The sequence below is a fragment of the Hymenobacter sp. 5516J-16 genome (assembly GCF_022919335.1).
Classification (GTDB): Bacteria; Bacteroidota; Bacteroidia; order Cytophagales; family Hymenobacteraceae; genus Hymenobacter; species Hymenobacter sublimis.
In genome coordinates this window covers 4285819-4401161 of sequence record NZ_CP095058.1, presented here as the reverse complement: position 1 = coordinate 4401161, position 115343 = coordinate 4285819, and the positions used below count along the sequence as shown (strand labels likewise).

The window sequence follows — 115343 nt, the reverse complement described above, 5'->3', positions numbered from 1 at the left end:
GCGCAGGGCCTGAGCGTGCACGTAGCTACCCATTTGTTTGGTACGAAAGAAAGGCGGCTCCTCTAGCGTGTAGGCAACCAGCTCAATGGGATACGGCAACCGGGGCTGTTGCCCAAGCAGGCGAGCCAGTTCCAACAGGGCAGCTACCCCGGTGCCGTTATCATCGGCGCCTGGCTGCTCCCCGCAGACATCGTAGTGAGCCCCTACCACCACGCGCGGGCCCTGAGCAGGCCCGAAGTACCCCACAATGTTGCGGTAGCGGCGGCCTTGCACCTCGTATTGCTGTTCACTGGTGCGGGCACCGGCCGCGGCCAGTTCCCGCCGGATGTAGTCGGCGGCTTGGTTAAGGCTGGCTTCGTGAAGGTAGTTGCGCGGCGCGGGCGTGGTAGTCAGGGCCACTAGGTGCCGGCGCAAATGAGCAGTATCGGCAGGGGTTTGCCCGTGCGCGCGCAAGGCGCCCGCCGCCAGGAACACTAAGATAAGTAGAAGCCGCTGCCGCATAGTAAATCAGCTAAGGTGTGGGTGCTAGATGCGCAGGCCCTACTTTTGGTTGCCCAAACGACCGTTCACCGCTACGTTGTTTCCTTTCATTTACCCCGCTCATGCCCACCCCTACCCCATTTCGCAGCATCGTTCCGACTGATTTAAAACCCAGCGACTGGCATCCGTTCATGGTGGGAGCGGTGGCGCCCCGCCCCGTAGCCTTCGTCAGCACCCAGGATGCCGCCGGCAACGTTAACCTCAGTCCCTTTAGCTTTTTCAATTGCTTTGGCTCAAACCCGCCCATTCTGGTTTTCTCGCCGGCCAACCGGGTGCGCGACAACTCCCAGAAGCACACGTTGGAAAACGTGCGAGAGGTAGCCGAGTGCGTCATTCACATCTGCGACTACGCCATGGTGGAGCAAATGTCCTTGGCCAGCACCGAATACGAGAAAGGGGTTAATGAATTCGTGAAGGCCGGTTTTACCGAGGTAGCCAGCCAGCAAGTGCGCCCACCGCGGGTGCTGGAGGCCCCTGCCGCCTTCGAGTGCGTGGTGGAGCAAGTGGTGGAGTTGGGCACCAACAACGGCGCGGGCAACCTGGTCATCTGCCGGGTGGTGCTGGCCCACTTTCGGGAGGACATTATTCTACCTTCCGGCATTGGCATCGACCCCGAGAAGCTGGACGCCATTGCCCGCCTGGGCGGCGACTGGTACTGCCGGGCCTCGGGCAGCAGCCTCTTTGAGGTGCCCAAACCCAACCGCAACCTGGGCATCGGCATTGACCAGTTGCCAGAGCATATCCGCACCTCCGAGGTGCTGACGGGCAATAACCTGGGCCGGCTGGCCAACATCGAGCAACACGCCCCACCTACTCCCGAGCAGGTGCGAGCCTACCAGCAGGAGCCACTGGTAGCATACACCCTGAACAAGTTTCGTGGTGAACCGGCCCGACAGCGCCGGGAGCTGATGCTGCTAGGTAAGCAGTTACTAGAGGAAGGCCGACTGCTGGAAGCCTGGCAGGTATTACTGCTGGCCGCGCCGCCCGCAGGCGAGTAGTTGCCTCTTGCACTTTGCCACTCATTCTAGGTGCTGACTTCTCTTTTGCTTAGCCGCGCACAACCAGCCCGCACAGCACCACCAGTAGGTTACGTTATATGTTACGAAATGCATTTCGCCCGTACCACGTCTATTTTTTAAGTTTCACCTGGCTTTTCGTTCAACTTATTTTATTTAGCCGCTACGGGGTAAAAATTGTTTTTGATAGCCACCGCTATATTCAGCACGCCACAGAAATGGCCGTGCAGCATCACTTGGTTTGGGACCGGAACATCTTATACATTGGGTATACGGCATTACTGGCTTTATTTTTAAAACTTCAGCTACCCTTCGAAGCCGTTGTTGTATTTCAAAGCCTGCTTTCTGGCGTAGCCGCTTGTTGCCTGTACGCCCTAGCCCAGCGCCTTACCGGCCGCTGGCAGGCGGCGTTTACAGCTACTCTGGCCTACGTTGCCTGGCCCGATTTGCAGGCCTGGAACTTCTATATTCACACCGATGCCCTGTTCTGCAGCATCCTCACGATTTATACGTACGTTCTGCTCAAGGCCCAAAAGGTCAGGCAATTACTACTGGCGGCACCTTTGCTTGGGTGGCTGCTTTTCTTGCGGCCTAATGGTATCGTCATTGGGGTAGCTACCTTTTTCTACCTGCTTTTCCTGCTCAAGCACTACAGCCAATCTATCTTCCGCCGGGTTGCGGTGGGTGCATCCGTGGTATTTATTTTACTTGCCGGATTTAGTTTTAATAGAATACTACACAATATCTTCTCGCTCATATCTATCTACCAGGGCGGCTCTTTATTTGGCGGCCACCCGTTCGGGGCTGTTACCTCTAGCGCCCCGTTGTATATTCCGGCCGCTACCGCACCACTGTGGCAGCAATTACTATTATTTATTGGCCACAATCCTTTTTACTTTACTAAATTATTTGTCTTAAAATTCATCGTATTCTTTGCACAGATTAAACCGTATTATTCCGCAATTCATAATATTTCTATCATTTTATTTATTTACCCAGCTTATTTACTTGCCTGGCTAGGGATAAAAAAAACTATTCTCTCCCAACCGCAGCGGCTGTTTTTCCTGATAGTAATCGGCTTACAAGCTACTATTGCCGCGGCTACCCTACCCGATTGGGACAACCGATTTATTGTGCCACTACTGCCCGGTATATTTCTGTTAGCGGCCATCGGCATTCCGGTTGGGCGGCAGCTGGGCGTACCCTCGTCCGTGCGTCCTGCACAGGTTAGCCAGGGCAAACCGTAGCGTAGCAGGGATACCTGATGGCACGCTTGCGCCTACTCCACGAGCCCATTTTCCCAGCTGGCTGTCTATTTGCTAAGTAACGGGGTGGCCATAAAAAAGGCCTGTACTAATGTACAGGCCGTATTGCACTACAAAATCCGTGGAATCTGAATAATCCGTCTAAATCCGTGACTTAGTTACGCACGGCAATCATCAGGGCTAGCTCTTTGTAGCGCATGTTGAACTTGCGGGCAATGCTGGCGTTAGTGAGCGAACCTTTATAGACATACACCCCGGAGCGGAAGTGCTCGTTGGTAAACAACACCTCATTGATGCCCCGTGCTGGCTGATTTCCTGCAGAATAGGCGTAAAAATGTTGCTTAGGGCGTTGGTAGCGGTGCGCGGCACCCGGGAGGCAATGTTGGGTACGCAGTAATGAATCACGTCGTACTTGCGGAAGACGGGCTTGCTATGGCTCGTCATCTCGCTGGTTTCAAAGCAACCGCCCTGGTCAATGCTCACGTCGATAATCACGGAGCCCGGCGCCATCTGCGACACCACGTCTTCGGACACCATGAAGGGTAGGCGGCCTTCTTCGGCGTTCAGGGCCCCAATCACTACGTCGGCGCGGCGGATTTGCTGGTTGAGGGCGTAGGTGTCGAGGGTGCTCGTGTAGAGCTGCGGGGTGCACAGGTTCATTTTGAGCCGGCGCAGCTTGTAGAGGTGGTTGTCGAACACTTTCACCTCGGCCCCCAGCCCGGTAGCAGCGCGGGCGGCGTACTCGGCCACTGTACCCGCTCCCAAAATCACGACCTGGGACGGTGGCACGCCCGTAATACCGCCCAGAATCACGCCTTTACCCTCGTTGGAGCGGGCCAGGTACTCGGCCGCAATGAGCATAACGGTGGAACCCGCAATTTCCGACATGGCCCGCACCACCGGCCGGGCCCCGGAAGGGTCCTTAATCAGCTCAAAGCTGATGGCATTAATCTTTTTCTTGGTTAGGGCCGTGATGTATTCGCCCGTCAGGGTGCCAAACTGCAGGGCCGAAATCAGGGTTTGCCCGGCCCGCATGTACTCAATCTCGTCGTAGGTAGGCGGGGCTACTTTCAGGATGATATCGGCCTCGAACACCTCCTTTTGCGAGTAGGCAATGGTAGCGCCCGCCTCGGAGTAGTCGTGGTCGGAGTGTTTGCTGGGCTCCCCGGCCCCACTTTCCAGCAGAATTTCGTGGCCTGCCTCCACCAAGTGCTTCACGGCTTCGGGCGTTAGGCAGATGCGGTTTTCCTGCAGCGAGGTTTCCCGCGGCAGCCCGATAAACAGCTTCCGTTTCCGCGTTTCCACGGCCAGCATGGATTCCTGCGTGAAATAGGCGCGGCTGGTAGCCAACGACTCGAATCCGGGGGGTACTGCTTCGGGCATCTTGTTAAATTAAAAATTAAAAATCATGAATTAAAAAGTGGCGTACGAGCTGGCCTTATTAGTAATGGAGGAGGGCAAGTCGCATTTCATTTTTAATTCTCAATTTTTAATTCCCTCGAAGAGGGGCCGGTGACGGTAAGCGTGATAACCAGTCGCTCGGGCGGCAACAGCGCCTCGACGCGGCTCGGCCACTCGATTAGGCAAAGATAACCAGAATCGAAGTACTCTAGGGCCCCAATGCCTTCGGCTTCCCGCACATCGTTCATTCGGTAGAAATCGAAGTGGTAGATGGGCTGATTTTCGGCGTCCCGGTACTCGTTGACGAGGGAGAAGGTAGGACTGCTGATGTCGTCGGGCACGCCCAGGCTCTGGCACAGGGCTTTGATGAAGGTCGTTTTGCCTGCGCCCATCTCGCCCTCGAAGCAAATGATGGAGTGCCCGTGCATAGCGGCGCGCACCTGCGCGGCGGCCTGGGGTAGCGCGTCAAGCGAAGAAATGAGAATGGTTTCACTGATCATCGGAGGAGGCAGAACAAGTGAGGCGTTTGACTTAAGCCCACAAATTTGGTTAATCTGCCGCAATGCCGGTCCCTACCCCATCTTCCGCGGAAAGTACTGCTGCAGAATCGAACCGGACCTTATTATAGGTACTGGAACCGATCTTCGGTTCGGATGATTAAGCAGAAGCTCGTATCAGAACGCCCCACTGAGTATTACCGCCGCTGGGTCCAGGAGCTACATTCCAACGACTCCGCAACCGGCCAGCTTTGGCCAGTTGCTGCGCGCCGCCCACTGGTGGATACGCCCTAACTACAGGGGTTTCTTGGGAGTTTTCAGGGCTGCTGGGCTTCAGACAGTCAGGGTCTTCTATATTTGGCCGACCCAAACCATGACCTCACCATGCAAGTTTCCCGAATGGCCGGTAGCCTGATCGGCTCCGAAATCATCAAAATCGGCAACGAAGTAAACGATATGATTCGCAAGGGGGAGCAGATCTGCAACCTCACCATCGGCGACTTCGACCCGAGCATTTTCCCGATTCCGGCCGAGCTGCAAAACGAAATTACCCGCGCCTACCAGAGCGGGCACACCAACTACCCCCCGGCCAACGGCATGGCGGCCCTGCGCGAAGCGGCCGCTACGTTCACCGAAACCCGCCTGGGCCTGGCGTACTCGCCCAATGATTTTCTGGTGGCCGGCGGCTCCCGCCCCCTCATTTACGCTACCTACCTGGCCCTAGTAGACCCCGGCGACAAGGTGGTATTCCCGGTGCCCAGCTGGAACAACAACCACTACTGCCATCTTTCTGCGGCCCAGGCCGTGATGGTAGAAACCCGCCCCGAAAACAACTTCATGCCCACGGCCGAGGAGCTGGCGCCCCACCTAGCGGGTGCTACCCTGCTGGCGTTGTGCTCCCCGCTCAACCCCACGGGCACCGTTTTCAGCAAGCAAGATCTGGAGGCTATCTGCGACGTGGTACTGGCCGAAAATCAGCGCCGCCAGCCCGGAGAAAAGCCGCTTTATTTGCTCTACGACCAGATTTACTGGCTGCTCACCTTTGGCGCGACCGAGCACTACGACCCCGTGAACCTGCGCCCCGCCCTGCGCGAATACACCGTGTATATTGACGGCATCTCAAAGTGCCTGGCTGCTACCGGCGTGCGGGTGGGCTACGCCTTCGGTCCGGCTGTGGTCATTGACAAGATGAAGTCTATTCTGGGCCACGTGGGAGCCTGGGCGCCCAAGGCCGAGCAGGTTGCTACCGCGAACTATCTGCCCGAGACTACCGCCGTGGATGAGTTCCTGGAGCAGTTCAAGGAGAAAGTACAACATAGCCTCGACGCTCTGCACCAGGGCCTACAAGCCATGAAAGCCCAGGGGCTGCCCGTGGACTCCATGGTTCCGATGGGCGCTATCTACCTGACTGCCAAGCTAGACGTACTGGGCAAAACCGCCCCTGATGGTCAGATTCTTAGTACTACCAAAGAGTTGACTTCCTACCTCATCAGCGAGGCGCGGCTGGCCTTGGTGCCCTTCAGCGCCTTCGGGACGGATGGCGCGGCGCCCTGGTTCCGTATGTCGGTGGGAGGCGCTTCCCTGGAATCTATTGAAGCGGCTCTGCCCCGGCTGCGGACGGCGCTGGAGGCTCTACGCTAGTGCCGCTGGCGCCGGCTAGTCCCTAATAGCTTTCCGATGAGCACAGAACAACAACGGGCCCCACCAGGCTGCTGGTGGGGCCCGTTGTTGTTCCGTGGGCTGGCCTACTAGCCCGGTTATTTTCGCGGAGTATGCGACGTTCTTGCTATCTTCCGGCATTCGATTCCTAACCTACTGGTTGAGAATTAAATACCCTGCTCCTTTTCGGCCGCTGTTTCTTATCCATGCGCTGGCCGGACCATCTGCCCCCTATTGCACTTTCCGCTTTATTCAACCACCGGATTGTGTGCCCATGCGCTTTTGTTTACCCCGCCTCACTGGAGGGTCCGTTGCTGTTCTGGGAGCCGTAGTGCTGCTCCTGCCGTTCTCTACTCGCGCCCAGGTGCACCCGGCTGCCGTAGTGGGCACCGTGCGCACTAGCACTGGTGCCGCCGTGGAGTACGCTACCATTACCCTGCATCGGGCCGCCGATTCGGCCGTTGTTAAAACTGAGTTCAGCGACGCGGCCGGCCAGTTTCACTTGGCACCGTCCGTGGGAGGGCGCTACCTAGTGTCAGCGGCGCAGCTGGGATATGGCCGCGCGTGGCTGGGGCCGCTAGAAGTAACGGCCGCTCCCCTCCCGGCCCCCCTGGCCTTTGTCCTGACGGCCGGGGCCGCCACCCAGCTCAAGGGAGTAACCGTCACGGGCCAGCGCCCTACCTTTGAGCGCCTCGCCGACCGCACCATTGTGAACGTGGAAGGCAGCACGCTCAGCGCCGGCAATACAATACTGGATGTGCTGGGCCGCGCCCCGGGTGTGTCCCTGGATGCCAACGACAACCTGGCGCTCCGGGGCAAGCAGGGCCTGCTGGTGCTCATCGACGGCAAGCGCCAACCCATGACCGGGGCCGAGTTAGCCAACCTGCTCCGTTCCTTGCCCGCCGAGCAGGTGAGTACGGTGGAGCTAATTACTAATCCGCCGGCCAAGTACGATGCCCAGGGCGGAGCGGGCATCATTGCCATCAACCTGAAGAAGGACCAGCGCCTGGGCACGAATGGCAGCCTGAACACCGCTTACGGCCGGGGCCGCTACGGCAAATTCACCTCGGGCCTAAGCCTAAACCACCGGCAGAAAAAGCTCAACCTCTACGGCTCCTACGCCTACGCCAACCGGCAGAGCTTTCAGGAGCTTGACTTCAGCCGAACGTACCGGCAGGACGCCGGCACCACGGGCCTCAAAACGGTGCAGCGCAACACGCCCCGCGGACACCTACAGTCGCACACCTGGCGGGCCGGCGCCGATTACTCGCTCAGTAAGCAAACGACCCTGGGCGCTGTGGTTAGCGGCCTAAGCAGCCAAACGCCCTCTAAAGGCCTGAACGAAGCCGCCTATTTTGATGCCCAGAACCAGCTACTAGGCCGCTCCATTTCCATTAACCGCCGCAACCTGCTGACCCCGAACGTGGCCGGTAACCTCACGCTGCGCCACCTGTTCCCGAAGGACTCCTTGGGCACGCCCGAGCTGACGGCCGATGCCGACGTGGCCCACTACGGCATTACCCGTACCCTGGACCTAGCCACTACCTACCAGGCGCCGCTCACGACTACCCCCGGCACGCTGCTGGGCGACCAAAGCGGCACGCTTACCCTCTGGGGCGCAAAAACCGATTACATCCGGCCCCTGCGGCACCGCTTGCGCCTGGAAGCTGGCGTGAAAATAACCCAGGTTTCGTCGGATAACGACGTGCTGTTCGTGCGCACTCGCGACGGGGTCAGCCAGGTTGATCGGGGCCTTACCAACCGGTTCCGGTATTCAGAAAACATCAATGCCGCCTACGTTAGCCTGACCCGCACCCGCCCGGAGCTGACGGTTACGGCCGGCCTGCGTGGGGAACAAACCAATGCCACCGGCCGCCAGGACGTGGGCCAAACCTCATTTTCCCGCCATTATTTCCAGCTGTTTCCTAACCTGGCGTTGCGCCGGACTTTGTCGGATAAGCACGAGTTGGCCTTTGCCCTCAGCCGCCGCCTCGACCGCCCCACGTACAACCAGCTGAACCCGTTCCGCTCCTACGTGGATGCTACCTCCTACCGCACCGGCAACCCGGCCCTGTGGCCCGCTACCAGCGTGCAAGCCGAGCTGACCCACACGTTCCGCCACAAAATCAGCACGGCCCTGAGCTACACCCGCACCAACCGCCCCGTGGTGAACGTGTACCTGCTGGACGCGGATCAGCTGGTAGCCTCCACCGACGTGAACCTGCGCACCCAGGAGTACTACGGCCTAACCCTGACGGCCCCGCTGGAGCCGGCCAAGTGGTGGAAGCTGTACGCCAACGCGGAACTGTTTTTCATTCAGTTTCAGGGCCTAGTTGACGGGGCAACGCCTCCTGCTGGCCAGCCGGGCGCCATCATCAGCCTTAACAACAGCCTAACACTGGGCCACGGCTGGAGCGCCGACCTCAACAGCAGCTACAACTCCCGGGAGCAGTTTGCCTTCCAGACCATCCGCTCGTTTGGGCAGGTAGGCGCCGGCGTACAGAAACAGCTAGGCAAAACCCTGATCCGACTCAACGCCACGGATATTTTCTACACTACCCCGTTGCGCGTTACTTCGCGCTACCGGGTGCTGGAGGAAAGCTACCGCTCCGCCCAAGACTCACGGGTGGTTACCGCTTCGCTGACCTACCGTTTCGGCAACGACAAGGTGGCCGCCGCTCGCCGCCGCGCTACCGGCGCAGAAGACGAGAAGCGCCGCGCCGCCACCGGTCAGTAATTCTATATAGTCTTGCGCTGACTGCCCATTAAGCCTGGCTTTCTACAAAGAAGGCCAGGCTTTGCATTACAGGACATATGACCAAGAGGTGGAATCAACGAACAGCCAAGTAGGAAACCCTGCTAATAAAATGGCAAGTAGAGAAAATGAACCTCCTGCTTCGCCTACGGCTCTGTAGGACGTTTTTGTAAAGTCGATTCTACCTGTCTCTGCTCTATACACTCCTGGATACAGGCAACTGCACAAATTTTGTGGTCTTTACGCAACCTATATGATGTATCATACATCTATATGATACATCATACAACAGCTCATGCTTTCCAGCGTCATCTTTTACTCCCTGGACAAAGCCATTCGGCAGTACCGCCGCATGGCCCAGGCCAACATCGACCGGGCCGGCGTCAGTATTAGCATCGACCAGTGGCTGGTGCTGCGGGTGATTCAGGAAACCGATGACCTCACCCAAACCGACATTGCCGAACGGGTTTTCAAAGATCAGGCCTCCGTGGCCCGCATGATCCGGCTGCTGCTGGAGCGGGGTCTGCTGCTGGCCGAACCCCTACCCCACGACGGCCGCCGTACCCAGCTGCGGGTGTCGGTGGAGGGACTCCGCACCTTAGACGCGGTGGAGCCCGTGGTGCTCAGCAACCGCGCAATAGCCCTGGAAGGGCTCAGCGAAAATGACCTGAACACCCTGCGCTACTTACTAGAGCGCATTGCCACAAACTGCGGCGCCCCACCCCCGCTATCTAGGCACTAGCAGCGCAGCGGAATCAACCAAAAATTTAGCATTTGAAATATTTTATTTTTCAAATACGAAATCATTCGTATGTTTACTACGAAACTATTCGTAGTCGCTGAGCACGGGACGGCCGCCTTGTTGTTCAGCTCGCCTTTTGGGGCTGGTCGCTTGATTTTTCTTTCCCATCTCACCTTGTTTTCTCATGAAGACTATGCATCCCGGGCAGCCGCGCGGATTCGCCTTGCTGTTCCTTTTATCAGCGCTACCCCTCACGCGGGCAGTAGGTCAGGGCGTCAGTGGGCAAGTCCGGACTGGTGCCGGGGGGGCCGTGGAATATGCTACCGTGGTGTTGCACCGGGCCGCCGATTCGGCGGTAGTAAAAACCGAGTTTAGCGACGAAAAGGGCGCTTTCCGCTTTGAGTTGACCGCCGCGGGGCGCTACCTAGTGTCGGCTTCACAGGTAGGGTTCGGGCGGGCTTGGACCGGGCCGCTGGAAGTTACCGCCGGCTCGCCACCCCCTTCTCTGACGCTAACGCTACAACCCAACAAGGCAACGGCTCTCAAGGAAGTAACCATCACGGGGCAGCGCCCAACCTTTGAGCGGGAAGCCGACCGCACCATTGTAAACGTGGAGGGCAGTACACTAGCGGCCGGCAATACCTCCCTGGATGTGCTGCGCCGCTCCCCGGGCGTGACGGTGGACGGCAACGATAACCTCGCGCTCCGGGGCAAACAGGGCTTGCTCGTGCTCATTGATGGCAAGCGCCAACCCATGACGGGCACGGAGCTGGCCGACTACCTGCGGGCCCTACCCGCCGAGCAATTGAAAAGCATCGAGCTGATTACCAACCCACCGGCCAAGTACGACGCCCAGGGCGGGGCGGGCGTTATTGCTATCAACCTGAAGAAAGACCAGCGCCTGGGTACCAACGGCACCGTAAACCTGAGCTACGGCCGCAGCCAGTACAATAAATACGTGTCGGGGCTGAGCGTAAACCACCGCCGCCAGCACCTGAACCTGTTTGGCTCCTATAACTACTCCGACCGCGCCGGCATTGGCAAGCTGAGCATACACCGCGACTTTTACCGGGTTGACACCACCGGCCGGCTGCCGCGCCAGCTCATTCAAACCACCGACCAGGAAAATCGGGCGCCCAACCAGTCCCGCTCCCACACCTGGAAGGCCGGGCTCGACTACACCCTCTCGAAGCGCACGACGCTGGGCGGGGTAGTTAGTGGCCTGCAAAACCGCAACGAGCAAAACGGTCGCAACCACACGGCCGTCAACAACTTGGAGCGGACTCTGCAGCAGCAATATGCTTCTACCAATGACCGTCAGGGCCGCTACGCCAACGTGGCCGGCAACCTGAACTTCCGCCACACCTTCCCTGATTCCCTGGGCACCCACGAGCTAACCGCCGACGCCGATTTTGCCCGCTACCGCACTACCCGCGACCAGCGGCTAGAAACGCGCTTCAACGGCGCCGAGCAAGTGGGCGAAACCATCATCGGCGACCAGCAGGGCTTACTCACGATTCAGTCGGCGAAGGTGGACTACGTGCAGCCCCTGAGCAAGCAGCTGCGGTTAGAAGCTGGGGCCAAGGCCAGCCTGGTTTCCGCCGATAACGACGTGCAGTTCTTTACTAACGGGGAGCTGGACCGAAACCGCTCCAACCGCTTCCGCTACGATGAGAACATCAACGCGGGCTATTTTAACCTGAACTACAGCCTGCCCAAGCTGAGCTTGCAGGGCGGCCTGCGCGCCGAGCAAACCAACGCCGTGGGCAAGCAGGACGTCGTGCAGGTGGGCCGCACGCCTAACTTCGACCGCCATTACTTCCAGTTGTTCCCAAGCGCAGCCCTGAAGCGGACTTTCTCCGACAAGCACGAAACCAGCCTCTCCCTGAGCCGGCGCATCGATAGGCCGTCGTATAACCAGCTGAACCCCTTCCGCATCATCATCGACAAGACCACCTCCGGGGCCGGCAACCCCGACCTGCGCCCCCAGACCAGCTACAATTTTGAGCTGAACCATACCTACCGCCAGAAGTACAGCCTGGGGCTGAGCTACAGCCTAACCAGCAACCCGCTGATTGGGGTAGTACAGCCGGAATCGGATAGCACGGTGGTGTCGACTACCCAGAACCTAACGCGCCAGCACTACTACGCCCTCACTTTCACGGCCCCGGTGGAGGTAGCCAAGTGGTGGAATATGTATAACAACGCCGTGTTCTATTATAGCCGCTTCGAGGGCAACTTGGCCGGCACGAACCTCGACCGAGGCCGCAGTTCATTCACCCTTAGCTCCAACCACACGTTCACCTTTGGAAAGGGCTGGAGTGCCGAGCTGAACGGTTCCTACCAGTCACGGGAGGTGTACGGCTTCATCCTGGCCCGGCCCAACGGGGAAGTGGCCGCGGGCATCCAGAAAAGCCTCTGGAACCGCAAGGGCAACCTCAAACTCAGCGTGGCCGACATCTTCTTTACCCAGCCGCAGCGGGCCGTTTCCTCCTATGACAACTACGTGGAGCGCTTTTACCAACGCCAGGATTCGCGACTAGCTACACTGGCTTTCACCTACCGTTTCGGCAACGATAAGCTGGCGCCCACCAAGCGCCGGGGCGGCGGAGCCGAAGACGAGAAGCGGCGGGCCGGGGGGCAGTAGGGCATGAACTAGTTGTCCTCCTAACCCAGCAGCACACCTTACTTTTTCTACAGCGCCCACAAGGTAAGCTCCAGTATAAGAGCCTGCCTTGTGGGCGCTGACTGTTTAAAGCGAGTCGAAGGGAAATTAACAACTGCTTCGCAACGCTTTTCACTCCCAATGCTTGCCTCTGCTAGAACTAATAACAGCCAGATTGGGAAGAATCCATTCGACTTCCGACCACAGTAGAGGAAGCCCTATTAAGACTAAGGCTTCCTACCTGACTGCTTGTTAAATATAAATAAACATATAAATATTTTAACTATCCTTACCGTAATATACACGCAAACTACTGCTGTAAAGCACTATATACCCCAAAATCGTCCTATAGCTTCCACAGGGGAAAATAGCATTAACTATTTTTTAATTTGTGCTTATCCATTATTAATTTTAATATTATCGATATGATTAATACTGTGCCAATTAACTGGGCGAACCTCAACTGCGTGATTTTTGATGTCGATGGCACGCTCTATACGCAGGGCAAGCTGCGCAAGCGCATGTTGAAGTCTTTGCTGCAATACTATGGCGTCCGGCCCTGGAAGCTGCCGGAGCTGCTAATGCTGCGCCGGTTTCGGGCCGAGCGGGAAAAGCAAACGGCCTACGCCGGCCCCGACCTAGAGGCCGATCAGTACGCCTGGGCGGCACGGGCCGGGGGCTACCCAGTCCAGCAGGTGCGGGCCGTGGTGGAGCGGTGGATGTTTCAGTACCCCAACCAATTTCTGCTGCCCTGCCGCTACCCCGGCGTGGCCGAGTTTTTTGCCGCGCTCCGGGCCCGTGGCATTACCATCGGCGTCTACTCCGATTATCCGGCCCAGGCGAAGCTGGCGGCCCTGGAGCTGGAGGCCGACATCGTTATCAGCTCTACTGACCCGGCCATCAACCGCCTCAAGCCCCACCCCCAAGGGCTGCTCCACATCTGCCAGCAGCTAGGCCTACCCCCGGAGCAGTGCCTGTTCATTGGTGACCGGCCCGAGCTGGACGGCGCCTGTGCCGAAGCGGCCGGCATGCCCTACCTCATAGTCGAGAAACAGCCTTTCCCAACCTTCACTTTTTACGAAATTCTAACGAATCAGCTTTCTACTACCTCACAGCCAACTCCCTATGAATCAGACGTCCATTCATCTTGATATGCAGAATCCGGAGGAGCCGCTGGTGCTGCTCCCAGCCAAGCTCAAGGACTACGTAGCCATTGCGCGCCCCGATAACTGGGTCAAGAATGTGTTTATGGTGCCCGGAATGCTGTTCGCCATCATCGTGTATAACCGCACGAACATTGACGTACCCCTGGTACTCAACATGTTGCTGGGGATTGTGAGCACCTGCCTGGTGGCCTCGGCCAACTACGTCATCAACGAATACCTGGACGCCGAATTCGACAAGTTTCACCCCCTGAAAAAGAAACGCACTTCCGTGGTGCGGGTCGTGAATCCGGTGCTGGTGTACTCCGAGTGGTTTGGCTTGGCGGCCGTGGGGCTGACCATTGCCTACACCATTAGCGTGCAGTTTTTGTGCGTATCGGCTTTTCTGCTGTTTATGGGCGTGATGTACAATGTACGGCCCTTCCGCACCAAGGAGCGCCCTTACATTGACGTGCTGTCGGAATCCGTGAACAACCCCATTCGGTTTGCCCTGGGCTGGTTTACGGTAGCGCCCGCCCTGGGCTTTGCCAATCTGGATGCCGTGCAGCTGTTCAACAGCTTCCCGCCCACCAGCATCATCATTGCTTACTGGATGGGCGGCGCTTTCCTGATGGCGACCAAGCGCTTCGCCGAATACCGCCTCATCGGCGACCCGGCGCTGGCCGGCCTGTACCGCCGCTCGTTTAAGTTCTATACCGAGCACAGCCTGCTGATTTCCATGTTCTTCTACGCCCTGACCTCGGCGTTTTTCCTGGGCATTTTCCTGATCAAGAACCGGGTAGAGCTGCTCATCAGCTTTCCGTTTTTCGCGCTGCTGTTCTCCTGGTACCTGCGCATTGGTTTGCTGAAAGACTCGCCGGTGCAGGGCTCCGAAAAGCTCTACACCCGCAAGTGGTTCATGCTCTACGTGGTGCTGTTCTGCCTGCTGCTCACGGGCCTCATGTTTGTGGATGTGCCCGGCTTGCACGGCCTGCTCGAAGACCACTTTAAGCTGAACGGCTAAGTGCCGCTTGTCCTTTTCTCGGAACTCTACTTTTCGCTATGCTGGCCCCCTTTAAGTCGACTACCGCCGCGCTGCCCGCGTGGCGCGCCGAGCCGGCCGCTACGCTGCGTCCGCGCGCTGGCACCCGGCCTGATGTTACCTGGTTGCTCTACGGCCTGCTACTGTTGGGGTAGGCATCCGCCTGTTTCACTTCCTGAACAACCGCTCCTTCTTCATCGACGAGCTGTACCTGAACGTGAACACCATTAATATGGGGTTCTGGGAGCTGGCCACCCAGCCGTTTCAGTATGAGCAGAAGGCTCCTATTGGCTACCTCTGGGTTAGCCGGCTGAGCGTGCTGCTGTTTGGCAAGCGGGAAATGGCCTTGCGTCTGTTTCCGTTGCTCTGCGGGGTGGGCACGCTCGGGGTGTTTACGCTTATCGCGCGGCACTACCTCAAAACCTGGGGAGCAGTAGTAGCCGTGGGCATTCTGGCCCTGTCGCCAGCCTGCATTTACCACTCTGTGGAGGCCAAGCAGTACAGCACGGAGCTGTTCATGGCCACGTTGTGCCTCTGGCTTTACATCCGGTTTCACAAAAGCGCTTCGCTGCCCGCCCTGCTGACGTGGGGGTATTGGGGCCATCATCCTGTGGTTTTCGTTTTCGGCCATTTTTGTGCTGGCCAGTATTGCCATTGCCGTCAGTGGGCGCTGGGTGCTGACTACCCGCTGGCGCCAGTTTGCCCTCTACCTGATACCATTCTCGCTCTGGTTGGTGAGCTTTGGGGTGCAGTACGTGCTCATTATCAGCAAATACCCGCAGTCGAGCTGGCTGATTGATTTCTTCGCCAAGGTCTACGACGGCTTCATGCCCCTGCCTCCTACCTCCGTCAAAGATGTGGTGTGGTACGCCCAACGTCCCTACAACTTGCTGGTGCATCCGCTGGGCGTGCTCCTGACCCTGGATGGCGACTTGGCACCCTGGCAGGAAAGCAAATGGCGCTACTTGTTTAAAATGGGCTGGCTGCCGGCGGGCCTGCTGCTGGGCGGCATGGTGGTGCTGTTCAAGCGCAACCGCACCTTGTTTTTCTGCTTGTTCCTACCCCTGGTATTTGCCATGCTGGCTTCCGGGGTAAAGATGTATCCCTTCTACGCCCGGTTCGTGCTGTTTCTGGCCCCGGCCTTGGTGCTTTTCATTGGGCTTGGAGTAGATAGCTTGCAGGAGCTGCTGGCCCGGCGCCGAGCCCTGTTTTATATGGTGGTGGCCCTGCTGTTTCTGCCGCTCTGCATCAACACGGGCCGGCAGCTGGCCAACCCCGATATGTTCATGAACTACGAGGACAACCGCGGCCCCCTGCTCTACATCAATGCCCACTACCAGCCCGGCGACGTGGTGTACGTATTCTGGAACATGAGCCACGCCTACGAGTACTACAAAGAGGCCTATCAACTCCCCTTTACTGCCGTGCAGGGCCATAATCTGAAAAATGATGTTGGGAGCTCGGCTGAATTCATGCAGAAAATGCGGGCCGATATTCCAGACCTCAAGGGCAAAAAGCGGCTCTGGTTTGTGTTCGATTACCTGAACCGCAACGCCATTGGCGAGTACGTGGGCCAGCCTGCCTGGTACCACACCCAGTATTTCTACGCTACCACCGAAATGCAGAACCTGTTCAACCAGTTCGGCCTCAAAGTGGATGAGCTGCACAGCAAACCCTACAACAAGTACCCGCACACCGTAGTACTCTACGAGCTGAACCAACAGCAGTAATTCGCAGTTGGCCACTGGGCTATGTTACTACCCATGAAACGCCTCCAAACCACTTGCCACGAGCTGTATGTACCAACCTACAGTCACATGAAATAACCTATTTAGCAAGTGCTGATGAGGCAGAAGTAGCTTTTCTGTATCATCATAAGCAGAATGACTACTGGCACTACGTGTAAACAACAAGAGCCACCCAAAAGGGTGGCTCTTGTTGTTTTATGAAAGCACTATTGGTGGCAGCAGACGGAAATCGTCCGTGTCTTTTTTCAAGCGTTCTAAACACTTCCGGAGAGCAGGGACTAGCCTCTTTATAGACTTACACCTTATGCGAAGTACTGATTCTTCCCAATTAGCATTCTTTATCAAGTACACCTGAAAGAATCCGATCGTGCTAAAGCTCTTACCATACCAACCGACATCAATTGCATAATTGAGGGTATCATCACCGTAGCTTACCTGAAACATATCCTCCCGCAGAATATCCACCTGCTTCTTCAGTGGCTTATAGTATTCCAGGTGGATATTAGAAGGAAAATACGGCCGACCCGGCCCAAAATCAATAAAATCATCAACAAATTTTTTCATAGAAAAAGCGGCAGAACATAGGCTCTGCCGCTACTTTACTAGGTATCCTTATTTACTTCTGCTACCCTTTCGGGCTGAGCACCACGTAGGGGATGATGCATTCCTCTAGCGAGATGCCGCCGTGCTGGAATGTGTCCTTGTAGTAGTTCACGTAGTAATTGTAGTTGTTGGGGTAGGCGAAGAAGTAGTCGCCGACGGTGAAGACGTAGGCGGTGCTCACATTTTCGCGGGGCAGGAAGATGTGCTCCGGCTTGCGTACGGTGTACACGTCGCGGGAGTCATCGAAGCCCAGGTTTTTGCCGTGCTTGTAGCGCAGGTTGGTGTTCGTGTTCCGGTCGCCCACAATTTTGTAGGGTCGCTTCACCCGGATGGTACCGTGGTCGGTGGTGATGATGAGCTTGCCCTTGCGCTCGGAAATCTGCTGGAGCATCTCGTAGAGCGGCGAGTGCAGGAACCACGAGCGGGTAATGCTCCGGTAGGCCGATTCGTCGGCGGCCAGCTCCCGGATCATAGCCATGTCGGTGCGGGCGTGGCTGAGCATGTCCACGAAGTTGTAGACGATGACGTTGAGCTTGTAGTTGTTGTGCAGGTTGGCCATTTTGCCCAGCAAGTCTTTGCCAGCCTGCAGGTTGGTCACCTTGTTATAACTGTACTTGGCTTTCTGCCCGGCCTTCTGGAACATGATTTCCATGAACTCGGCCTCGTGCATGTTCTTGCCCTCGTCGTCGTCGTCCCACACCCACAGGTTGGGGTATTTCTTCTGGATGTCGCCGGGCATCATGCCCGAGAAAATGGCGTTGCGGGCGTAGGCCGTAGTAGTGGGCAGAATGCTATAGTAGGTTTCCTCGGAGTCCACCGTGAACAAGTCAGCAATGATGGGCTCGAGTACTTTCCACTGATCGTAGCGCAGGTTGTCGATGAGCACGAAATACACGGGCGTGTCGCCGGTATCCTTGAGCATCGGAAACACCCGCTCCTTGAACAACTGGTGCGACATGAGCGGGGCGTCCTTGTCGTCGCCGTTCACCCAGTCCTCGTAGTTCTCCGTGATAAAGCGGCCGAAGTAGGTGTTGGCTTCGTCCTTCTGCATGTTAAAGACGTCGGCCATGCTCTTACCCTCCGTCTCGTTGATTTCCAACTCCCAGTACACCAGCTTCTTGTACACCTCAGCCCACTCCGAGGGGCTGAGCCGGTCGGAGAGCTGCATGCCCAACTGGCGGAAGTCGCGCTGGTAACCGGAGTTAGTAGCTTCACTGATAAGGCGCTTGTTGTCCAGCACCTTTTTCACCGACAGCAGAATCTGGTTGGGGTTGACGGGCTTAATGAGGTAGTCGGCAATTTTGGCCCCGATGGCCGACTCCATAATGTGTTCTTCCTCGCTCTTGGTAATCATAACCACGGGCACGGTAGGGCGCACGGCTTTGATTTCGGTGAGGGTTTCCAGGCCCGTCAGGCCGGGCATGTTTTCATCCAGGAACACGATGTCATAGGTCTTCTCCTGAATTTCCTCGAGGGCGTCGGCCCCGGAGTTCACGCTGGTTACGTCGTAGCCTTTCTCCTTAAGAAAGAGAATGTGAGGTTTCAGGAGGTCGATTTCGTCATCGGCCCAGAGGATGCTGTATTGTTGCATAAGAGGGGTCTTGGGGTCTTGGGGTCTTGGGGGCTTAGTTTTGCCTACCCAAGTCATTTGGATGCTGCAATGCAGCAAAGCAACTAGCTTTACCGTGAATCCTGGCAATAAGATTCCGTCCTAGCTGACATAGATCTGGTTAGTAAAGGTCCATTTACTCGGTTTATATAGTTTATGTTCGATTTTCGCAAACTGCGGATTTGGCAGGAAGGTCAAGATCTAACCTTGCGTATTTATCAACTGACCCGCAGTTTTCCGAAAGAAGAACTTTTCGGTCTTACCAGCCAGTTGCGCCGATCGTCTGCGTCAGTTCCCCATAATATTGCAGAAGGCTGCGGTAGGCAGTCAGCACCAGATTTACTGCGTTTCCTAACCATTGCTATGGGCTCGGCCAGCGAGTTGGAGTCTCAGCTTCTGCTAGCGCAGGGCCTTGAATATATCTCAACGGAAACCGCTAGCCAGATATTGCCCGACGTAGAAAGGCTGCGTCGCATGCTTACAGCGTATTACCAAAAAGTAAAAGCTAACCTACCGGATAAGCATGACTGACGAGCGCAGGGATAAGGTCAGAAATTCCAAGACCCCAAGATCCTAAGCCCCCAAGACCCTATCAATGAACAAAAAGAAAATCTTCAACGACCCGGTGTATGGCTTTGTCACCATCCCTACGGAGTTGCTGTTTGACTTGATTGAGCACACCTATTTTCAGCGCCTGCGCCGGATTCAGCAGCTGGGCCTCACCAGCTTTGTGTACCCGGGGGCTTTGCACACGCGCTTTCACCACGCCCTAGGCGCCATGCACCTGATGACCCTGGCCCTGCGCACGCTCAAGGACAAAGGCGTGCAGATTTCGGCCAAGGAAGGCGAGGCCGCCATGGCCGCTATTCTGCTGCACGACGTGGGCCACGGCCCCCTCTCCCACGCCCTGGAGCGCAGCATCTTCCACGACGTGCACCACGAGGAGCTGAGCCTACACCTGATGCGCAAGCTCAACACCCAGTTCCACGGGGCTTTGGACCTGGCCATTCAGATTTTCGAAGGCACCTACTCGCGGCCATTCTTCCACCAACTGGTGAGCAGCCAGCTGGATATGGACCGCCTGGACTACCTCAACCGCGACTCCTTTTATACCGGCGTGCAGGAAGGCCGCCCCGGCGCCGACCGTCTCATCAAGATGCTGACCGTGGTAGACGAGCGGCTGGTGCTGGAGGAAAAAGCGGTGTACAGCATCGAGAACTTTCTGGTGAGCCGGCGGCTGATGTACTGGCAAGTATACCTGCACAAAACGGTAACGTCTGCCGAGCAGATGGTTATCCGCATTATGCAGCGGGCCCGCGACTTGGTGCAAGCCGGCGTAGAGGTGCCCGCCTCGCCCAACCTGCATTTCTTTCTCTCGCGCAGCGTCACGCAGCGGGAGTTTGAGCAGGACGATGAGATTCTGCGCCGCTTCACCCGCCTCGACGATACCGACGTGTGGGGCGCCGTGAAGCTCTGGGCCGACCACCCCGACAAAGTGCTGAACTACCTGGCCCAAAGCCTGCTCGACCGGCACCTGTTTAAAATCACGCTCCAGACGGAGGCTTTCGACGAGGACTTCCAGTTGGGCATCGTGGACCTGATTGCCGAGCACTTCCAGCTCTCGGCCCAGGATGCAACCCAGCTGATGATTGCCGGCCGCATCAGCAACAACGCCTACGACGCCGACGGCCAGGACCCCATTGATGTGCTGACCAAGCGCGGCCGGGTTGTGAACGTGGCGGAGGCTTCGGATTTGCCCAATATTCGCGCCATCAGTCAGCGGGTAGAGAAACACTACATCTGCTACCCCAAGGAAATTCTGTAGCGGCGGTCTGCTGCGTTGCCGGGCCGCTGGCCGCGCAGTGTCGTCGTTTCATCTTCGCCGCGCATGTTCGCTTTCCTTCGACGCTCCTTTACCGATTTGCCCCTGAGCTTGCTGGCGCTGTTTTTTCTGGCGCTGGGCGGGAGCCTGGGTTTGCTTTACAGTTGGGTTTCGCTGGCCGATTTGCAAGCCCTGCGCCAGGGTATTTACGGCCGCAACGAAATGCCCGAGTTTGTGCTCCAGGCGACGCCCGCCCGGCTTGCTCTATTACGCTGGAGCTTGCTGGGGGTAGCGGCGGCGGCCGCCGCACTGGTGGCGTATTTGCTACGAAGTGGGCGTTTTCAGCGCGAAATTCGGGAGCTGCGCCAGCAACTCCAGGAAGCCAGCCACAGCGTAGCCCAGGCTGTGCAGCAGACCTCCCGAACCGAAAAACTGCTGGCGGCTCTGCTGCTGCTTGGGGTGCTGGGCTTGCGGCTGTACTACTTCCGGGTGTATCCGCTCAGCACCGACGAGGTAGCTACCTACGATTACTTTGTGCGGGGCGGCCTAGTGGCAAGTACCAGCTTCTACCCCATTCCCAACAACCACATTCTATTTAGCCTGAGTTGCTGGGTAGGCAGCTGGTTTACTACGAATGATGTGCTGGTGCTGCGGCTGCCCACGTTGCTCATCAGCCTGGCAGGCACCGCGGCAGCCTACGCCCTCCTGATTCGCGTGACCAACTTCCGGACGGCTACGCTGGCGGTGGGGCTGTTTTGCCTTTCGCCCTTGTGCCTGTACTATGCCATGGCCGGGCGCGGCTACTTTCTGCTGATTGTACTGGCGCTAGGACAGTTTTTTGCCATGCTGGCCGTTCTGCACGCGCCCCGGTACGAGCAGTTGGGCTGGGGGCTGTTCATTATTACGGGAGTGCTGGGCTTGTACACCATTCCTACCTACGCCTACCCACTGGTTTCCTTAGGCTTTTGGATGGGAGTGGTGTTTCTGCGACGGGGCAACCTAGCTGGCTTGCGGCGGCTGGCGGCGGCCACGCTGCTGGTAGCCGCCGGGGCACTCGTGGCCTACGGGCCGGTTATCGGCGTTACGGGTCTGCGGGCCCTGGCAGCCAACCAATACATTGCGCCCCAGTACTTAGCCGAGTTCTGGCAGTCCTACGGTCTTTACCTCTACCAGCCTGCCCGGGAGCTGTTTGGGCACGAGCAGCTGAGCGTGCCCGGCTTCGTGGTGATGCTGGCGGCCGTTCTGCTGGTGCTGCCCGTTCTGCCGCACCGCTGGCGGCGGGTAGCCTTGCCGGCGGCGGTGCTGGTGCTGCTGCCCTTCGTGTTTATGCCTGTTCAGCGAGTGTATAGCCCGGCGCGGGTACTGCTCTACGGCACGTTTTTCTTTTTTCTGGGGGTAGCAGCCTTCGGTGAGTGGGTGCTGCAGCGGCTGCGCGTGTCCCGGCCGCTGGCGCTGGTGGGCCTTGGGGACTACTCAGCCTCTACGGCCTCTACCAGGCAGCCCACTTTCGCTACAGCGTGTGGGGGGCACAAACCCAGGACCAGCAGTTGCGGCAAGCCTACGCCTGGCTCCGGCCCCGGCAGGCGCGCCGCGTGTACTTCGATGCCCCGTTTCACAAGCTTTACTTTCATCACTACGCCCTTACCACGGGCTACCCCTGTGGCTGTTTGAAGCCGCCTCGGCCCAGGGCACCCGCTACGACTACGTAGTATTATTCCGCGGCCAAACCACGCTGCCGGCTTGGCTTACCGCCGCTTACCGCCCCGTGTATTCCGATGCGGGAGCTACTATCTATCAGGCGCTAGTACCGCCTGCCAACCATTCCGTGCCGGCTCCCGTAGCGGCACCTCGCGCCGGGAAATAGATATTTCTCTACTTTTGCCCGATGGAATTCACCGTAGGCCAGATAGCAGAAGTACTGCGCGGAGCAGTTGAAGGAGACGCCGCCCAGCAAATCAACCGCTTGGCAAAAATCGAAGAAGCCCAGGCGGGGGCTCTCTCCTTTCTGGCCAACCCCAAGTACGAGCCCTACCTCTACACCACGGCTGCCTCGGCCGTCATCGTGAGCCGCACGCTGGAGCTGCGCCAGCCCACCACGGCGGCCCTAATTCGGGTCGATGACCCCTACACCAGCTTCACAACCCTGCTGGAGTTTTACCAACAAGCTACTCGCACGGGTAAGCGCGGCGTGGAGGAGCCCGCCTACCTGGCTGCCAGCTCCACCATCGGCGAAAACCACTACCGCGGGGCCTTCTCCTACATCGGGGAAAACTGCGAAATTGGCCGCGACGTGGTGATTTTTCCCCATGTGTTCATTGGCGACCGGTGCAAAATCGGGGACGGCACTATTCTCTATGCCGGGGCAAAAATCTACGCCGAAACCGTTATTGGGGCCCGCTGCACGGTGCACGCCGGGGCCGTTATCGGCTCCGATGGGTTCGGCTTTGCGCCCCAGCCCGACGGCTCCTACCGCACCATTCCGCAAATTGGCAACGTGGTGCTGGAAGACAACGTGAGCGTGGGCGCCAACGCCACCATCGACTGCGCCACCATGGGCTCGACCATCATCCGGGAGGGCGCCAAAATTGACAACCTGGTGCAAATTGCCCACAACGTGGAAATCGGGCGCCACACGGTGGTAGCGGCCCAAACGGGTATTTCGGGCTCCACCAAAATCGGTGACTTCTGCGTGCTGGCTGGGCAGGCGGGCATTGCCGGCCACCTGAGCCTGGCCAACCGCACCACCGTTACGGCCCAGTCGGGGGTAGGCAAATCCATCAAGGAAGAAGGTATTCTCCTGCAGGGCTCCCCCGCCTTCAACCTGCGCGACAGTCTGCGCGCCAACGCCGTGTTCCGTCACCTACCCGATCTGGAGCGCCGGCTCACCCAGCTGGAACGCCGCCGTACCGAACCGGAAAAGCCCTAGCTTTACACCGTGGAAGCTGTTGGCTGATGGCGGTTAGCTGTTAGTTCTTGGGGCTTCCTTTACTTAATGTCTCTGACCGGCCACCGGTTCTGAACGTCAGCTAACAGCTAGGAGCTATTAGCTAACAGCCAAAGAATGAACGACAAGCAACATACCATTAAGGCCCCCGTCACCGTGAGTGGCATTGGCCTTCATACCGGCGTGCAGGCCACCATGACGTTCTGCCCCGCCCCATCAACCACGGCTACAAGTTTCAGCGCATTGATTTGCCCGGCCAGCCCATTGTGGATGCCGACGTGGACAACGTAGTAGACCTTTCCCGCGGCACCACCATTGAGCAGAACGGGGCCCGCGTGAATACCGTGGAGCACACCCTGGCCGCCCTGGTAGGCTTGCAGATCGACAACGTGCTGATTCAGCTGGATGGGCCCGAGCCGCCCATTATGGATGGTTCCAGCTTCGAGTTTATCAAGCCCCTGCAGGAAATTGGCCTGGAAGAGCAGAACGCCCTGCGCAACTACTTCGAGATTCCCGACGAAATCCGCTACGTGGATAATGCCCGGGCCGTAGAGCTGGCCGCCCTGCCCCTGAACTCCTACCGCCTCACGGTGATGGTAGACTACAACTCGCCGGTGCTCGGGTCCCAGCACGCCTCTTTGACCCACATCGACCAGTTTACGACGGAAATTGCCTCCTCGCGCACTTTCTGCTTTCTGCACGAGTTGGAGGCCCTCTACAAGTCCAACCTCATCAAGGGCGGTGACCTGAGCAACGCCATTGTGGTAGTGGACCGCGTGGTGAGCGACGAGGAACTCGACGACTTGGCTACCATGCTGGGCAAGCCCAAGGTGGCCGTGAAAAAGGAAGGCATCCTGAACAACGTGGACCTGCGCTACAAAAACGAGCCCGCCCGCCACAAACTCCTCGACCTGGTAGGCGACCTAGCCCTGGTAGGCCGGCCGCTCAAGGGCCAGATCCTGGCAGCCCGCCCCGGGCACGCGGCCAACGTGGCCTTCGCCAAGCGCATCAAGAAAAAGATGATGGAGGCCCACACCAGCGCCGTGCCCACGTACGACCCCGCGCGCGAGCCGGTGATGGACATCAACAAGATTGCCGCTACCCTGCCTCACCGCTACCCCTTCCTGCTCATCGACAAGATCATTCACCTGGACGCCAACACGGTAACCGGCGTGAAGAACGTGACGATGAACGAGCCCTTCTTCCCCGGTCACTTCCCCGGTAACCCCGTGATGCCCGGCGTGCTGCAAATTGAGGCCATGGCCCAGACCGGCGGCATTCTGGTGCTCAACACGGTGCCCGACCCGGAGAACTACTGGACGTACTTCCTGGGCATCGAAAACTGCCGCTTCCGCCGCATGGTGAAGCCCGGCGATACCATCATTTTCAAGTGCGACCTGACGGCCCCCATTAAGCGCGGCATTGCCAAAATGAGCGGCAAGGCCTACGTGAACGGGAAAGTGGTGATGGAAGCGGAAATGTCGGCCAGCATTGTGAAAAAGAATTAAGGTTGAAGAATTAAACATGGCCCTGACCGTTCAGGAACTGCCATTCTCTTCGCTCTTACCTTCTTAATTCTCAATTTTTAATTGAACAGAATGAACCAGCCGCTCGCCTATATCCACCCCGAAGCCAAAATCGCCCAGAACGTGGTAGTGGAACCCTTCACGACCATTGACCAGGACGTGGAAATCGGGGAAGGCACCTGGATTGGACCCAACGTCACGATTATGGCCGGGGCCCGCATCGGCAAAAATTGTAAGATTTTTCCGGGCGCCGTTATTGCCGCCCAGCCCCAGGACCTGAAGTTTGCCGGCGAGAAAACGACCGTGTACATCGGCGACAATACAGTTATCCGGGAGTGCGTGACGGTGAACCGCGGCACCGTGGACAAGCTCAAGACCGTGGTGGGCGCTAACTGCCTGCTCATGGCCTACGTGCACGTAGCCCACGACTGCGTAATTGGCAACAACTGCATTCTGGCCAACACGGTGCAGGTAGCGGGCCACGTCGAAATCGGTGATTTTGCTATTGTGGGGGGCTCCTCGGCCATTCACCAGTTTGTGCACATCGGCCAGCACGCCATGATTTCGGGGGCTCTCTGATCCGGAAGGACGTGCCCCCTTTCGTGAAGGCCGGCCGCGAGCCGCTTACCTACGTGGGCATTAACAGCATTGGGCTGCGCCGTCGGGGCTTTTCCGATCAGAAAATTGCCGAAATTCAGCAGCTCTACCGCCTCCTTTTTCTTAGTGGCCTCAACAACGCCGCCGCCCTCGACCAGATTGAGCTAGAATTGGCTCCTTCCCCGGAGCGCGACGAGGTAGTTAACTTCATCCGCAACTCGGGCCGGGGCGTCATTAAAGGCTACTCCCGCAACGGTAACGGCGGCATCGAATAAGATTAGAAGTGAGACCTGAAGAGCTTAGAGCTTAGAGGACGTTCTGATACTGCTTGCGTCAGAACGTTCCCTAAGTTCTAAGCTCTTCTTTCTAAGCTCTATACCATGCAGATTACCGCCACCGGGCTGGGCAAGCGCTTTGCCCGGGAATGGATTTTCCGGGACCTGACGCACACTTTCCGCTCCGGTACGGCCACGGCTATTCTGGGGCCCAATGGGGCGGGCAAGAGCACCCTGCTCAATACCCTGTCGGGGCAGATTTTACCTACCTCCGGGACGCTGGCCTACGAGCACGCGGGCCGGGCCATTGCCGTAGAAGAGGTGCCGCCCCAACTGGCCTACGCCGCCCCTACCTGGAGCTGATTGAGGAGCTGACCCTGACGGAGCAGATTCAGTTTCATACCCGCTTCAAGCCCCTACGCCCCGGCCTGACTACCGAGCAGCTCATCACGCTGATGTACTTGGAAAAATCGCGCCATAAGCTGGTGCGGGACTTTTCCTCGGGCATGAAGCAGCGCCTCAAGCTGGCGCTGGCCCTGTATGCGGCTACCCCATTGCTCTTGCTTGATGAACCGACCACCAACCTGGACCGCACCGGCGTAGAGTGGTACCTGGAGCACGTGCGGGCAACGCTAACAGGCCGCACGGTACTGGTTTCCAGCAATGTACCAGAGGAGTACGACTTCTGCCAGGAGCAGTTGCTGATAACTGATTTTGGGGCCAAAGCTGCGCGCTAACGGCTTTTTCTCAATATCTGCGTAGTGGAAGGAACTACGGCAGCCTTCGGATGGTACCTACCTCGGCGGCTGCTTGGGAGAAAACTCGCGGTGGCAAACAGGAAGCGACTTGCCTCTTTTTGACGCTTACCCTGGCCTCTACCGCAACCTTCCCTACTCCTGCTCCCGTATCTTCGCAGCTGAAACGTAGCCGCGCCATTTCACTTGATTTTTCACCCTTACCGCCCCTAGCAAGGCCATGAGACAACACGACGACCTCGACGACGACCTCTTCGATGATGACGAGCTAGATGACTTCGCCACCACTGGCGGCAGCAAAACTCGCGGCAACCCCGAAGATCAGCTTTCGGCCAAGTACGCCGACTACCTGATGTGGCGCGATACGGGCTCCTCCCACGATGAGGCCCTGGACCTGGCCAGCATGACGGAAGACGAGTACGCCACGGCTGAAGCCACCGAAGACCCCGACGGTAGCACCAGCTTCAGCTCCCTGGACGACTTGGATGACGACGACTTCTCCGACGACGAAAACGACGAGTACGGCAGCAGCGGCAGCTCCCGCAACAGCCGCCGCAACTCCGACTACGACGACTATTAATGCGCCGAGGCCAGATGTTGTGATGTGCTCCTGCGCTGACGTCCTACATGACAGGTAGCCATCCGCTTCTTTCCAAGCAAAAGGCCCGCTTTCCTTCTCGGAAAGCGGGCCTTTCAATTTTCAAACTTATTCAGCAGCACATCAACTCATCAACAATCAGTACACCATCCTACTAGCCCTGCTTGCTGCCAAACACCCGACGAAGCAGCTCCGTGCCGCGCGCTACGGGGTTCTCGCGGATGTTGGCTTCTTCCTGAGCAATGAGGGTGAACAGGCCATCAATGGCTTTACCGGTAGCATACTGGTTCAGGTCGGTTTGCACCGGAGTAACCAGCGGAATCCGGTTGTAGCGCGTGGTCAGGTCGGTATAGTAGCGGGTGGCCCCTACCTGGTCGAGGCTTTTCTGCACGATGGGTTTGAAAGCTACCGTGAGCTGCTCGGTGGTCGTGCGCTTGAGGTAATTGGTGGCGGCATTCTTTTCCCCGGTCAAAATACCCCAAACATCCTTGAAGGTCAGACTCTTGATGGCCGTCAGGAAGATGGGCTTGGCACTTTTGGCGGCGTCTTCCGCGCCTCGGTTCAACGTCAGCTCGAACTTATCGACCTGGCTACCGAGGCCGATGGAGCGGAGCGTGTTAGCTACGCGCTGGGCATCGGGCGGAAAAGGAATTCGAATGAGCTTGTTGAGGTAGAAGCCATCCTGCTTGGAAGCTTGATCGGCTCCTTTGCTGATACCCTGGGTCAGGGCCTCCTTCAGGCCCCGGGCAGCCTCATCCTGGCTGATGTTGCCCGTGCTACCCGTCCGGGTAGAGGTAGTAGTGGAAGGGGCCGGAATGGTCGTTTTGAGAATATCACCCAATTTGGGCAGCCGCAGCTGGGCCGAGGCAGTAGTATGCAGGCCCAGCAGGACCACGGGCAGAACAAAAAAACGGCGGAAGTTCATAGCGGTAAAAGAGCAGTACAGAAGCTAAGCGGTGCAAGGCAGAAACCGGACCAGTTTACAGGAAACCGTGAGTTGGTGAATGCATGAAGCCAGGCGATAGTAAGTGATATAAAGCCCCGGCACCTATACAAAAGCCCGTCAACCTTCGCTGTGCTCAGGACGACGGGCTTTTCACTCACTATCCCATTATTCCATTAGGCTTGGTAGGCAGCCAGAGCGTTTGATTTAAAATAGAACGTCATGCAGAGGCTGAACACCTCGCTTAGTTCACCAACGCCCCCATGGCCGGTTTTACTTGCCAAATACCCGCTTGAGTAGGGCGCTACCCTGGGCCGCCGGGTTCTGCCGGATACGGCCCTCTTCAGCCGCAATCAGGGCGAACAGGCCGTCCACGGTTTTCTCGGTGGCGTAGGGTACCAGCTGCGGATTCAGCGGCGTGACGAGCGGAATCTTGTTGTAGCGGGCCACCATTTCGGCGTAGAGCTTAATGGCGCCGGTTTTTTCCAAGGACTGTTGCACGGTAGGCTGGAAGGCCGTGCGCAGGTCGGCGGCTGTCTTTTCGTAGAGCAGCGTGGTGGCCGCGTCGCTTTCCTTGCTGGTGGCTAGGCTGAGGGCGTCCTGCAGGCTAAGGCTTTGCACCGCATTCAGGAAGATGGGCTTGGCCTGCGCGGAGGCCGTTTCGGCGGCGCGGTTCAGGGCTACCTCGAAGTTATCGACCAATGCCCCGGCCCGCACTTTCCGCAGGGTAACGGCTATCAGCTCGGCTTCGGGCGGGAACGGAATGCGGATGTCGGCGTTGCCATTAAAGCCATCGGCTTCGCCGGCCTGGGCTACGGCGCGGGTTACGCCCTGGCTCAGCGCTTCGCGCAGGCCGCCGGTGGCCTCGTCGGCGGTGAGGGGTGCTTTCACTGGGGCCGCGGGGGTAGCAACCGTAGTGGTAGTTTTGGTGGTCGTGGTTTTGGTGGCCGTAGTAGCCTTCTCGACCGGCGCGGTTTTCTTAACCGTGGTGGTTTTTTTGGCAGTTGAAGTCGTCTTTTTCGCCGGGGTTCTGGTTTGGGCTACGGCCAGGTGCCCAGCGGCCAGGGTAAGCGTGAGGCCGAGGGCCAAGGTGCGGAACAGAGTCATAAGACAAAAAGAAGTAAACCCGACGGCCGTTGTGGCGTTGTTAGCCGACGGGTTGCCAATATTGCGCCAAATCCGGCACTCCTCCTAACGCTCCTCCTTATGCCCCTTATTCCCGACGTTGAAATCATGACTATTGGCGACGAGCTGCTGTACGGGCAGGTCATCGACACAAATTCGGCCTTCATGGGCCAGGAATTAGGCAAGCTGGGCCTGCGCGTACGCCAGATTACCAGCGTTTCGGACCGGGCCGATGAGATTGTGGCCGCCCTGGACCAGGCCCGGCAGCGCGCCCAGGTAGTGCTGATGACCGGCGGCCTGGGCCCTACCAAGGACGACCTGACCAAGCACGTGCTGGCCCGCTACTTTAACTCGGAGCTAGTGCTGCACCAGCCTACCCTGGAGCACGTGGAAGGAATTTTTCGGCGCTTCAACCGCCCAATGCTGGAAGTAAACCGCCAACAAGCCCTAGTGCCCGCCAATTGCCACGTGCTGTTCAACGAAGTCGGCACTGCTCCCGGCATGTGGTTCGAGGACCAGGGCACCGTGTTCGTGAGCATGCCCGGCGTGCCCCACGAAATGAAATACCTCATGACCCATGAGGTGCTGCCCCGCCTGCAACAGCACTTCCAGACGCCCGCCATTGAGCACGTAGTAGTCCAGACCGTGGGGCTGGGTGAGTCCTTCCTGGCCCAGCAGATTGAGCAGTGGGAAGCGGCCCTCCCCCGAACGTGAAGCTGGCTTACCTGCCCTACCTGGGCGGGGTGCGCCTGCGCCTGACGGGCCACGACGACGGCCAGCCCAACCTGCGGGCCCGCATGGAGGCTCTGCTGCCGGCCCTGCGGGAGCTGCTGGGCGAGCATATTTTTGCCATCGGTGAAATCAAATTGGAGGAAGCCGTGGGGCAATTGCTGCAGGAACGTAGCCTAACGGTGGGCACCGCCGAAAGCTGCACCGGCGGCCTGCTGGCTCACCGCCTGACCAGCATTCCGGGCAGCTCGCGCTATTTCCAGGGTAGCGTTATTGCCTATTCCAACGACATTAAGATGCGGGAGCTGGGCGTAAAACCCGAAACGCTGGCCGCCCACGGAGCCGTGAGCGAAGCTACCGTGGCCGAAATGGCCGAAGGCCTGCGCCGCCAGCTCGGGGTAGATGTGGCCCTGGCCACCAGCGGCATTGCTGGCCCCGACGGCGGCACCCCCGACAAGCCCGTGGGCACCATCTGCATCGCCTACGCCGATGCCCACCACACCGTCACCCGCCAGATCAGCTTCAACCGCGGCCGCCAGCTCAACGTGGAGTATACCACCACCATGGCCCTGAATCTGCTACGGCAGGAAGTGGTGAAGATGTGAAATTGTGAAACGGTGAGGTTGAGTTCAACCGGCGCAAGCAGGGCCAAATGAACCTCAACCTCACCATTTCACAATTTCACTAGCGCACCACTGAGCCATTTCACCACTTCACTTACCTTTGGGGCTCCAAACCCACCCCACCCTTTTTCCTAACTACCCCCAACCGCATGGCACGAGTGGAAATGACGATGCCCAAGATGGGCGAATCCATCATGGAAGGCACCGTCCTGAAATGGCTTAAACAAGTAGGCGACTCCATTGACCAGGATGAATCGGTGCTGGAAGTAGCCACCGATAAGGTGGACACCGAAGTGCCAGCCCTCCACGCGGGCATCCTCCAGGAAATCTTGGTGCAGGAAGGGCAGGTAGTGGCCGTGGGTGCCCCCATTGCCATCATCGAAACCGATGCCGCCAGCGCCTCGGCCGCCCCAGCTGCCAGCGCCGAAATTCCGGCTCCTTCTGTAAACGGGGCTACCAAGCCTGCCCCGAAGTTCCCTACCTGCCCGAAGCCGGCGACCCGCAGGCCAACCCCGCGCAGGCCGCAGCCGCCCAGCCCCAGGCGGGCCGCTTCTACTCCCCGCTCGTGCTCAGCATTGCCCGCGAGGAAGGCATTTCTATGGCCGACCTGGAGTACCTGCCCGGTACCGGCAGCGAAGGCCGCGTCACGAAGAAAGACATCCTTGACTACGTAGCCGGCGGCAAAAAGCCCCTGGCCCAGCCCGCACCAGCTACCCCGGCCGCCCAGCCCCAAGCCGCAGTACCTGCTCCGGCTCCCCAGGCCGCTCCTGCTGCTGCCCCCGCTCCGCAGGCGACGCCGGCCCCGCAAGCGGCGGCGCCTACCCCCGCTACCAAGGCCGTACCTTCCATCAGCGGGAACCAAGAGCTGCTGGAAATGGACCGCATGCGCAAGATGATTGCCCAGCGCATGGTCGATTCCAAGCGCATTTCGCCCCACGTTACCTCCTTCGTGGAAGCCGACGTTACCGACCTCGTGAACTGGCGCAACAAGCACAAGGACGCCTATAAGAAGCGCGAGGGCGAGAACCTGACCTTCACGCCCATCTTCATTCAGGCCATTGCCCGCGCCATTCAGGACTACCCGATGATTAACGTCTCGATTGAGGGCGACTACATCATCAAGAAGCGCGACATCAACGTGGGCGTGGCCGTGGCCCTGCCCTCGGGCAACCTCATCGTGCCCGTAATTCACAACGCCGACCAGCTGAACCTAAACGGCCTGAGCAAGAAAGTAAACGACCTAGCCAACCGCGCCCGGGCCAACAAGCTCAAGCCCGAAGATTTGGAAGGTGGCACCTACACGGTATCCAACGTGGGCTCTTTTGGCAACGTGATGGGTACGCCCATCATCATGCAGCCCCAGGTAGCCATCATGGCCGTGGGGGCCATCAAGAAGAAGCCCGCCGTTATTGAAACGCCCCAGGGCGACCTGATTGGCGTGCGTCACTTCATGTTCCTCTCCCACTCCTACGACCACCGCGTGGTAGATGGCTCGTTGGGCGGCATGTTCGTGCGCCGGGTAGCCGACTACCTGGAACAGTTCGACCCGAACACGACCATCTAATTTGGTAGAATAATAACCGCTGAGGGTTGGTTGTTAAGGCGCTGGTTCGCCTTGATAATCAGCCCTCAGTCCTTTTTAGCCCCTCCCTGTTTTGTATGAATAAAACGCTGCCGCTCCTAGCCCTGCTTATTGCCCTGGGCCTGATCATCTTCCTTTACCAACGCCTACGCACCACGGAAGCGGCGCTGGAAATGGCGCAAAAGCGCTTTGCCGACTGCGAGCAAGTAAACTTCCAGCTCCAAAGCCAACTGGTACAAGCAACCCGTGGCCCCGTACCTGACAGCTTGAAAATCACGGACTAGCTTAACTCAAAGCCACAAAACCTGTCATTCCGACGCCGGTGGAATCGGGGCTGAACCGTTAAACGGTTTACCCTAGATTCCAACGGCGTCGGAATGACAGGTTTAGCGGCTTTCCTGGTGTTTTTTCTGTGCAGGCTAGGCTACTGGGCCAACGTTTCGGCTCCGGGCCGCATCAACGCTCCAAGGGCCCGGGCCGGCCGCCGCCAAGTACAGGTATACAAAGCAGTAGAGCACGGCCAGCTCGCCTTGGTTTACAATGGGTAGAATGCCTTGGGGAGCATGGGCCATAAAGTAGGCCACGGCCATCAGGCCGGAGAGAATGAAGGCAACGGGCCGGGTAAATAGGCCAATCAGCAGCAACAGCCCCCCCCAAATTCCAGAATGCCGGCCACTAGCATCAGGCCGCTAGCGCCGCCACCGTGGTCGGAAGGGGCCAATTAAACAGTTTCTGGCTGCCGTGGAACAGCATCAACAACCCCGAAACGATGCGCAGGACGCTAAGCAGCCGGGCCGACCAGGGCGAGAGGAAAAAAGTTGCCATACTATATAGGTAAAAGTGTGAATACTACCCCTGCCAACGCAAAAGCGGCCCGCTGGGATACAACGAGCCGCTTTTGCGGGCAGAATAAACGCAGGCGCTACTCCAGCACCCAGGTTACTTTTTCATGTAGCGGGCGGCGGGTGCTGTGGGCGACAGCGCCCGGCTTGGGGTAGCCTAGGTAGAAGAATCCGAGCAGCTGGTCCTGGGGGCCAAGGTCGAAAAAGGGTTTGGCTTCCGGCTGGTACGTTACGCCGCCGCTGCTCCAGAAACCCGCCAACCCGTGCGCCACGGCCGAAAGGTGCAGGTTTTGCACGGCGCAGGCCACGGCGGCTACCTCCTCTACTTCTGGCACTTCCGGGTTGCGCTTCAGCCCGATGGCAATAACATGGGAGCTGAGCAACGGATTATTCGTGAGCTTTTCCAGCTTGCTTTCCTGAAGGTTTGGGCCCGCGGTGGTTCGGTAGAGTTCCACCTGAAAATCGGCTAGCTTCTGGCGGCCAGCCCGGCAAATACCACAAAGTGCCAGGGCTCGGTACGCTTGTGGGTGGGCGCCCACGTAGCATTTTCCAGTAGTTCCCGCACCAACTCGTCGGGCACCACGCGGCCCGGCTCAAATAGCACCGGCTGCATGCTTCGCCGCCCCCGGATCAGTTGGGTTACCCGTGCGGCGCTTAGGGTAGTTTCGTCTTGATTCATAATAGTTACAAAAGAAAATCAGGGGTAGGGTGTTTTGACGAGACCTGCTTCGACGATATGAAAAAAGCCCCAGCCAGTGAGCAGGAGGCTTTTCGCTTTAGACATCAGACCGCCCCGACTAGGGTCGGCCGCCGCTGGGGCCCTGGGCGGGCGTGGCACCGGCGCCATTGCCGCCGTCGCCGCCGTCTTTCAGGTCGTCGTTGCTGATGGAACGGCGGCGCTTGGGCTGGGCCATGCTCATCTTGCCGATGCGGTAGCTCAGGTTTACGCGGAAGCCCGAGCGGCGCAGCACGTTCACGCTGTACTGGTCGAGCACGGGCGTGCTGATGGAGCTGCGGATTTTGTTGGTGGGCGTGAAGAAGTTGTCGGCCCCGAAGCCGATGCTGCCCTTCTTGTCGGCAAAGTCCTTTTTCACCCCCATGCTGTACACCCCGAAGCCGCCCTGGTAGCCCTGGAGCTGTACCTGCCGGCCGCGGTAAAAGCTGAAGGCCTGCACGCCCCAACCCTTGGCGAAGGTGTAGCCACCCATGAGGCGGCCGCTGGCCACCCAACCCTGGTTGCTGGCCGCGTACAGCACGTCGGCAGTATTGTTATCCAAGGTGGCGTAGTACACATCCAGGCCCCCGCCCAGCGTCAGCTTGTTTTGGATGTTCACGTTGGCATTTACGCTGCCACCGTAGGCGTTTTCGGTGCCGATGTTGTCGTAGCTGGTTCGGATGCGCGCCCCATCCTGGGTACGCACGGGCTGAATGGAGCCGTCGGTATTACGGGCAAACACGGTGAAATTCAGCGAGGTTTGCTTGATGAAGGTACTGTAGCCCAACTCGAAATTGTTGGTTTTCTCGGGCTCCAATTCGGGGTTACCCACGGTGTACAGCAGCAAGTTACCCGACTGCTCATTCGGGTTCAGGAACTGCAGGGAAGGCCGCTGAATGCGGCGGTTGTAAGCAGCTTTGAGCACGTTGCCGTTAGCAAGCTTGCGCGAGAGGTTTACGCTGGGCACCAGCACCCCATACGACGGAATGGAAGGTGCATTTTCCGTGCGGAAGTCGGCCGTGATGGTGGTGTACTCGTAGCGGGCCCCGGCCTTCAGGGTGTAGTTTTTGAGGAAGCTCTGCGTGTATGACAGGTAGGCCGCCGCTACGTTCTGGTTGTAGTCGAACACGTTGGACAGGGTAGTGCCCGGCAGTTGCTGTCCGTTGAGGAAGGTAGCGTAGTCGCTGTTCACGCGGCGCATGATGTCCTTAGCCCCAAATTCCAGCAGTTGGGTTTTGCTCAGGGGCGTCTGGTAGTCGGCCTGCAGCGTGATTTCCTCGTTGTAGCTGTCGTTGAGGTTGCGGCGGTAGTCGCCAGCATTCTCCCCACTCAGGGTGGTGTTCGTGAAGTTGTTGGTGCGGGTGTTACGGCTGTACTGGGCCAGCAGGCTTAGCTCGCGCTGGGGCGTCTCGAAGGTGCGGGTGTAATTAAGCGTCGCATCCAGGGTGTTAGAATTGTCGAGCACCTTCACGTTGCTGAGGCGGTTGGTGAGCGAGTCGCCCAGCACCGGCCGGAAAAACGTGGTTTGCGAGGTCAGGTCGTCTTGGTAATTAGAGCCGTTGCGCAAGCCCAACTGCACCGAGGCCGAGAGGAAATTGTACTTGTTGATGTCGTAGTCCCAGCCCAACGAATAACGCCCGAACACGTTTTGCTGGCGCGTATCCGCCGACTGCACGGTGCGCGTCAGTAGCTGGCGATTGGCTATGTCGTTGCCGTTGATGGTGTAGGTGGTCTGCTCGTTGCGGAAGCTGCCGGGCGTGTTGTACTGGCCGCGGCCGCCTCCACCCAGGGAGAAGCCCATCTTGCCTACCCGGTAGGTGGCGTTCAGGCCCAGGTCGGAGCTGCGCAGGCCGGCGCTGGTGCGCAAGTCCAGGGTAAAGCCCTGCAGGTTGTTCTGCTTGGTGACGATGTTGATGATACCGCCCGAGCCTTCGGCGTCGTACTTGGCCGAGGGCGAGGTAATTACTTCTACGGTCTTAATCTGGTCGGCTGGAATCTGCTTGAGCGCATCCGCAATGCTGTTGGCCGAGATGGTGCTGGGGCGGTTGTTGATGAGCACCCGGATGTTTTGGGAGCCGCGCAAACTCACGTTCCCGTCCAGGTCCACGGAGAGGTTGGGCACGCGCTTGAGCACGTCGGTAGCGTCGCCGCCGCGGGTGGTTTCATCCTTTTCGGCGTTGTACACCGTGCGGTCTACCTTCTCCTCCACCAGGCTGCGCTGGCCTTCCACCCGCACCTCGCCTAGGGCCTGCGCCGTCGACTCCAGGGCCACGCTGCCCAGGGCCACGGTGTTGCCGGCCTCCGTAATTACTACCCCGGTTTTCTCCACCAGTTTGTAACCGATGAAGCTGATTTGCACGGTGTAGGTGCCGGCCGCGATGCGCGGAATCGTGAACTTGCCATTGTCGTCGGCGGCGGTGCCGTCCACGGGCTTGCCGGTGGCGGGGTTCACCAGGGCCACGGTGGCGTAGGGCACTGGCTGCTTGGTGCCCGCATCGGTAACCGTGCCCGTAATGCGGCCAGCGCCGGCCTGGGGTTGGGGCACCGCCGCAGGTGGCCCTCCGGCGGGCCGACCAGCACCGGCTGGCCGTTCGCCGCCACTCGGCACCTGGGCCAGCACTACGTGGCCGCTACCCGTTATTAAAATAAGAAAGAAGAGCTTTTTCATATGCGTGAGGGGAAATATCATCACCCGGCGGGCTGGTAGCGAATGGCTACTGCTGCTTACCGGCACAAACCTACCTGGCTTCTTAAAGGCCTTAAAACGAACCCGACCAAACGGCCATTTTCTGCCCCGAAGACCGGATAAAGTTCGTGCGAATGCCAAGCAACCGGAGCCACAGACGCAACTTTGCCCCGGGGTGGCACGTGGGGTAGAATATTCATGGAAATACTGCTAGGGGTAAACAAAAAACCGCTCCATAGTGGGAGCGGCTTTCTATTTTATCATCCTGCGTTGCCGAAGAACCTATTCAAGGCAGCGTTAGCTGTTGCTAGGTGAGTTGTTCTGACGTTAGCAGGTCCTTTGCCAGCGCATAATGGCAGATAGGTTTATTCCATTTATCCAGCCCGGTTCTATTAGGCCTTTACGCCCAGCAACATCAACATAAAGGCGAACTGCCGGGCCGTGTCGTGGATGGATTTGAAGCGGCCGGAGGCGCCGCCGTGGCCGGCGGCCATGTCGGTGTGCAGGAGGAGCAAGTTCTGGTCGGTTTTCAGGGTGCGCAGCTTAGCTACCCACTTAGCCGGCTCGAAGTACTGCACCTGCGAGTCGTGCAGACCAGTCGTTACCAGCATATTGGGGTAGGCCTGGGTCTTCACCTGGTCGTAGGGCGAGTAGCTGAGCATGTACTCGTAGTACTGCTTCTGGTTGGGGTTGCCCCACTCGTCGTACTCGCCCGTGGTCAGCGGAATGGTCTCGTCGAGCATGGTGGTCACCACATCCACGAAGGGCACAGCGGCCACTACCCCTTTGTAGTACTCGGGGTGCAGGTTGACGACGGTGCCCATGAGCAAGCCCCCGCCGAGCCGCCCATGGCAAACAGCTTCTGCGGGGAGGTGTATTTCCGATCAATCAGGAACCTGGAGCAGTCGGTGAAATCGGTGAAGGTGTTTTTCTTCTTGAGTTTCTTGCCGTCCTCGTACCACTGCCGGCCCATTTCCTGCCCGCCCCGAATGTGGCAAATCACGTAGGCAAAGCCCCGGTCCAGGAGGCTCAGCCGGGCCGCGCTAAAGGTAGGGTTCATGGAAATACCGTAGGAGCCGTAGGCATACTGCAGCACCGGCGCGGAGCCATCTTTCCGGAAGCCCTTCTTGTACACAATGGACATGGGAATGCGGGTACCGTCCGTGGCCGGCGCATACAGGCGCTCCGTCACGTAGTCCTGCTTGTTGAAGCCGCCCAGCACGGCCTGCTCCTTGAGCAGCGTGCGCGTGCGCGTGCTCATGTCGTAATCAAAGGTAGAGCTGGGGGTAGTGAGCGAGGAGTAGCCGTAGCGCAGCACGGGCGTGTCAAACTCGGGGTTGATGCTGATGGCAGCGGTGTAGGCGGGCTCCCCGAAGTTAAGGTAGTGTTCTTGCTTGTCCTGCCACCGAATCACGCGCAACTGCAGCAGTCCTTCCTTCCGCTCACCCAGCACGAGGTAGTCCTTGAACAGCTCCATATTCTCTAGAAACACCTCCTTGCGGTGCGGAATCACCTCTTGCCAGGCCGTTTTAGCGGTGTTCGTAACGGGCGTTTTCAGCAGGCGAAAGTTGGGCGCGCCGGCATTGGAGCGCACGTAAAACTCCTGGCCGAAATGCTCCACCTCGTACAAATGGTCGGCTTCGCGGGCAGGAAGGTTTTGAAGGCGGCCGCGGGGGTAGCCGCATCCAGAAACCGGGTTTCTGAGGACATGGTGCTTTCGGCCTGCAGGAAAATGTACTTGCGCGACTTCGAGCGGCCTACCCCAATGCGGAAGGTATTGTCCTTTTCCTCGTACACCAGTTGGTCTTGCTTAGGGTCGGTGCCGAGGGTGTGGCGGTAGAGCTGGAAATCGAGCAGCGTGTTGGGGTCTTTGCGGGTGTAGAACACCGTGTGGTTGTCGGCGGCCCACACGGCGTTGCCGCTGGTATTCGGGATTTGCTCGGGGTAGAGCTGGCCGGTTTTGAGGTTGCGGAAGCGCAGGGTGTAGAGGCGGCGGCTCACAACGTCCTCGGAGTAAGCCAGCACCTGATTATCGTCGCTGACTTCGAAGTCGCCGATCTGATAGTACGCTTTGCCCTTACCTAACTCGTTGGCATTGAGCAGGATTTCCTCGGGTGCGGTCAGGCTTCCCTGCTTGCGGCAGTAAATTGGGTACTCGGCGCCGGCCTCGAAGCGGGTGTAGTAATAATAGCCATTGTCGCGGTAGGGCACCGACTCATCCTGCTCTTTAATGCGCCCCTTAATTTCCTGGAACAGCTTTTCCTCCAGCCCTTTTACGGGGGCTAACTGCTGCTCGGTGTAGGCATTTTCGGCGTTGAGGTAGCTGATTACTTCCGGGTTTTCGCGCTCATTGAGCCAGTAGTAATTATCGGTGCGGGTGCCAAACGGCGAGGTCAGTTGCTTGGGCTTGATGGCCGCTACGGGTGGTTTTTGCATGGAAACAGGTCGTGTTGACTGCGCTACGGCCGCGCCGCTTAGCAGCACGCTCAGGCTCGTCAGCCAGGTATATAAGTGGTTCATAGCGCAGGAGTTAAGGTGAGTTTCTGCGCTAAAGGAAAGAGAATTTTTGATACGAAGTAACCGCTTGTCGTCCTGAGCACTCCGCGCATCAAACGGCAACGAAGGACCTTATCCCGCTAGCGCGACTTTGTACCAACAATTAGCTTTAGCGTGATAAGGTCCTTCGCTAAGCTCAGGATGACAGGCGAGCGGGTGGAAGCGGCAACTTCACGCTAAACAACAAACAAAAAGGCCGCCACATTACCGTGGCGGCCTTTTTGGCAGGCTTCGTTTGATTCTACAGTGCAGCTAGGCTTTGCTCCAGGGCCGTAATCTTAGCTTCGGCGTCGGCGAGCTTCTGCCGCTCCCGCTCCACTAGGTCCGGCTTGGCGTTCTGCACGAATTTTTCGTTGCTGAGCTTTTTCAGCACCGAGTCGCGGAAGCCCTGGGCGTACTCAATTTCCTTGGTCAGGCGTTCCTTCTCGGCCCCCAGGTCAATCTGACCTTCTAAGGGCACGAAGAACTCCGCCCCGCCCGACACAAACCCAACCGAGGCAGCCGGGGCCGCCTCCACCACGCTGATTTCCGTGAGGGCTGCCAGTTTGCGGATAATGGCGTCGTAATCCTGGAGTAGGGCCACCTCATCGGTTTTAGCGGCCAGAGTCAGGGGCTTGTTGGGCCCCAAGCCCTTCTGGTTGCGAATATTGCGTACGCCAGCCACAATGTCGAGGGCGCGGTCCATGCGAGTTAGCAGCTCGGCGCTGCCGGCTACCGGCTGCGCTTTGGGCCAGGCCGCTACGCACACGTAGTCCTTGGGCCGCGCGCAGCCAGTTCGTGCCAGATTTCTTCCGTGATGAAGGGCATAAACGGGTGCAGCAGCTTGAGCAGGGTTTCGAGGAAGCCAGTGGTCAGTCGCAGGGTTTCGGGGTCAATAGGAGCTTGGTAAGCGGGCTTGATCATCTCCAGGTACACCGAGCAGAAATCGTCCCACACCAGCTTGTACACCGTCATCAGCGCGTCGCTGATGCGGAACTTCTCGAAGTGCTCATCCAGCTCCGTGAGTGTGCTTTGCAGCTTGGCCGAAAACCACTCTACCGCCTTGGTATTCACGAACGGCAGCTCCGCATTCACCTCCCAGCCCTGGGTGAGGCGGAAGGCGTTCCAGAGCTTGTTGCAGAAGTTGCGCCCCTGCTCCACCAGCTTCTCATCGTAGAGCAAATCGTTGCCGGCCGGAGCCGAGAACAGCATGCCCGTCCGGACGCCGTCGGCCCCAAACTGCTTTATCAGGTCCAGAGGGTCGGGGGAGTTGCCGAGCTGCTTGCTCATTTTGCGGCCCTGCGCGTCGCGCACAATGCCCGTGAGGTACACGTTGCGAAACGGAATTTCGCGGCGGTACTCCAGGCCGGCCATAATCATACGGGCCACCCAGAAAAACAGGATGTCGGGGCCGGTTACTAGGTCGTTGGTGGGGTAGAAATAGTTGACGTCGGCGTTGTCGGGGTCCTTGAAGCCATCGAACACCGAAATCGGCCACAGCCAGGAGGAAAACCAGGTATCGAGCACGTCCTCATCCTGGCGCAGGTCGGTGAGCTGCAGCTCGTCGTTGCCACTCTGCACGCGGGCTAGCCGGAGGGCTTCCTCGGGGTTGAGGGCTACCACGAAAGTACCATCGGGCAGGTAGTAAGCCGGAATCTGCTGGCCCCACCACAGCTGCCGCGAAATGCACCAGTCGCGCACGTTTTCCATCCACACCCGGTAGGTGTTCTTGAACTTGGCCGGGTGCAGCTTTACCGTATCGTTTTCTACTACCTCCAAAGCCGGCTTAGCCAGGTGCTCCATTTTTAGGAACCACTGCATGCTCAGGCGGGGCTCGATAACAGCCTTGGTGCGCTCCGAAGTCTGAACAATGCTGGCGTACTCCTCCACCTTCACCAGGTGACCGGCTTCTTCCAGGTCCTTCACAATGTTGCGGCGGGCGGCAAAACGGTCCTGGCCCACGTACAGCACGGCCTTATCGTTGAGGGTGCCGTCGTTATTGAGGATGTCGATAACGGGCAGGTTGTGCTTGACGCCCAGCTCGTAGTCGTTCAAGTCGTGGGCCGGCGTCACCTTCAGCGCGCCCGTCCCGAAGTCGATGCTCACGTACTCGTCCAGAATCACCGGAATCTCGCGGTTCAGCAGCGGAATCCTCACCTTGGCGCCGTGCAGGTGGGTGTAGCGCGGGTCGTTCGGGTTCACGGCCACAGCCACGTCGGCCATAATGGTTTCCGGCCGCGAGGTGGCTACGGTTAAGAACTTAGATGTTAGAGCTGAGAGCTGAGAATCGTTCTGATCCTCCTTACTAAGCCCTAAGTTCTCGGAGTTTACTACCTCGTAGCGCAGGTGGTACATCTTGGCCATCACGTCCTTCGGAATTACTTCCTCGTCGCTGAGTGCCGTTTGGCCCAGGGGGTCCCAGTTTACCATACGCACGCCCCGGTAAATCAGGCCCTTTTGGTGCAGATCTACGAACACGCGCAGCACGGCGTCGGTCAGTTCGGGCTCCATGGTGAAGCGCGTCCGGTCCCAGTCGCAGGAAGCGCCCAGCTGCTTGAGCTGCTCCAAAATGATGCCGCCATATTTTTCCTTCCAGGCAAAGGCGTGCTCCAGGAACTGCTCCCGGGTTAGGTCCTTCTTCTCGATGCCCTGCTCCTTGAGCAAGGCCACTACCTTGGCTTCGGTGGCAATGGAGGCGTGGTCGGTGCCGGGCACCCAGCAGGCTTCCTTGCCTTGCATCCGGGCCCGGCGCACCAGCACATCCTGAATGGTATTGTTGAGCATGTGGCCCATATGCAGCACGCCCGTTACGTTGGGCGGCGGAATTACCACCGAATACGGCTGTTTGCGGGGGTGGCTTTGGCTTTGAAGAAGCCCTGCTCCTGCCAGCGCTGGTACCATTTGGCTTCAACGTCGGCGGGAGTATAGGTTTTGGCGATGGACATCGTCGAAGGGAATCAGTTCAGAATAGGGCAAAAGTAGGCATTTCGGGCGGGGCCGGGAAATGCCTACTTTGCCGGCCCAGCTTGCAGTTTGACTCGTACCTGCTCTACTTCCCCGTTCGGAATTTTACCGGATACGATTTGAGCGGATAGCCTTCCTCCGACTGGAAGCCGCCATCCGTGACTACAAACTCGTAGTCGTGCTCCGGCAGCAGGTCTACTTTAAAAGTGATGGAGCGTTTGTCGGGCGAAAAACCAACTTTTTTCAGGTTGGGCCAAGTATCCTTGCCACCGGCTCCGTAGTCCACAGAAGTGTAGACTCTCATGGGTTGCGAGAATTCGATAGTTAGTTCCTTCAGGGAAGCATCTACTAGCTGGCTTCCGTTAGCTAAAGGGCGAACCTGGGTCACGAAAGGGCGTTTTTTCTCGTAGGCTACCTTTAATGCCGCAACCGGGGTAGCGCCGAAATACCGGGACGTTGCCAAGAAAGCCTCTACTGCTTGCTCGCTGGCATAATCCAGCTCAATCATTTCCCGAATAGCCTGCTGCTTATTGGGGGCCCGCTGGTAATAGGCCCGGCAGATGGCGTAGCCCATGTAGTAGCCCAGGTCGCCTACGTGGTCCGGGTCTTCGGAGCTGTTGTTGTAAAACCAGTTCCGAAAGCTTGGAACAAACATTTCGGTCTTGAACCGCTCCTTTAGTGCCGCCTCGTGCTGCGGACCGTAGCTCGTGTAGGCATAAGGCATGGTTTTGCCGGTTACCAGTTGCGTAACCAAGTCGCAGGTGCCTTCATAAATGGCCTGGCCTAGCACATTGCGGCCGTAGTTGCGGATTTGGGTATGCACGTATTCGTGCACGTTAAGCGGAATGAGGTGTTTAATTGGGTTAATCCGGTAATTGTTAGCCAAAAAGGTTTGGGTTGCCTTCGGGAACTCGGAGATATCCACATCCGGGGTACCCGTGGCCAGCTCAGCACCAATCAGTATCAGGCTATCCTGACTGGTACCACCAGTACGTAGCGCCCCAACGGTAAAGTAAATACTGGCTGGACGCAAGGCCGGGTACAGGGTTTTAAATTTGCGCACGTACGGCTCCAGGCCTTGTGCCCCCGATTTAGCCAGCAGAGTGTGAGGCCGAATGGAATTCCAGAACCGCGGATACTGCCGCACGGCGCTTACCCACTCCCCGGCCGTGTACTCCTTCGCCACCATCAGCGCCCGCAAGCCGGGGTGCCGGGCGCTAGATACAGCCGATTCAGGTAGCTGAGCTGACGCAGGCTGTCAGTGGTGGTGCGCATACTATCATAAGCCACCCAAAATCGGTCAATATCCGCCGTGAAAACCTGCTGCTTTGTATGCTGACCCAGGGCCCGATGCTCCGCCAGAGTCCCGAAAAGCGTCAGGACAAGTAGTTGTTTTATCATCTATAAATTATAATAACAGGACTGGTAAAGTAGTGGAAAAAGCTGAGCCAGCGCCAACAAACTACCTCAAGCCCCACTTTTTCTCTGTCCCGAATATTCTGGAATACTGCTACGCAGGCTATGCCTGGCTAGCAAACAAAGAAATGACCCGTGCCCAGTGCACTCCACATTTGAGCGCCTCCGGACACGAGTCATTGCCTGTCTTTTATTTCGGCTAGCGGGGTTGCATGGCCATCGAAATGCCTAAGCCTCCTGGTGCAGCCACTGCTTTTTGCTGAGCAGCTTCTCCTGGGTTTCGCGGTAGTCGGGGTCGTCTACGCAGCAGTCCACGGGACACACGGCGGCGCACTGGGGCTCCTCGTGGAAGCCCACGCACTCGGTGCACTTATCGGACACGATGTAGTAGTACTCGTCGGAAATCGGGGTTTGGGGCGATACGCCCGATACGGTGGCCCCCCGTCTACCTGCACTTCTTTCAAGCTGGTGCCATCGGCCCAGCGCCACTGAGCGCCGCCTTCGTAAATGGCAGTATTGGGGCATTCCGGTTCGCAGGCACCACAGTTGATGCACTCGTCGGTTATCATGATGGCCATAGCCTCGGGTATCTTAAAAAGGTAGGAAAAGGGATGCTTTGCTAGTACGCAACCTGCCCCGGGCAGGATGCCGACGGGCAAAATTAGGAATTAGCCGTACTCAACAAGAATTTTGCTCTCTGAATTCCGTATTCCCGTCAGGAATCCAAACGTAGTTTTCGGGGGTTTACCTAGCTACCCGCCGGAGCCACTACCCGCTCCCACCTTTTTCTTCCCCTTGTTTTGACTTTGCATATGACGCACGCCGACCGCCTGGCTGCTTTTGTGGCCCTAGGCCAGCGCCTTACTGACCTTACCACACCCTCCCACGCCGATGAACTGGCTAACCTGGCTGCCCGGGCCCGCAACCAGAACAATTGGTTTGATCTGCCCAACGTCACGTCGGCTATCCGGGGCATTGCTCACTTACTTGATGAGGAACCCCTGCGCCAGTGGTCCGGCCGCTACCGCCCGGAGCCCACTACCCCCGCAAAATTGGGGTAGTCATGGCCGGCAACATTCCGCTCGTTGGCTTCCACGATGCCTTGTGCGTGCTGCTCTCGGGCCACATTCTACTGGCCAAGCTTAGCTCCGAGGATACGGCCCTCATGACGTGGATACTGGAGGAGCTGACGCGCCTAGAACCCCGCTTCACGGACCACATTCAGTTGGTACCGCGCCTAAATGCGGCCGATGCTTTCATTGCCACCGGCTCCGACAATACGGCCCGCTACTTCGAGTACTACTTCGGCAAGAAGCCCAATATTATCCGGCGCAACCGCACCAGCCTGGCCGTGCTCACGGGCCGCGAAACCAACCACGACCTGGGCCTACTGGGGAAGATATTTTTCGCTACTACGGCCTGGGCTGCCGCAACGTGAGTAAGCTCTACGTGCCGGAAAAATATGACTTTACGCCCCTGCTCGACTCCTTGCAGCCCTGGCACCGCGTACTGGAACACAACCGCTACCAGAACAACTACGACTACAACAAGAGCATCCTGCTGGTGAACCGCGTGCCCCACCTCGACTCCGGTTTCCTGTTGCTCACCCAAAGCACGCAGTTGGTGTCACCGATTTCGGTGCTGCACTACGAAACCTACAGCCACGAGGTAGACCTAGTGGTGCGCCTGGCCGACGTAGCTCCTCAAACTCAGTGCCTTGTCTCCTCGGGCGGACTGTTTGCGGGTAGCTTCCCGTTCGGGCGGGCCCAGGAACCGGGAGTGGCTGATTATGCCGACGGCGTAGATACCATGGCCTTTTTGGCGGAATTGGCGTAAAAAAGCAGAACAGGACGGAAGGCAGCTACCTGCCCGGTGCCGTTCACGCATTCCTCGTGCCTAATGCGGCACCGTCCTTGCCCTCCCCTGTTTTTCTTTGTACGCTCTATTTCCGTATTGCCATGATTCCTGAACTGAAGACCACCGACCCAACCATAGAAACCGTTGAGAAAGAGGCTATTCCCGGCCTGCGCTTTGCAGCCGAGGATGTGCTGACGGACAAGGCCGCCATTCAGCGCCGCCGCCATGATGCCGAGCGAGCCGCCACTCTGGGTAACGCCTACCACGGCAAGCTCGACATCTACTTCCAGACCGCCGATGGCAGCGTAAAGCGAGTGTATACCACTGTGTGGGCCACCCACGAGGAGTACCTGACGCTCAAATCGGGCATTTCACTACCCCTGCACTCAGTGCTCAGCTTCGACTTCTATTAATCCACGGATTGAGACAGATTTCTTGCTTTGCTGTTCAGGGCACCCGATAGGTACTCTGCCGAATTAGTTGAGGATAAAAGCATTAGTGCCTAGCTGAATTTCAAGAAGAAGCCCGCTTGACGTCTTGTCAAGCGGGCTTCTTCTTGGGGTATACCACTTAGAAAAAATCCGACCAATCCGCAGCAAGTCGTCTAGTCCGTGATTTAGAGGCGTTCCAGGGTGGTGGCAATCAGCTGGTTGATTACTTCCTCGGAGTTAGTAGCGAATTCGCCGGTAGCGCGGTTGGCGACAATGGCGTTCAGCGACACTACCTCGTGGCCCAGCATGCGGCCTAGGGAATAGTAGCCGGCCGTTTCCATCTCGAAATTGGTCAGGCGGAACTCGCCCTCGGCGCTGTGGTGGCGGAACTGCTGGAACTGCTGAATCAGGGTGGGCAGGCGCAAATCGAGGCGCAGCACCCGGCCCTGAGGGCCGTAAAAGCCAGGGCAGGTGAGCGTATTACCGGTTATCATGCCCGCGCCCAGTTGCTCGCGCAACAAGTCGGAGCCGCGCACGCAGTACGGACGGTAGTCAAGCTGTAGGCTTTGCTGTATGCCGCGCGCCACCTCCACTTCCAGGCCGGTTTCTACCAGGGGTAGAATTGCATGAGCGAATCCAGGCCTACGGCGTGCTCCGACACGAGCAGGGAACCCACCGGAATATCGGCCTGCAAAGAACCGCTAGTGCCTATGCGCACAATGCGCAGGTTGATCCGCTCCTCCAGGGGGCGTGGCTCGCGCGTGACGAAGTCGATGTTGACCAGCGCGTCCAGCTCGTTCATCAGGATATCGATGTTATCGGTGCCCATGCCCGTGCTGATGACGGTGAGACGCTTGCCCTGGTAATAGCCCACGTGCGTCACAAACTCGCGCTTGTGAATTACCGTCTCAATGGAGTCGAAGTGCTGGCTAACCGTGGGTACGCGCTCCGGGTCGCCAACCGTGATAATGGTTTCGGAAAGGTGGTCGGGTAGCAGGTTCAGGTGATAGATGCTGCCATCCTTGTTGAGGATCAGCTCCGATTCGGCGATGGGCATAAGGGGGATTTTTAGAAAAGGAAGGTGCAATGGTACGGCAAAAACTGCAGTTCGGGTTCGCTCCGATGGAATAACAGCCGCGCAAAAAGCACGTCATCCTGAGCAAAAGCAAAAGACCTTGGTAGATTATAACGACCACCGTATGACCGATTCGTTCTTGCCTGACAAGGTCCTTCGCTCTGGCGCAGGATGACAGCTGATTGTAGAAGTTTTTACCGCACCGGGGCGCGGTACGAGAGCAGCCCCTGCTCGGGGTTGTAATTATTGCTGTTTTTGGGTAGGTGCCGGTGCCGTCGTAAGGGCGCTTGTCGGGGTGCTCCTGGCAGGTAGTGGAGCAGGCGCCAGCAAGCTGCTGCCCGCAGGCTTCGCAGAGCGGAATATGGGCGTTGCAGTGCGGATTGGCGCAGTTCACCATCCGGTCGGAGGGCGTGTGGCAGTGGTGGCACTGACTGATGACGCTGGGGTTAACGCTGTTCACGTCCACGGCTACGCGCCCATCGAACACGTAGCACTTGCCCTCAAAATCCTCTCCTCCGGCTTCCAGGCCGTACTTAATGATGCCGCCGTGCAGCTGGTATACGTTCTCGAAGCCCTGCTCCAGCAAGAAAGCCGAGGCCTTTTCGCACTTGATACCGCCGGTGCAATAAGTCAGCACTTTCTTGTCCTTGAACTGCTCCAGCTCCTGCACCTTCTCCGGAAACTCCCGGAAGTTTTCAATGTCAAGGGTAATGGCATTCTTGAAGCGGCCCAGGTTGTGCTCGTAGTCGGAGCGCACGTCAAGCACTACCACGTCGTCCTGGTCTTTCAGGTCGCGGAACTCGGTGGGAGAAAGGTGAATACCCGTGCGCTCGTAGGGTTTGATGTGGGGCAAACCCACGTGCACAATTTCGGGCTTCACGCGCACGTGAAGCTTCTGGAAAGTATGAGCCGGGGCCTCTTCTACCTTAAATTCCAGGGTAGCAAAACGCGGGTCAGCCTTCACCAAGCGCATGTACTGCTCACAATCGGCCCGGCGGCCCGAAACCGTACCATTAAGTCCTTCGGAGGCCACAATGATGCGCCCCAGCAAATTCAGGCTCAGGCACAGGCGGTGGTGTTCCTCCCGAAACTGCTCGGGATTCTCGATAGGCGTGTAGCAGTAGTACAGCAGAACGAGGTAGTCCATTGTTTACTTAAGAATGAGGAATGAAAAATTAAGAATTCACTATCAAGAGTTAGGTACTGTCTGCTGGGAGTACGTTACCTAATTCTTCATTTTTATTCTTAATTCTTAATTGCCTGGGCCGGGTTGCCGAATACCGTTTGACCAGCCGACACGTCGGCCACCACCACTGAACCAGCGCCCACGCGGGCTTTAGCGCCAATTTTCACGCCAGCTACCACCACGGCCCCAGCCCCAATAAAGGCTAGTTCGCCCACCTTCACGTCGGCGTTCAGAATGGCGCCGGCCCCGAGCTGGGCGTAATCGCCGAGCTCAGCTTTGACATCGACTACAGCGTTAGCGCCTAGAATGCAGCCATCACCAATTTTGGCGCTACCCGCTACCACAGCATTGGCCCCTACTAGGTTGCCGTGCCCCAGCCACGCATGCTGTGACACGCTGGCGCGCTGGTGAATGGCATTGACGGGCGCCACTTCGTACTCCTCGCGCAGCATGCTCGTTAGGCTGCGCCGGCTGGCCGTATCCTCGGTGGCCACGAATACCTCACACTTTTTGCCCAGCAGCTTCAGCAGTTCCTTGTCGTCGGTGTTGCCCATTACTGGTACATCGTTCAGTTCGGTATTCTGCAGGGCGGCGTCATCATCGAGCAGGCAGTACACAACGACGTCATTGCTTTGAAAGGCGTCGAGGGCGGCCGTGCCGACGGCTTGCGCACCCAAAATGATTACGGGGTTTTCCATGGATCAGCGGATCAGAAACGACCGTATGGCGGCCGGAAGGTTATTTTTTGGAGGGCAAAGATACGACTTCTTGAGCCCTTGTCCGCAGCTGATCCGTGGGGTTAATGCCGCTTACCCCCGGGCAAGCAATGAAAATGGCGGCTACAGCCTGAGGTAGCGAAGTAGGCGGGTGGCCCAGGCGTTTTGCAGCGCCAACAGCAGCAGAAACGGCAGAAACGTCACGCGGTACCGGTTCAGGGTACCTAGGTTGGGTGTCGTCAGGCCGAGCAGGACCGCCACCAGGCAGCAGTAAAGCAGCAAAGCCGCAACCAGCGCGAATGGTAAGTAGCCAGGTTGCCGACGCCCGACAGCCCCTAACGCCAGCAACAGGACCAGCAGCAGCCCTAGGTTTTCCGTTCCGGCAATGCTGTAAAGGACGGTGCTGCCTTCCCAGGGCCAGGGGCGTACTAGCGTATTCACGAGGGCTTGCGGGGCATGCCGAACGACGCTTGCGGTAGTAGGACGCAGGTCGGGGTAGGTTAGATGTGGGCGGTGGCGGGAGGAGGCCAGCAGCTGCGTGTAGTTGCGCTGCAGCTGGGAGGTGAATTTATTAGCACGAAAAACGGGGCTTACTTCACTGGCGGCCCAGGCCCCCGCTCCCAGCAGCCCCACTATCAGGCTTATTTGCACTAGCCGGCTCCGGCCTATGCCTAGCTGCTGCACCAACCGCACCAGGCCCAGCCCCGCCAACACCCCAAATAGCACCACCGCAAAAAAATAGCGCATTTTGAAATGCAGCCCGACCACTACGAGCAGCCCCCCCAGCAGGGGCCACCGCATGGGTAGCTCCCCGTAGAGCAGACGTACAACCAGCGCCACCACCAGGGCCCCGCTGCTCACCAGCAAGCTTTCCTTGGTGAGTCCGGCCGTCCAGTAGACTACTGTGGGCCAGAGTAGAAACCCCACGATGGCAGCGCCAGCATTAGCCGCTGGGAAGCACCGGTGCAGCTGCCGCACCAGTTCCCAGCTTCCCACAAAGCTGCCCACCGACAAGTAGCAGGCGGTGAGCAACGGGTTGTTAAGGCTAGCCAGATTTGCTACAGATAATACCTTGGTAAGGAAGAACGTATTTGAAAACCCGTGGAATACCAGGTGCCAGCGGCCCAAGTGAAACTCATCGGTTGTGAGCATGCGCAGCCACTGCCCTGGGCTCTGCCACAGTTGCTCCGTCATTCGCCCCGACCAAACCAAAAAATAGCGGGCATCTTCACTTAGCAGCATCACCGATATTCCGGTTGCGACTAGCTTTAAAGCCAGCGTAGGTAGCACCCAGCGCCCCAGCCCCGGGAGCTGCCGTACGCGCGGTAGCCACCGCAGGAAGGCCAGCAGCAACAACGCATTAAGCAAGAAGGCAACCAGCAGCTTGAGCAGCACCAGTACGGAGGGTTTAAGTCAAAGGGGTAGCACGCTGGCACCAGCGCTAGCGCCGCCGCAAGATACTAGCGCCAATGGCACACTCCACACAGCGGCGTGGGGCGCAGTAGCCGCGGTGCAGGGCCAGCAGGCCCTGCGAGTCGGCGGCCGAGCTGTTGCGGAAGGTAGCGGCCTCGTACGCGTCGGTCAGGTGGTTGTGCTCGGGCGGCAGTTCCTCTAACAAGGACACGGCCGCTTCAATGAGTTCCTGGTTGCCTACGTACTGAGCAAATGCTACCCGCAAAGGCACCACCAGATTCGTGATTAACAGATGCACGCTGCTGCGCCCCAGCGCGGCTACCTTGCCGGGGCGCCCAGGCCGGGAATGTGTTAGCCAGTACTCAGGCAGTGAAGTGGCAAAAAACGCCTCCAGCGCCCGCACGCTCCCGGCGGTTTGCAAGGCATCAAACAAGGTAGGGCGAGCGTGCAGCAGGCTTACTAACTGGGCCAAGCGTACGGTCGGAAAGTTAGCCGGGCGCAGGCGCAGGAAATTCCAGTCGTGGGGGGCCAGGGCGGTACCGCTCAGGTTGTACTTGTGGCGCAGAAACGCAAACTCCTGCTGCAGCCCCTGGGCATACGCATCGTCCCGCATATCGTCCTCCAGAAAACCGGCCTGCCCGAACACTAGCGCTGCCAGCTGCCGTACCTCGTGCCGGTGGCGGCGGAGCACGGCCAGGGGTAACGCCTTGGCCAGGCGAGCCATGGGTTCTGTGTTTTTCTGAAAGCCAAAGGCCGCGGCTAGCCCATGCCAAGCGGTGGCTTCCCAATCCTGCCCCTGCTGCTGAAACAGACTTAGCAATACCTCGGCTTTTTGCTCTACCCGCTCCAACAGGGTTCGGCTGGTCATCATGGTGCGGGTGAGTTCCAATACCTGCGGTAGCAGGGGCGCGCAGGGCAGCAGCACCTCGTGAGGCTGGTCGCGCAGCTTATCATAGGCCGCCAGCAGTCCGGGCTCCAGGCGCGGGGCCAGGGCTAGGGCTGGCACTACGGAGCCGTTCGTCCGCTGGACCTGGGCATCGGCGGTAAGTACTACGTGCAGCACTACCTGGTCATACTTCTGATCCGTCTGGTGCTGGTGGCGGTGCCAATCGGAGGCCCGGAGGTGAATTTCGACGGCACCATTCCACTCTACCTCGCCAAGCTGCAGGCGGGCGTTCAGGAAATCCGGGCCGGCATCGGAGTTGCGCTGACCGGGCCGAAACACAGTTATCGGCTGTCCGTCTTCCGTCCGCAAGTCCGTTTTGCTGAAGTACTGATGTTGCCAGACATAGTGGAGAAAATCTTCCTGCATAGTGGCTCTACTAGAATATTTATGAAATATTACTAAAGCAGGAAAGATAGATAATCCCGGACGAGCGCGCACAACCGGGCCAAAAAGAAACCGGCCCGCCTCCGCACAGTGCGGAAGCGGGCCGGATATAAACCGCCGCGCTTGGGTTAGCGCAGATCAATCACCTTCACTCCTTTGTATTTGGCTTTGTCGAAGTTAAAGGTGGTTGCGTCTACAGGTACGTTGGGCTGGAACTTGCTGATTTTGTAAGTGTAGCGGTTGCCGTTCTTTTTGAACATTTGCCAGCTTTTCACGGCTTTGTCCGTCTTGCCTACCTTCAGACGCACCTTGTACACTGGGTTGTTCCGGTCCTCGGGCGACAGCTCGATTACGTCAACCAGTTCGCCGCCTTCCTTGGCTTCCTGCACGTAGGCATACTTGTAGCCTTTCTTGTAGAGGGTGTAGATCTGGGAGGGCGAGATTTCCTGATCCTCGGGCTCGTAGTCCGAGATGTTCACCTCGTTTTCGGCCTTCATGTAAGTCCACATGGTCTGGCCGTTGTTGATGACTTCCTGACCACTCATTTTCAGCCGGAACTTCTGGCCGCTCACGGTAATGTCGCCACTCAGGTTCTCCTTCACCTTGGCCGCATCATTTTCGAGGGTTTGAGTAAAAGTTGCCTTGAAAGCCTTCATGGCCTGGTACTTGGCACTCATCTGGTCCAGGATTTTACCCGCTTTGGGGTCCTGCTGCGCCGTGGCGACGGTAGTCAGCGACACGGAAAGGGCGAGCAGGGCGAGATATTTTTTCATTGCAAAAGAGAGGTGGTGTTGGAGAGCGTACTGTAAGAGCGTAGAACTCCGATAAAGTTTAACTGCAGCGCGTAAAAGTATAAAACAAAGTTTAGGCGCCGGGTTTTCGTGTTGAGCTCTTACCGGGGCAGGGTATTCAACAACTGTTCCAAACTATACTCATCCGGAATTAGAACCTCCCGCGCCTTACTACCTTCAAACGGTCCGACGATGCCCGCGTGTTCCAATTGGTCAATTAATCGGCCGGCGCGGTTGTAGCCCAGCTTCAGACGGCGCTGCAGCAGGGAGGTGCTCCCCTGCTGGTGCGTGACGATGACGCGGGCGGCTTCCTCGAACATGGAGTCGCGCTGGGCCGGGTCGAAGTCCTCGGCGTCGTTGCCCCCGCCGCTTTCCCCTACTACCTCGGGCAAGTGGTAGGCATCGGGGTAGCCCTGCTGCTCGCCCACGAAGTCGCAGAGGCGGTCTACCTCGGGCGTGTCAATAAAGGCGCACTGCACCCGGATGATGTCAGACCCCTGGGAAATGAGCATGTCGCCCTGCCCAATGAGTTGGTCGGCCCCGCCGGCATCGAGAATGGTGCGGGAGTCAATTTTGCTCGTCACTTTAAAGGAAATCCGGCAGGGGAAGTTGGCCTTAATGATGCCCGTAATAACGTTTACCGACGGGCGCTGGGTAGCCACAATCAGGTGAATACCGATGGCGCGGGCCAGCTGGGCTAGGCGAGCAATGGGCGTTTCTACCTCCTTACCGGCGGTCATCATCAGGTCGGCCAGCTCGTCAATAACCAGCACAATAAAGGGCATGTAGCGGTGGCCCTTTTTGGGGTTGAGGCGGCGCTCCACAAACTTGCGGTTGTACTCCTTCAGGTTGCGGCAGCCGGCGTCCTTGAGCAGGTCGTAGCGCCGGTCCATTTCCATGCACAGGGAGTTGAGCGTGTTTACTACCTTCTTGGTGTCGGTAATGATGGGCTCCTCCGTGTCGGGCAGCTTGGCCAGGAAGTGACGCTCAATCTTGTTGAAAATACTCAGTTCCACCTTCTTGGGGTCGACGAGCACGAACTTGAGCTGCGAAGGATGGCGCTTGTAGAGCAGGGAAGCCAGAATCACGTTCAGACCCACCGACTTGCCTTGACCCGTAGCACCGGCCATCAGCAGGTGGGGCATCTTGGCCAAATCCACCACGAACACTTCATTGGTGATGGTGCGACCAAAGGCAATGGGCAAGTCCATTTCGGTGCCGATGAACTTGTCGGTGTTAAATACCGAGCGGATGCTCACCATCTCTTTTTTAGCGTTGGGCACCTCAATACCAATGGTGCCCTTGCCCGGGATAGGCGCAATAATGCGGATGCCCAGGGCCGCCAAACTCAGGGCAATATCATCTTCGAGGCTCTTGATTTTGGAGATGCGCACCCCGGCATCCGGCACAATCTCATAGAGCGTGACCGTAGGCCCGATGGTAGCCTTGATGCTGGCGATGTTGATGCCGTAGTGGCCCAGCGTTTCTACAATCCGGTCCTTGTTGGCCTCCAGTTCCTCCTTGGTTACCTGGGCTTTCGCTACCCCGTAGTCATTCAGCAGTTCAAGGGTGGGGTACTGGTAGCGCGGCAAGTCGAGAGTAGGATCGTACTCGCCAGTAGGCATGGCCTCTTCCTCGTTTTCCTCGGCAATAACGGCCATGTCGGCGCCCGCCGAGGGGTCTAGCTCGTGCGAGGAGGTAGTAGCATCCTCCACCTCAAACGACAAGCCAGTGGACACCAACGGAGCCGCGGCTACCAGGGGCGCGACCGGGGCCGTTGGGGCAGGTAACGGGGTATCATCGTCTACCAGGTCGGCCAGGGAGAGCGGGGTAGGCACCGAAGAAATAACGGCCGGAGTCGGTTTGGGCACGGGCACCGGCGCTGCTTCTGCCGCCGGTATTTCAACCGAGAAGCTGGGGCCGCTGGCCGGGGCTGCCGTAGTGAAGGCTGCCGCGGCACCAGTCAGCGCCGAGCCAGCGGCAGAAGATACGCTCAGGGGCAGGGCCGTAGCGGCGGCAGCTAGGCCACCGGCGCCCACAGTGGCAGCGGCGCTAGCAGCTACGCCATGCGGCGCGCTGGGCATCGGGGCAGCTACCGGGCCGGTGCGCAGGGGCTGGGCGGGAAGTTCTTCGTCGTCCTCTTCTTCCCGTTCATCTTCGCTTGAGGCTGCGAGGGCCAGGGGCCCACGCGCTTAAGCGTAATACCCAGGGAATCATCCTTTTCCTCTTCTTCGTGAGGCTCTGCGCTAGCGAAGTTAGCAGCTGGGGCCCGACGGGCTGGGGCGTAGGCAGGCTCCTCTGTTTCCACCTCGTCCTCCTCCTCACCGGCGCTCCGGCGTAGGTTCAGGTTGAGGCTGGTCACGTTGAAGAAGAACACCACGAAGGAAATCAGCAAGAAAGCCAGCAGCAACACCGTGCCCCAGCCAATGAGGCTATCTAGCCAGAAGGCCGTTTCGTAGCCCACGCCGCCGCATAGAAAGTCGAGGCTGTGCGCCAAGTTGGGGTCCACATCGGGACTCTGAATAGTCAGCACCACGTAGCCCAGCAATACACTGAGCCAGAGCATGGTAAACAGGCACAATGCCAGCACGTAGGTGAAAGACACCCCCGCGCGCCGGAACACAATTTTGTAGCCGATAAAGAAGACAATGGGGATGGCCGCGAAGGCTGCTACGCCAAAGCCTTTCTGAATCAGGAATTGCGCCAGCACTGCCCCAATCAGGCCCAGCCAGTTACCGGTTTCCTGGCCCGCTTCCTTGAGCGGGGTGCGGCCCACTGTTTCCGTCACGCTCTGGTCGGCGTGGCCCGTGAACAGGAAGGAAATGAAGGCAATGGTCAGGTAGATAGACCCGATGAGGAAGAAAAAGCCCAGAAATAGCTGAAACCGCCGGTCGCGCAGGAAGCTGAACAGCCCGCTTAGGTTGACGGCGGGTAGCTTTAGGGGCTTGCGCGGCGCTTTAGGAGCAGCCGTGGCCCGGGGTGCCCGGGCCGCGGGCTCGTTCCGACGAGCAGCTTCGCGGGTAGGCTCGGGCTCGGCAGGACGGGAAGACGGGTTGCGGGCCGCACGCGGCTCACTCACGGGCCGGGGCTCGTTGGTACGGCCTGGGGCCGCGGAGGAGGATTGCTTGTAGGTATTTTTAGCCATTAGAGACACGCCAAAGACCAAATCTAGACATTTCCGGTGAGTAACTGGGTAGCCGGCTAATGAAGTAATTCCGACATTAAATGGGCTTTACACTAGGCAAGAGGCAGTTGCTCAGCTAGTCAGTTCCGGACTTGGTACACCCAAATTCGCCAGTAAGCTCCGGGGGCCGTCCGGCTTTCGAGCAGTTGCAGCCCGCTCCGCTCCGGATGTTGCAGCCGAGCCGCCGATAGCACGTAGCGCCCCCCTAACCGGCGAAATGCCTGGGCATCGAAAGCCCACTCGTGTACTACTTGGGCCGGAAACGCCGCTACGCGAAAGTTCTTGCCCAACTCGGCCGAAAATAAGTAGCAGCGGTTGCCCCAGGCGTCGAAATAGGTTTGGATGGCGGGGCTTTTGGCCAGCTCTGCCGCAATCAGCGGGCGGAATTGCCGCTTGTACGACAGCGGGTAATTGTTCTGGTAGGCATCCAGGGTATAAAAGCCGTTGAGCGAGGCTACGGCCGGCGGAAAGCCCAGGCAGGCCACCCGGTACTGGGCCGGCCGCTGGCCGGTACGGGCCTGAATTGCTTGCTGAACCCGCGCGAACAGCTCCGGGGCCACGTAGGCGGCGTAGGTGGGCTCGGTGGCGGGCAGGCGGCCGAGCAGGCGGCGCACGTTCAGGGTCCACTCCGGGTTCATGCTCAGCCCGATTAGCAACTGCAGTCCCACCAGCCCCAAGGGTAGCCATCCGGCTGGTAGGCGGCGCAAGCTCAGAACCAGCACACCGAACCACAGCAAGGGCGTAAGGAAGTGTATGCGGGAAAGGTTAAAAGCCCGTAGCAAGGGTAGCAGCCGTTGCGCCACCCCTATCAGCTGAGGATAAAACCCACAAAATAAGGCCAATACCCCCAAAATACTCAGGCTAAAAGCCAGCCACCGCACCAGCCGCCGCCGGGCCGGACCGGCCGGCACGTAAGCCAGAGCCAGCCCGGCTGCCAGCAGAGGAGCGGCGCGCAAGAACAGGCCGGCGTGGTACTGCCCCAGCCCAAAATAACGGACCGCCCCGATCAGCCCTGCCCCTACCCCACCGGGCGCAAGTTGGGCGTAGTCAAACTCAACTCGGTGCGAGACAAACTGCCGCTCAATCAGCAGGGAGTACACCAGCGGGTATTCCACCAGCAAGTAGCCCAGGGCCAACAGTCCTACCCCCAGCACCGGCCGCCACGCTACCCGGCGGTGCCGGCTAGCATCCCAGACCAGCACCATTCCCGCCGCCGCCAGCACGAACACGCCCGTTAGCACCAGGCTCGACCAGAGCGCAAACCCTACCAGCACCAGCCAGTCAGACCAGCGGCCCGGCCCCAGCCGCAGGTTTAGCAGGGCCAGCACCACCCAGGGTTGTCCCAGCACCGAGGCCCCATAGGCCGTGTAGGTGGGCAACACGGCCCAAGCCAGGGCCAGCGCGGCACACAACGTAGCGTGGCGGGCACCGGGTAGGCCGTAGCGGCGCAGCAGCAGGTACATGCCCACTAGGCCCGCCAGCCGCACCAACAGCTCATGCAGCAGGTAGGCAGGCAGCGGGTCCAGCAGAGCCATCAGGCCCACTAGGGGCTGCAAACCAGGCCGAAGGGCGTTGCGCGGCAACCCGTTCATAAGCCGCTCTACTACAGTAGTGGAGCGGTAGTCCAGGGCCTTGCCTTCCTGCAGCAGGACGAAGGGCGGAGCCAGCTCCGTATCCAAGTTATCATCGATGAGGATGTAGGTAGCTCCCTTCGGGGCCACGTACACCAGACTCAACAGCAACAGGCTCCCTACGGCCCACAGCAACGGGCTCACCAACCAATTTCGAAGAGCCGTCTTCCTAGTATGTTCAGCCATAGTGTGGTGGGCCATGCAACCGGCGCAAAACTAAAATTTCCTGGGGTAGCCGAACCCTATTGCTACTACACCCCGGTATATCTGATTTTATCTATCTTTACCTACTATGCTCTACCGCCTGCTTTCTAACCCCGACCGCCCGAATTATTGCCAGTTATCCTACGACGAGACGCACCACTGGCTCCGGGCCACCTGGGCGGGGCATATCGGGCCCGACTACGCCCGGGAGGGTGCTACAGTCGGGCTGCAAATGCTGGAACAAGTGCATTGCCCCTACCTGCTCAATGATAACAGCAAGGTGGTAGGGCCCTGGTTTGATTCCTTGGAGTGGCTGGCCGCCACCTGGGGGCCGTTGGCCGCCGAGGCTGGCCTGCGCTACGTGGCGCATATTGCCCAAGCTGATGCCGTGGTAAACACCTGGTCGGTGGCCGATAGCAAGCGGCTGCTGAGGCAGTTTGAAATCCAGATTTTCGACAGTGAGTTCGAGGCCGTGGAGTGGCTCAGCAGCTGCCAGCGCCAGGTAGGATAAGGTGCTTTCCCCGTGGCGCTGCTGCAGCTAGCTGCGCGGATGAAACTCCGTGATAACCTGGCGCAGGTAGTCCCGGTCGAGGTGGGTGTAGATTTCGGTGGTCGTGATGCTTTCGTGACCCAGCATTTCCTGCACGGCCCGCAGGTCGGCTCCGCCCTCAATGAGGTGGGTAGCAAAGCTGTGCCGGAACGTGTGGGGGCTGATGCTTTTCTGAATGCCCGCCTTCACCGCCGCATCCTTGATGATGTTAAACACCATCACCCGCGAAAGGCCGCTGCCGCGCTTGTTCAGAAACACCGTGTCTTCGTGGCCGGGCTTGATGTCGAGGTGGGCCCGAATGCCTTGCAGGTAGAAGCCCAGGTGCTTCAGCGCATCGCGCCCGATGGGCACCAGGCGCTCCTTGTTGCCTTTGCCCGTTACGCGCACAAACCCCTGGTCGGCGTATAGATTCGAGAGGCGCAGACCCGTCAGCTCGCTTACGCGCAGGCCGGAGCTATACAGCACTTCCAGCATGGCGCGGTTGCGGGTGCCCTCGGGCGTGCTCAGGTCGATGCCGCTAAGTACCTGCTCAATTTCGGGGTAGCTGAGCGTATCGGGGAGCTTGCGGCCGGTTTTGGGCGCATCCAGCGTGTCGGTGGGGTCTAGCGTAAGCATGTCTTCCATGATCAGGAAGCGGTAGAAGGCCTTGATGCCCGAGAGGGTGCGCGCCTGGGAGGTGGCCGTCATGCCCAGGCTGCCCAGCCAGGTTAGGAAGTCGCGCAGGAGGCGGGTGGTTACTTGCTGGGGCGTGGCCGGCAGGTTTTCCAGCTCCAGGTACTGGCGCAGCTTGTGCACGTCGCGCACGTAGGCTTCCACGGAGTTGGCAGAAAGGGATTTTTCCAGCTGTAGGTAGCCTTCGAACTGTTTGAGCGTAATAGACCAAGTAGACATGAACGGCGCGGGAACTAGTGGCACGGGTAGCGCCAAAGGTAACGATGTAGGCAGGCCCAACGCCACCACGCACACGCTAACCGGGCCGTTTTAGCGTTAGCAGCCCAAATCACCGCCAAGCTTCGGCAGGCTCCCTTAGGCTACTACCTTTGCGCGGCTGGTTGGGGCGCTACCGGCGGCTCCCGTCCTGTGCTTCTTGCCCTACCCCCTCTCTCTCCTATGCAAATTCTGCTGCTCAACGGCCCTAATCTGAACCTGCTCGGCCAGCGCGAGCCCGGCATTTACGGCGCCCGCTCCTTCGAGGACTACCTGCCGGAGCTGCGTGAGGCTTTCCCGCAGTTCACGCTGGAATACTTCCAGAGCAACCACGAGGGTGCCCTGATCGACAAGCTGCACGAGGTGGGCTTCACCTACCACGGCGTGGTGCTGAACGCCGGCGGCTACACGCACACCAGCGTGGCCCTGGCCGATGCCATTGCCGCCATTGGTACGCCCGTGGTAGAGGTGCACCTGAGCAACCTGCACGCCCGCGAGGAGTTTCGCCAGAAAAGTCTCATCGGGCGCAACTGCGTAGGCAGCATCAGTGGCTTCAAGCTCGAAAGCTACAAGCTGGCCCTGCACTATTTCGACGGGCAGCGACCCAAACGGGTAGGGTTTAAAGTGAGTTAGGGAATAAGTAATTGAGTGAGTTACGCAGGCAAAGCGGCACTGACAGCACAACAATTCACTCAATTACGCATTCACTAACTCCCCATTTCCCCGTCCTTTGCCTTTCCATTTCCTTAGCCTCTTCTTCCTATGTATACATTCAATCCCGGCCCTTCGCAAGTGTACCCGCAGGTGCGCCAGTACCTCCAGGATGCTTTTGACGAAGGCTGGCTGTCGGCCCAACACCGGGGCGAGCGGTTTGTGCAGCTCATGCGCCAAACCGTGCAGGAGCTGAAAAACAAGCTTAACATCCCGCAGGACTACACAGTATTTTTCATGAGCTCGGCCACGGAGTGCTGGGAGGTGCTGGCCCAGAGCCTAACGCCTACCAAGAGCTTCCACCTCTACAACGGGGCCTTCGGGGAGAAGTGGTTTGACTACGCCAAAGAGCTGCGCCCCGAGTCGGTGGGCCTGAAGTTCGGCGTTGATGAGGTGCCCGATGTCTACAACCTGCCCGGCCTCGACGAGAAGACGGACCTGGTCTGCATCACCCAGAACGAAACCAGCAACGCTACCCAACTGCGCGACGGGGTAGTACTGAACATGTACAACCGCCTGCCCGGCAACGCCCTGCTGGCCGTGGATGCTACCTCCTCGCTGGCCGGCATTCAGCTCAAGTACATCAAGGCCGATATCTGGTACGCCTCGGTGCAGAAGTGCTTTGGCTTGCCGGCGGGTTTGTCCGTTATGCTGCTTTCGCCGCGGGCCATCGAGCGGGTGCGCAAAATCAATGAGCGCCGCCACTACAACTCGCTCATGGCCCAGTACGAGAAGATGCTCAACTACCAGACTACCCACACGCCCAACGTGCTGGATATCTACCTTTTGAGCCGCACTCTCACCGACCGGCCCGCCATCAAGGCGGTGCACCAGCACCTGCAGGACCGGGCCAACAAGCTCTACGATTACTTCGACCAGGCTACCCAACTCTCGCCCCTAATTACCAATCCCGAGGCCCGTTCTACTACCGTTATTGGTTTGCAAGGCCCCCCAGCCCTGATTGAGGAGGTAAAGCGCCGGGCCCTGGCCCAGGGCTTGCAGCTGGGCAGCGGCTACGGCACCTGGAAGCCCACTAGCCTGCGCATTGCCAACTTCCCGGCCATTCCCGACGCGGCTTTTGAGCAGCTGGTGCAGTTTTTCGCCCGGGAGTTTGCGTAAGGCACCGGCGAAGTTGTGAAGGGTGAAGTTGCGCTCTGACGCACACTAGCCGGTTTTTGCAATTTCGCCCTTCACAACTTCACCTTTCCCTATGTTCAGCTTAAAGGAAATTGCGTCGGTTACGCTGACGCTTTTTGCCATCATTGATATTTTGGGTTCCATCCCCATTATTATCCAGATTCGGCAGCGTGAGGGCAAGATTCATTCGGAAAAGGCCACGCTCGTGGCCGGGGTCCTGATGATTGCCTTCCTGTTTCTGGGCCAGAGCATCCTGTCGTTGTTTGGGGTTGACTTTCAGTCGTTTGCCCTGGCGGGCGCCATCATCATCTTCCTGATTGGAATGGAGATGATTCTGGGGGTAGAGCTGTTCAAGCACAATCCGCTCAGCGCCACCGGCTCCATTGTGCCGCTGGCGTTTCCGCTGATTGTGGGCGCCGGCACCATGACCACGCTGCTTTCCCTGCGCGCCGCCTACCAGCTGCCCAACGTGCTGGCGGGCGTGCTGGTAAACCTCGTATTTGTGTACCTGGTGCTGAAAAGCTCGGCCTGGATTGAGCGCAAGCTGGGTAAAGCCGGCGAGGACATCCTGCGCCGCGTGTTCGGCGTAATTCTGCTGGCTATTGCTATCAAGCTGTTTAAAAGTAATTTTTAATTCACGTGGAGAAAGTGAGAAATGGGGAGAGGGTGAACCACAAACTGCTTCCTGCTGGGCAGGGCCATTTCCCTTCTCCATTCTTCCTGTTCGCCACATTCTTGCCCTTGTTTTCCCTTGATTCACCTATTTACCGATGGCTCCTCGCGGGGCAACCCGGGCCGGGCGGCTACGGGCCATTTTGCGTTTTGGTCAGCACGAAAAGGAGCTGACCCAGGGCTTCCGCCTGACCACCAACAACCGCATGGAACTGCTGGCCGTCATTGTGGGCCTGGAGGCCATTAACCGCCCCGAGCTGCCCATTACCGTCGTCACGGACTCGCGCTACGTGGTAGATGCCGTGGAGAAAAAGTGGGTGTTTGGCTGGGCCGCCAAGCCGGACTTTGGCAAGAAAGCCAACGAAGACCTCTGGCGACGCTTTCTCAAAATATACAAGCAGCGCAGCGTGCAGTTCCGGTGGGTGCGCGGCCACAACGGCCACCCCGAAAATGAGCGGTGCGACCAGCTAGCCGTGTGGAGCGCCACCAAGGGGCCCTTGCTCACGGATGAGGGCTACGAACTGATTGAGGCCAAGCGCGGGTAGCATGCCCAACGCCTACTTTCAGTTCAAGCAGTTTCGGGTAGAGCAGGGTGCGTGCGCCATGAAGGTCAGCACTGATGCTTGCGTGCTGGGCGCCGTAGCGGCCGTGGAAGGTGCGGGCCGCATTCTGGACGTAGGCACTGGCACCGGCCTGCTGGCCCTCATGGTCGCGCAGCGCAACCCCACCGCTTTGGTGGAAGCAGTAGAATTGGATGCGGCCGCTGCAACCCAGGCGGCGGCTAACTTCAAGGCCAGCCCCTGGGCTAGCCGGCTGGTAGTGCACGCGCAGCCCCTGGCCGGGTTTGCGGCCACTAGCCCAGCACGCTTCGACCACATTCTCTGCAACCCGCCGTTTTTCCGCAACTCGCTCCGCTCCCCAAATGCCGGCCGCACCACAGCCCGCCACACCGCCGCTGACTCCCTGACTTTTCCCGAGCTGGCCGCGTTTGCTGCCGCCTACCTAACGCCGGCCGGCCAGCTTACCGTGCTGCTACCCCCACCCGAAATGCAGCATTTTGAGCAGGACGCGGCCAGGGCCGGGCTGCACCTCATTAGCCGGCTGATCCTGCATCACCGGCCGGGTAGCAAGGCGTTACGTCACATCAGCAGTTTCGGGGCCAGCCGGCGCCGGTGCAGGAACAGCAACTGCTACTCCACGAGAATGATGACGCCGTTTACTCGGGTCCGTTTCAGCAGTTACTGGCCCCGTTTTACCTGGCCTTGTAGAGCCGGCAGCAACTGGGCTACGCTGGCAGCAGCTCCCGCAAGTGGGCCAGCTTTTGCTGGTGCAGACGGTCGAGCAGATCGGTGCGCAGGTGCACGAACTCGGCGGCCGGGTAGTGGCGGAGCACCTGTCCGTCGGCAAGCACCGTTATTTCGTCGCATAGCTCGGTGAGGGAGCCCAGCAGGTGCGAGGTTAGCAGGATGCCCACTCCCTGGTCGCGCAGGCGCCGCAGCAGCTCCATTACCAGCAAATTCGTACTTAGGTCAAGGCCATTAAAGGGCTCATCGAGGATGAGGTAGCGGAAGTTCTGGACCAGCAAAGCCAGCAGGGCCAGCTTCTTTTTCATGCCGGCCGAGTATTCCTCGGCGTATTGGTCCAAGGGTAACTCCAATAGGTAGTTCCAGGCTGCCAGATCCGGCACGGCACGGCCCGGGCCTGCAAGCAAAACTCCACGTACTCGCGGCCGGTAATGCGCGGGTAGAAGTACGGTTCATAGGGTAACAGCCCGTGTGCTGGCGGATGGATAAGCCGGTAGTTTCGCGGATAGTACCGGAGTAGTCAGGGTGCAGCCCGTAGAGGCAGTGCAGCAGGGTAGTTTTGCCGGCGCCGTTGGCCCCCACCAGCCCGTGCAACCTACCAGGCGGCAAGGTCAGATCGATATGCTGCAGGACAAGCTGCTCGCCGAAGCTTTTGCGCAAGCCACGAATTTCAATCATACTGATAAGGAGCTAATCGGCGGTGACTTTTTAGCAGCAGGCCCACAAAGCAGGCGGCCAGCAGGGCCAGGTAGGCGGGGTTGCTGCCGAGGATAGAAAAGCCTACCACTACGGCCCCAGCCTGGGTGAGGCGGGCCAGGGTGGCGTGGGGGTAAAAGGCGTATTTGGCCAGAATTATCATGGTAACAACGAGCCCACACCAGAGCAGCAGGCCGGCGCTACCCCCTACCCCCGCCGGGCTCTGGGCCATAATACCAACCAGCGGCGCCACCGTCAGCCCGAAATACAGCAGCCCCCACCCTACCCGGTTTCGGATCCACTGGCTAGGGGTACGCAACACGGGCAGCAGCCAAGCCTGGGGTTCCGCCGGACCGTAAATATTCAGAAGTAGCAAAAGCCAACCTACTACTGCCAAGGCAGGGCCGGTGGCGGTGTGCCGGGTAGCGGCCGCTCCAGCTAGCAGCCCCAGCCACGCCAGTCCTAGGCCCGGGCGGCGGCTACCGCTCACCCACTCAAAGGAGCTACTCCGAAACAAGCTGGGCCAACGGGTCCGGCTGGCGCGGGCAGTGGCGGCTGGGACTAGCGCTACGGCGGCGGCTAGGGCCACGGTAAGCACAGCAGGCCCACAATGGCCCCAGGCCAGCAGAAATAACGTAGGCAGCAAGCTCAGAGAAGCATATTCGACGGCTAGCCAGTGCCGGAACTGGGGGCCGCGAGCTGCAGAAACGTCAGGTCAGGGCGCGGGCGGTGCATGCCTAATAGTAGCCCTGCTACCCCCAGCGGCACCAGCCAGGCCAAGGACGGGCTACTAGCGGCTACTACCAGCGCCCGTGCCCCCGCCAGCGTCAGCAAGGCCCCAGCACTAGGAGGCGCCACCAGCCCAACTCGCGCAGCAGTCGACCTAGCACCCGGACCCGCAGTAAGAGGTAGTTACGCATGCACTCTGCAACGCTGCCGGCAGCCGTCCTATTTCAAACGGGTGAGGTGACTTTAGCTGATGAGTTGCTGCCGGGGCAGCGCCTGTTCCTCTTCCATGAACTGAATGCCGTAGTCCTGAGCCAGTTCCGCCAAAATGGGTTCGTACAACTCCGGTAGCGTAGGAATGATTACGCCCCGCTGGGTAAGCTGGCCTTGGGCCAGGCGCCGCACGGCCATAGCCACCGGCAGCCCAACGGTTTTGGCCATGGCCGTGTGCACGGTATCATCGCCTACTACCACCAGCGAGGAGGTAGCAACGTGGGCTTGGCCATCCAGCGTAAACTCCAGTAGGTGCTGCATAACAATCATGTCGTGGTCGGTGGGTTGCAAGGCCCACTTTTCCGTTAGCAGCTGCTCCAGCAGCTGGGCCGGGGTAGCATCGGGTAGGCCCACGGGCCGGGCCGTGAACAGCTCCAGCCAGGCCAGATGCTGCATTTCCGGTCCTTCCGGCGCCAGCCCGAGGTAGGCAGCCACCCGGGTAGGCAGCGCCTGGCCGGGCATGGCGGTTGGCAAGTAGGCTTCGATTAGCTCCGACCACGGCAGGTCCGCCGGGTTGCCCAGGTGCACGGAGTCGTCGGTAAGTCCCAGGCGGACCAAGGCGTGCCAGGCAGCGCAGTAACCGGGACGACGCAGGGTACCGCGCAGCATGGTTGGCACGTCGTGCAGGCCGTACGGCGCCCGGTAGCTGAGCGAGTCCCGGTTGGCGTAGCCCTCAAACTCGCCCACGCCGGGCACTACTATGGTTTGGGTGCGGGCGAATAGCTGCTGATACGGGATAAAGCGGAGCCGGCCGGCCTCCAGGTATTTAGCCGTGCTTTGGCCCGCCAGCACAACATTGCGCGGGTTCCAGGTGAATTTATACTTCCACGGATTGTCGCCCTCCGCGCTAGGAGCTAGCAGCCCACCGCAGTAAGAGTTAAACGCCGTGAGTTGCCCACCGCGCCCCCGAATGTCAGCCAGCAGCCGCATGGCCGACATATGGTCTAGGCCGGGGTCTAGGCCACACTCCATCAGGATGGTAATGCCAGCGGCCCGGGCTTGCTCATCCAAGCCGCGGATTTCTTCGCTCACGTAGCTAGCTGTTACCAAGTGGCGGCCCAGTTGCACGCAGGCCCTAGCCACGGGCCGTGAAGCAAGGCTGGCAGCATCGACACCACAATGTCGGCACCCTGCACCAACCGCAGCAGTCCCGTTTCATTCTGCATACCAAACGGAACGGCTTGAGCGTAAGCCGCGTGAGCCGCCAGCACGGGCTCCAGATGCGCCGGCTGCATATCGGCCACCGTCAGCTGCCAGTTTTGCTGGGGAGCGTGCTGCAGCAGGTACTGCAAAAGGGAGGAAGCCGAGCGGCCGGCACCAAGCAGCAGGATACGGGTCATAGTAGGAAATGGGTGGGCGAAGGGGTGGCCAAGAAACTGCCTACCGAATCAAGGCCGGGAAGCAAGTGCCAATATTAGAAATTTGCGCGTCAGCACACGGTGGTGGGCTACCGACGCAGTCAGCTAGTCGGCGCGGCAGCGGCTACCTGCCTGCAAGCGGGGCGGAATTGCGGGTTACGGTATTTTTTCGGCGGCCTCCTCCAGCAAGCAAAAAACTCGTACATTCACCGCCCCTTTTCACTCCCCGGGGCCGCGCGTCGGCACCGGGCCGTTCTTTCTTTGCCCCCGATGGCCCACCCTCTCCACCTGACCATTACCGTTGACGTAGTGGCTTCCGAAGCCGACCTAACTTCTGCCGAAGCCGCTACCTGGCAGGCCGCCCGCGCCGCCACCGACCACGCCTACGCCCCCTACTCCCATTTTCACGTAGGCACGGCCTTGCTGCTGGATGATGGCACTATTTTCCGGGGTACCAATCAAGAAAATGCCGCCTTTCCTTCGGGTCTGTGCGCCGAGCGCACGGCCTTGTTTGGCCTAGCTGCCACCCAACCTGAGCGCCGCATTCTGGGCATGGCCGTGGCTGCCCGGCCCGCCAATGGGGAGTTTGTGCCCGTTACTTCCTGCGGAGCCTGCCGCCAGGTAATGGCCGAGTATGAGCACCGGCAGCACCAGCCAATTCCGTTGCTGCTGCCCGGCCCAAACGGTAGCATCTACCGGTTTAGCTCCCTGTCAGATCTACTACCCTTCGGCTTCACCTCCGACGACCTGCCCACCGTTAAATAGTGAGCGGACAAAATGGGGTGCTTGCTGTTTAGCCAGCCCCCGCGGCTCGGTTTGCCTCATGCCTATTCTTAGCTCTTCTGGCAGGAAAAACCGACCCGCACACTTTCTTCCTGTTTCCCCTTATGCTTGCTCAGGAGCATCATCTGCCCGTTGTGCGTACGGCCCGCTACTACCAGGTCGGCGAAATATCGGCATCTACCCGGCGCCTGTGGGTGGTGGCGCACGGCTACGGGCAGTTGGCGGCTTACTTTATTCGGCACTTCGCGCCCCTAGCTGCCACCGCCCCTGACCTAGTAGTGCTGGCTCCCGAAGGCCTCTCGCGCTTTTACTTGCAGGGCACGAACGGGCGCATTGGGGCTACTTGGATGACCCGCGAAGACCGGCTCACGGAAATTAATGACTACGTGGCCTACCTCAACCAATTAGTTGAGGTAGTGTTACCCCAAGCCGCGCCCGACGTAGCCGTGACGGTGCTGGGCTTCTCGCAGGGCGCAGCTACAGTTTGCCGCTGGCTAACTCAGGCCCGGTTTCGCCCAGTGCAACTGGTACTGTGGGCCGGTGCCTTTCCGCCCGACATGGATTTCGATGTGGCCACCCACTTCTTGCAGGATTTGCCCGTGACCTTGATTTGCGGCACCGAGGATGAGTTCATTACGGAGGAAGACTTGGAGCAGCAGCGTCACTTGTTTCGGCACGTCGGCGTTGAGCCGACTATCCTTCGCTTTGCCGGCAAGCATACGCTGAATGCCGCCGTGCTTGCCGAGTTAAACGAGGCTCAACTGGCTTCTCGTCACTGATTGATCTGCCACCAACAAAGAAAGGCCGCTCTCTGAAGCGGCCTTTCTTTGTTGGTAAAAAGCTAACTAGTTATACCTCCTTCCGGATGGTAGCGGCAGCGGCTTGCGCGGCCGGTAGAATCAGAACTTCCGCAATGTTGACGTGGGCTGGCCTTGTGACCATAAACTGAATCAAGTCAGCCACGTCTTCGGCCCGTAGCGGTTCAAAACCCTTGTACACACCGGCAGCTCGCGCAGTATCACCCTTGAAGCGAACTTCTGAAAACTCCGTTTCCACGGCCCCTGGGTTCACCTCTGCCACCCGAATATGGTGAGGCAGTAAGTCGAGCCGCATACCTTTGGTCAGGGCGGCTACGGCGGCTTTAGAGGCGCAATACACGTTGCCGTTGGCGTACGTCTCATGGCCGGCAATAGAACCGATGTTGATGATATGCCCTGAGTTACGGCGGGTCATGGCGGGTAATACGGCCCGGCTCACGTACAGCAGGCCTTTCACGTTGCCATCCAGCATATCATCCCAGTCTTGAGGGCTACCCTCCTGGATGGGTGCCAACCCGTGGGCGTTACCGGCGTTGTTGATCAGCACGTCAATGTCCTGAAACTCGGCGGGCAAACGTTGCACGGCGGCTTCTACCGCCGCTCGGTCGCGCACATCAAACGTTAGCAGCTGCGTGGGTACTCCTGCTAGCTCCTGCGCCAGTTCCTCTAGCCGCTCGCGGCGGCGCCCCGCTAGCACCAGCCGGAAGCCTGCTTTGCCCAAGGCCACGGCCGTAGCCCGCCCAATACCGGAGGAGGCCCCGGTGATAAATGCAGTTTTCGTCATCCGTGAATCCATGTTAGCGCCCCGACCAGATGTTCAGGTACAAAGTTACCGTGTTGCTTTTCATGCTTTGTAGGCTGCGGCTGTACACATCGGTGCCGGGCTTATACAGGTTCATGAGGCCGTGAGAAAAGCGCAGCTCGGGCGAGAACTTAAAGAACGGATAAAACAGGTCCATGCCGACCCCATATTCCAGCGCCACGTCACTGCGCTGGGCCTGCAGCAGGTTTACCTCGGGGTCTTTGCGGCGGTTTCCGATGTTAAAGCTCGGCTTGACTCCTCCAATAATATACACGCGGGAATTGCGCCGCCGCTGCGACTTCAGCTTGAACAGAACCGGCAGGTCAATCTGAGTGCTGCCAATTTCCTGGTCTTCTATTTCTTCTGGGTCGTTGGAGCTGGTAGGTGCGTACCCGTAACTCTTAAATTCAATCCGCCGGGTCAGGAAGCTCACGCCGGGCGAGAAGTTCAGAGCTCCATAATCTCCTATCCGCAGGTCGCCCAGAAAGCCTACCGAAAACCCGGGGCTGATGATGGAGTTAGCCGACGCGCCTTGGCTGGGGTAGCCTGCCGCCTGTTCTATTTTATAGCGCGAGAAATGAGGCGCCACGTACATACCTAAGTGCAACCAGCGGGAGTCGTAGCCGGGTAGGTTGTCCACAGTTACGGATTTCACCTGGCCATTACTGCCCGACTGGCGGAGCTGCGGCTTTTGCGTTGGGCTTGGGCACTGAAAGGCAACGTTCCAAGCGCCAGCGCCAGCAGGGCTAGTCGGGTTACTTTTGAGCCGTGTAAATGGAGCTGATGCCGAACGTAAGGGGTTGCCATGCGGGAGAGTTAAAGCCGATTTTACGCAGAATAGCCAGAAAGTCCTGGCCATCGGGAATGCCTGCACTGACTCGGGCAGGTAGGTGTAGGCCGCGCGGTCCTTGGAAATCAACTTCCCAAATACCGGCAAAATGTTTTTGAAGTAAAAGTTGTAGGCCTGCTTCATGGGGAAAGCCGTGGGTTTGGAAAACTCCAGCACCACCATTTTGCCGCCCGGCCGCAGCACCCGGTGCATTTCTGCCAGCCCCTTTTCTAGGTTTTCAAAGTTGCGCACCCCAAAGGACGCCGTCACCGCGTCAAAGTGGTTATCCGGAAACGGCAGGTTTTCCGAATCGCCCAACTCTAGCTGTATCCGCTGGGTCAGGCCTTTCTGCTGCAGCTTACGCCGCCCTACCTCTAGCATGCCTTCCGAAATGTCTACTCCTGTAATCTGGGCATCAGGGGTAGCAGCCCGCAGGGTTTCGATGGCGAAATCAGCCGTGCCGGTGGCAATGTCCAGAATCCGGGCGGGCCGCAGCTGCTTGAGCTCATCCACGGCTTTGCGGCGCCAGTAGATGTCCGTGCCCACACTCAGAAAGTGGTTTAGGAAGTCGTACTTGCCAGCAATGCTGTTGAACATCTGGGCCACCTGCGACTTTTTATCGGCGGCATCATCTTTATAAGGTACTACGGACATACTTCTCAGGGCGAAGAACGAGGAAACGGGGGCGAAATTGCCCAAATACAACGGGCCCGCCTGCATTATGTTGAAAAAAAACGGGTCGGACTATTAGCCCGACCCGTTTTGCATTCTGAGAACAGACGATTAGTCGTTGTCCGTCTTCACTTTGGTTTTCGAACCATCAGCTTCCTTGGCTTTGGAGTCGATGGTACCGTCTTTAGTGACGGTCTTGCTCTTCTCGTCGTTGGCGCCTTTGGTTTTTACCTTCACTTTGTCGCTGTCCTCATCTACCTTGGTTTTCACCTTAGTGCCGTCGGGCAACTTGGCCTTGCTCTTGCCAGGCTGCAGCGGCACCGAAGTAGCTGTGCCCGTAGTTGAGGAAGAAGAGGACGAAGAAGTGCCAGCACCCGTGCCCGGACCAGTACCACCAGCCGAAGGATTCGTCAGCTGTGGAGCCGCTTCACCTTCTTTTACAATCACGCGGAACTCTACGCGGCGGTTAAGCTGCATATTCTCCGGCGAATCGTTGGCCGCGGCCGGACGACGCTCACCGTAGCTTACCGTTACCATGCGTGTCTCAGCAACACCCGACTTTTTCAGGTAGTTGTAAGCCGCATCAGCACGATTCTGGCCCAATACAATGTTGTACTCGTCCGTGTTGCGCGAGTCGCAGTGGCCTTCAATGGAGATGTTTACCCCAGGGTTAGCCTTCAAAATGCTGCTGATGTTGTTCAGCTCCGTGATAGACTCAGGACGCAGTTTGTACTTATCCGTGTCGAAATAAATCTTCTGGAACTGTGCAAAGTTACGCTGAGTGGTATCTACGTAGTTTACGTAGAAATCTTTCTCGATTACGGTTGAATCGTTGGTGGAAATCGGAACAGCAAACTCCTGCGTTTCAATGTTTTGCCCATCCTTCGACACGGCTACCTGGTAAGTACGGCCCGACAGCACGTTTACCTGGTAGTCGCCGGTTTCGGGCTTAGTTACGTCGCGGTAGCTAAGGGCCGTTTTGTCAGCCTGGGTGCCACTGAACACCAACTCTACGCCGGGAATAATCGTGCTGTCACGAGATGACAGCACTCGACCCCGAATGATGGCGTTCTTAATGTAGTTGATGGTATAGATGTCCTTTTCTCCGTAGCCACCAATGCGGTACGAAGACAAGTAGGCGTAGCTACCATCAGGGCTCAAGCGGTAGTAAGTATCATCGTCGGGCGTATTAACAGGGTAGCCCATGTTTTCGGGCCGGCCCCACTTATTGCCCACGGAATCCCAATCCGACTTGAAGATATCGTAGCCACCCATGGTGTTGTGGCCGCGCGAAGAGAAGTACAGCGTCTTGCCGTCCTTGCTCAGGTAGGGGCTGTCGTCGTCGTACACCGTATTTACGGCGTTACCGAGCGTTTTAGCAGGCCCCCAGTCGCCACCAGGCTGGCGGGTGGCGTAGTAAATATCCAGCGTCCCTTCCTCAGAGAACTTGCTGGTAGAGAAGTAAATGGTTAGGCCATCGGGAGTAATGAAGGCGTCTGATTCAAATGCTTTTGAGTTAACGTTGCTGTTCAACTTCTTGGGAGCTGTCCAGTCACCACCGGTTTTTTCAGTGTAGAAAATGTCGCCATTTTCATCTTGCCGGTACATGAGCATTTTGGTGTCATTGTCAAACACCTGAATGGAAGCATCGTGGCCTTTGCCGTTTAGAACGCCGCTCAGGGAACGAGGCTTTTCCCAGTTCTCCTCATCTACCCGCTTAGCTTCGAAGATGTCCTCAAAGTACTCACCGTCCGACGCCAAGTTGCCACCTTTTTTACCTTCAGCATTGCCAGCTCCTGTTACGTTCTCACCGCGCGAGGTGAACAACAGTAGCTTGTCGTCGCCAGAAATTACGGGGCTGTGCTCCGAGTACGGAGTGTTGATAGTAGGACCCAGGTTTTTTACAAAAATATCCTTGGGGCTATTGAATTGCACCTTGGCATTTTTGCTGTGCTGAATGAGTTGCGCCAGCTCCTTCTTGCGGGTATCCTTGCTCTTCAGCGTGGCGTTATACGCTTGGAAGTGGGCAATAGCCTCGTCAAAGTTGTAGTTCAGGTGATCCACCCGACCCAGCCAGTACTCTACATCCTTCGATACGTTCTTCTTTAGCCGTTGCGCTTTATAGATGTAGTCGCTAGCTTTTTCTTTGTCGAACGACATATAGGCTATACCCGCCCGGAACAAAGCCTGCGCATTGTTGGGCTCCTTGGCCAACACCTGCTCATAGTAAGGAATGGAGGCCCGGTAGTTCTCTTGTGAGAAGAACTTGTTAGCAGTCTTCAGTTGCTTGCGTGTGCTTTGAGCCAGGGCAGGCTGGGCCATAGCAGCCGTAAGCGCGAAGGCGCACGAGGCTTTCAATAACCTTCTGACTAAATTGTCCATTGTTGGAGGGTTTAGGGAAATAAGGAGTTGCAAGGGAGGAATTGAGAAATGCCGTACACCGGCTGTGCAGGCAGTTTTTCAAGAGTTGCCTCTTATACTGAAAACCTGCCTCAGGGTTGAGGCAGGCACGGCAAAAAAACACGACTGACATGAATTAACCACTATCAGTCTAGCCGGTTTACACCGCTATGTTGCCTTTGTACTTGACAAATAGCGGGCAAAGATAGAAATTTTATAATACGACCTTAGCCGCATCCAATTCTTTGAAATACTTGAAAATCAAGGCTAAAAGAGGTCAAGATTTCTAATTACCTATCTCACCTCTAGTCACTACTGACCGCACAAATATAGTCTGACTACTTAAACTACAAGGTTTTTCTCCAAAAAATTATGAATTCATCCGGTACCCGCCGAATATCTACCTTTGTATTTCTGCTGACCATTTGTATATGAATATCCAGGAAGCAAAATTTCTGATGAGCAATTCTCGTCTTGAGGATTGTCCGCCCCTACGCTCCCAGAGTACGCCTTTATTGGCCGCTCCAACGTGGGCAAGTCCTCCCTAATTAATATGCTGACGGGGCAAAAAGGTTTGGCAAAAACGTCTTCCCTACCGGGCAAGACGCAATTAATCAATCACTTTCTTATTAATAATAATTGGTATTTGGTTGATTTACCCGGTTACGGATATGCTCGCGTAAGTAAAGATTCGCGGGTAAAATGGGGCCGAATGATTAATTATTATTTACGTAAAAGAGAAAATCTGGCGTGCGTATTTGTGCTGCTAGACTCTCGCCACCCACCGCAAGCCGTTGACTTGGAATTTATGGAGCAACTCGGGGCCGAGGGCATTCCCTTCGTGATGGTATTTACGAAGGCCGACAAACAATCCGGCTCACGCACCCAGCAGAACGTGGTAACCTACCTGCAAACCATGCAACAAAGCTGGGATGAAGTACCCCGCCATTTCATCACGTCAGCGGAGGATAAAACGGGTCGGGAGGAAATTCTGCAGTTCATTGCCGACGTGAATGAGCAGCTCGCGCAAGAGGCCGATAATGCGTAAATTGGCCCCGTAATTGCCTGGTTGCGGCCAGGCTCAGCTACTGGGCATTTCCCGTCTTTCTTCGCTAATTTCATGAAAAAACTACCCATTCTGCTGGGTATCGGCCTGCTGGCTTGTTCTACCGCGGCTGTGGCTCAGAAAACCAAAGTAAAAATCAAAACCGACGGCCCGGTTCCGGAGGCAACAGCCCCGACCGACGCCCCCGTCCAGACCGCTCCGGCCCATGCTCCCAAGGCCATTCCGGTGGCGGAGTATTACCAGGGTGGGCAGGAGGCCATGTATGCCTTCATTGAGAAGGAGCTGAAGTACCCCGTCATGGCTCGGCGTAACCGCATTCAGGGTCAATGTATTGTTAGCTTCACCCTGAACACCGACGGTACCATGTCGGGTATTAAGCTGGTGAAGAACATCGGGGGTGGCTGCGGGGAAGAGGCCCTCCGGGTAGTGCGCCTGCTGAAGTTCAACAAGCCCGATTACGCCATCCTGACCAGCCTGCCCATTACCTTCAAGCTGCCTGCCCCGGCCAAGCCGCCGCAACTGAGTAACTTCGCACATTCCAACAACTGCTTTTTCTTATGCCCTACGACCTGAAGGAAGTTGCCGCTATCAGCGGAATGCCCGGTCTGTACCGCCTCGTGAAACCAACCCGCGCCGGCGTTATCATTGAAGCCCTCGACGAGAAAGGCACCCGCTCTGTGGCCTCTGCCCGCAATAAGGTGTCGTTACTCCAGGAAATTTCCATTTATACCCAGGATTACGACCAGACCGTGCCCCTGACGGAAGTGTTTGACCGCATTCACCAGAAGCACGGCGCTGACCTAGCCCTGACCCATAAATCGGACGACCGGGACTTGACGGCCTTCATGGGCGAGATTATTCCTGATTACGACCGGGACCGGGTGTACATGTCGGACATCAAGAAGCTGGTGCAGTGGTATAATACCGTTAGCAAGCGCCTTGAGTATCAGGCGCCAGCCGAGGATGAAACCGATGCCCCGGAAACAACTAACGAGCAGAAAGCCAGCAAGAAAACTGAGGCTGATCCTACTGCTGACGAGGCCATGAGCACGGCGGGCATCATCCCAGCCGCGGAAGAAACCAACGCAGCCGGCAACCCAGAAGCTGGCGAGACGAAGCCCGCCAAAAAGGCCAACAAGAAAAAAGCGGAGTAGCTTTTCCTATTGCCCTACATAAAGAAAGCCGCCCAGGAGTCTGGGCGGCTTTCTTTATGTAAGTAGGATCCGTATTGGCTAGGCTTTAAGAATGGCGTCGCTGGCAAACTCCGGTGCTAGAAACTCCTCTACTTTCTCTACCATTTCTGGGGAGCCGATGAACAAAGGGCACCGCTCGTGCAAGTCGTGGGGCTCAATTTCCAGGGTTCGGCGGCGGCCGTTGCTAGACTTGCCACCGGCTTGCTCCACAATGAAAGCCAAGGGGTTGCATTCGTACATGAGGCGCAACTTACCGTTCGGGGCTTTCTTGGAGGTAGGGTACATATAAATGCCGCCCTTCAGTAGGTTCCGGTGAAAGTCAGCTACCAGGGAGCCAATGTAGCGGGCCGAGTAGTTCTGCTCTTTGCAATACGCCACAAAGCCCTTCATTCCCTCCGAAAACGACTCTGATACTCCTTCATTAACGGAGTAGATAGCCCCCGATTTGGGCGTCTGAATGTTCGGGTGCGAGAGGAAGAATTCGCCGAGGGAAGGCTCGTAGGTAAAGCCGTTTACGCCGTTGCCGGTGGTGTATACCAGCATCGTGCTAGAGCCATAAATTACATAGCCGGCTGCCACCTGATGCGTCCCAGTCTGGAGGCAGTCCTGACGCGTCCCGTCGTTGCCGGTGGGCGATACGCGGCGGTAGATGCTGAAGATGGTGCCGATGGACACGTTCACATCAATGTTAGAGGAGCCGTCCAGGGGGTCAATGGCTACCACGTACTTGCCCTGCACGTTGCCGGTCTGAATCATTTCATCGTCTTCCTCGGAAATGATGGTGCATACCTCGCCGCCGTTGCGCAAAGCCCGGATAAAGCGGATGTTAGCAATAACGTCAAGCTTCTGCTGGTCTTCGCCTTGCACGTTGCGGTTACCATAGGCCCCAGCAATATCAATCAGGCCCGAGCGGTTGATTTCTCGGTTTACAATTTTGGCGGCCAGGGCAATATCGCGCAGCAGCTGGGAAAGCTCGCCGGTGGCATACGGGAAGTCTTCCTGCTTGCGCATGATGAAGCGGTCCAAGGTAGTGCCAACGGGTAGGGCCAGCTTGTCGTGGTTTGTCATGGGTGGAAATAGGATGCGGGTGGGAAAGGCCAAAATTAACCAATTTGCCGGAGTAGCCTGAGCGAAATTTCGCTACAACGTTTTTACGGCAGCTCTTACCCAGTCAATTTCTCTTCTTTTCTGAGCAAAACGGCGCTTGGTCCTACATTTGGGCCATGCAGCACCCGCATCCTCTTCGGATTTTCAAGTTCGGCGGCGCCTCCGTGAAGGATGCCGCGGCTATTCGCAACCTCGCCCGCATTGTGCAGGAACACGGCAGCAGCGGCCAACTACTCATTGTCGTCTCGGCCATGGGTAAGACCACCAATGCCCTGGAAGAGGTGTACCAACTGGCGCAGGCCGGGCAGGACTACGCCGCGCCGCTGGCTGCCATCCGCGACTTTCACCAACGCGTAGCCCAGGACCTAGCCGTCTCCGATGATACGGCAGCCCCAACTGCAGGCGTGCCTACCCTTGCGCAGTTGCTAGAACAATTGCAGGACCGGCTGGCAACTCTTCCGACGGGGGAGTTTGACAAGCACTACGACCAAATAGTGAGCTTCGGAGAATTGCTGGCGACGTTGATTGTGGCTCGGGCCTTGGGCGCGCACTGGCTTAACTGCCGCCCTCTGCTGCGCACGGACCACACCTGGCGGGAGGGCCGCATTGACTGGCCGACTACGAAGCGCAACCTGCGCACTACCCTACCCCAGGTGCTGAGCCGTGGGCCAGTCGTAACGCAGGGGTTTTTGGGTGGCACAGCTAGCGGCTACACCACTACCCTGGGCCGGGAGGGCTCCGACTACACGGCCGCCATCTTCGCGTATTGCCTCGGTGCGGAGTCGGTGACGATATGGAAGGACGTGGCTGGCCTGCTTAACGCCGACCCCAAGATTTTCGCCGACACCGTCCGCTACCCCGAGGTTAGCTACCAGGAAACCATTGAAATGGCGTACTACGGGGCCTCCGTTATTCATCCCAAAACCATTAAGCCCTTGGCGGTGCGCAGCATTCCGCTGCTGGTTAAGTCGTTTTTGGACCCCGCGGCCGAAGGAACGCGCATCCACGACTGTCGTCATGGGCTGTTGGCCCCGGCCTTCATCCGCAAAACCAGCCAGTGCCTGGTTTCCTTTGAATCGAAGGACCTGACCTTTATTTCCGAAGAAAACCTAGAGGTAATTTTTGGCGCTTTGGCTCAGGTGCGGCTTAAAATTCATCTGATGCAAAATTCAGCCATCAGCTTTTCGGTATGCACCGATTTCTCGGCCTATCGGCTCGAGAAGCTGCTAGAGGCGCTGCGGGGGCAGTTTACCATCCACTATAACACGGGGTTGGAGCTCTACACCATTAAGAACTACGATGCGGCCAGCATCCGGCGCCTCACCCAGGGGCGGGAGTTGCTGCTGGAGCAGCGCACCCGCCAAACCTTCCAGTTTGTGTGTCGGGCCGCTGAGGATACCTCTGGCCGGCTTCTGTAGAAACTAACTAACCATCTGGAAGCTAGTAAAGGCTTGCAACCAGGCTGCCGCTACCCACCCGTTCCGTACAGCAGGTTTTGTCAGCCTGCACTACACTAGCCTGACAAGTCCTAGCAGCGTGATTCCCAGAGTTGATGGGGCTGTTTGTTTCATTGCGAGCCGGCGAAATACCGCCTACTGGAAACAATTTTGCCCTGCTGCACCTTATACGCGTATCTTTGCGGAGAATTATTCTTGTCTGGTGGCTCTTTCTACTGATCATTTTCCCCCTACCCCCGACGCGGGACACCTCCGGGCGCGGCTCACTCAGGCGGGCCTGCGGGCTACCCGTCAGCGCCTTGTGATTCTGGAGAGCCTGCTTACGCTGCCGGGCCACCCCACCGCCGAGCAGGTGCACCGGCAGGTAATTAGCCAAGAACCCAGCATTTCGCTGGGCACGGTGTATAAAGCCCTTGATTCTTTTGTGGCGGCCGGCCTTACCCGGCGCGTGGCCGCAGCCGAAGGCACTTCCCGCCGCTACGATGCCGATTGCACGGAGCATCACCACCTGTTCTGCACCAATACCCAGGAAATCATCGACTATTGCGACCCGCAGCTCGACAGCATGATCCGGGAGTTTTTTGCCGCTAAAGGCCTGCAGAACTTTCAGCCCCACTCCTTTTCCCTGCACATCACGGGTAGCAAGCTGGCAAGTAAATAAGCCCCTAGTAGGTGGTTATTGTACCACGACTGTTGTGCTTAGCCCTACGCTGCCGGCTTTCTGCTGCCGTTTTTTTAGTCTCTAGTACCTTTTTCACTTCATTACCAAACTCATGGCAGTTCTCGTAGGTAAGCGCGCTCCTTCTTTCAAAGCCACCGCCGTTATCGATGGCGAATTCGAGGAGGATTTCTCCCTCGACCGTTACTTGGGCAAGAAGCACGTTATCTTCTACTTCTACCCCGCCGACTTCACGTTCGTGTGCCCCACTGAAATCATTGCCTTCCAGGACCGCCTGGCTGATTTCGAGGCCAAGGGGGTTGCCATCATTGGCTGTTCTACGGATACCCACTTCTCCCACTTTGCTTGGTTGCAAACGCCCCGCGACAACGGTGGTATTGCCGGCGTTACCTACCCTCTGGTAGCTGATGCCACGAAAACCATTGCCGCTAACTACGACGTACTCGGGGCCATTACGACTACAACGAGGCCGGCGAAATGACCTTTGTGGGCTCACCCCTCGCCTACCGTGGCTTGTTCCTGATTGATAAGGACGGCATTGTGCGCCACCAAGTTGTAAACGACGGGCCGCTGGGCCGTAGCATCGACGAAGCCATGCGCATGGTGGACGCTCTGCAGTACTTCGAAGTAAAAGGCGAAGTGTGCCCCGCGAACTGGGAAGAAGGCAAAGAGGCTATGTCGGCTACCCGCGAGGGCGTAGCAAACTACCTCGGCAAGCAGTCGGCTCACTAAGCACTCAAGCCCTTTAAAGCAAAAGCCCTGGCCCTTGGCCAGGGCTTTTTTAGTGATGGTGCGGCGGCAAAACCGGAACCACGTACTTTTGCGGCGCGGCAGCTCCGAACGTTCCGCGGCAGCTTCTAGCGTAGCAAGCGGCGCCGGTATGCAGCTCAACGGCGCAGTTGCAGCCGAAAGCATTGGCTGCATCTCCGGCAAGGAAGCCGTGCAGTTCCCCTGTAGTAGTTTCGGGGCTGTTTCACCTGATACCTGATTTTCGACGTTGCGTTTCCTTTATTCCATTGCCCTGCCCCTCTACGCGCTGCTCCTGCGGCTAGTAGCGCCCTTTGTGCCAAAGGCGGCGCAGTGGGTCGATGGCCGGCGCGGCTTGCTGCCGCATATTCAGGAGGCGTTGCGCCACGAAACAGCTCCATTAGCGTGGTTTCACTGCGCATCCCTGGGCGAATTTGAGCAGGGTCGCCCCCTGATGGAAGCCTACGTAGCCCGTCACCCCGGCCACAAAATCGTGCTGACGTTCTTTTCGCCTTCGGGCTATGAGGTGCGCAAAGACTGGCCGGGTGCTGCCTACGTGTTCTATCTGCCCCTGGACACGGCCGAGCATGCCCGTACTTTTCTGGATGCCGTGCGGCCCGCGCTGGCCGTGTTCGTGAAATATGAATTTTGGTACTACTTCCTGACGGAGTTACGGCGGCGCGCTATTCCTACAATTTGCGTTTCGGCCATTTTCCGGCCTGAGCAGGCTTTCTTTCAGCCCTGGGGAGGCTTTTTTCGCCGCATCCTGAGCCAGTTCACCCACATATTCACCCAAAACCAGGCTTCCGTAGACTTGTTGCGCCGGGCCGGCATAGCGAGGGCTAGCGTGGCCGGCGACACCCGCTTCGATACCGTTGTGCGCACGGCCTCGGCCCCGCCCCGCGCCCTACCCCTGGTGGATGCCTTTACCGATGACTGGGCTCCAGTGTTTATTATTGGCAGCAGCTGGCCCGAGGATATGCCGGCCCTTACCCCCCTGCTGCACCAGTACGCCGACCAGTTGCGCTTCATTGTGGCTCCCCACGAAATCAGCGAAACCAACCTGCGCCTCGTGGAGCAGGCCCTGCCCGGCCGGGTGGTGCGCTACTCCCAAGCCGATGCTGCTACCGTGGCCGATAGCCGCGTCTTGCTCATGGACAACGTGGGGCTGCTAAGTCAGCTCTATCGGTTCGGGCACTACGCCTACATCGGTGGGGCCTTTGGCAAGGGCTGCACAACACGCTGGAAGCGGCTGCTTTCGGCCTACCCCTGTTCTTCGGGCCCACGTATTACAAGTTCCAGGAAGCCCAGGACCTGGTCGAGCTCGGTTGCGCTTTTCCCATTTCATCTGCCGATGAATTGCTCACGGCCTTCGGTCCGCTCTACCACCGCGAGGAGGCGCGCCTCACCGTCCAGGACCTGAGCCTAGACTACGTGCACGACCACAGCGGGGCCACGGGCAAAATCATGAGCTGGCTCGATAGGGAGGTGGCAAGAAAGTGACCCGGCGAACTAGCTGGGCTGCTTGTGCAGTACCACGCCGCGGGCACACTCAGCTCCCCGGGTCACCGTCTTACCACCTCCCTTCAACTCACTATTTCACCTCACCATCTCACCGCTCGCATGATCGGCATCATCGTTAAATCTACGGGCTCGTGGTACATCGTGCGCGAAACGGCTACCGGCCAGCTGCACCGCTGCCGACTACGGGGAAGTTCAAGCACAAGGGGCTGAAAGTGAGCAACCCGCTGGCCGTGGGCGACCAGGTGGAGTTTACGGTGGAGGAGCAAACCGAGGGCGCGGGCGTGATTCATCACATTGAGCCGCGGCGCAACTACATCATCCGCCGCTCAGTGCACAAGGCCGAACACGCCCACATTGTAGCAGCCAACCTCGACCAAGCGTTGCTGGTCGTGACGCTGGCCTCGCCAGCCACCTCCTTCGGATTCATCGACCGGTTTTTGGTTACGGCGGAGGCCTACAGCATTCCTGTGACGCTGCTCTTCAACAAAACTGACCTCTACGACGAGGACTTGGCTGATTATCAGGAGCAGATTCTGCACATGTACCAGCGCGTGGGCTACCCCGGCCTGCGCTGTTCCGCCCACACCGGCGAAGGGGTAGCGGCCATTGATGCGCTGCTAAATAAGAAAGTGTCCCTGCTATCTGGCCACTCGGGGGTAGGGAAAAGTACGCTGATTAACGTGCTGGTACCGGACTTAGACCTGAAAACGGCCGAAATCAGCGAGTTTTCCGACAAAGGCGTGCACACTACTACCTTCGCCGAGATGCTGGAAGTCCGGCCTGGCACCTACCTCATCGACACGCCCGGCATCAAGGAACTGGGCCTAGTAGACATGAAGCCCGGCGAGCTGGCCCATTTCTTCCCTGAAATGCGCGCCCTGCTCAACCAGTGCCGCTACCACAACTGCCAGCACCTGCACGAGCCGGGCTGCGCCGTGCGCGAGGCCGTTGACAAAGGCAAAATTGCCCTGCCCCGCTACGACAGCTACGTGAGCATGCTGGCAGGCGACGACAACCGGAAATAAGCGGAAGGACAACTTTAGGAGGGTGTGAAACTGTGCTCCTACCCCGTATGCTGATTCGCGTAGTATTCTGATTCGGCACCTAGCAGGCCGATATAGCTCACAACTTCACCTTTTACGACTTCCGCTTTGACACAACATCGCATAGCCTTCTTGGGCCTGGGCAGCATGGGCCAGGCGATGGCCGCCAACCTGCTCAAGGCCGGCCACCGCCTGCGCGTTTATAATCGCACCGCCAGCAAGGCCGACCCTCTGCAACAACAGGGTGCCACGGTAGCGGCTACCCCCGCCGAAGCCGTGCAAGACGCGGAGTTCGTCTTTACCATGGTAACCGATGACGCGGCTCTGCTGGAGCTGTGCCTGGGGCCAACCGGTTTCCTTACCGCCTTGCCCCAGGGAGCCGTTCACGCCTCGTGCAGCACCGTAGCCCCGGATACCAACCGTCGTCTGGCCGAGGAGCATGCCCGCCACGGCACTTCCTTGGTTGCTACCCCCGTGTTTGGCAAGCCTGATGTAGCGGCGGCCGGCAAGCTGTGGCTGGCCGTGGCCGGCGAGGCTAGTGCCCGCGAGAAGATTAAGCCGGTGCTGGGGGCCCTGGGTCAGGGTGTCCACGATTTCGGAGATGATGCCGGGGCCGCCTCCGTGGTTAAGCTTTGTGGCAACTTTATGCTCGGAGCCGCCATTGAAGCCATGGCCGAGGCCTTCACGCTCGCCCAAAAAAGCGGCCTCGACCGTCAGCAGGTCTACGAGTTCTTTACTTCTACCCTGTTCAACACGCCCATCTATAAGAGCTACGGCAAGCTCATTGCTGAGCGCCATTACCAGCCCGTGGGAGCCCCGCCGGCCATCATCCGCAAAGACCTCCGCTTGGTCTTGGATGAGGCCCGCACCCGGGTAGTGCCCATGCCCTTCGCCAATATTATCCACGACCATCTCTCCACCAGCGTTGCGAAGGGCGAACAGAACGACTGGGCCGGTTTCGCGGAGCGGGTAGCGGAGGGGGCAGGGTTGTAAGAGAATAACCGGTAGGCAGCTAGCAAATGGGGAGTGGTTACGTCATTACGGCGTTACCTTCTAACGCAAAAAAGCCCGGCTGAAACAACCGGGCCTTTTTAACCAATCAGGAAAGAACTGCTGCTAGCTGGCCGGGGCCAGGGGTAGCAATACGCCGTCGATGACGTGGGTGACGCCATTGCTGGAAATAACATCGGGCGTCTGGACGCTGACAGGAGCGTCCTTGCCATTGCTAATCATCACTTTGCCGTTCTGCACTGATATCTTGATTTTTTCGCCGTTTACGGTCGTCAGTTCTTGTCCGTCGCGCAAGTCCTGGGCCAGCAGGCGGCCCTGGATGACGTGGTAAGTCAGCACGCCTTTCAGCTTGTCTTTGCTTTCGGGCTTCATCAGGCCGGCCAGAGCGCCGTTGGGCAGCTTGTTAAAGGCAGCGTTGGTGGGCGCGAAGACAGTGAAAGGTCCGGCACTGCTCAAAGTCTCATCGAGGCCGGCAGCCTTCACGGCTTTCACCAGGGTAGTCACGCTGGTGGCCTGTACGGCGTTTTGCACGATAGTTTTGTCCGGCGTCATCGGTACGCCGTCCACCAGTACCCCCTCGGCCTTGCCCATGCGGGCGGAGTCCGACATCATGGCCGCCGAATCGACGGTTGTAGCCATAGAATCGGTTGTGGTGGTTGTTTCGGTGGTTTGGTTGTTGTCGCCGCAGCTGCTGAGGCCGAAGCTCAGCGTACCCGCCGACAATAAGGTAAGAGTAGCCAGGCGCATAGTCTTCTTCATAAGGGCGCGAAACAGGAGTTTGGGAGAGGTAGGAAAGAGCGTGCTGCGGTTGAGCTAGCCAACCAGTGGTATGCTTACGCACCAAAGCGGCACCTGGATGCTTGTCCGGCCTCAAAATGGCTACCTTTACCACCCAACACCATACCCGCCGCGCCGCCAGGCGCGTATACGGGCCCATTCCACCTACTATTTACCCGATGAAAACTGCCGAAATCCACACCAACAAAGGCGTGATGAAAGTGGAGTTCTACGAACAGGACGCTCCCAACACCGTGAAGAACTTCACCGATCTGGCCCAGAAAGGCTTCTACGACGGACTGAAATTCCACCGTGTCATTCCCAACTTCGTGATTCAGGGCGGCTGCCCCAACTCCCGCGACGGCGCCAAGGGCACGCCCGGTACCGGCGGCCCCGGCTACAAAATTGATTGCGAGCTGACCGGCGACCACCAGTACCATGAGCGCGGCGCCCTGAGCATGGCCCACGCCGGCCGCAACACGGGCGGCTCCCAGTTCTTCATCGTGCACGACCGCCAGAACACGGCCCACCTTGACCGCAACCACACTGTGTTCGGCAAAGTGGTAGAAGGCCTGGACATCATCGACCAGATTAAAGCCAATGACACCATCGAGAAAATCGTGGTAAACGAAGCGTAAGCTTTCTGGCTTGCTAACGTGAAAAAAAGAGGGCCGCCTAAGCAATAGGCGGCCCTCTTTCATGGGTAGCCGCAACGCGGACGTTGAGACGCATCTTTGCGGCCCTGCTTCTGCACCGCTAGCAGGGGTTGCGTGGCAGCTAAATGGCAACCTCTGCATTCAATGGGCGCTACCCGTAAGGCGCGAAGGCAGCGGTTTAGCGGCGTTTTGACTTTCACCTTAGGGCCAAGCGTACTTGCTGATTGGCTTTCCTTCTATGAAAAAACTCGCATCAAACCTCACGTTTCAGGTACTCACAGCCATAGCCCTGGGGGTGCTGGTGGGCACGTTGTTTCCTGGCTTCGGGGCCGCGCTCAAGCCCATCGGCGACACGTTCATTAACCTGATCAAGATGCTCATTGCCCCATCATCTTCCTGACGGTGGTGCTGGGCATTGGGGCATGGGCGACTTGAAAAAGGTAGGCCGGGTAGGTGGAAAGGCGTTGCTCTACTTCGAAATCGTCACGACTCTGGCCTTGATTATTGGAGTTACGGCCGCCAACCTGGCCCAACCAGGCGTGGGCATTGATGCCCGGGCTTCGGTAGCAACGCAGAGTGCCGCGCAGGCCACGGAAGCTTCCAAGTACACGGCCCAGGCCGCTGCGGGCGAGGGCATGAATTGGGTTGACTTTTTCACCCACATAGTACCCCATAGTCTGGTTGGAGCATTTGCCGAGGGCGAGGTGCTACAGGTGCTGTTGATTGCCGTGCTGTTTGGACTGGCCATCAGCCGCGTTCCGGCCGAGTTTGGCGAGCCGCTCATGAAAACCTTCGACCGACTCTCGCACGTTCTGTTTGGGGTGCTGGCCCTGGTAATGCGGCTGGCGCCCCTGGGAGCCTTCGGGGCATGGCCTTTACCATTGGCAAGTATGGCCTGCACGCGCTGCTACCCCTGGGCAAGCTCATGCTGGTGGTCTACCTGACCATGTTCCTATTCGTGTTTGGGGTGCTAAATGCTATTATGCGCTTTTACGGGCTGAGTTTGTGGCGCTTTCTGGGCTTTATTCGGGAGGAGATTCTGCTGGTGCTGGGGACGTCTTCCTCCGAGTCGGCGCTGCCGCGCATGATCGACAAGCTGGAGCGTTACGGCTGCTCCCGCTCGGTGGCGGGCCTGGTCATTCCCACGGGCTACTCTTTTAACCTCGATGGCACCTCCATCTACCTCTCTATTGCGGCTATTTTCCTGGCCCAAGCCTTTACCATTCCGCTTTCCCTCACCCAGGAAATCACCCTAATCGGCATCCTAATGCTAACTAGTAAGGGGCAGCAGGCGTCACGGGTTCGGGCTTTATCGTGCTGGCCTCTACCCTAGCGGCTACCCGCGTTATTCCAGTGGAAGGCGTGGCCCTGTTGCTGGGCGTGGATCGGTTTATGTCGGAAGCCCGCGCCATCACGAACGTCATTGGCAATGGGGTAGCCACGCTGGTCATTGCCAAAAGCGAAAACGAATTCGATGAAGCCCGTCACCAGCGGGCCCTGCAGGGCCTAGCCGTGTCGGGGAGGAAGCACTCGAGCCTACCCACCCGCTTCCCGAAACACATCCGGACGCTACGCTGCCAGACCAACAACGCCATTAAAGCGGCTAGCGCTGCCGCTCAGAGTAGCTACAAACAGAGCTGTCTTCGGATCATAAATTACATAAACTGCAACATTATCTACCTCTTCTTAAGAAGCTCATCTTTAACAACTTGCTTGACGATTTCGTAACAGTAGCACCTGTCACTTAATAATTGTCACCATGTTACTGTCCAACCATCAACTTCGATTACTTCCCGTTTTGTTGCTACTACCGCTGAGCATGGGCTGCAGCTTAGTAAAAGGCGAAGGAAGCTCTTCCGACCCACAGATTCAGGAGATGCAAAACCGAGTAGCCGAGCAAAAACGCATTAGCGATGAAGCGGAGCTTCGGGCCAAAAGCGAAAAGCAGGAGCTCAAAGCTCGCCAGCTACGCCTGAAGGCCTTGAAGAACGAGGCCAAAGCCCGGCAAGTTGGCAACAGCTAGATTGGCTACCTAAGCATCAGGCTGGGCTACTACTCACAGCTTATCCATAGCATAATGCCGTCTTGTCAAGCGAAGCGTCTTGCGGGCTAATGTTGCAGTGGTAATCCTAACATCAGCACGCGAGATGCTTCGGCTGCGCCTCTGCAGGACGGTCTTCGAGTTAACTGTTAATACAGGCCAGTCAGTCCTGCTTGCGGTTCTTAATATGATCGGCTCTTGATCCGCTCCACCAGAAGCTAGCTAACGAAAACGCCCCGGACACCTTTCGGTATCCGGGGCGTTTTCATTGTCATTCCGACGCAGGAGGAATCTGAATTATTTCGTTGATGATGAAACCAGCTTCCTTCCGCATCAGCAAAACAAGCTAGCGGCGGCGGCCGCGCTGGGGCTTTTCGTCTTCATCCTCGTCGTCATCTTCGCCGAAGCTGGGCATGGTGAACATGCTGCTGAGCAGGTCCTTGAATTGGGCGCCGGCGGTAAGGCGGTTGCGCGAAATCAGGCTGTACTCCGAGAGGCCATGGAGCAGGAACTCCATCAGGAAGTAGGTGGTTTCCTCGTCCTCGTTAGGGTGCAGCTCCTTCACAATGTCGCGCAGGCCGGGCACTTGGTCGAGGGCGGCGCGGTAGTCTTTCGTGGAAGCATCGTGGAGCATGTCCACGGTGTGGCCGCTGCCAAACCACTCTTGCACCGTTTTATAGGGCGAAGGGCGGCCTTTCAGCTTTTTAGCTTTGTCGGGGTCGGGGAAGTAGTTCAGGAACAGGGTACGTACGGCCTTGCCCATGAGCTTTTCGGCCACGATGCCCGCCCCTTCCTGCTCGCCTTCGTACACCAGCTCCACCTTGCCCGTAATGGCGGGCACGGCCGAAATAAAGTCGCCCACGCGCACGTAGGTATTCTTCTCGCCATTGATCAGGGCCCGGCGCTCGGCCCCGGCCACTACCTGCTCGTAGGCCGAGATGGTGAGGCGGGCCGACACGCCCGATTTAGCGTCCACGAACTCGGAGCCACGGGCTTCAACGGCCACCTGCTCCACCAAGTCGTGCACGATTTCGTTGCTGGTCACCAGGCCTTTCTGCTCCTCCCGGATGCGGGCTTCCTGCTTAGTGATGCGCTTACCGATTTCAATAGATTTCGGGTAGTGCGTGATGATTTGGGCGTCAATACGGTCTTTGAGGGGCGTTACGATGGAGCCCCGGTTGGTGTAGTCCTCGGGGTTGGCCGTGAACACGAATTGCAGATCCAAGGGCAGGCGCACCTTGAAGCCCCGAATCTGGATGTCGCCTTCCTGCAGAATGTTGAACAGGGACACCTGAATGCGGGCCTGCAAGTCGGGCAGCTCGTTAATCACGAAAATGCCGCGGTGCGCCCTAGGAATCAGGCCGAAGTGAATTACCCGCTCATCAGAATACGGCAGCTTCAGGGTAGCGGCTTTGATGGGGTCGGCGTCGCCGATGAGGTCGGCTACCGATACGTCGGGGGTGGCCAGCTTCTCGGTGTAGCGGTCGTCGCGGTGCAGCCAGGTTACGGGCGTGTCGTCGCCGCGCTCGGCAATCAGGTTCTTGGCGAAAACCGACAGGGGCTGCAACGGGTCGTCGTTCAGCTCCGAGCCTTCGACTACCGGAATAAACTCATCGAGCAAGCCTACCAACAGGCGGGCAATGCGGGTTTTAGCCTGGCCGCGCAGGCCCAGCAGGTTAATGTGGTGGCCAGCCAGAATGGCGCGTTGGAGTTCAGGAATAACCGTTTCCTCGTAGCCATAAATGCCGGGAAACACGTCCTGCTTGCTTTGCAGTTTGGTAATCAGATTGTCACGCAGCTCCTGCTTCACGGAGCGGGGCTGATAGCCGGATTTCTTCAGGGCACCAAGGGTGCGGATGTCGGGTTGCGTCATACGGGGAGTGAATTACCGGCCACCCTACGGAATCCGGACCAGTGGTAGTTCGGCTCGGGTGGCGGAGGTAGTAGTATAACTAGGAAGCAGGGTGGTTGGTTCGGGAAGAAAAGAAGGACTTCTGGCGGGGCAGGTTTTTCGGGTGTAGGTTGTGACGCTGGAACTCACCCCCAGCCCGCGTAGACCAAAGCCAGGGCGCCGCTTTGGTTTTGCTTTCTACTTACTGCCTTTGTATGAGCCTACAGGAACACTATGACGCCATGCGAACTCTCGCCGTTCGCCAGCTTCTGCAGGGCGAGGCTGAACTTGACTTGCTGCTTGAGGTGCCAGAGCAGGACTCCCGCCGGGGCCTCACCTTGTTGGCCCGCCCTCCGGCCGCAGTTACCGCCCGCATTGCCGAAGTACTAGCCACTGTGCAGCGCGCAGAGCCCGACCAGTACTACTACCCTGCCTCCGACACGCATCTTACCATCCTGTCCATTATTTCCTGCTACCCCGGCTTTTCGCTACACCTCGTGGACTCAGGGGCCTACCGGCAGCTGGTGGGAGCTGCGTTGCGCGCGGTGGGCCCGTTCCGTATTTGCTACGCCGGCCTAACGGTTTCCGCCGGTGGTATTATGGTGCAGGGCTTTCCGGAAGACGACAGCCTGGAAAAGCTGCGCAATGCACTACGGGTAGCGTTTCGGCACTCCGGCTTACCGCAGTCCATCGACCAGCGCTACGCCCTGCGTACGGCCCATTCCACCGTCGTACGCTTCACGACGCCACTCCGCGACCCGGCCCACTTAGTAGCCCTAGTGCAGCAAGAGCAGCAGACACGTATCGGCTCCTTTGAAGTAGATACCTTGGAACTGGTGTTCAATGATTGGTACCAACGGGCGGCCAACACTGTGCAACTAGAGCAGTACCGCTTGCCCTATCATCCTTAGCACCCATACCGCTTGTTTCTACTGCCCCTCAGGGCTTTTGCGCCAACGCCTGCTCCAGGGCGGCCACCGTTTCAGTACCGGCGGAGGGACGCGGGGCACCGCCGCGCCAGATGCGCCCATCGCGCCCGATAATCCAGTAGCTAGGAAAGGCCGATACGCCGTACGCCGAGGAAGCCTTTTCCCCGCCGGGGTCGAGCAGGTGTACGCTACCGGGGCTGGTAAGCGGGTACTTGGCCAGGGCCCGCTGCCAGTCAGTGGCTTTGCGGTCTACGGAGATGTAGAGAAACACTACGTCGCGGCCCAGAAACTGCTTTTTCAGCTTTACGGCGGCGGGGCTTCGGCCAGACAAGGGGCGCAGCTGCTGTACCAGAAATCGAGGTAGATGACCTTGCCCCGGAAGTCGGCTAGCGTCACGGTTTGGCCTTGGCCGTCGCGTAGGGCGAAGGCCGGGGCTAGTTGGCCGGGCTGTAAGCCGCCCGTTACGCGCCAGGCGTGGCGCACACTGCGCACGTACGTGGAGTCGTGCGTGCGGGCCAGGTAAGTTGGCAGCACGGCCCCTACCGCCGCGCGGGTGGTCGGGAAATCATACAGCTGCCTCAGCAACATTTCCCCTATCACTTGGTCGCGCAGGGTGGTTTCGCCCAGGTGAGCCGTGGCGGGTGCGTAAAGCCGATCCGGAAGATTAGGAGCCAAGGAAAGTTGATCGGAAGGCGGCAGCAGAAACACGTAGCTGTAGGCCCCATGGAAGAAAGCTAGGGTTTGAAGGAACGTGGGACGGGCAGCAAACAGACCCTCCGCGGGCAAGGGTAGCGTTTTCAGAAAGTCGAAGTAGCCAGCGGGCAACTCGGGCTCCCGCTGGGCCTGGCCTTTACGGTGGCCCACGTAGCGCAACAGGGAAAGCCCGCGCTGCAACTCCAGCAGTTGCCGGCGCAACGTCACTAGCTCCGCGGGCAGGGGTTGCCGTGCCTGCCAGGCCGCAAGGGTATCGAGCTGGCGCTGGTGGTAGGCGTCGGCTCGCTGCCGGAACTCGGGCGGGGTCACGGCCGCGTGCAGGTTTTCGGGCAGCTCCCCGAAGTTGTAGTCAAAGTGGCGCTGGGCCTGGGTGAGGTAGTTGTTGGCGTGGGCCCCGCGCCCCCTGAAACGCAGGGTGGCGAGCAACTGCTGCCGGTCGGCGGTGAGCTCCAGCGAGTCGCCGGGGCTGAGGTACACCGTAAGCGCATCGCCGAGAACCAGTTGCGCATCGATGGGCCCGGTGAGGCCGGTCAGCCGGACTTCAAACGAGCCATCGGGTGCTACCGGAAATTTCTGCTGCCCGCGCTCGGCCAGAGGAGGTAGCTTGCGCCAGATTCGCACGGTATCGTGGGGAGCAGCGTGGTGGAGTAACCGGCCGCGCAACACCGCGGTAGTAGGGGCCACCACGGCCAGGGGCGCGGCAGGCGGCGACGAGGTCCGAAGGGTAGCGCAGCCGCTTAATGCGAATACTATAGGAACCAGAAATTTCATATAGGCAGGATAGTAAAATCGTGCTTAAGGTAACGCCCCGCCGAAAATGACTAGCTAACCACCTGATGACGAATCCACTATTTTTTGATGTCGGGCATCTTTTGCGGCTGGCAGCAGGCTACGCGCGGCGGTTGTCTGTGGTAGTAATATCTTTCGCCTTCTGCTACCTTGCTTCCCTCATCTCAGCCCTTGCCTTCCGTGCCAGACCAACCCGTGGATTATCAGGCAGCATTTGAGGCCCTGCCGGGCAGCTTTCTACTGCTGGCGCCCAATGCTCCCGCCTACACGGTGCTGGCTATCAGCACGGATTTGCTTGAACTCACGGCCCGCACCCGCCAGCAAGTAATTGGCCAGAGCGTGTTTACGGTGTACCCCGAAAACCCGGATGCCCCCACGGCCACGGGCCCCTCGGCCTTGCGTGCCTCCTTGCAAAACGCGGCCCACACCCAGCAGTCCGACCAGATGCCCGTTGTGCGCTACGACTTGCGTAATGCGGCCGGAGTTTTTGAGCCCCGCTATTGGTCTAGCCTAACCAAACCCTTGCTGGACGCGGCCGGGCAGGTGCAGTATTTGCTGCACACTACCCAGGACATTACCGAACAGGTGCGCAAGCAGGATCAGCAGCGCGAGTTGAGCAAGATTGAGAAAACGTACGGGCTGTTTCTGCAGGCCCCGGTGGCCGTTTGCATTCTCACTGGCCCGGAATACACAATTGAACTGGCCAACGACGAAATGCACCGTTTCTGGGGCACTACCCCGGCCGTTACGGGGCAGCCCCTGTTCGCGGCCCTACCCCACGCCCGCGAGCATGGATTTGCCGAGCTGCTGGACCAGGTGCGCAAAACCGGAGAATCTTACTTCGGCACCGAATACCCGGTGCAATTTGCGGGGCCCGAGCAGCCAGTGCAGTACTATAACTTCATCTATCAGGCCTACTTTGAAAATCCTACCGATGCTACCGCCGCCGGCGTTTTTTGCGTGGCGCACAACGTGACGGCGCAGGTAATAGCGCGGCAGCAGGTTGAGGAAAGTGAGCGGCAGGTGCGGGCCTTAGTAGACAGCGCGCCCTTCCCGATTAGCGTGCACGTAGGCCAGGATCTACGCATTCAGTCAGCAAACCAAGCCATGCTAACAGCCTGGGGCAAAGGCCCTGCCGTGCTGGGCCGGGCCTTTGCTGAGGTACTGCCCGAGTTCGAAGACCAGGATGTATTCTTCCAAATGGAGCAGGTGTTTGCTACCGGGCAGCCGTTTGGCGTTCGGAACCAGCAGATAGAGGTAGTAATCGGCGGCGCGCCTCAAACCTTTTACTACCACTACAACTTCACGCCCCTGTACAACCCCGATGGCAGCGTGTACGGCATCGTAAACACGGGCGCCGATGTTACGGATCTGATGCTGGCCCGCCAGCGCATTGAGAAGTATGCCGCCGAGCTAGAGGAAAGCGAGGAGCGGTTCCGCATCATGGCTGACGCGGCACCCAACCACGTGTGGGCCGTGCATCCAGATTCGTCGATCCGCTACGTTAACCGGGCCTTTCTGGAGTTTGTGGGCGTGAGCCTGGAGGAGTACCTGCGGGTAGGCTGGGCCAGCTACCTCTATCCTGAGGAGCTGGAGCACGCCCAGCACATCCTAACCGAGGCTATCAGCGGCCAAACCATTTACCGGCTGGAACACCGCATGCGGCGCCACGATGGGCAATACCGCTGGCTGCTGGCGCAGGGCGCCCCCAGCTACTACCCCAACGGCGAGCTGTACGGCTACGTGGGCTCGGCCATTGACATCACGGAGCTTAAGCAGATGAACGAGCAGTTGGTGCAAACCAACAACGACCTGGACAACTTCGTGTACACCGCCTCCCACGACCTGAAAGCCCCCATTCACAACATTGAAGGGCTGCTCCACGCCTTGCTGCAGACGCTGCCGCCCGAAACCCGGCACTCCGGGCAGGTGCAGCGCCTCACGGATATGATGCAGGAGTCCGTGGACCGCTTCACCAAAACCATTGCCAACCTCACGGACGTTGTGAAGCTGCAGAAGGAAAACAGCGAGGAAGCGGTTCTCGTGGAGCTGGCCAGCGTGTTGCAAGACGTATGCCTGGACCTGGAGCCGCTGCGGGCAGCCGCGGCGGGCCAACTTCAGAGCAGGGTTCCGGGGGGCTGTTTGTTCGGTTCTCGGCCAAAAACCTGCGTTCTGTGCTGTATAACCTGCTGAGTAACTCCCTAAAATACCGCGCCCCGGACCGCCCCCGCTGGTACGCATCAGCTACGAGCTGGCCCCGCCCTACCACGTACTAACCGTTACGGACAACGGCTTGGGCATTGCGGACACGCATCAGGAACAACTATTTGGCATGTTCCGCCGGTTTCATAACCACGTGGAGGGCAGCGGCATTGGGCTGTATATGGTGAAGAAAATGGTAGACAATGCCGGCGGAAAAATCATGGTCAGCAGCCAGGTTGGGGTAGGTTCCAGCTTTCAGGTGTATTTTCGGCACTAACCCGATGCGCTGGGCTTCCGGGTTACGCGTAGTTACGTGCAGCTAAATTCCTACGATACATAATGGATAAGATTTCCTGCATTTTATTGGTGGACGACGACAAAACCACCAACTTTCTTAATCGGCTGCTCCTGGAAAACCTGGGGGTAACCGACCAAGTGCTGGTAGCAGAAAACGGCCGCGAGGCCCTGCGCCTCATTGAGCAGAATGGCCCCAACGACACCTGTCCGGCCCTGATTCTGCTCGATATTAACATGCCCGTCATGAATGGCTTCGACTTTCTGGAAGCCTACCAAAACCTCTCCTTTGCCCACAAGCAGTCCGTGGTCATCGTGATGCTGACTACCTCGCTTAACCCCGCGACGTCACCCGCCTGCAGCAGCTACCCACCAATGGGTTCCTGAACAAGCCCCTGACCAAAAAAATGGTCCACGAGGTGCTAAAACAGCATTTCAACCTGGAGTTTCCGGCCTAGCCCGCCTACCTGTTCGTAGCTCGTCGAATCTTTTCACAGAAAAAGCCGCTGACGTTCTGCGTCAGCGGCTTTTTCTGTGAAAACTCAATCCGAAATAGTGCGCTAGGCAATTACACTGACTTGCGGCGGTTGCGCTTGTAGTCCTCAAATATCAGGTGGCCCAAGCCTTTCAGGGAGCTGTAGTAGGCTTTGCCCTGGTTTACCTGCGTGAACTCTTCCACAAACTGCTGCAGGTAGGGGTCCGAGGCAATCATAAAGGTAGTAATGGGCACCTTCAGCCGGCGGGCTGCCGCGGCCAGGTTTAGGGTTTTGTTGACCACTTTCCGGTCGAGGCCAAAGGAGTTTTTGTAGTAGCCGTTGGCTTCTTTCAGGCAAGTAGGCTTGCCGTCGGTAATCATAAAAATCTGCTTGTTGGGGGTTTTGCGTTTGCGCAGCAGATCCAGGGCCAATTCCAGGCCCGCTACCGTGTTGGTGTGGTAGGGCCCCACTTGCAGGTAAGGCAGTTCCTTGACCTCAATCTGCCAGGCGTCGTTACCGAACACGATGACATCGAGAAAGTCCTTGGGATACTTCTGCTTCACCAACTCGGCCAGAGCCATGGCCACCTTTTTGGCGGGCGTAATCCGGTCCTCGCCGTACAGGATCATGGAGTGCGAAATGTCAATCATAAGCACCGTACTGGTCTGCGACTTGTGCTCGTTCTCGCGCACCTCCAAGTCGTTTTCCGTCAGCATGAAGTTGTCGCCCTCCATGCCGTGGTTGAGCTGAGCATTCCGAATGGACTCGGTCATGGAAATCTGGTCGAGCGAATCGCCGAAGCGGAACTCCCGCATGTCGGTGCTTTGCTCGTCGCCCTGGCCCGTGTGGGGCGTGCGGTGGTTGCCCTGGCCCGACTTCTTGAGCTTGCCAAAAATTTCCTCCAGAGCCGACTTACGAATGTTCTGCTCGCTTTTGGCCGTGATGTTAAAGGCGCCCGGCTCCTGCGGGTCTTCATCAATGTAGCCCTTCTTTTTAAGGTCCTCAATGAAGTCGCCCATGCCATAGCCGTCGTCAGTCAGGCCGTACTGCTTATCCAGCTCGTTCAGCCACGAAAGGGCCTCACCCACGTCGCCGCTAGTGATGGTGACAAGCTGCATGAATATCTTGAAGAGGGAGTCGAAGCCTTTTTCGGTCGACTCCTCGGGCACGTAATCCCGAAAACGAAAGCCTGCGGACATAATACAAGGGGGAATGAGCTTTCAGAACAACCGTTGGGGTAGCAATGTTCGTTTCTACAGTTGGGGCTGCAACTTATGGAGTTGAGAAGGTAGCCGGAAGCTACTATCCTTTTGCCTTCTTATGCGGCCGAATTACACATTTCCTTAAACCAAGATTCTCTCAGTATATGAAAGCCATCTGGAACAACGCCGTTGTGGCCGAAAGCAACGATACGGTAGTGGTTGAGAATAACCACTACTTTCCCGCGGATGCTATTAAGCGGGAGTTTTTCGAGGACAGTATTGCGGGCACTACCTGCCCCTGGAAAGGACGGGCCAGCTACTACTCCCTGCGCGTGAATGGGGAACTAAACAAGGACGCCGCGTGGTATTACCCTGACCCCAAGGACGCCGCCCAGCAGATAAAGGGCCGCGTGGCCTTCTGGAAGGGCGTGCAAATAGTGCCTTAACCTACCCTTTTCAGCTGAATTAGTAAGCTGCGGGGTCGAAAACATTGATTATATGCTATATTACTTGCAGGCAATCCGTTAATCAATATATAATAGAAAAAATACAACTCAATATCTTTACCTTGCGTTTACAAACGCCGAACTCTCTCCCGGCGAACCTAGAGTGCGGGAAGTCTCGTACGCTACCTCAGGAATACTCCCTAATACCTCTTCTACCATGCTCACTTCTTCTTTTCCTCGTTTGCTGCTGGCTACCGGCGTTGTAGCGGCTTCCCTGACGGCCTGCGACTCGACGCGCCCCGTGGCCAGCGAATCCTCCGCCGAATCAGTTCCGGTTTCCCCTACCGTAGATGAAAGTGACGTAAGCTTTAACCGCGAAGTAACGCAGGGAGATTACCGTTTCACCGTGAAGTCCTACGGCTCGCAGGAGCCCCGGTTTATCAGCGTCCGCTCGTACCGCGGTACGGCTCAAACCATTGACCCACTGCGCGTAGAGGTAAGCGGGGCCGTTACCAACGTAGCCTCCGGCGACCTGAATGGCAACGGCAAGCCCGAGCTGTACGTGATGACAGATAACAAGCGCGCCAACGGCGGCCTGTACGCTTTTGAGTTTGCGGAGCGGGGTTACACACCTATTACGGCTCCCGGTACGCCGGGCGGTAATGCCGGCATGGGCTACTCTGGCCAAGATACTTACCAGATCAGCGGCAATAAGCTAGTGCGGACCTTCCCCGTAACTAGCACGGCAACGGCCACCGCTGGTACTACGGCCGGCACCACGGCAGGCTCCACCCCTGCTACCGGCACACGCACCGTAGAATACACGCTCGATAACACGGGCAAGCTGGTAATGGGCCAGTCCATGGACGCCAAGTAATCTTACTAATACGCCTCATAAAAAAGCCTCCGCAAGTAGTTGCGGAGGCTTTTTTTATGGAAGCTGTACCTTACTCAATCCACTTGAACTTGTATTCGAGCTTGGGGACTGGCATGCGGTCAGCAACGCGGCGCAGGCGGTTAGGCAGAGCCATGATGTACTCGCGGGCTTTCTCGGCGGCACTGTTCAAGCCAGTAATCTGGTCTATTTTCCAGATGTTGATCAGGCTTTCCAGAATATCCGTGTAATCCTGGCTGGTATACACGCCTAGGCGCTGGGCCGCGTCGGTGAAGTGGCCGAAGGTTTTGCCCATTTCCACACCCATTTCGCGCATGTAGTGGGCTGGCATGACAATTTTCTTGCGCATCATGTCCTCAAACGCCAGCATCATCTGGGAGGGGTCAACTTCGAAAATCTTCTCCACAAAACCCTGGTACACGCGGGCGTGGCGGGTTTCGTCGCCGGCAATCATGCCGCAGATTTTAGAGAGTTGGTCGTCGCCGGCTTTGCGGGCCAGCGTACCCACGCGGCGGTGTGAGAGGTTGGTAGCCGCTTCCTGGTAGCTCGTGTACACAAAGGCGCGGTACGGGTCGTGGGCCGTGCCCAGGTCGAAGCCGTCGGCAATCAAGTGCTGGGTGCTGACCTCAAACTCGCGCATATTCACGCGGCCACAGAGGTAGAGGTAGCGGTTAAGCAGGTCGCCGTGGCGGTTTTCCTCGGCCGTCCAGCCCCGAATCCACTGCGCCCAGCCGTTGTCATGGTCCCGGTTCAGATCATCGAGCTGGTGAAACCAAGCTTCGTAGTTAGGCAGGGCCTCTTCCGTGATGGTATCCCCAATCAGGACGGCTAATAGGTCGTAGCTCAGGCCCGTGGCCCGCTCACGGAGCAGCTTTACCTCGTCAAAAAAGTTATCCTGGCGCGGATCAGGTAGAAAGTCCGAAGGTTGCCAGCTAGACTCCACGCTTTTCAGAAAGGAGCCAATATTTTCTTTTACATAGGGCTCCATATGCTGGAGCACTTCCGCTCGGGAGGTTACGGAGTCAGTAATCATGGCAACGGGTGGTGAAGGGAGTAATATGCAACATCAAAGGTATGGTACTCCTACCCCGCCGTAGTCGGAATAAGTCCCGTAACACCAACAAAATTTTGGCTTCATATATCTATTGCGAAAATTTTGTACGCATTCGGTACACCTGCGCTCTTGCCCCGCGCTTCGACTCCAGCTCCACAGGAAATAATTGCATTACTGGCTGCCTAGGCCGCCGCTCCAGGGTTAATTGCCGGTTCAGGATGGCCGCGCCGTTGGGAGTGAGCACCCAGGCCACATCCGGCCGCGCCCCAGCCGCCGCAAAGCCGCCGTGAAGTTGCGGGTGCCCGTGAGGTGGTAGAGCAGAGCCGTTTGTGCAGGGTGCAGCGTCTGCCAACCCATTATAGAAAGATACCGACTAGGAGAAGCCAGGACAGAGGAGTATGGCCTGGCGAAGGGGTGCCCTTCCGTGAAGGGCGACTCAGACTTGTACGTTTCCTCCAGCGCATCTGAAACGATTACCCGCGCCCTTGGCAAACGGTATAGCTCATTTCGCTGCATCGGGGTGAGTAGCAAGGCCCGACGCTCATCAGGGGAAAGGATAGCTGAGCTGGCCAAGATGAGTTGGCGCTCGATGCGGTTGCGCAGCCGCTCCTGGGTTAGCACGCCGCGGCGGTGCCAGGTTTTATAGCCGTAAGGCAGGGCCACCACCGCCAGCACCAGCAGCAAGGCTCGGACGGGGTTGCGAGGTAGCAAGCTGGCTGGTAAGCGAAACAGAAACACCAGGTTGCTGAGCACCCAAAAGTCCAGCAGGGGTAGCGCCAGCCGGGGTGGCAGCTTCAGCAGCGTGCCTAGCCCTAAGATCAAACTCACGTATGCCAGCTGCCCGAGCCAGAATTGCCAGTCACTTACCCGGTGCCGAAGCACCAGCGCCCAGGTAGCCAGCACGAGCAGCAGCATCGGGAAATAGTCGCGGGCCAGTTGAACCAGCAGCGCGCGTAGCTTGCTGGGGGCCGTGTGCTGGAGAAAATATTCAGGGCGGAAGGGCGCGGCGCGGGCAAAAAACGCCTCGTTAATCAGGGTAGAATCGGTCAGCAGCCAGTGGCGGGCAGCGGCCAGCCCCAGGCTGTCCCGGGGTGAGAGGGGCTGGAGAGGCGGGGCCGTCAGCTGGAAATCGTTGAGGTTGGATTTAAGGACATCGAGGCGGCGAAAAGTGGCGGCAGCGGGGCTCCACGTTAGGTTCAGCCACAGCGCGCCCACCACCGCCCACGTCCCTATCCCGGCCAGCAGCGGCAGACTTCGGCGGCCCGCCAGCCACCACGCGCCGGGCAGCGCGGCCACCACGCCCAGCAGCGCCGCGCTCGGCCGAATCAGCCAGGCCAGTCCGAAGGCCAGCAGCCCCAGGATCAGCGCGTGGCGGGTTGGGGCTCGTTGGGCCGCGAACAGCAGCCCGGCCCCGGCCAGTAGCACCGGCACCCGCGCGTAGTTAAACCAGAACCCGTGCTCCAGCCAGGCTACCCCCAAATCAGCACGATGAATACTAGCCCCCACCACCGCTCAGTGTGCGCCTGCAACAGGCGCCTGAGCACGGCAACCATCAGCACTGCAGCCAAATAGAGCAGCCCGTACAAGGTATAGGCGTACCAGGGCTGGTAGGGCGCAGCCGCGTACAGGCGGCTCCAGAGAGCAGCGTAACCGTGGAAATACAGGTGCAGATCGGTTACGGGAGCGGCCGCGGTAGTACCGCGCAGTAATGCAATAATTGTCAGGTCGTCGTTGGTTTCGAAGTAGCAGCCCAGCACCACGCCACTGAGGAACATCAGCAGCAAAGGCAACCCCAACACATAGAGACGACGCAGCATCATGGCCCGCAAGGTAGGGGGCGGTGGTGAGATAGTGAGGTGGTGAGATAGTGAGGTGGTGAAATGGTGAGTGAAGTGGTGCCGTGAGCCAGGAGGCACAACGACTCTATCTTTCCTCTCTTTGTGACAACCTTAGAAACGTGACAAGCCCTTACCGCCAGTACAGACGTCGAGGCTGGTCATATTTCAGGGTGCAGTACTTCGTGAAGGATGGATAGCCGCGCTCTGCTCACCATGACACCACTTCACTCACTCTCTATTTCACCATCTCACTATTTCACCACCGCCCCCTACCTTGCCCCGGTGAATCGTTTGACCTCCCGCTTGCCCGACTGGACTTTGCTACTGGTAGTAGTGCTGACTGTGGCTTACTTCCTGCTTACGCACGAAGGCTTGTACGCCCTCGATGACTATTTCTACGCCCGCTATGCCCACCAGCTGCTCACGGGTACCTTTCGGGTGGAGCCCGATCCGCTGGGGCTGCTGCACGACCCTTTGAAAGAGCGCCCCTTGATTTTCGGGCCGGTGGCGCTGTGCTACGCCTTGTTTGGCCTGAACATCATCAGCACTACCCTGTGGCCCCTACTGGCTACCTTGGGCTGCGCCGTTTTGGTGTGGCGTCTGTACCGTCGGCGCGAGCCGCTGGTGGCGGCAGCGGCCATGCTGCTGCTGGGGCTGCACTACTTCACGCTCAACTTAACCAACTACCTCTATCCTGATAACATTCTCATGTTCTGGTGCTTGGCAGGAGCCGGGGTGTTGCTGCGGGGCCAGGAGCCGGGACGGATGGCGGGCTGGTGGGGAGCAGGGTTTGCGCTGCTTTCCTTTGCCGCCCTGCTTAGCAAGGAAACCATTGTCTACTACCTGCCCTTCTACCTGGGCATGCTGGGTCGGGATGCCTGGCAGCGGCGGCACGGGCAGTTTTGGGGAGCGGCGCTGGCTACCGGTACCGGGCTGCTGGCGGCCTACCTGGGCTTCTACCAGTACTACACCCACGACGCCCTCTACCGCATTCACCTGATTGAGCACACCAATCAGTTTTTACAGGAAGGCAACTACCTGGCCGGCAACCGGGCGGCCCTGCTCAGCCGCGTGACTTGGCAGCCCCTAGCCTTTTTTGTGGCGGCCGGCATGGGGCTAATGCTGGTGCTGGCCGTCGTGGCCGGGAGCCACCCCAAAGTGCCCCTCGCCGATGCAGCAACGGAGTCTGCGCGCCCACCAGCCGAAGCCCCAGACCGCCGATTTTGGCTGCTGCTGGCCCTGAGTACGCTACTGCTCTACTGGGTAGGTAGCACCTCGCTCAGCCAATACAACCCTATCAGCCTGCTGCCGCGCATGACTACTCCCCTGCTGCCGCCCCTGGCCCTGGCGGCAGGCTTCGGAGTGCGCACTATAGTGCAACGGGCCGGCTGGTGGGCCGGCGCCACGGGACTGGTGTTGCTGCTGGCCGCCGCGTGGTTGCGTAATGCGGCCGCCCTTCTTTACGCACTTCCTGGTTTCTATCTGCTACTGCTTGGGCTGGGCGCCAGCCGGCCGTGGTGGCCGGCCCGCCTCCGGGCCGGTACCGCGGGGCTTAGCGCCCTGACGGTGCTTGTGCTGGCTGGAGCCCTGGCTATCCGGCCGCTGTACTTTATGCAGAAGCCTTCCGTTTCGGCCCATTTTGCGCAAGACCGCCTTATTCGGCAGCACTTGCAGGCACCCACCCAGGGAGTAGTTTTCGTGGATGACTACCTGATTGGCAACTACGATTTCTACTACGGCTTCCGTCCGCCGACCGGCCTGCAGTACCGGCGCTACTGGGCCCGCGACTCGGTGCAGCTGGCCCCGGGCCAGCACGCCTGGCTGCTGCTCAACCGCGCCACCCTCAGCAACGACGAGCTAACGCGCAAGCTGATTCGCTACTCCCCCGACTCAGTATTGAGCTGGTACCCAGGCCGCCGGTTGGTGGCCGAGGATGGGCCGGTGGCGCTGTTCGAGGTATCGGGGTTTTAGCGGGCCAGGGCCAGCAGCCAATCGAGGGGGCGCACGCCACGCAACTCGCGCAGCAGCCGGTACAGCGCGCGGGCCTCGGGACGGTTGCGGTACCGAATGGCCTGGCGCAGTTCCCAACGTACGCGCACAGCCAGGGCGGCCCGCTCCTGCTCCGTACGGCACAACGCCAGCGCCTTGCGACACACCCGGATGGTAGACGCCAGGTAAGGGTCGTGGGGACGGTAGCCTTTACGCGACATGGACTGCGGGTGCAGGCGCTTCTGGGTGGTTACTTCAGGTAGCAGGTGAAACTCCCAGTTGCGGCTGGCCCGCACCCAGAAATCAAAGTCCTCGTAGGCTAGGGTTTCGTCGTAGCCACCTAACTCCTCCAACACGGCGCGGCGCATGGTCATGGTGGGAGTGCTGATGAAGTAGCGAGCCAGCACCTCAGTAAAGACCAAGCCGGAGGCAGGTAGCGGGTGTAGCTGCCCGCGGGCGTCGCGGCGGAAGTGGTTGCGCACGTGGCGGCCGTCTTCGTCGATCAGCTCAGCATCGGAATAGACCACACCGCAGCGCGGCCCGGCCTGTGCAAATTGCCTGATTTGCTGACTAATGCGCTCCGGGAGCAGCACGTCATCAGTGGCAAAGTCCAGCAGAAATTCTCCCTTCGACTGCCGAAACCCGTGGTTGAAGGCCCGGCAGTTCCCTACATTTTCCGGGAGCAGGTGAAGCTGCCAACTGGGGTGCGCGGCGGCGTAGCGGCGCAGAATGACCGAGCTGTCGTCGGTGCTGGCATCGTCCACCAGTATCACTTCCAGATTCGAGTAGGTCTGAGCAGCAATAGAGGTAAGAGCCGCCTCCAGAAACCGGGCGTGGTTGTAGCACAAGGCCACAACAGTAACAAGGGGGGCAGATGCAGCTGACATGGAGCCGGCAAGATAAAAAGTTTGCGCCCTGAATGCGGAGGAAAGCGGCACGCGAAATAGCTCGACGGGTGGCAGCCAAGTTTCCCTCTGCTTGGCCGGCAGGAAAGGAATGCCTTTGCACAGAAACCCAGCTTGCCAGGCGGTAGCCACAAGCTGTTGGTGATTCTACCGGCCCAGCCTACCTTAGTGGCTTAACTCCCGCCGAAAAAACCAGAGGCACCACGCCAGTAGCAGACCATAGCGGGCGGCCTGGGCCAGTGGGGCGCCCAGCAGGCCGTATGTGGGTAACAGCAGCGCCAGCAGCACCGCCAGCACCAAAGCCGAAACCGCCTGCACGGCCACGTACTGCCCCACCCGCGCCTGAGCTGTGAGCAGGAACAGTAGCACCCAGGTTAGGAATTTCAGCCAGTCGCTGAGCAATTGGGGAGCCAGCAGAAAGTTGGCTTCTACAAAACGGGCCTCGAAGAGCACGGCTAGCAGCCCCCGCGCAGCAACCATAATGCTCCCAGCCCCAGGGCCAATCCGGGTGCCAGCAGGGCCAGCACGGTGCGCACCAACCGCCGCCGCTCGGTGGGCCGGCCACTTAGGGCTGCCAGCCGGGGGTAGTACACGCTGCTCATCAGGGCCGAGAATACCATGGTGTAGTTGTCAGAGAGCTTGGCTACAGCCTGCCATAAATCGGTGGGGCCCAGCCCAAACTGCCGGATGAGCACTTGGCGCAAGCTAAAATCCACGGCTTTGCTGAACAGCAGCACGCTCAAAGCCATTAGCAGAAAGCGCCCCAGTGCCCGCAGACCGGCGCGGCTGACGCGGCCCCGCAACGAAGGCAACAACCCAGCCCGGCGCGCTACCAGCAGCGCGGGTCCCAGGGTTGCCCCCTGGGCCAGCAGGTAGGCCAGCAGGGCCGCCGGAATGGAACCGCCCCCGGCCAGCACCAGCGCTACCACGGCCGGCCCCAGCAAGCTCAGCAGCACCGTCAGGCCCACGTAGGCCCGCAGCCGCCCCGCCGCCAGCAGCACCGACACCACCAACGCATGCCCCGTAAGCAGGGCCAGCCCCGCCAGCAGGCCCGCTACCCATCCTAGCCCTCTCCCGAACACCGCTACCAGCGGGCCGGGTGCCAGCAACAGTGCCAGCGCCGCCACGGCTAGGGCTGCTACGTTCAGCACGAGGCCGGCCCCCAGCCAGGCCCGGTAGCGGCCGGAGCCGGCGCGCAGCGGAGCCAGGTATTTTACTACCCCCACATGCACTCCATCGTTAGGCACGGTAGTAAACAAGGCCATCAGGTTTTGGAAGTGGGCCAGCAGCGTGAGGCCACCGGGTCCGCCATACACGGCCAGCAGCTTGTTCAGCACCAGAGCCCCCGCCGTGCGCGCCCCCACGGCCACGCCCGAGCCCAACGAGCCGCGCAGAAAACGGCCCAGCACGGCCGCGCGGGGTTCAGGCCGGGAATCTGGGACGGAAGAAGGAATTTCCATGGCCCGCAAGTTACGCGCTTCGGCGGCGCGGCTTACTACCGGCTGGCGCGCCCTGGTACTTTACAGGGCCTTGGTAAACGTCAGCTTGAGGCTAGCTACGCCGCCCAAGTGGCGCTTAAACTGCAGCAACGACTGATTCAGGCCGGTGGGAAGCGTGGAAGTGCCCAGGTCCAGCAGCCGCATGCCGCTGGCCTGGCCGAATGCGTGCAGGCCAGCGTTGAGCAGCACTACCGGACTCAGGGAATTATACACTACCGGACTGGCCGGATAGAAGTTATAGAGCACCGCAGGGCTTACCTGAATGGCCACCGTCAGGGCCGCCCACTCGCCCTGGGCATCCCGCACCGAAAACAGGAAATGGTTTCGCGGAAACTTCTGGAACAGCTCTTGCAGCCGCTCCAGGGGCATAGACAAGGTCTGACCCTTTTCTTCCCGGCAACGGCGCAAAAACTCGTAGGCTAGCGGCAGCAACAACGGGGGCTCCTGCTCAAAGCGCAAACCGTGCCGCTCGCACTTTAGCAGGCGCCGCCGCTCCGAGGGGTGCAAACCCGCCCGGTAGCTCTGGGTTACGGGCAAGTGCATGTTTACCTCGGCTAGCTCCACCGTGTAGCCCAGTTGGGTCAGCACATGGGTAAGCTGAGCGCTGGCCCGCGGATGATAGGCAAAGGCGTGGGGCCGCAACGTGAAGTGCCGAATGCCGCGCTCCACCAGCTGCTCCTGCACTGCCTCCAGAAAAGCTCGCAACACCGCATCGGGCAGCCCGTCGGCGGCTTGCACGGCCCCGAAAGGAGCTTGCCAGGGGCTGCGGGCCATCATTTGGTCTTCCGCCTCGAACACCGAAAGTTGGGCTACGGTTTGGCCGATGGCTACGTCTTCCAGAAAAAAATGCAGCTGGCTGCCGGGAGAACTCTGGAGGGCCAGATGAGCCGGCGTAAGGTAAAGCCAGGGCGAATAAGCCAGGGGTAGCGTTGGTGCTGCTCCCGCTTCCAGCCGCAGCCTAACCGCGTACTGCCCGCCGCCAGCGGGCAGCGGCCACAGACGAGCGGAGGCAGCAGGTGAATGCAAAGGTGGCACGGGTAAGGGCAAAGCAGCGGGCGAAAGTACGAGGATTTTTCGCTGGAAACAGCCACGGAACAAGCCTGCCTACCGGGCCATAGCGCGCAGAATAGGGAATTGGCACTTTTCGTCCGCGCCCACCAGTTGCCAGCTACCTTACGCCAGGCCGAGCTTTTTTGGTGTGAATGCCGTAAACTGCCTCCACAATTGGTTGCTTGTTTCTGATAATGTCTGCCCCCGACTCTACTCCCCTTACTGCTACCCCGCCGCCCGTTCTGCCCTTGCCGGAAGAGGAGGACGAGCAGCTCCACTCCCGCGGCATCGCCGACCATGACGCTACGCGCCAAGCCCGGCAGCAAGGGGTAGGCCAGCGCCCTGGCACACTGGTTATCCGCGAGGATTCCCTGAAACCCCGGCTGTTTTTAATTTCCTACGGCGATGATTTCCTCGAGGAGCGGGAATACCACGACTACGGCCACCTGCTGACCTACTTCCGCCAGCACCCCGAGCGACGGCACTGGATTGACGTGCGTGGCTACGACGACCTGGCCCTGATGCAGCGGTTTCAGGAGGATTTTCGCATCCACCCCCTGCAAATGGAGGACGTGCTGGGCGACTACCAACGGGCGAAAGTGGAGGAAACCGAGGACGGGCTGTTCCTGGTTTCGCGCATGACGGAGTTCACCCGCCTGCTCGACATCGACGACGATCAGCTATCCATCTTCACCGGCCCCAACTATGTGCTCACCTTTCAGGATGATTACGAGGACTGCCTGGAGGCCGTGCGCCAGCGCCTACGCTCCAGCCGCAGCACCATCCGCAAGCGCAGTTCGCTGTACCTGGCCTACGCCCTCACCGACGTCGTTCTTGACCACTACTACCCCACCATGGCCGCCATCGGCGACTACCTGGAGGTTCTGGAGGAGCGCATTTTCCAGGGTAATTCCGACCGGCGGGTGCTAAACCGGATTCTGCATATCAAAAAAGACATTGTCCGGTTCCGCCGCCTGGTGTACCCGGAGCGCGACAAGATTGCCGAACTGCTGCGCCTGCCCGACGAGGAAATTCCGGAGGAAATCAAGGTGTTTTTCAAGGACTGCTACGACCACGCCATCCAAGCCCTGGACCTAGCTGAAAGCTACCGCGAAACCGTCAGCAGCCTGATTGACCTGTATATGTCGGACCAGAGCAACCGGGCCAACGAGGTCATGAAAGTGCTGACTATTATCAGTAGCATTTTCATTCCGCTCAGCTTTGTGGTGGGCCTTTACGGCATGAACTTCCAGCGCGAAGCCCCCGATGGCCGCGTCAACTACCTCAACATGCCGGAACTCTACAGCCCTTGGGGTTACCCCGTCCTGCTGGCCGTACTGGCCCTAATTGTCATTGGGCAGCTCACCTATTTCTACCGCAAAGGCTGGTTAACCAAGCGGTGATTTATCAGGTTAGTGAATTGGTGGCTGGGTAGGTGAGTAAAACCTGTCTGTCACCCTGAACGCAACGAAGGACCTTATCACGTCAGCACGAGCCGTAACAACGACTTGTTCTCGCATGATAAGGTCCTTCGTTGCGTTCAGGGTGACAGACAGGTTTATTTAGTAACTCACTTTTTATTCCCTACCCAACTCCGAATTCGCTCACGCACCAAACCACGCACCGAATCACCACCTACTGCGCCAGTCGCACGTCGGTGCGGCGCAGTTCGTTGCCGACTACCCGGAAGAGGTGGTAGAGGCCGGTGGCGGGGTCGTGGGTGAGAGCAATTTGGGGGGCGCTGCTATCGAAGGGCTGACCGCCGACCAGGCGGGCACGGGCGTCGTAGAGGTAGGCCTTGCCGGGGCCCGTTTCGGTGAGGGCATATACCTGCCGCCCCGGTCCGAAGCTAAAAAATTGCACCGAGCGCGGCGCCGAGGTGACAAAGCGCTGGCTAAGCACCTGCTGACCGGCGGGGCTAAACAGCGTTAGCTGCCCCCCATCTTCGCGCACCACCACGTAGGAGCGCTGTTCCTGATCAGGCACCAATCGGAACTGAGAGGTGCGGCTCCAGGTAGCCACCCGGGCCCGGGCCAATATGTCGCCGCTTAGGTTGAAGCTGACTCGCTCGCCGCGCTGGCTAACCACCGTGAGGCGCGTGCGGCTGAAGGTGGCGCCGGTTTCCACGAGCACGCCGCTGCCCAGGCGCGCACCCATGCTGATGGGGAAACCAGGATAGGACGCTCCGGCCTGGTCGAAAGCATACACGTAGCCATTTTCCAGCAGTACCACCACTACGTCACGCCCATCCACCGTCAGGTACTGAGGCGGACCTGCCAGCCGGAACTCCAGTTGCTTGGGTTGCCAGCCGGGGTAGGCCCGGCCCTGCGTATCATACAGAAACAAGTTGCCGCTGGCCCCAGCTACCAGCAGGCGCCGCGCTACCCCGCCGCCGGGCGGCGAAATACTCAGGGAGGTAGCCCGCACGGTATCCGGCAGATTTAGGGGGAAGTTGGGCTGCACCTGCCCGCTGCTGTTGTACTGAAACAGCTGGCTGGGGTAGCCAGCAACACCCCCGTGCCACCGGGCAGACGGTAGATGGGCCCTACCACCGGTCCGGGCAAGGAGTCAGACCAGGCTACCACGTTGTCGGGGGTGACATAGTGAAGCACCCGCGCCGTATCCTGCACCAGCACACCCGGCAGCTTGGCACCGGCCACGGTCACCAGTTCGGGGGAGGAGCTGAGGGGTAGCTTAAAATCGAGCACGCTGCCAGTGCCGTTGGGGTTCTGGGGGCGGGCCACGGCGGGCCCCACGGCCGGGTGGCGGAGCACAAATTGGGTGAAATACTGGGCCCCAGCTTCCCGCTCGTTGGCCGCTGGCACCCACTGCATGGCTATTTGGGGGAAGCGTTTGAACAGGCTTTCATTGCGCAGCAGGCCGGCCCGGCGCTCCTCCTGTAAGCCGCGCAGCAGCAGGTTCCAGCAGTTGCGCGTGTCCAGCATCACGCTCAGTCGGGCCAGGGGCTGGGTATCCTGCAGGAAGGCTACCTGGGTAGGCGAGCGGCTCCAAACCTCTCCGGCGGCTATATCTGTTAGCCACTGGCGCAGGGCCGGCTCATCGTCGCCGAAGGCCACGTAATTGCCCACCTGCGCTACCACCGGCTGCGGCCCAAACCCCTTGAACAAGGAACCCAGCAGCAGCTGCGGCAGCTCCGGCACGCCAGTTTGGTGCAGCTGATAGGGCCCCACCCGCCCAAAGGCCGGACTGGCATCCACGGCTCGCCGCAGCTGGCCCAGCAGCAGACCTACTTTCCCTGGGTTGGCCGTGTAGGCTACGGCCAGCTTGCCCGGCCGTGCCCGGGCCGAGGCCGTAGCCAGGTAACACAGGGCCACTTCCTGGCTGAGCTGGGTCGTGAGGCTGTCTAACAGAGGCTGCACGGCCGGCGCCAGCGAGTCGGTAAGCGTGAGGGGCGGGCGGGAGCCGCGCAGAACTGCCGCCGGGCCCAACCCCAGGTGCACCACGAGGGCCGTGCGCAGGGGTAGCACTTCGGCCATGCGCAGGCGCTGGGCGGGCTGGCCTACTAGCCGCTGGTGCAGGGCGTCGCGGGCGGTTTCGGGGTTAGCAAAACCGTTGAGTACGACTTTGTTGCCGGCCAGCTTGAGCTGAGTCATCTCGTTGCGGGCCAAGCTGGCCACGGCGGCTATTTCGGTGCCCAGCTCCTGCCGAAAGAACACGTTCATGAGCTGGGGTAGCCGCCGCTGGTTAAGTAGCAAGGTGGCATCCACGTCGCGGAGCTGGAAGTAGTCGGTGCTCTGAAACTCGGCCGCCACGGTAGGCGCATCCAGGTTTTCGAGGCGGCGGGCCACAGCTTCCACCAGTACTGGGTTGGCACTAATCAGCAAGTGGTTGCGGTAGTTGAGCATGGTTACGCCTTCTCCGCCGGAGCGGGGCCGCACCTCGGTCAACACCTCATCGAGGTAGTCGCGGGTAGTTACCAGGAAGCGCGGGTCGCGGCTCAAGCCCTCCACCAGGCTGCGCACCTGCCGATACTCGCGCACGCTCCCAATGGGCACCTGAAACAGGATATCGAAGCGACCCGGACTGGTGACGTGCAGGGACGTCAGGACCCGCTTTCGGCCCAAAAAACGCAGCACCACGTTGCGTCCCCCGGTCAGGCTGTCGGCCAGGGCCAGGTTGTCTTCCATCTGCTGGAAGTAGCGCACGGCCGTCAGGTTGTCCCAAAGCTGGGTTTCCTTCAGGTGGCGCACCAGGGTAGGATGGTCGCGGGTAACGGTTACGAGCACGGCATCGTCGGGCACCAGGGCCCAGGGGTCCACGGGTACGCGCGCCACTGTGCGGCGGTAATACACGTAGGAGCCCAGCGCCGTGAGCAGCAGCAAACCCGTTAAAAAGACCAGTACTCGTTGCGACATGCAGGAAACTCAGGGTGGCGGGCCGGCAAAAATAGGGGTTTGGCCGGGAGCGTACGGTGGAAGTTATTGCTAACTGGCAGATACCCTACCCACTTCGGGTAGTGGTGGTTTGAAAGGAAGGCTGTGTCCGCGGCCTGGACACGTTTGCTGCTTTGCCGCTGGCCCGCTCCCCCGAGCTGGCGCGCACTGGTTTTCACCCTATCCTAAACGGGATACAGCACCTGCCGTCTACGCAGAAACCGGGTGCGGGGCAGCGCGCCTGTGCCCTTATCTCCGGGCTAATCTTCTATCTTCCGGCCTGAAACACTCTCTACTCTCCCTTTATGTCCGAAAAACAAGGTCATTTTCAGCGGGCCATTACGCTGTTTGATGCCGTCATGATTGTGACCGGCAGCATGATTGGCTCCGGCATTTTTATCGTCTCCACGGGCATTGCCCGTCTGGTGGGCTCGGCGGGCTGGATGCTGGTCGTGTGGCTAGTGACGGGCATCATCACCCTGGCCGGGGCCGTAAGCTACGGCGAGCTGTCCTCTATGTTCCCTAGAGTGGGCGGCCAGTACGTGTACCTGCGCGAGGCCTACAACAAGCTGGTGGCCTTTCTCTACGGCTGGACGCTGTTTCTGGTAATCCAGACCGGGGTTATTGCGGCCGTGGCCGTGGCTTTTGCCCGCTTTACCGGCGTCCTGATTCCCTGGTTTTCGGAAACGAATGTGCTCCTGAAAGCTGGTTCCTTCACGTTCACCACGGTACAGCTGCTGGCCATAGGCCTGCTAGTTTTCCTGACCTTTATCAACTCCCGGGGCGTGCGCTCGGGCAAGCTGATTGCCAACGTGTTCGGGAGCACCAAGCTGGTGGCGCTGGCCCTGTTAATTCTCTGCGGCATAACGTTTGGCATTAACAGTGAGGCCGTTAGCCAGAACTTCCAGAACGTGTGGCAGGCCATGAGTTTTAACGCTGCCGGCCAGGGCGTGCCGCTAACCACGGGGGCCTTGGTAACGGCCATTGGCCTGGCCATGACAGGCTCCCTGTTCAGCTCCGACTCCTGGAACAACATTGGCTTCTCGGGCGACGAGATTGTGAAGCCCGAGCGCACTATTGTGCTGAGCATGGCCCTGGGTACGGCCATTGTAACGGCCCTCTACATCCTGATTAACGTGGTGTACCTGCTGGTGCTACCACTGCAGGGCGACCCGAATGCTACCGACGTGCTAGGCCGCGGCATTATGTACGCTGCAAACGAGCGGGTAGGCACGGCCGCCGCCGAAAGCATCCTGGGCGCGCCCGGCGCCTACGTCATGGCCGTCCTGATTATGATCAGCACCTTCAGCGCCGACAACAGCATCCTGATGTCGGGGGCGCGGGCGTACTACGCCATGGCCCGCGACGGAGTGTTCTTCTCGGGCATGGGCCGCCTCAACAAGGCCGGCGTGCCCAGCGTGGCCTTGTGGGCCCAGTGTGCCTGGGCCTGCGGGCTGTGCCTGTCGGGCTCCTATGGTGAGCTGCTGAACTACGTCATGTTCTCCGTGATTCTGTTCTACGTCATCACCATTATCGGCATTTTCATTTTGCGCCGCACCCGGCCCGAGGCGCCCCGCCCCTACCGGGCCTTCGGCTATCCGCTGGTGCCGCTGCTGTACGTGGTGCTGGCCTCCGCCTTCTGCTTCATTTTGCTCACGGACCCCGAAAACTCTAAGTTCGCTCAGCGCGGCTTGCTGCTGGTAGCGTTGGGCGTACCGGTGTATTTTCTGTTTGGTAAACGCCTGGCTAGCAGCCCGCCCGCTACCCCAGAGCAGTAGCCGTAACTTGCTGATTAAACTACTAAAAAGGCCCCGCCGGAAATCCGACGGGGCCTTTTGTTAATGAACTAAGTAAACAATAGATGAGTCAGCTTAAAACGAAAAACAACGCGTTATGCCTTGCAGGGCTTAGCGTAACGCGTTGTTTTAGCTCGGCAATGAAGAATGCAACCGTGGCGTTGTCCCTACAACCTAAGCTCTAGGCCAACTGCATGTCTTTGCCTGGAAGCCACGCTTCGCTTACCGACGCCGACGACGCGGGGCGTCCTCGCGCGGCACCAGGGTAACGTTTTGGGGCTGGCCGTTGCGGGCGTGCACCTCGTGGTCCTCGTAGCCGCCGTAACCATACACCAACGTATTGTCGCCGGCCGGCACTTCAATGCTGTAGTTGCCGTTGGCGTCGGTGCCGGCAACTTTACGCGAGCCTTTCAGCATTACGGTGGCTCCGGCCAGTGGCTGGCCCTCCTCATCGAGAATCCGGCCCGACAGGGTGACGGTTGCAGGGGCAGCTTCGGGGGCAGCCGGAGCGGCTGGTACCGGCTCAATGGCTACTGGCTCAGCGGCAGCCTCCGTGCCGGGAGCTGCTAGGGTAGTTGCTGCTGCAGTTTCGGGGGTAGCAGTAGCCGAGCGGCTGGCAGCCTTCTTGGTAGCGGCCTCCGCATTGGCTTCGGTTTCGGTGGTGGCTTCCTCTTCGGTGGCTGGTGCGGCCTCCTTTTCCCGGTGGCCGGTTACGCTGGCCTCGCCCAATTCCATAATGGGCATGGCGTTGGCGATGCGCCGCGTGGCCTGAGCCGGCAGCAGCACGTAACCCAGCACCACCACGGCCACAATAATTCCAACAATGATTGCCAACCGGCCATTGCCCGAGGACAGCTCGTCTTCTTCGTGGTTCAGGTCTGGCATTAGTTCGTCGTGTTCTACTGGAGTAGGAGTTTTGGCATTCATACAGTGGTTGAGTTGAAGAAAAGGTGTGGAAACGCGTGAGGGCACCAGACAGTAAACCAGGGCAGCTACCGTTAAAGTGCACGCTGGCGGTACTATCGGACTCTAAAGATAGAAGGAGGAAAAGCTGCTAACCTAATTCGGGACGGAGCACACTTTATTTATTTCTCTGTCATTTCAGCAACCGAAACTACCTTTACCTGCGCAAATCGGCAAAAAAATGCCGGCTGGTTCCTGAATTGGGAGCCAGCCGGCATGACGTGTACTACCATGAGGCGGTGCGGGTGCTTAGTCCTCGACGGGCTTGGCGGGGCCGCTGGCAGTCTTTTCGCCAAACTCCTGGTCGCGGGTGCGCAACTGGTGGTCTAGCTCAATGCTTCCCTCCGACTCGAAGCCGGGGCCCTGGGCGTGCTCCCGGCGTCGTTGTGCGTGTTACCGCCCTGGGGTACGCCCTCGGCGCCGCCAATGTGCAAGTTTTCCAGCTGATCTTTCTGGTCGGAGCGCTGGGTGTACCCGCCGGCACCTTGGTTACGATAGGCGGTCGGGTCGTTGCCTTCCTTCCCGTTGCTCATCATCTTTTTAAATTCCTTTTCCTTTTCCTGCTGCTCGCTGTAGGGCGCGGCATGCTCGGTATTTTCGGACAGGTTTTGGTTTTCGTTGTCGTTATTTACTTCGTTCTGGGGCGTTATCATCAGTGTAGGAGTTTTGGTGAGGGATAGTTACTTCATCAGTACGGCTGCCACCGAGTGAGGTTAGGCATAGTGGGTGGGAAGTGATGCGAAAAACCACTTCCCCCACAACGGCGTAGCTTTGCCCAGCTCGGGTTTCTTTTTTCGCTCTGGCCCCGCACTGCATGCACCTCGTTATCATCGGCAATGGCATTACCGGCGTTACCTGCGCCCTCACGGTGCGGCAGCTCCAGCCCACGGCCCGCATTACCCTGGTTTCGGAGGAAAGCCTGTACCATTTTTCCCGCCCCGCCCTGATGTATGTGTACCTAGGCCACCTGCGCCCCCAGGACATCAAGCCCTACGAGGACTGGTTTTGGACGGAAAACCGGCTGGAGTTGGTGCACGCCCAAGCCACGGCCGTGGATGTCGAGCGCAAAACCGTCAGCCTCAGTACCGGCTCTACCCTCCCCTACGACAAGCTCCTGCTGGCTACCGGCTCCGTAGGCCGCCGGGCCAACTGGCCGGGCCAGGAGCTGGCCGGGGTACAGGGCCTAGTAACCCTCCCCGACCTGGAGCGCATGACCCAAGACACGCATGGCGTGCGCGAGGCCGTGGTGGTAGGCGGCGGGCTGATTGGGGTAGAGCTGGCCGAAATGCTGAGCGCCAAAGGCATTGCCGTAACGCTGTTGGTACGGGAAGGTCATTACTGGGCCTCCGTGTTGCCCGCGCAGGAAGCCGCGCTGGTTCAGCAGCAGCTGGCGGCCCACCACATCAAGGTGCTTTACAATACCCAACTCGCCGAAATTCTGCCCGATGCCCAGGGCCGGGTGCGGGCCGTGCGCACCTCCCAGGACCAGGAGCTTACCTGCCAGTGGGTAGGCCTCTCGATTGGGGTGGAGCCTAACCGGCTGCTGGCCCAGGCCGCCGGAGCGGAAACCGACCGGGGAATTCTGGTAGATAAGTTCCTGCAAACCAATTTACCCGACGTGTACGCAGCCGGTGACTGCGCCCAGCACCGCCACCCTGAAGCGGGCGAGGTGGCCCTTGAACAGCTGTGGTACACGGGCAGGCACCAGGGCGAAACCGTGGCCCACACCATTTGTGGGCAGCCGACCCGCTACCAGCGCGGGCCCTGGTACAACTCGGCCAAGTTCTTCGACCTGGAGTACCAAACCTACGGCCGCGTGCCCGCCCACGTCCCCCCCGACGAGCACACGTTCTGCTGGCAACACCCCAGCGGGCGGCACTTGTTGCGCCTGAATTTTCGTTCCGATGCTACCCTGGCCGTTACGGGCATGAACGCCCTGGGCCTGCGCCAACGCCACGACCTGTGGGACCAGTGGCTGCGGGCTGGAACCCCGGTTACCACCGTGCTAGCCGAGCTGGGTGCCGCCAATTTCGACCCTGAATTTTACCGTCAGCACGAGGCCGCTATTGTGCAGGCGTTCAACCAGCAGTATCCCCAGCACCCCGTGGCACTCCGGCGCCGTCGAGGGCTGTTTTCTTTCCATTCCTAGCGGGTAGTAGCTGCCAGCCATTCGGGCGGGGCAGTTCGCCGTTTTCCCTTTGCTTCGTTTCTATGGACTTCTCCAAACTGTACCACCCCAGCGCCCTCAACAGCTTCCAGTACATTGCCCTGGTAGGCGCCGTCATGAGTGGAGCCGCGCAGCTGATTATCCGGGTGCTGGGCAACGCTCAGCCCGAAGGCTATAACTGGCTCTACCTGTGCTGGTTGGGGCTTTATGTTGTTGGCTCCCTGCTGAATCTCTTTGGGAAGCCCCATGATCCGCATCACCACCATCATCACTAACGGCCGCGGCCACCTAGGTTGAATTCTCAGGGCCAGAGTAAACACTATCGGTAGCGCCAATAGGCTATCGGCGGCGGCCCTGGGGTGAAAAGAGTGCCTACTGCTACTGTGGTCCTCCCTGATTGGGACTTCCGCACGAAGTATCCGTTTCCGTTTTTTGCTTTATGTCTACTGCTTCGCTTGCCGCTCCTACCCCACCGGTTACGCCCGTTTCGGGTGTTGAGAAGGGGCTGCTCACCCTGGTTGGATTGGGGCTACTGCTGCTGCTGCCGGTAGCTTTCGACGCGGACGCCGAGCGGGCCCGGTGGTGTCTTTTCGCGGCCTTGGGGCTGCTGAGTGCCGGTACGCTGGGATGGGCCGCATTCAAGTTTGGCCGCCAACCCGCCGGCGTACTCCAGGATAACCTCTGGCTGCGCAGCAGCACCGGCCGCGGCAGCTTGGCCTGGCTCACGGCCGTGGTCCTGACCGGCTTTTACGTGGTGCTCTACTGGTTTAGTGCCGATAATGGGCAGGGCAACTTCGGTCCCCTCAACCAGCTCGTGCACGCCCTCGACCCGCTTAGCCAGGCCCTGCGCCGCCACCCCTCCGACCAGTGGTTTCTATACGGCACATTTTACACCTTGGCCGTACTGGTGATGGGTGGTCGGGCACTCTGGAAATACCGCCACTCGCCCTACCAACTGATTCGCACGGTATCGGTCATGTTTTTTCAGTTGGGCTTTGCCTTCCTGCTACCGGGTCTGATGCTGGCTCTGCAGCGCCCGGAGTACTACTTTAGCTACTTCTGGCCTCTGAAGCAGGACTACCTATTTCCGGGCACAGTAAGTTATCTGCTTAAAGATGGTGGGCCAGGACTGGGCGTGTTTATGGTGTTCTGGGGAGCCGTAATGTCGTTTCTGGCCACGCCGGTGCTTACCTACTTCTTCGGAAAGCGCTGGTATTGCTCCTGGGTATGCGGCTGCGGTGGCCTGGCCGAAACTGCCGGCGACCCGTACCGCCACCTATCCGACAAAAGCCGGGAAGCCTGGCGCTGGGAAGTGCGCCTGATTTACCCCATTTTGGGGCTTATCGTCGTTATTACTGTGCTGTTGTGGCTAGGGGCGGCGGGCGTGCTGCCTAGCTGGTTTACCACAACCCAGCAGTCGGGACTACCCCTGGTGGGCGGCCTGAGCCCGGTAGATGGCCTAGGCAAAGTGTACGGCTTTTTCATCGGCTCTATCTTCGCCGGGGTAATCGGGGTAGGCTTTTACCCCCTGATGGGTAGCCGTGTGTGGTGCCGCTTTGGGTGCCCCATGGCTGCCTACCTGGGGCTACTGCAAAAGCACTTTTCCCGCTTCCGCATTACTACCAACGGCGGCCAGTGCATTTCCTGCGGCAACTGCTCCAACATCTGCGAAATGGGCATTGATGTAAAGCAGTACGCCCAGCGCGGGGAGCCCATCATCCGGGCCGCCTGCGTGGGCTGCGGGCTGTGTAGCACGGTGTGCCCCCGCGGCGTGCTCAACCTGGAAAACGGCCCGCGCGAGGGCCGCTACCAAGGTTCCCAGCTGATTACGGCCGAAAGCCTGCGGATTCTGGACTAAGCTTACCCCCACTACTTGCTGGAAGGTTACGCTGCTTTTCCACGGGAAGAAGCTGTTGTTCTATTACTCTACTTTCCGCTGGGGCGGCAAGGGCACTACCCCGCTTTGCGTAGTGGGAGCAGGCAGTCGCATGCGGTTGATTTTTCGACCAGCCGTATCAGGTGTTACTACCCGCATGGCGTGGGGCTGGGTGTGGTAACTCTCTGGCGCCGTTCCGGAAACGCCGCTTTGCAAGCGCTTCTGCAACAGTGCTTTACTATCTAGCCTGCGGCCGTACGACAAGCGAGTGGGTGGCTGATTCGCTCCTACTTTGAGGCGGGTGTTTTCCTTAGGAGCAGTTATAGGAGATGTTTGAGCTGAGGCTGAAAACGCCAGTCCACCTAAGCAGAGGATCAGAATATTTTGCATAACTGTATCATTATCCAGCAATTAGATCCATACTTAACGCATAAGGTTGCAAGCTACACAGCGGTGGTAGCCTAGACCTGGTGCGCTGCCTAGCGCACAAACGCCAGCAGTGCCGCCAAAAACTGCGGCGTGGCTTCCAGGTGCGGGATGTGGCCTACCCCGGTTAGCGGCACTAGCTTGGCCCCTTTGATTTGGGCGGCCGTCCGGCGGCCTAACTCCGGGTATTGCCCCATACGGGCCAGCACGGCAGGGTTCTTGATCAGGCCCTTGCCCACCACTGTACGGTCGTCTTGCCCGATAATAAGCAGTGTAGGTACCTGCACCCGGCTGAACTCGTAGCTCACGGGTTGCTGATAAATCATATCGAAGGTCAGGGCGTTGGCGCGGGCTACCCGCGGAAAATCGGTGTGGCGGGTTTGGGCCGTTAGGGGTAGCAGCCACTCGTC

The 115343-nt window shown here is 58.8% G+C and carries 104 protein-coding genes and 14 pseudogenes (2 of these 118 only partly in view); 60 read left to right on the top strand and 58 right to left on the bottom strand.

Annotation, left to right across the window (positions count from 1 at the left end):
- A protein-coding gene (locus tag MUN84_RS21750) for a M28 family peptidase (RefSeq protein WP_244695977.1) crosses the window boundary here: on the bottom strand, positions 1-501 show its 5' portion. 423 nt of this gene lie to the left of the window's left edge; 501 of the gene's 924 nt are visible here — the first part of the coding sequence; it begins with the start codon at positions 499-501; the stop codon falls past the left edge of the window.
- Positions 502-602: 101 nt separating this feature from the next.
- Between MUN84_RS21750 and MUN84_RS21745 the strand changes: the two genes are divergently transcribed.
- Complete coding sequence (locus MUN84_RS21745; RefSeq protein WP_244695976.1) at positions 603-1538, top strand: flavin reductase family protein; 936 nt, start codon at positions 603-605, stop codon at positions 1536-1538.
- 98 nt (positions 1539-1636) lie between these two features.
- Positions 1637-2803, top strand: coding sequence for a glycosyltransferase family 39 protein (locus tag MUN84_RS21740; RefSeq protein ID WP_244695975.1), 1167 nt, complete (start codon positions 1637-1639; stop codon positions 2801-2803).
- Between the two features lie 172 nt (positions 2804-2975).
- On the opposite strand, the pseudogene MUN84_RS21735 reads toward MUN84_RS21740, so the two are convergent.
- Both MUN84_RS21735 and tsaE read right to left on the bottom strand, forming a co-directional pair.
- A pseudogene (locus tag MUN84_RS21735) lies at positions 2976-4204 on the bottom strand (alanine dehydrogenase).
- Positions 4205-4296: 92 nt separating this feature from the next.
- Positions 4297-4722 (bottom strand): tRNA (adenosine(37)-N6)-threonylcarbamoyltransferase complex ATPase subunit type 1 TsaE, encoded by a 426-nt coding sequence (gene tsaE, locus MUN84_RS21730; RefSeq protein ID WP_244695974.1) that lies wholly within the window; start codon positions 4720-4722, stop codon positions 4297-4299.
- Positions 4723-5103: 381 nt separating this feature from the next.
- On the opposite strand from tsaE, the gene MUN84_RS21725 reads away from it, so the two are divergent.
- The 8 genes from MUN84_RS21725 (at position 5104) to MUN84_RS21695 (ending at position 15523) form a co-directional block, all read left to right on the top strand.
- On the top strand, positions 5104-6360 hold the full coding sequence (locus tag MUN84_RS21725) for a pyridoxal phosphate-dependent aminotransferase (RefSeq protein ID WP_244695973.1): 1257 nt from the start codon (positions 5104-5106) through the stop codon (positions 6358-6360).
- 292 nt (positions 6361-6652) lie between these two features.
- The gene (locus MUN84_RS21720) at positions 6653-9115 is read left to right on the top strand and encodes an outer membrane beta-barrel protein (RefSeq protein WP_244699088.1); all 2463 of its coding nucleotides are present in this window, start codon (positions 6653-6655) and stop codon (positions 9113-9115) included.
- A gap of 313 nt (positions 9116-9428) precedes the next feature.
- On the top strand, positions 9429-9875 hold the full coding sequence (locus tag MUN84_RS21715; RefSeq protein ID WP_244695972.1) for a MarR family winged helix-turn-helix transcriptional regulator: 447 nt from the start codon (positions 9429-9431) through the stop codon (positions 9873-9875).
- Between the two features lie 184 nt (positions 9876-10059).
- A complete protein-coding gene (locus MUN84_RS21710; RefSeq protein ID WP_244695971.1) occupies positions 10060-12522 on the top strand; it encodes a TonB-dependent receptor domain-containing protein in 2463 nt (820 codons plus the stop codon).
- 443 nt (positions 12523-12965) lie between these two features.
- Complete coding sequence (locus MUN84_RS21705) at positions 12966-13691, top strand: HAD family hydrolase (RefSeq protein WP_244695970.1); 726 nt, start codon at positions 12966-12968, stop codon at positions 13689-13691.
- Positions 13666-14706 carry a UbiA family prenyltransferase gene (locus MUN84_RS21700; protein WP_244695969.1) on the top strand — a complete coding sequence of 347 codons (1041 nt, stop codon included), beginning with the start codon at positions 13666-13668 and terminating at the stop codon, positions 14704-14706. The genes MUN84_RS21705 and MUN84_RS21700 overlap by 26 nt, the downstream gene beginning before the upstream one ends.
- 38 nt (positions 14707-14744) lie before the next feature.
- Entirely contained in the window at positions 14745-14879 is a 135-nt protein-coding gene (locus tag MUN84_RS23320) for a hypothetical protein (protein ID WP_262920598.1), read from the top strand.
- 62 nt (positions 14880-14941) lie between these two features.
- Entirely contained in the window at positions 14942-15523 is a 582-nt protein-coding gene (locus MUN84_RS21695) for an ArnT family glycosyltransferase (protein ID WP_244695968.1), read from the top strand.
- A gap of 1144 nt (positions 15524-16667) precedes the next feature.
- On the opposite strand, the gene MUN84_RS21690 is transcribed toward MUN84_RS21695, so the two are convergent.
- Both MUN84_RS21690 and MUN84_RS21685 read right to left on the bottom strand, forming a co-directional pair.
- On the bottom strand, positions 16668-17036 hold the full coding sequence (locus MUN84_RS21690; protein WP_244695967.1) for a hypothetical protein: 369 nt from the start codon (positions 17034-17036) through the stop codon (positions 16668-16670).
- Between the two features lie 61 nt (positions 17037-17097).
- Complete coding sequence (locus MUN84_RS21685) at positions 17098-18666, bottom strand: PglZ domain-containing protein (protein ID WP_244695966.1); 1569 nt, start codon at positions 18664-18666, stop codon at positions 17098-17100.
- 174 nt (positions 18667-18840) lie between these two features.
- Here MUN84_RS21685 and MUN84_RS21680 point away from each other — a divergent pair, with 174 nt between their 5' ends.
- The 9 genes and pseudogenes from MUN84_RS21680 to MUN84_RS21645 all read left to right on the top strand — a co-directional run bounded on the left by MUN84_RS21680 (position 18841) and on the right by MUN84_RS21645 (position 27183).
- Positions 18841-19215, top strand: coding sequence for a four helix bundle protein (locus MUN84_RS21680; protein WP_244695965.1), 375 nt, complete (start codon positions 18841-18843; stop codon positions 19213-19215).
- Between the two features lie 64 nt (positions 19216-19279).
- A complete protein-coding gene (locus tag MUN84_RS21675; RefSeq protein WP_244695964.1) occupies positions 19280-20509 on the top strand; it encodes an HD domain-containing protein in 1230 nt (409 codons plus the stop codon).
- A gap of 63 nt (positions 20510-20572) precedes the next feature.
- Entirely contained in the window at positions 20573-22177 is a 1605-nt protein-coding gene (locus tag MUN84_RS21670) for a hypothetical protein (RefSeq protein WP_244695963.1), read from the top strand.
- Between the two features lie 214 nt (positions 22178-22391).
- Entirely contained in the window at positions 22392-23432 is a 1041-nt protein-coding gene (lpxD, locus tag MUN84_RS21665; RefSeq protein ID WP_244695962.1) for a UDP-3-O-(3-hydroxymyristoyl)glucosamine N-acyltransferase, read from the top strand.
- A 135-nt stretch (positions 23433-23567) separates the two neighbouring features.
- Positions 23568-24958 (top strand): annotated as a pseudogene (locus MUN84_RS21660) (bifunctional UDP-3-O-[3-hydroxymyristoyl] N-acetylglucosamine deacetylase/3-hydroxyacyl-ACP dehydratase).
- A gap of 90 nt (positions 24959-25048) precedes the next feature.
- Positions 25049-25848 (top strand): annotated as a pseudogene (lpxA, locus tag MUN84_RS21655) (acyl-ACP--UDP-N-acetylglucosamine O-acyltransferase).
- A 105-nt stretch (positions 25849-25953) separates the two neighbouring features.
- Positions 25954-26211, top strand: a complete 258-nt coding sequence (locus MUN84_RS23315; RefSeq protein ID WP_262920597.1) for an ATP-binding cassette domain-containing protein — start codon at positions 25954-25956, stop codon at positions 26209-26211.
- Positions 26212-26303: 92 nt separating this feature from the next.
- On the top strand, positions 26304-26585 hold the full coding sequence (locus MUN84_RS24310) for an ATP-binding cassette domain-containing protein (protein ID WP_317239045.1): 282 nt from the start codon (positions 26304-26306) through the stop codon (positions 26583-26585).
- A 238-nt stretch (positions 26586-26823) separates the two neighbouring features.
- Complete coding sequence (locus MUN84_RS21645) at positions 26824-27183, top strand: hypothetical protein (RefSeq protein ID WP_244695961.1); 360 nt, start codon at positions 26824-26826, stop codon at positions 27181-27183.
- A 172-nt stretch (positions 27184-27355) separates the two neighbouring features.
- On the opposite strand, the gene MUN84_RS21640 is transcribed toward MUN84_RS21645, so the two are convergent.
- Complete coding sequence (locus MUN84_RS21640; protein ID WP_244695960.1) at positions 27356-28126, bottom strand: DUF4197 domain-containing protein; 771 nt, start codon at positions 28124-28126, stop codon at positions 27356-27358.
- A gap of 291 nt (positions 28127-28417) precedes the next feature.
- A complete protein-coding gene (locus MUN84_RS21635; RefSeq protein WP_244695959.1) occupies positions 28418-29251 on the bottom strand; it encodes a DUF4197 domain-containing protein in 834 nt (277 codons plus the stop codon).
- A gap of 99 nt (positions 29252-29350) precedes the next feature.
- Between MUN84_RS21635 and MUN84_RS24305 the strand changes: the two genes are divergently transcribed.
- The 4 genes and pseudogenes from MUN84_RS24305 to MUN84_RS21620 all read left to right on the top strand — a co-directional run bounded on the left by MUN84_RS24305 (position 29351) and on the right by MUN84_RS21620 (position 32487).
- Positions 29351-29983 (top strand): competence/damage-inducible protein A, encoded by a 633-nt coding sequence (locus MUN84_RS24305; RefSeq protein WP_317239044.1) that lies wholly within the window; start codon positions 29351-29353, stop codon positions 29981-29983.
- Positions 29980-30603 carry a nicotinamide-nucleotide amidohydrolase family protein gene (locus MUN84_RS24300; RefSeq protein WP_317239043.1) on the top strand — a complete coding sequence of 208 codons (624 nt, stop codon included), beginning with the start codon at positions 29980-29982 and terminating at the stop codon, positions 30601-30603. The genes MUN84_RS24305 and MUN84_RS24300 overlap by 4 nt, the downstream gene beginning before the upstream one ends.
- Positions 30604-30770: 167 nt before the next feature.
- Positions 30771-32185, top strand: a pseudogene (locus MUN84_RS21625) (dihydrolipoamide acetyltransferase family protein).
- 95 nt (positions 32186-32280) lie between these two features.
- Positions 32281-32487, top strand: a complete 207-nt coding sequence (locus MUN84_RS21620; protein ID WP_244695958.1) for a hypothetical protein — start codon at positions 32281-32283, stop codon at positions 32485-32487.
- Positions 32488-32622: 135 nt separating this feature from the next.
- Here the strand turns inward: MUN84_RS21620 and MUN84_RS21615 are convergent, their stop codons facing one another.
- From MUN84_RS21615 to MUN84_RS21575, 11 genes and pseudogenes are all read right to left on the bottom strand, one after another.
- Entirely contained in the window at positions 32623-32847 is a 225-nt protein-coding gene (locus MUN84_RS21615; RefSeq protein WP_244695957.1) for a DoxX family protein, read from the bottom strand.
- A gap of 37 nt (positions 32848-32884) precedes the next feature.
- Positions 32885-33028, bottom strand: coding sequence for a DoxX family membrane protein (locus MUN84_RS21610; protein ID WP_244695956.1), 144 nt, complete (start codon positions 33026-33028; stop codon positions 32885-32887).
- A gap of 97 nt (positions 33029-33125) precedes the next feature.
- Positions 33126-33500: a nitroreductase family protein gene (locus MUN84_RS21605; RefSeq protein WP_262920596.1), complete on the bottom strand. Its 375-nt coding sequence runs from the start codon at positions 33498-33500 to the stop codon at positions 33126-33128.
- 11 nt (positions 33501-33511) lie between these two features.
- Positions 33512-33724 carry a nitroreductase family protein gene (locus MUN84_RS23305; RefSeq protein WP_262920595.1) on the bottom strand — a complete coding sequence of 71 codons (213 nt, stop codon included), beginning with the start codon at positions 33722-33724 and terminating at the stop codon, positions 33512-33514.
- 118 nt (positions 33725-33842) lie between these two features.
- On the bottom strand, positions 33843-36428 hold the full coding sequence (locus tag MUN84_RS21600) for a TonB-dependent receptor domain-containing protein (protein WP_244695955.1): 2586 nt from the start codon (positions 36426-36428) through the stop codon (positions 33843-33845).
- A 410-nt stretch (positions 36429-36838) separates the two neighbouring features.
- A pseudogene (locus tag MUN84_RS23300) lies at positions 36839-38040 on the bottom strand (S9 family peptidase).
- Positions 38001-38966 carry a hypothetical protein gene (locus MUN84_RS23295; RefSeq protein WP_262920594.1) on the bottom strand — a complete coding sequence of 322 codons (966 nt, stop codon included), beginning with the start codon at positions 38964-38966 and terminating at the stop codon, positions 38001-38003. The pseudogene MUN84_RS23300 and the gene MUN84_RS23295 overlap by 40 nt, the downstream one beginning before the upstream one ends.
- Before the next feature lie 277 nt (positions 38967-39243).
- Positions 39244-41926, bottom strand: a pseudogene (locus tag MUN84_RS21590) (valine--tRNA ligase).
- A gap of 104 nt (positions 41927-42030) precedes the next feature.
- Complete coding sequence (locus MUN84_RS21585; protein ID WP_244695954.1) at positions 42031-43134, bottom strand: DUF2268 domain-containing protein; 1104 nt, start codon at positions 43132-43134, stop codon at positions 42031-42033.
- Positions 43134-43346, bottom strand: a complete 213-nt coding sequence (locus MUN84_RS21580) for a hypothetical protein (protein ID WP_244695953.1) — start codon at positions 43344-43346, stop codon at positions 43134-43136. The genes MUN84_RS21585 and MUN84_RS21580 overlap by 1 nt, the downstream gene beginning before the upstream one ends.
- Before the next feature lie 243 nt (positions 43347-43589).
- Positions 43590-43939, bottom strand: a pseudogene (locus tag MUN84_RS21575) (4Fe-4S binding protein).
- A 234-nt stretch (positions 43940-44173) separates the two neighbouring features.
- On the opposite strand from MUN84_RS21575, the gene MUN84_RS24295 reads away from it, so the two are divergent.
- The 4 genes from MUN84_RS24295 to MUN84_RS21565 all read left to right on the top strand — a co-directional run bounded on the left by MUN84_RS24295 (position 44174) and on the right by MUN84_RS21565 (position 45631).
- Positions 44174-44422, top strand: a complete 249-nt coding sequence (locus MUN84_RS24295; RefSeq protein ID WP_317239042.1) for a hypothetical protein — start codon at positions 44174-44176, stop codon at positions 44420-44422.
- A complete protein-coding gene (locus MUN84_RS24290) occupies positions 44371-44799 on the top strand; it encodes an acyl-CoA reductase (protein ID WP_317239041.1) in 429 nt (142 codons plus the stop codon). The genes MUN84_RS24295 and MUN84_RS24290 overlap by 52 nt, the downstream gene beginning before the upstream one ends.
- Entirely contained in the window at positions 44796-45197 is a 402-nt protein-coding gene (locus MUN84_RS24285; RefSeq protein ID WP_317239040.1) for a hypothetical protein, read from the top strand. Before MUN84_RS24290 ends, MUN84_RS24285 begins: the two co-directional genes overlap by 4 nt.
- A gap of 122 nt (positions 45198-45319) precedes the next feature.
- Positions 45320-45631 carry a hypothetical protein gene (locus MUN84_RS21565; protein ID WP_244695952.1) on the top strand — a complete coding sequence of 104 codons (312 nt, stop codon included), beginning with the start codon at positions 45320-45322 and terminating at the stop codon, positions 45629-45631.
- A gap of 203 nt (positions 45632-45834) precedes the next feature.
- Here MUN84_RS21565 and MUN84_RS24280 read toward each other — a convergent pair whose 3' ends face one another.
- From MUN84_RS24280 to MUN84_RS21520, 10 genes and pseudogenes are all read right to left on the bottom strand, one after another.
- Complete coding sequence (locus MUN84_RS24280) at positions 45835-46236, bottom strand: hypothetical protein (RefSeq protein WP_317239039.1); 402 nt, start codon at positions 46234-46236, stop codon at positions 45835-45837.
- Positions 46237-46256: 20 nt separating this feature from the next.
- Complete coding sequence (locus MUN84_RS24275) at positions 46257-46706, bottom strand: hypothetical protein (RefSeq protein WP_317239038.1); 450 nt, start codon at positions 46704-46706, stop codon at positions 46257-46259.
- 212 nt (positions 46707-46918) lie between these two features.
- A pseudogene (locus MUN84_RS21555) lies at positions 46919-47871 on the bottom strand (rhodanese-related sulfurtransferase).
- Positions 47872-47969: 98 nt separating this feature from the next.
- Complete coding sequence (locus MUN84_RS21550) at positions 47970-48608, bottom strand: NeuD/PglB/VioB family sugar acetyltransferase (RefSeq protein ID WP_244695951.1); 639 nt, start codon at positions 48606-48608, stop codon at positions 47970-47972.
- Between the two features lie 141 nt (positions 48609-48749).
- On the bottom strand, positions 48750-50021 hold the full coding sequence (locus tag MUN84_RS21545) for a hypothetical protein (protein WP_244695950.1): 1272 nt from the start codon (positions 50019-50021) through the stop codon (positions 48750-48752).
- A 46-nt stretch (positions 50022-50067) separates the two neighbouring features.
- Entirely contained in the window at positions 50068-51351 is a 1284-nt protein-coding gene (locus tag MUN84_RS21540; protein WP_244695949.1) for a DUF2851 family protein, read from the bottom strand.
- A 146-nt stretch (positions 51352-51497) separates the two neighbouring features.
- Entirely contained in the window at positions 51498-52142 is a 645-nt protein-coding gene (locus MUN84_RS21535; protein WP_244695948.1) for a LolA family protein, read from the bottom strand.
- A 119-nt stretch (positions 52143-52261) separates the two neighbouring features.
- A complete protein-coding gene (locus tag MUN84_RS21530; RefSeq protein WP_244695947.1) occupies positions 52262-54244 on the bottom strand; it encodes a DNA translocase FtsK in 1983 nt (660 codons plus the stop codon).
- A gap of 8 nt (positions 54245-54252) precedes the next feature.
- The gene (locus MUN84_RS21525) at positions 54253-55305 is read right to left on the bottom strand and encodes a DNA translocase FtsK 4TM domain-containing protein (protein ID WP_244695946.1); all 1053 of its coding nucleotides are present in this window, start codon (positions 55303-55305) and stop codon (positions 54253-54255) included.
- 119 nt (positions 55306-55424) lie between these two features.
- On the bottom strand, positions 55425-57119 hold the full coding sequence (locus MUN84_RS21520) for a DUF6044 family protein (protein ID WP_244695945.1): 1695 nt from the start codon (positions 57117-57119) through the stop codon (positions 55425-55427).
- Between the two features lie 148 nt (positions 57120-57267).
- Between MUN84_RS21520 and MUN84_RS21515 the strand changes: the two genes are divergently transcribed.
- Positions 57268-57690, top strand: coding sequence for a hypothetical protein (locus MUN84_RS21515; RefSeq protein ID WP_244695944.1), 423 nt, complete (start codon positions 57268-57270; stop codon positions 57688-57690).
- A 27-nt stretch (positions 57691-57717) separates the two neighbouring features.
- On the opposite strand, the gene xerD is transcribed toward MUN84_RS21515, so the two are convergent.
- On the bottom strand, positions 57718-58620 hold the full coding sequence (gene xerD, locus MUN84_RS21510; protein ID WP_244695943.1) for a site-specific tyrosine recombinase XerD: 903 nt from the start codon (positions 58618-58620) through the stop codon (positions 57718-57720).
- A gap of 219 nt (positions 58621-58839) precedes the next feature.
- Here xerD and aroQ point away from each other — a divergent pair, with 219 nt between their 5' ends.
- The 5 genes and pseudogenes from aroQ to MUN84_RS24765 all read left to right on the top strand — a co-directional run.
- Positions 58840-59289, top strand: coding sequence for a type II 3-dehydroquinate dehydratase (gene aroQ / locus MUN84_RS21505; RefSeq protein WP_244695942.1), 450 nt, complete (start codon positions 58840-58842; stop codon positions 59287-59289).
- A gap of 129 nt (positions 59290-59418) precedes the next feature.
- Positions 59419-60486 (top strand): aminotransferase class V-fold PLP-dependent enzyme, encoded by a 1068-nt coding sequence (locus tag MUN84_RS21500; protein WP_244695941.1) that lies wholly within the window; start codon positions 59419-59421, stop codon positions 60484-60486.
- A gap of 91 nt (positions 60487-60577) precedes the next feature.
- Positions 60578-61138, top strand: coding sequence for a MarC family protein (locus MUN84_RS21495; protein ID WP_244695940.1), 561 nt, complete (start codon positions 60578-60580; stop codon positions 61136-61138).
- 136 nt (positions 61139-61274) lie between these two features.
- Complete coding sequence (locus tag MUN84_RS21490; protein WP_317239037.1) at positions 61275-61721, top strand: ribonuclease H; 447 nt, start codon at positions 61275-61277, stop codon at positions 61719-61721.
- A gap of 1 nt (position 61722) precedes the next feature.
- A pseudogene (locus tag MUN84_RS24765) lies at positions 61723-62046 on the top strand (methyltransferase); the annotation flags it as partial.
- Positions 62047-62461: 415 nt separating this feature from the next.
- On the opposite strand, the gene MUN84_RS21485 reads toward MUN84_RS24765, so the two are convergent.
- From MUN84_RS21485 to MUN84_RS21465, 6 genes are all read right to left on the bottom strand, one after another.
- Entirely contained in the window at positions 62462-62821 is a 360-nt protein-coding gene (locus tag MUN84_RS21485) for an AAA family ATPase (protein WP_244695939.1), read from the bottom strand.
- Positions 62724-63158, bottom strand: a complete 435-nt coding sequence (locus MUN84_RS24760; protein ID WP_410780061.1) for an ATP-binding cassette domain-containing protein — start codon at positions 63156-63158, stop codon at positions 62724-62726. Before MUN84_RS24760 ends, MUN84_RS21485 begins: the two co-directional genes overlap by 98 nt.
- Entirely contained in the window at positions 63151-63822 is a 672-nt protein-coding gene (locus tag MUN84_RS21480; protein WP_244695938.1) for a hypothetical protein, read from the bottom strand. Before MUN84_RS21480 ends, MUN84_RS24760 begins: the two co-directional genes overlap by 8 nt.
- Positions 63823-63845: 23 nt before the next feature.
- Entirely contained in the window at positions 63846-64034 is a 189-nt protein-coding gene (locus MUN84_RS21475; protein WP_244695937.1) for a hypothetical protein, read from the bottom strand.
- Positions 64035-64148: 114 nt separating this feature from the next.
- Positions 64149-65258, bottom strand: coding sequence for a saccharopine dehydrogenase C-terminal domain-containing protein (locus tag MUN84_RS21470; protein WP_244695936.1), 1110 nt, complete (start codon positions 65256-65258; stop codon positions 64149-64151).
- Entirely contained in the window at positions 65219-65515 is a 297-nt protein-coding gene (locus tag MUN84_RS21465; protein ID WP_244695935.1) for a saccharopine dehydrogenase NADP-binding domain-containing protein, read from the bottom strand. Before MUN84_RS21465 ends, MUN84_RS21470 begins: the two co-directional genes overlap by 40 nt.
- Before the next feature lie 288 nt (positions 65516-65803).
- Between MUN84_RS21465 and MUN84_RS21460 the strand changes: the two genes are divergently transcribed.
- Both MUN84_RS21460 and MUN84_RS21455 read left to right on the top strand, forming a co-directional pair.
- Positions 65804-66298 (top strand): cytidine deaminase, encoded by a 495-nt coding sequence (locus MUN84_RS21460; protein ID WP_244695934.1) that lies wholly within the window; start codon positions 65804-65806, stop codon positions 66296-66298.
- Positions 66299-66420: 122 nt separating this feature from the next.
- Positions 66421-67095, top strand: a complete 675-nt coding sequence (locus tag MUN84_RS21455; RefSeq protein ID WP_244695933.1) for an alpha/beta hydrolase — start codon at positions 66421-66423, stop codon at positions 67093-67095.
- Positions 67096-67165: 70 nt separating this feature from the next.
- On the opposite strand, the gene MUN84_RS21450 is transcribed toward MUN84_RS21455, so the two are convergent.
- The 4 genes and pseudogenes from MUN84_RS21450 to MUN84_RS21435 all read right to left on the bottom strand — a co-directional run bounded on the left by MUN84_RS21450 (position 67166) and on the right by MUN84_RS21435 (position 71759).
- Entirely contained in the window at positions 67166-67918 is a 753-nt protein-coding gene (locus MUN84_RS21450; RefSeq protein WP_244695932.1) for an SDR family NAD(P)-dependent oxidoreductase, read from the bottom strand.
- A 13-nt stretch (positions 67919-67931) separates the two neighbouring features.
- Positions 67932-68531, bottom strand: a pseudogene (locus tag MUN84_RS21445) (porin family protein); the annotation flags it as partial.
- Positions 68532-68691: 160 nt separating this feature from the next.
- Positions 68692-69419 (bottom strand): annotated as a pseudogene (ubiE, locus tag MUN84_RS21440) (bifunctional demethylmenaquinone methyltransferase/2-methoxy-6-polyprenyl-1,4-benzoquinol methylase UbiE).
- A 129-nt stretch (positions 69420-69548) separates the two neighbouring features.
- A complete protein-coding gene (locus MUN84_RS21435) occupies positions 69549-71759 on the bottom strand; it encodes an OmpA family protein (RefSeq protein WP_244695931.1) in 2211 nt (736 codons plus the stop codon).
- Between the two features lie 607 nt (positions 71760-72366).
- Between MUN84_RS21435 and yihA the strand changes: the two genes are divergently transcribed.
- The 3 genes from yihA (at position 72367) to MUN84_RS21420 (ending at position 74057) form a co-directional block, all read left to right on the top strand.
- Positions 72367-72885, top strand: coding sequence for a ribosome biogenesis GTP-binding protein YihA/YsxC (yihA, locus tag MUN84_RS21430; protein ID WP_317239036.1), 519 nt, complete (start codon positions 72367-72369; stop codon positions 72883-72885).
- 72 nt (positions 72886-72957) lie between these two features.
- Complete coding sequence (locus tag MUN84_RS21425) at positions 72958-73476, top strand: energy transducer TonB (RefSeq protein ID WP_244695930.1); 519 nt, start codon at positions 72958-72960, stop codon at positions 73474-73476.
- Positions 73461-74057 (top strand): DUF5606 domain-containing protein, encoded by a 597-nt coding sequence (locus MUN84_RS21420; protein ID WP_244695929.1) that lies wholly within the window; start codon positions 73461-73463, stop codon positions 74055-74057. The genes MUN84_RS21425 and MUN84_RS21420 overlap by 16 nt, the downstream gene beginning before the upstream one ends.
- Positions 74058-74135: 78 nt before the next feature.
- On the opposite strand, the gene fbp is transcribed toward MUN84_RS21420, so the two are convergent.
- The gene (gene fbp, locus MUN84_RS21415) at positions 74136-75164 is read right to left on the bottom strand and encodes a class 1 fructose-bisphosphatase (protein WP_244695928.1); all 1029 of its coding nucleotides are present in this window, start codon (positions 75162-75164) and stop codon (positions 74136-74138) included.
- 155 nt (positions 75165-75319) lie between these two features.
- Between fbp and MUN84_RS21410 the strand changes: the two genes are divergently transcribed.
- The 6 genes and pseudogenes from MUN84_RS21410 to MUN84_RS21385 all read left to right on the top strand — a co-directional run bounded on the left by MUN84_RS21410 (position 75320) and on the right by MUN84_RS21385 (position 81646).
- The gene (locus MUN84_RS21410) at positions 75320-76621 is read left to right on the top strand and encodes an aspartate kinase (RefSeq protein ID WP_244695927.1); all 1302 of its coding nucleotides are present in this window, start codon (positions 75320-75322) and stop codon (positions 76619-76621) included.
- Positions 76622-76862: 241 nt separating this feature from the next.
- Positions 76863-77321 (top strand): Fur family transcriptional regulator, encoded by a 459-nt coding sequence (locus MUN84_RS21405; protein WP_244695926.1) that lies wholly within the window; start codon positions 76863-76865, stop codon positions 77319-77321.
- Between the two features lie 112 nt (positions 77322-77433).
- Positions 77434-78071, top strand: a pseudogene (locus MUN84_RS21400) (peroxiredoxin).
- A 265-nt stretch (positions 78072-78336) separates the two neighbouring features.
- Positions 78337-79509 carry a 3-deoxy-D-manno-octulosonic acid transferase gene (locus MUN84_RS21395; protein WP_317239035.1) on the top strand — a complete coding sequence of 391 codons (1173 nt, stop codon included), beginning with the start codon at positions 78337-78339 and terminating at the stop codon, positions 79507-79509.
- Between the two features lie 200 nt (positions 79510-79709).
- Positions 79710-80635 (top strand): annotated as a pseudogene (gene rsgA, locus MUN84_RS21390) (ribosome small subunit-dependent GTPase A).
- A 126-nt stretch (positions 80636-80761) separates the two neighbouring features.
- Positions 80762-81646, top strand: coding sequence for an NAD(P)-dependent oxidoreductase (locus tag MUN84_RS21385; RefSeq protein WP_244695925.1), 885 nt, complete (start codon positions 80762-80764; stop codon positions 81644-81646).
- 123 nt (positions 81647-81769) lie between these two features.
- Here MUN84_RS21385 and MUN84_RS21380 read toward each other — a convergent pair whose 3' ends face one another.
- A complete protein-coding gene (locus MUN84_RS21380) occupies positions 81770-82423 on the bottom strand; it encodes a fasciclin domain-containing protein (RefSeq protein ID WP_244695924.1) in 654 nt (217 codons plus the stop codon).
- 197 nt (positions 82424-82620) lie between these two features.
- Between MUN84_RS21380 and MUN84_RS21375 the strand changes: the two genes are divergently transcribed.
- From MUN84_RS21375 to MUN84_RS21360, 4 genes and pseudogenes are all read left to right on the top strand, one after another.
- On the top strand, positions 82621-83079 hold the full coding sequence (locus MUN84_RS21375) for a peptidylprolyl isomerase (protein ID WP_244695923.1): 459 nt from the start codon (positions 82621-82623) through the stop codon (positions 83077-83079).
- 256 nt (positions 83080-83335) lie between these two features.
- The gene (locus MUN84_RS24270; RefSeq protein ID WP_317239034.1) at positions 83336-83497 is read left to right on the top strand and encodes a cation:dicarboxylate symporter family transporter; all 162 of its coding nucleotides are present in this window, start codon (positions 83336-83338) and stop codon (positions 83495-83497) included.
- Positions 83498-83519: 22 nt separating this feature from the next.
- Positions 83520-84825: pseudogene (locus tag MUN84_RS21370) on the top strand (cation:dicarboxylate symporter family transporter).
- 70 nt (positions 84826-84895) lie between these two features.
- Complete coding sequence (locus MUN84_RS21360) at positions 84896-85120, top strand: hypothetical protein (protein ID WP_244695921.1); 225 nt, start codon at positions 84896-84898, stop codon at positions 85118-85120.
- A gap of 364 nt (positions 85121-85484) precedes the next feature.
- Here the strand turns inward: MUN84_RS21360 and MUN84_RS21355 are convergent, their stop codons facing one another.
- Positions 85485-87011, bottom strand: coding sequence for a sigma 54-interacting transcriptional regulator (locus MUN84_RS21355; protein ID WP_244695920.1), 1527 nt, complete (start codon positions 87009-87011; stop codon positions 85485-85487).
- Positions 87012-87244: 233 nt separating this feature from the next.
- On the opposite strand from MUN84_RS21355, the gene MUN84_RS21350 reads away from it, so the two are divergent.
- A complete protein-coding gene (locus MUN84_RS21350; RefSeq protein ID WP_244695919.1) occupies positions 87245-87940 on the top strand; it encodes a 2'-5' RNA ligase family protein in 696 nt (231 codons plus the stop codon).
- 28 nt (positions 87941-87968) lie between these two features.
- Here the strand turns inward: MUN84_RS21350 and MUN84_RS21345 are convergent, their stop codons facing one another.
- On the bottom strand, positions 87969-88289 hold the full coding sequence (locus MUN84_RS21345; protein WP_244695918.1) for a TlpA family protein disulfide reductase: 321 nt from the start codon (positions 88287-88289) through the stop codon (positions 87969-87971).
- On the bottom strand, positions 88262-89443 hold the full coding sequence (locus MUN84_RS21340) for a TlpA family protein disulfide reductase (RefSeq protein ID WP_244695917.1): 1182 nt from the start codon (positions 89441-89443) through the stop codon (positions 88262-88264). Before MUN84_RS21340 ends, MUN84_RS21345 begins: the two co-directional genes overlap by 28 nt.
- Positions 89444-89611: 168 nt before the next feature.
- Between MUN84_RS21340 and MUN84_RS21335 the strand changes: the two genes are divergently transcribed.
- The 3 genes from MUN84_RS21335 (at position 89612) to MUN84_RS21325 (ending at position 92344) form a co-directional block, all read left to right on the top strand.
- Entirely contained in the window at positions 89612-91654 is a 2043-nt protein-coding gene (locus tag MUN84_RS21335; RefSeq protein WP_244695916.1) for a PAS domain-containing protein, read from the top strand.
- A gap of 13 nt (positions 91655-91667) precedes the next feature.
- Complete coding sequence (locus MUN84_RS21330; protein ID WP_317239237.1) at positions 91668-91940, top strand: sensor histidine kinase; 273 nt, start codon at positions 91668-91670, stop codon at positions 91938-91940.
- 62 nt (positions 91941-92002) lie between these two features.
- A complete protein-coding gene (locus MUN84_RS21325; protein ID WP_244695914.1) occupies positions 92003-92344 on the top strand; it encodes a two-component system response regulator in 342 nt (113 codons plus the stop codon).
- A 181-nt stretch (positions 92345-92525) separates the two neighbouring features.
- On the opposite strand, the gene MUN84_RS21320 is transcribed toward MUN84_RS21325, so the two are convergent.
- Positions 92526-93632: a vWA domain-containing protein gene (locus MUN84_RS21320; protein ID WP_244695913.1), complete on the bottom strand. Its 1107-nt coding sequence runs from the start codon at positions 93630-93632 to the stop codon at positions 92526-92528.
- Positions 93633-93799: 167 nt separating this feature from the next.
- Here MUN84_RS21320 and MUN84_RS21315 point away from each other — a divergent pair, with 167 nt between their 5' ends.
- Both MUN84_RS21315 and MUN84_RS21310 read left to right on the top strand, forming a co-directional pair.
- Entirely contained in the window at positions 93800-94081 is a 282-nt protein-coding gene (locus MUN84_RS21315) for a DUF427 domain-containing protein (RefSeq protein WP_244695912.1), read from the top strand.
- A 217-nt stretch (positions 94082-94298) separates the two neighbouring features.
- Complete coding sequence (locus MUN84_RS21310; RefSeq protein ID WP_244695911.1) at positions 94299-94958, top strand: hypothetical protein; 660 nt, start codon at positions 94299-94301, stop codon at positions 94956-94958.
- A 70-nt stretch (positions 94959-95028) separates the two neighbouring features.
- On the opposite strand, the gene MUN84_RS21305 is transcribed toward MUN84_RS21310, so the two are convergent.
- The 3 genes from MUN84_RS21305 to MUN84_RS21295 form a co-directional block, all read right to left on the bottom strand.
- Positions 95029-96009, bottom strand: a complete 981-nt coding sequence (locus MUN84_RS21305; protein WP_244695910.1) for an acyl-ACP desaturase — start codon at positions 96007-96009, stop codon at positions 95029-95031.
- Positions 96010-96243: 234 nt separating this feature from the next.
- The gene (locus MUN84_RS21300) at positions 96244-97509 is read right to left on the bottom strand and encodes a hypothetical protein (protein WP_244695909.1); all 1266 of its coding nucleotides are present in this window, start codon (positions 97507-97509) and stop codon (positions 96244-96246) included.
- Entirely contained in the window at positions 97500-97850 is a 351-nt protein-coding gene (locus MUN84_RS21295; RefSeq protein ID WP_244695908.1) for a hypothetical protein, read from the bottom strand. Before MUN84_RS21295 ends, MUN84_RS21300 begins: the two co-directional genes overlap by 10 nt.
- Before the next feature lie 300 nt (positions 97851-98150).
- On the opposite strand from MUN84_RS21295, the gene MUN84_RS21290 reads away from it, so the two are divergent.
- The gene (locus MUN84_RS21290; RefSeq protein WP_244695907.1) at positions 98151-99839 is read left to right on the top strand and encodes an ArnT family glycosyltransferase; all 1689 of its coding nucleotides are present in this window, start codon (positions 98151-98153) and stop codon (positions 99837-99839) included.
- On the opposite strand, the gene MUN84_RS21285 is transcribed toward MUN84_RS21290, so the two are convergent.
- The 4 genes from MUN84_RS21285 to MUN84_RS21270 form a co-directional block, all read right to left on the bottom strand.
- Positions 99836-100744, bottom strand: coding sequence for a glycosyltransferase (locus MUN84_RS21285; RefSeq protein ID WP_244695906.1), 909 nt, complete (start codon positions 100742-100744; stop codon positions 99836-99838). The two genes, MUN84_RS21290 and MUN84_RS21285, sit on opposite strands and share 4 nt — an antisense overlap.
- 183 nt (positions 100745-100927) lie before the next feature.
- Positions 100928-101242, bottom strand: a complete 315-nt coding sequence (locus MUN84_RS21280; protein ID WP_244695905.1) for a hypothetical protein — start codon at positions 101240-101242, stop codon at positions 100928-100930.
- Positions 101218-102222: a hypothetical protein gene (locus tag MUN84_RS21275; RefSeq protein WP_244695904.1), complete on the bottom strand. Its 1005-nt coding sequence runs from the start codon at positions 102220-102222 to the stop codon at positions 101218-101220. Before MUN84_RS21275 ends, MUN84_RS21280 begins: the two co-directional genes overlap by 25 nt.
- Before the next feature lie 60 nt (positions 102223-102282).
- Complete coding sequence (locus MUN84_RS21270; RefSeq protein ID WP_244695903.1) at positions 102283-103287, bottom strand: hypothetical protein; 1005 nt, start codon at positions 103285-103287, stop codon at positions 102283-102285.
- Between the two features lie 218 nt (positions 103288-103505).
- On the opposite strand from MUN84_RS21270, the gene corA reads away from it, so the two are divergent.
- The gene (corA, locus tag MUN84_RS21265) at positions 103506-104714 is read left to right on the top strand and encodes a magnesium/cobalt transporter CorA (RefSeq protein WP_244695902.1); all 1209 of its coding nucleotides are present in this window, start codon (positions 103506-103508) and stop codon (positions 104712-104714) included.
- Positions 104715-104946: 232 nt separating this feature from the next.
- Here the strand turns inward: corA and MUN84_RS21260 are convergent, their stop codons facing one another.
- Together MUN84_RS21260 and MUN84_RS21255 are read right to left on the bottom strand one after the other, a co-directional pair.
- A complete protein-coding gene (locus MUN84_RS21260) occupies positions 104947-105774 on the bottom strand; it encodes a hypothetical protein (RefSeq protein WP_244695901.1) in 828 nt (275 codons plus the stop codon).
- On the bottom strand, positions 105753-107687 hold the full coding sequence (locus tag MUN84_RS21255; RefSeq protein WP_244695900.1) for a hypothetical protein: 1935 nt from the start codon (positions 107685-107687) through the stop codon (positions 105753-105755). The genes MUN84_RS21260 and MUN84_RS21255 overlap by 22 nt, the downstream gene beginning before the upstream one ends.
- 323 nt (positions 107688-108010) lie before the next feature.
- Here MUN84_RS21255 and MUN84_RS21250 point away from each other — a divergent pair, with 323 nt between their 5' ends.
- On the top strand, positions 108011-109483 hold the full coding sequence (locus MUN84_RS21250) for an APC family permease (protein ID WP_244695899.1): 1473 nt from the start codon (positions 108011-108013) through the stop codon (positions 109481-109483).
- Positions 109484-109723: 240 nt separating this feature from the next.
- Here MUN84_RS21250 and MUN84_RS21245 read toward each other — a convergent pair whose 3' ends face one another.
- Together MUN84_RS21245 and MUN84_RS21240 are read right to left on the bottom strand one after the other, a co-directional pair.
- Positions 109724-110428 carry a carboxypeptidase-like regulatory domain-containing protein gene (locus tag MUN84_RS21245; RefSeq protein ID WP_244695898.1) on the bottom strand — a complete coding sequence of 235 codons (705 nt, stop codon included), beginning with the start codon at positions 110426-110428 and terminating at the stop codon, positions 109724-109726.
- Between the two features lie 362 nt (positions 110429-110790).
- On the bottom strand, positions 110791-111117 hold the full coding sequence (locus MUN84_RS21240; protein ID WP_244695897.1) for a hypothetical protein: 327 nt from the start codon (positions 111115-111117) through the stop codon (positions 110791-110793).
- A gap of 161 nt (positions 111118-111278) precedes the next feature.
- Here MUN84_RS21240 and MUN84_RS21235 point away from each other — a divergent pair, with 161 nt between their 5' ends.
- From MUN84_RS21235 to MUN84_RS21225, 3 genes are all read left to right on the top strand, one after another.
- Positions 111279-112613, top strand: coding sequence for an NAD(P)/FAD-dependent oxidoreductase (locus tag MUN84_RS21235; protein WP_244695896.1), 1335 nt, complete (start codon positions 111279-111281; stop codon positions 112611-112613).
- A 62-nt stretch (positions 112614-112675) separates the two neighbouring features.
- Positions 112676-112906: a hypothetical protein gene (locus MUN84_RS21230; RefSeq protein WP_244695895.1), complete on the top strand. Its 231-nt coding sequence runs from the start codon at positions 112676-112678 to the stop codon at positions 112904-112906.
- A gap of 164 nt (positions 112907-113070) precedes the next feature.
- Positions 113071-114489 carry a 4Fe-4S binding protein gene (locus MUN84_RS21225; protein ID WP_244695894.1) on the top strand — a complete coding sequence of 473 codons (1419 nt, stop codon included), beginning with the start codon at positions 113071-113073 and terminating at the stop codon, positions 114487-114489.
- A gap of 63 nt (positions 114490-114552) precedes the next feature.
- Here the strand turns inward: MUN84_RS21225 and MUN84_RS21220 are convergent, their stop codons facing one another.
- Both MUN84_RS21220 and MUN84_RS21215 read right to left on the bottom strand, forming a co-directional pair.
- Positions 114553-114735: a hypothetical protein gene (locus tag MUN84_RS21220; RefSeq protein ID WP_244695893.1), complete on the bottom strand. Its 183-nt coding sequence runs from the start codon at positions 114733-114735 to the stop codon at positions 114553-114555.
- 251 nt (positions 114736-114986) lie between these two features.
- Positions 114987-115343: the end of an alpha/beta fold hydrolase gene (locus tag MUN84_RS21215; protein WP_244695892.1), read on the bottom strand. 645 nt of this gene lie beyond the right edge of the window; only the last 357 of its 1002 coding nucleotides appear in the window; its start codon lies off the right edge, out of view; it ends in the stop codon at positions 114987-114989.

Coding starts and splice junctions, on each gene's coding strand:
- MUN84_RS21705 (WP_244695970.1), top strand. CDS start 12,966: ATGATTAATACTGTGCCAATTAACTGGGCGAACCTCAACTGCGTGATT.
- xerD (WP_244695943.1), bottom strand. CDS start 58,620: ATGTCTACTTGGTCTATTACGCTCAAACAGTTCGAAGGCTACCTACAG.
- MUN84_RS24760 (WP_410780061.1), bottom strand. CDS start 63,158: ATGATTGAAATTCGTGGCTTGCGCAAAAGCTTCGGCGAGCAGCTTGTC.
- MUN84_RS21745 (WP_244695976.1), top strand. CDS start 603: ATGCCCACCCCTACCCCATTTCGCAGCATCGTTCCGACTGATTTAAAA.
- MUN84_RS21725 (WP_244695973.1), top strand. CDS start 5,104: ATGCAAGTTTCCCGAATGGCCGGTAGCCTGATCGGCTCCGAAATCATC.
- MUN84_RS21275 (WP_244695904.1), bottom strand. CDS start 102,222: ATGGAAATTCCTTCTTCCGTCCCAGATTCCCGGCCTGAACCCCGCGCG.
- MUN84_RS21420 (WP_244695929.1), top strand. CDS start 73,461: ATGCCCTACGACCTGAAGGAAGTTGCCGCTATCAGCGGAATGCCCGGT.
- aroQ (WP_244695942.1), top strand. CDS start 58,840: ATGCAAATTCTGCTGCTCAACGGCCCTAATCTGAACCTGCTCGGCCAG.
- MUN84_RS21315 (WP_244695912.1), top strand. CDS start 93,800: ATGAAAGCCATCTGGAACAACGCCGTTGTGGCCGAAAGCAACGATACG.
- MUN84_RS21580 (WP_244695953.1), bottom strand. CDS start 43,346: ATGATAAAACAACTACTTGTCCTGACGCTTTTCGGGACTCTGGCGGAG.
- MUN84_RS21255 (WP_244695900.1), bottom strand. CDS start 107,687: ATGTCGCAACGAGTACTGGTCTTTTTAACGGGTTTGCTGCTGCTCACG.
- MUN84_RS21585 (WP_244695954.1), bottom strand. CDS start 43,134: ATGGTGGCGAAGGAGTACACGGCCGGGGAGTGGGTAAGCGCCGTGCGG.
- MUN84_RS21250 (WP_244695899.1), top strand. CDS start 108,011: ATGTCCGAAAAACAAGGTCATTTTCAGCGGGCCATTACGCTGTTTGAT.
- MUN84_RS23320 (WP_262920598.1), top strand. CDS start 14,745: ATGCTGGCCCCCTTTAAGTCGACTACCGCCGCGCTGCCCGCGTGGCGC.
- MUN84_RS23315 (WP_262920597.1), top strand. CDS start 25,954: ATGCAGATTACCGCCACCGGGCTGGGCAAGCGCTTTGCCCGGGAATGG.
- MUN84_RS21500 (WP_244695941.1), top strand. CDS start 59,419: ATGTATACATTCAATCCCGGCCCTTCGCAAGTGTACCCGCAGGTGCGC.
- MUN84_RS21285 (WP_244695906.1), bottom strand. CDS start 100,744: ATGTCAGCTGCATCTGCCCCCCTTGTTACTGTTGTGGCCTTGTGCTAC.
- MUN84_RS21685 (WP_244695966.1), bottom strand. CDS start 18,666: ATGCAACAATACAGCATCCTCTGGGCCGATGACGAAATCGACCTCCTG.
- MUN84_RS21600 (WP_244695955.1), bottom strand. CDS start 36,428: ATGAAAAAGCTCTTCTTTCTTATTTTAATAACGGGTAGCGGCCACGTA.
- MUN84_RS21720 (WP_244699088.1), top strand. CDS start 6,653: ATGCGCTTTTGTTTACCCCGCCTCACTGGAGGGTCCGTTGCTGTTCTG.
- MUN84_RS21680 (WP_244695965.1), top strand. CDS start 18,841: ATGTTCGATTTTCGCAAACTGCGGATTTGGCAGGAAGGTCAAGATCTA.
- MUN84_RS21530 (WP_244695947.1), bottom strand. CDS start 54,244: ATGCCCAGCGCGCCGCATGGCGTAGCTGCTAGCGCCGCTGCCACTGTG.
- MUN84_RS24305 (WP_317239044.1), top strand. CDS start 29,351: ATGCCCCTTATTCCCGACGTTGAAATCATGACTATTGGCGACGAGCTG.
- MUN84_RS21670 (WP_244695963.1), top strand. CDS start 20,573: ATGTTCGCTTTCCTTCGACGCTCCTTTACCGATTTGCCCCTGAGCTTG.
- MUN84_RS21540 (WP_244695949.1), bottom strand. CDS start 51,351: ATGCAGGAAGATTTTCTCCACTATGTCTGGCAACATCAGTACTTCAGC.
- MUN84_RS21310 (WP_244695911.1), top strand. CDS start 94,299: ATGCTCACTTCTTCTTTTCCTCGTTTGCTGCTGGCTACCGGCGTTGTA.
- MUN84_RS21350 (WP_244695919.1), top strand. CDS start 87,245: ATGAGCCTACAGGAACACTATGACGCCATGCGAACTCTCGCCGTTCGC.
- MUN84_RS21280 (WP_244695905.1), bottom strand. CDS start 101,242: ATGGTTGCTGCGCGGGGGCTGCTAGCCGTGCTCTTCGAGGCCCGTTTT.
- MUN84_RS21305 (WP_244695910.1), bottom strand. CDS start 96,009: ATGATTACTGACTCCGTAACCTCCCGAGCGGAAGTGCTCCAGCATATG.
- MUN84_RS21340 (WP_244695917.1), bottom strand. CDS start 89,443: ATGAAATTTCTGGTTCCTATAGTATTCGCATTAAGCGGCTGCGCTACC.
- MUN84_RS21710 (WP_244695971.1), top strand. CDS start 10,060: ATGAAGACTATGCATCCCGGGCAGCCGCGCGGATTCGCCTTGCTGTTC.
- MUN84_RS21225 (WP_244695894.1), top strand. CDS start 113,071: ATGTCTACTGCTTCGCTTGCCGCTCCTACCCCACCGGTTACGCCCGTT.
- MUN84_RS21635 (WP_244695959.1), bottom strand. CDS start 29,251: ATGACTCTGTTCCGCACCTTGGCCCTCGGCCTCACGCTTACCCTGGCC.
- MUN84_RS21295 (WP_244695908.1), bottom strand. CDS start 97,850: ATGATGCTGCGTCGTCTCTATGTGTTGGGGTTGCCTTTGCTGCTGATG.
- MUN84_RS24270 (WP_317239034.1), top strand. CDS start 83,336: ATGAAAAAACTCGCATCAAACCTCACGTTTCAGGTACTCACAGCCATA.
- MUN84_RS21610 (WP_244695956.1), bottom strand. CDS start 33,028: ATGGCAACTTTTTTCCTCTCGCCCTGGTCGGCCCGGCTGCTTAGCGTC.
- MUN84_RS21235 (WP_244695896.1), top strand. CDS start 111,279: ATGCACCTCGTTATCATCGGCAATGGCATTACCGGCGTTACCTGCGCC.
- MUN84_RS24295 (WP_317239042.1), top strand. CDS start 44,174: ATGACGCACGCCGACCGCCTGGCTGCTTTTGTGGCCCTAGGCCAGCGC.
- MUN84_RS21320 (WP_244695913.1), bottom strand. CDS start 93,632: ATGTCCGCAGGCTTTCGTTTTCGGGATTACGTGCCCGAGGAGTCGACC.
- MUN84_RS21425 (WP_244695930.1), top strand. CDS start 72,958: ATGAAAAAACTACCCATTCTGCTGGGTATCGGCCTGCTGGCTTGTTCT.
- MUN84_RS21690 (WP_244695967.1), bottom strand. CDS start 17,036: ATGAAAAAATTTGTTGATGATTTTATTGATTTTGGGCCGGGTCGGCCG.
- MUN84_RS21535 (WP_244695948.1), bottom strand. CDS start 52,142: ATGAAAAAATATCTCGCCCTGCTCGCCCTTTCCGTGTCGCTGACTACC.
- MUN84_RS21240 (WP_244695897.1), bottom strand. CDS start 111,117: ATGATAACGCCCCAGAACGAAGTAAATAACGACAACGAAAACCAAAAC.
- MUN84_RS21325 (WP_244695914.1), top strand. CDS start 92,003: ATGGATAAGATTTCCTGCATTTTATTGGTGGACGACGACAAAACCACC.
- MUN84_RS24310 (WP_317239045.1), top strand. CDS start 26,304: ATGTACTTGGAAAAATCGCGCCATAAGCTGGTGCGGGACTTTTCCTCG.
- lpxD (WP_244695962.1), top strand. CDS start 22,392: ATGGAATTCACCGTAGGCCAGATAGCAGAAGTACTGCGCGGAGCAGTT.
- MUN84_RS21460 (WP_244695934.1), top strand. CDS start 65,804: ATGGCCCACCCTCTCCACCTGACCATTACCGTTGACGTAGTGGCTTCC.
- MUN84_RS21465 (WP_244695935.1), bottom strand. CDS start 65,515: ATGACCCGTATCCTGCTGCTTGGTGCCGGCCGCTCGGCTTCCTCCCTT.
- MUN84_RS23295 (WP_262920594.1), bottom strand. CDS start 38,966: ATGAACCACTTATATACCTGGCTGACGAGCCTGAGCGTGCTGCTAAGC.
- MUN84_RS21435 (WP_244695931.1), bottom strand. CDS start 71,759: ATGGCCCAGCCTGCCCTGGCTCAAAGCACACGCAAGCAACTGAAGACT.
- MUN84_RS21675 (WP_244695964.1), top strand. CDS start 19,280: ATGAACAAAAAGAAAATCTTCAACGACCCGGTGTATGGCTTTGTCACC.
- tsaE (WP_244695974.1), bottom strand. CDS start 4,722: ATGATCAGTGAAACCATTCTCATTTCTTCGCTTGACGCGCTACCCCAG.
- MUN84_RS21620 (WP_244695958.1), top strand. CDS start 32,281: ATGAATAAAACGCTGCCGCTCCTAGCCCTGCTTATTGCCCTGGGCCTG.
- MUN84_RS21640 (WP_244695960.1), bottom strand. CDS start 28,126: ATGAACTTCCGCCGTTTTTTTGTTCTGCCCGTGGTCCTGCTGGGCCTG.
- MUN84_RS21550 (WP_244695951.1), bottom strand. CDS start 48,608: ATGGAAAACCCCGTAATCATTTTGGGTGCGCAAGCCGTCGGCACGGCC.
- MUN84_RS21565 (WP_244695952.1), top strand. CDS start 45,320: ATGATTCCTGAACTGAAGACCACCGACCCAACCATAGAAACCGTTGAG.
- MUN84_RS21490 (WP_317239037.1), top strand. CDS start 61,275: ATGGCTCCTCGCGGGGCAACCCGGGCCGGGCGGCTACGGGCCATTTTG.
- MUN84_RS21525 (WP_244695946.1), bottom strand. CDS start 55,305: ATGGCTAAAAATACCTACAAGCAATCCTCCTCCGCGGCCCCAGGCCGT.
- MUN84_RS21455 (WP_244695933.1), top strand. CDS start 66,421: ATGCTTGCTCAGGAGCATCATCTGCCCGTTGTGCGTACGGCCCGCTAC.
- fbp (WP_244695928.1), bottom strand. CDS start 75,164: ATGACAAACCACGACAAGCTGGCCCTACCCGTTGGCACTACCTTGGAC.
- MUN84_RS21495 (WP_244695940.1), top strand. CDS start 60,578: ATGTTCAGCTTAAAGGAAATTGCGTCGGTTACGCTGACGCTTTTTGCC.
- MUN84_RS21410 (WP_244695927.1), top strand. CDS start 75,320: ATGCAGCACCCGCATCCTCTTCGGATTTTCAAGTTCGGCGGCGCCTCC.
- MUN84_RS21645 (WP_244695961.1), top strand. CDS start 26,824: ATGAGACAACACGACGACCTCGACGACGACCTCTTCGATGATGACGAG.
- MUN84_RS21375 (WP_244695923.1), top strand. CDS start 82,621: ATGAAAACTGCCGAAATCCACACCAACAAAGGCGTGATGAAAGTGGAG.
- MUN84_RS21740 (WP_244695975.1), top strand. CDS start 1,637: ATGTTACGAAATGCATTTCGCCCGTACCACGTCTATTTTTTAAGTTTC.
- MUN84_RS21515 (WP_244695944.1), top strand. CDS start 57,268: ATGCTCTACCGCCTGCTTTCTAACCCCGACCGCCCGAATTATTGCCAG.
- MUN84_RS24275 (WP_317239038.1), bottom strand. CDS start 46,706: ATGCCCATCGCCGAATCGGAGCTGATCCTCAACAAGGATGGCAGCATC.
- MUN84_RS21715 (WP_244695972.1), top strand. CDS start 9,429: ATGCTTTCCAGCGTCATCTTTTACTCCCTGGACAAAGCCATTCGGCAG.
- MUN84_RS21355 (WP_244695920.1), bottom strand. CDS start 87,011: ATGACGCAACCCGACATCCGCACCCTTGGTGCCCTGAAGAAATCCGGC.
- corA (WP_244695902.1), top strand. CDS start 103,506: ATGTCTGCCCCCGACTCTACTCCCCTTACTGCTACCCCGCCGCCCGTT.
- MUN84_RS21230 (WP_244695895.1), top strand. CDS start 112,676: ATGGACTTCTCCAAACTGTACCACCCCAGCGCCCTCAACAGCTTCCAG.
- MUN84_RS21380 (WP_244695924.1), bottom strand. CDS start 82,423: ATGAAGAAGACTATGCGCCTGGCTACTCTTACCTTATTGTCGGCGGGT.
- MUN84_RS21450 (WP_244695932.1), bottom strand. CDS start 67,918: ATGACGAAAACTGCATTTATCACCGGGGCCTCCTCCGGTATTGGGCGG.
- MUN84_RS23305 (WP_262920595.1), bottom strand. CDS start 33,724: ATGAATCAAGACGAAACTACCCTAAGCGCCGCACGGGTAACCCAACTG.
- MUN84_RS21700 (WP_244695969.1), top strand. CDS start 13,666: ATGAATCAGACGTCCATTCATCTTGATATGCAGAATCCGGAGGAGCCG.
- MUN84_RS21245 (WP_244695898.1), bottom strand. CDS start 110,428: ATGAATGCCAAAACTCCTACTCCAGTAGAACACGACGAACTAATGCCA.